The organism is Pseudomonas sp. RHF3.3-3, assembly GCF_048069595.1.
Classification (GTDB): Bacteria; Pseudomonadota; Gammaproteobacteria; order Pseudomonadales; family Pseudomonadaceae; genus Aquipseudomonas; species Aquipseudomonas fuscovaginae_B.
In genome coordinates this window covers 5037733-5153075 of the sequence record NZ_CP182250.1, presented here as the reverse complement: position 1 = coordinate 5153075, position 115343 = coordinate 5037733, and the positions used below count along the sequence as shown (strand labels likewise).

The window sequence follows — 115343 nt, the reverse complement described above, 5'->3', positions numbered from 1 at the left end:
TGCTGCTGGCCTCGTTCAAGAGCCTGCTGCATCGCTACAGCGGCCAGAGCGATATCCGCGTCGGTGGCCTGATCGCCAACCGGACCCGCAGCGAGACCGAGGGCCTGATCGGCTTTTTCGTCAACACCCAGGTGTTGCGCAGTGAAGTCCGTGGCCAGACCCCGTTCGTCGAGTTGCTGCACAGTCTGCGCCAGGCCGCCGCGGGCGCGCAGGCGCATCAGGAACTGCCGTTCGATGCGTTGATCGAGGCCCTGCAGCCGGCCCGTAGCCAGAGCCACAACCCGCTGTTCCAGGTGATGTTCAACCATCAGCCGCTGGTTACCGACGTACAGGGTCGGCAATTGGCGAGTGGGCTGCGGGTTGCTCTTCTGGACGAGGAACAGGGCGTCGGGCAGGGCCGCCAGCATGCGGCCGCCAGCGACCTGATGCTGGAAACCCGCGAGGAGGGCGAGCAACTGTTTGCCGCGTTCACCTATGCCACCGATATTTTCGACGGCGCGACCATCGAACGCCTGGCCGGCCACTGGCGCAACCTGCTGGTCGCCGTGTGCCGCGATCCGCAGCAGCCGATCGGCCAGTTGCCGATGCTGGCGGCAGAGGAAGTCGCCGACCTGCTGGGCCGTGGTGACGAGAGGGAGGTACCCGCGGACAGCCCGTTGTCGATGGTGCAGTTGTTCGAGGCCCAGGCCCGCCGTACTCCCGACGCTACCGCGCTGATCCTGGCCGACGCTGCCCAGGCGCCGAGCCTGAGCTATGCCGAACTGAATCGCCGGGCCAACCGCCTGGCACACCTGCTGCGTGGTCACGGTGTCGGCCCGGAAGTGCTGGTGGGTCTGGCAATCGGCCGCACACTGGACCTGGCCGTGGCCATTCTGGCGGTGCTCAAGGCGGGCGGTGCCTATGTACCGTTGGACCCGCAGATGCCGCCAGCGCGTCTGGCCCATGTGCTGCAGGACAGTGGCCTGAAACTGCTGTTGACCCACAGCCAGTGGCTGGATGGTCTGCCGCCGCTGGGCGATGTTGAGGCCCTGTGCCTGGACCGGATCAATGATGGCGGTTATGCCCAGGCCGATCTGGAACTGGCGCCGGCCCCGCAGTCGCTGGCCTATGTCATCTACACTTCGGGTTCCACCGGACGGCCCAAGGGCGTCGGTATCAGCCATCAGGCACTGGCGGAATTCGTCGCCCGGGCTACGGAGTACAGTGAGTTGCTGGCGAGCGACCGGGTTCTACAGTTCGCCACCAGCAGTTTCGACGGTTTTGTCGAGCAGTTCTTCCCGCCGCTGAGCCTGGGCGCCTGCGTGGTGCTGCGTGATGAACGGTTGTGGGACAGCGCCACGCTACACGAGGCGATCCTGCGCCATGGCATCACCCTGGCCGACCTGCCGGCCGCCTACTGGCACCTGCTGGTGCAGGACTGGGCGACCCGCCCACCCGCCGGTTATGGCGCCCTGCGCCAGATCCACATCGGCGGCGAGGCCATGGCCGTCGACGGCCTGCGTCTGTGGCCGCAGGCCGGGTTGGGCGGCGTGCGCCTGGTCAATACCTATGGCCCGACCGAGGCGACCGTGGTCTCCAGCACCTATGACTGCACCGGGCTGTCGGCTGAAGCGGTGTCCTGGCGCGGCGTGCCCATCGGTTTCGGCCTGGCCCGGCGGCGCCTGCTGGTGCTCGATGGCGACCTCGAACTGCTGCCCCGGGGTGCTGTCGGCGAGTTGTACATCGGCGGGCCGGGGTTGGCTCGCGGCTACCAGGGCCAGCCGGCCCTCAGTGCCGAGCGTTTCATCGCCGATCCCTTCACCCCGGGTGAACGGCTTTACCGCACCGGTGACCGCGCGCGCCTGCGCGAGGATGGCGCGGTGGAATACATCGGGCGGGTCGACCATCAGGTCAAGGTCCGTGGTTTTCGTATCGAGCTGGGTGAAGTCGAGTCGCGCCTGCTGCAATGTCCCGGCGTGCGGGAAGCCGCGGTACTGGCCCTGCCTTTGGCCGGTGGCACGCAACTGGTCGGCTACCTGGTGCCCGACCAGGCCCTGGAACCGGCGCAGCAGAGCCTCTGGCGGCTTGAGGTCAAGGCCTCCCTGCAGGGCCGCCTGCCGGACTACATGATCCCCTCGCACCTGCTGGTGTTGCCGCGGATGCCGCTGACCCCCAGCGGCAAGCTGGACCGCAAGGCCCTGCCGGTGCCCGATCCGAGCCAGTTGCAGGCCAGCTACCGCGAGCCGCAGACCGAGACCGAACGTTGCCTGGCGACTATCTGGGAAGAGGTGCTGCAGGTACCCCGGGTCGGGCTCGACGACCACTTCTTCGAGTTGGGTGGCCATTCATTGCTCGCGGCCCAGGTGATCGCCCGTGTCAAGACCCGTCTGGAGGTCAGCCTGCCGCTGCGCAGCCTGTTCGAGAAACCCCTGCTGAGTGAACTGGCCGCCGAGTTGGCGACGCTGGCGCAGGGCGCTGCAGATAACGACTGGGCCGACATGGAACAGTTCATGAGTTCGTTGGAGGAGTTTGGAGCATGAGTGGCAACCCTGCGGTACGTATCGCCAAACGATTCATCGGCCTGCCCCTGGCGCAGCGTCGGCAGTTCCTGGCGAAGCTGAGCGAGGAGGGCAAGGATTTCAGCCTGTTGCCGATGCCGGTCAGCCGCCATGAGGTGGCGCGGATCCCCTTGTCCTATGCCCAGCAGCGCCTGCTGTTCCTCTGGCAGCTCGACCCCGGCAGCGCCGCCTACAACATGGCCGCCGGTCTGCGCCTGCAGGGTCGGCTTGACGAATCGGCCCTGCAGCGCGCCTTCGAGCATATCGCCTTGCGTCACGAAGTCCTGCGCACGGTGTTCCAGGTCGACGGCGAGCAACCCTGCCAGGTGATCCTCGGCCACCTGGGCGTGCCGCTGAGCAGGCTGGACCTGTCGGGTTGCGCCAGCGAGACACGTGAGGCCGAGCTGGCCGAGCGGGTGAGGGCGATCACCGCGCAACCCTTCGACCTGCTCAACGGACCATTGCTGCGGGCCAGCCTGATCCGGCTGGCCGCGGACGAGTGGGTGCTGGTGGTGAGCATGCACCACATCGTTTCCGATGGCTGGTCGATGGACGTGATGGTCAGGGAGTTCGTCCAGGCCTACCAGGCGTTCAGCCAGGGACGCGAGCCGGGCCTGGCGCCCCTGCCGTTGCAGTACGCCGACTATGCGATCTGGCAGCGCAGCTGGCTGGAGGCCGGCGAGGGCGAGCGGCAGTTGGACTACTGGCGTCGGCAACTGGGCGACGAGCAGCCGTTGCTGGACGTCGCCGCCGACTTCCCACGGCCACCGGCGCAGAGTTTCGAGGGCCGGACCCTGAAGTTCGACTTCGGCGCCGAGCGCTCGCGGCAACTCAATGCCTTCGCCCGCGGCCAGGGCATCAGCCTGTTCATGCTGGTCCTGGGCGGTTATTCGCTGTTTCTTTCGCGCCAGTCCGGCCTGCGCGACATCCGTGTCGGCGTGCCGAACGCCAACCGCGGCCGCCCGGAAGTCGAAGGCCTGATCGGCTTTTTCGTCAACACCCAGGTGCTGCGTTGCGAGGTCGACGAGCGCCAGAGTTTCCTTGAACTGCTGGGCCACCTGCGCGAAAGCAGTTTCGGCGCCCAGGCGCACCAGGAGTTGCCGTTCGAGCAACTGGTGGATGCCCTGGCACCTGAGCGCAACCTGGATCACAACCCGCTGTTCCAGGCCAAGTTCAACCAGAACGTCGGCATGCAGAAGCAGCGCTCGATGCAGTTGCCGGGTCTGAGCGTGGCGGAATACCCACTGCACAAGGACGGTACGCACTTCGACCTGGCCCTGGATATCACCGATGACGGTACGCTGATCCATGGTGAGCTGACCTATGCCAGCGACCTCTACCGGCACGCGACGGTCGAGGGTTTCGTCCCGGCGCTGCTGGCGCTGTTCGATGCCTTGCTGCAGGCGCCGCAGGCACCGCTGTTCAGCCTGAATCAGCCGGTTCCATCCCTGCCGGCCGCCAGCCCGGAGCCCGCGCCGCTGGTGCTGCAGCACTGGGACGCCCAGGTTCGTCGCCAGCCCGAGGCGCTGGCGGCCCGTTGCCTGGAGCAGACCTTGAGTTTCGCCGAACTGGACCAGGCCGCCAACCGCCTGGCCCACCACCTGCGTGCGCGGGGTGTGGGCATTGGCGAGCCGGTCGCGGTGCTGATGGAGCGTTCGCTGGACTGGCTGACCAGCCTGCTGGCCATTCTCAAGACCGGTGCGGTGTACATGCCGCTCGACACCAAGGCCCCGGATACACGTCTGCGGCAGATGCTCGAACGGGCCGGGACACGTCTGCTGTTGTGCGCCGCAGGCGATGCACGGCTCGCCGGCCTGGTACCGTCCGGGTGCGGCGCGCAGGCCTTCACCCCGGCGGACTGGGACGAACAGCCAGCCGCTGCGCCATCGCTGGAGTTGTCGGCGCAGTCCGCGGCCTACGTGATCCACACCTCCGGCTCCACCGGGCAGCCCAAGGGGGTGCTGGTCAGCCATGGCGCATTGGCCAGTTACGTCCAGGGCCTGACGCAACGCCTGGACCTGGCGCCAGGCGCCAGCATGGCACTGGTCTCGACCATCGCCGCCGACCTGGGGCACACCATGCTGTTCGGCGCCCTGTGCGACGGTCGTACCCTGCATGTGCTGCCCGAGGCCCTGGGCTTTGACCCGGACGGCTTTGCCCAATACATGAGCGAACATCGGGTCGGCATCCTGAAAATCGTTCCCGGGCATCTGTCGGCCCTGCTGCAGGGCGGTCGGCCGGCGGACGTCCTGCCCGAACATGCGCTGATCGTCGGCGGTGAGGCCTGCGCGCCGGCACTGGTGCGCCAGGTGCGTGAACTGAAGCCGACCTGCCGCTTCATCAACCACTACGGGCCCAGTGAAACCACCGTGGGCGTGCTGACTCACGAAGTGCTCGCCGACGCGTCGCTGGAGCGTGGCATCGCCCTCGGCCAGCCGCTGCCCGCTGCCCGGACCCTGGTACTGGACGACGTGCTCAACATCGCCGCTGCGCAGGTACCGGGCGAGCTGTACATCGGTGGCGCCAGCGTTGCCCTGGGGTATCTCGGGCAGCCGGGGCTGACCGCCGAACGCTTCCTGCCGGATCCTTTTGGCGAGCCGGGCAGCCGGGCCTACCGCAGCGGTGACCGGGTGCGTTGCAACCGCCAGGGCCTGCTGGAGTTCATGGGGCGCAACGACGACCAGGTGAAGATCCGGGGTTACCGTGTCGAGCCCGGGGAAGTCGCCCGGTTGCTGCAGGGCTTCGACGCCATCGCCCAGGCGGCGGTGCTGGCGCTGCCGATGGAAGACGACGCCACGCGCCTGCAACTGGTGGCCTACTGCGTGCCGGCGGCCGGCGTGGTGCTACAGGTCGAAGACCTGCGCCAGCGTCTGCAGGCGTGCCTCAGCGACTACATGGTGCCGGCGCAGATCCTGCTGCTGGAACAGCTGCCGCTGACCGCCAACGGCAAGCTGGACAAGCGGGCGCTGCCCAAGCCGGGTCCGGTCAAACAGCAATACACTGCTCCGGAGGGGGCGATCGAGGAGAAACTGGCCGCGGTCTGGGCCGATGTGCTCAAGCTCGAGCGCGTCGGTCGCCACGACAACTTCTTCGAGCTGGGCGGCGACTCGATCCTCAGTCTGCAGATCATCGCCCGGGCCAAGCGCCAGGGGCTCAAGCTCAGTCCCAAGCAATTGTTCGAGAAGCAGACCATCGCGCAACTGGCAGCGGTGGCCAAATTGATCGAGAAGAAGACGGCTGCCGAGGCACCGCGGCGGATCAGTGGCGAACAACCGTTGCTGCCGATCCAGGCGCGCTTCTTCGATATGGACATTGCCCAGCGCCAGCACTGGAACCAGTCGGTGATGCTCAAGCCGTTGCTGGCACTGGAGGCCACCCACCTGGAGGCGGCGCTGGCCAGTCTGCTGGAGCATCACGATGCCTTGCGCCTGAGCTTCGTCGAGCAGGCTGGACAATGGCAGGCGCGTTATCGCTCCACCGGCGCCAGTGTCCTGTGGTCGCGGGAGCTGGAGGATGTCGCCGGGCTCGGCGCCTTGGCCGATGAAGCCCAGCGCAGTCTCGACCTCGAAGACGGCCCGCTGTTGCGTGCACTGCTGGTGCACCTGCCCGAGGGGGAGCAACGCCTGCTGCTGGTGATCCATCACTTGGTGGTCGACGGCGTGTCCTGGCGGATACTGCTCGAGGATCTGCAGAGTGCCTACGCCGCCATCGCTACCGGTCGCGCCGTGCAACTGCCGGCCAAGAGCACTGCGTTCCAGCTCTGGGGCGAGCGCCTGCAGGCCCATGCGCGTAGCGAGGCGCTGGCGGCCGAGGCTGATTACTGGCTGGACAACCTGGACGGTGCCGCTGCGCAACTGCCCAACGACCATCTGGAGAACCCGCTCCCCGGCATCGGCCACGCCACCTCGCGGCTGAACAAGGCACTGACCCGGCAACTGCTCAGCGTTGCCCCGGCGGCCTACCGCACCCAGATCAACGACCTGCTGCTGGCCGCCCTGGCCCGTGTGCTTTGTGACTGGAGCCGGCAGCCGTCGGTGCTGATCCAGCTGGAAGGCCACGGTCGCGAGGACCTGTTCGACGACCTCGACCTGAGTCGTACGGTCGGCTGGTTCAGCAGTCTGTTTCCGGTCCGCCTGACTCCGCAGGCCGATCCGGGCGGTTCTATCCGTGCGATCAAGGAGCAACTGCGAGCGGTGCCGAACAAGGGCATTGGCCATGGCCTGCTGCGTTACCTGGCGGACACGGATTTCGCCCGCCAACTGCAGGCCCTGCCCGAAGCCCGGGTGACCTTCAACTACCTCGGCCAGTTCGACGGCAGCTTCGACCAGGCCGAAGGGGCGCTGTTCGTGCCCAGCGGCGAAAGCAGCGGCGCCAACCAGGCCGAGGAACGGCCGGCCAATTGGCTGAGCCTCAACGGCCAGGTGTTCGATGGCGAGCTGGAACTGGACTGGGGGTTCAGTCGTGCGCTGTACCAGCCGTCGACCATCGAGGCCCTGGCCCGGGCCTATGAGCAGGAACTGGCGCGCCTGGTCGAGCATTGCAGCCAGGGCGGCCAATTGGGCGTGACGCCGTCCGACTTCCCGCTGGTGAAGCTGACTTCGGCACAACTGCAGCGCCTGCCGGTGGCCATGGCGGATATCGAGGACATCTACCCGCTGTCGCCGATGCAGCAGGGCATCCTGTTCCATGCGCTCGACGAACCGGACGGCGCGGCCTACACCAACCAGTTACGGGCCGATGTGCGGCACCTGGAGGTCGAGCGGTTCCGCGCTGCCTGGCAGCAGAGTCTGGATGGTCATGAAGTACTGCGCTCGGTGTTCGTCTGGCCGCAGGAGTTGGCAACGCCGCTGCAGATCGTGCGACGCCAGGTCGAAATACCGCTGGTGGTGCATGACTGGCGCGAGCGCGGTGATCTGCCGGCGGCCCTCGATCAACTGGCGCAAGATGACCTGGCGACCGGTTTTGAACTGGGGCAGGCCCCTCTGTTGCGCGTGACCCTGGTGCGCACCAGTACCAGTGATTATCACCTGATCTACACCAGCCACCACATCCTGATGGACGGTTGGAGTACGTCGCAATTGTTCGGCGAGGTGCTTCAGCGTTATGCGGGAGCCACCATTAGCCGGGGTGCCGGCCGTTACCGTGACTACATCGAATGGCTCGGCCAGCGTGATGCCCGTGTCAGCCAGGCATTCTGGGCATCGGCGCTGGCCGACCTGCAGGAGCCGACCCGACTGGCCAATGCCGTCGTTAGCCGACAGGCGCTGGCTGTCGGGCATGGCGAGCATGAGCATGGTTTCGGTACCGTGCTGACCGCTGACCTGAATCGCTTCGCCCGCGAGCACAAGGTCACCCTCAACACCCTGGTACAGGCCGCCTGGCTGGTGCTGCTGCAGCGTTACACCGGCCAGGACTGCGTGGCCTTCGGGGCCACCGTGGCGGGGCGGCCAACCGATCTGGCCGGGGTGGAGCAGCAGATCGGCCTGTTCATCAACACCCTGCCGGTGGCGGCCTCGCCCTCGGCGCAGATTCCGGTGGTGGCCTGGCTGCAACAGGTACAGGACCTCAACCTGGCGTTGCGTGAGCACGAGCATACGCCGCTGTACGATATCCAGCGCTGGGCCGGGCTCGGTGCGGGCGGGCTGTTCGACAGTCTGCTGGTGTTCGAGAACTACCCGATGGCCGAGGCGCTCGGCCAGGCTTCGGGGACGGGTCTTGCATTCTCGGCCATCAGCCGTCAGGAACAGACCAACTACCCACTGACGCTGGTGGCCGTGACCGGCACCGAGCTGAACCTGGAACTGAGCTATGATCGGGCCTGCTTCGACGCACCGACCGTGGCGCGCCTGGGGCGTGAGCTCGAGCACCTGCTGCGGGCCTTCATGGCCGCGCCGCAGCAGGCACTGGGCAACCTGGAACTGTTGGCCGGCGAGCCACGCCAGGCGGCGCTGGACTGGGGCAAGGGTACCGTCACCGCGGTGGATTCGCGCGACGTGGTCACCCGGATCGATGCCCAGGTACTGGCCCAGCCGCAGGCGCCGGCGATCCTGTTCGCCGGGCGCGAACTGGACTACGCCAGCCTGGATCGCAGTACCAATCGCCTGGCCCACAAGCTGCGCGAACTCGGCGTAGGGCCGGAAGTGCGGGTCGGTGTCTGCCTGAGCCGCACCCCACGGATGATCGTCAGCCTGCTGGCGATCCTCAAGGCCGGCGGCGCCTATGTGCCACTGGACCCCGAGTATCCGCAGGAGCGTCTGCTGCACATGCTGGAGGACAGCCACGCGACGGTGCTCTTGAGCGAGCCGCGCCTGCTGCAATACCTGCCCCGGAATCTGTCGTCGCAGGTGCTGCTGGTGGAGGAGGGCGAGGACTGGCTGCAGGCCTATCCAGCCCAGGCTCCCGCCGTTTCGCTCCAGCCGCAGAACCTGGCCTATGTCATCTACACCTCCGGCTCCACCGGCAAGCCCAAGGGCGTGGCGATCAGTCACGGCAACCTGGCGGCGCTGATCCAGTGGTCCGTTGGGGTTTATGGCATCGAACAGTTGCGTGGGGTGCTGGCCTCGACGTCGATCTGCTTCGACCTGTCGGTGTGGGAGATCTTCGTCACCCTCGCCGCGGGCGGCTACCTGGTGCTGGCGGACAACGCCCTGGCCCTGGCCGACCTGCCGCAGCGCGAGCGGGTCAGGCTGATCAACACCGTGCCGTCGGCGATCGCCGCGCTGCAGCGTGCCGGGCAGATCCCGGCGTCGGTGCGCACCATCAACCTGGCCGGCGAGCCCCTGAAACAGACGCTGGTGGACAGCCTGTATGCCAGCACGGCGGTCAGCCAGGTCTACGACCTGTACGGGCCCTCGGAAGACACCACCTACTCGACCTTCACCCTGCGCAGCGCCCGGGGCTCGGCGAACATCGGCCGGCCGCTGGACAACACTGACGCCTACCTGCTCGACAGCCAGTTGCTGCCGGTGCCGGCAGGGGTGGCGGGGGAGTTGTACCTGGCCGGTGCCGGGGTGACCCGTGGCTACCTGATGCGGCCGGGGCTGACCGCCGAACGTTATGTGCCGAACCCGTTCGGCGCCGCTGGCGATCGTCTGTACCGCACCGGCGATCTGGTGCGCCAGGGCGAGCGGGAGCAGATCGAATACATCGGGCGGGCCGACCACCAGGTGAAGATCCGTGGCTTCCGTATCGAGCTGAGCGAAGTCGAGGCACGCCTGCTGCAACAGCCGGCAGTGCGCGAGGCGGTGGTCCTGGCCCAGGACGGTGCGGCGGGCAAGCACCTGCACGGCTACGTCGTGGCGACGCAGGCCGGTGATGATGCGCGAGCCTTTGTCGACGGCCTGCGCAATACGTTGGCCGGGCAATTGCCGGCGCACATGGTGCCGAGCCACCTGCACCTGATCGACGCCTTGCCGCTGACCCCCAACGGCAAGCTCGATCGCCAGGCGCTGATCGCCCTGGGCGGCAACCCGTTGCAGACGCACTACCAGGCGCCGCAGACGGAGCTGCAGCGCGAGGTCGCCAAGCTCTGGCAGGAGGTGCTGGAGGTCGAGCGGGTGGGCCTGGGCGACAACTTCTTCCAATTGGGTGGCCATTCGTTGCTGGCGACCCTGGTGGTGACGCGGATTGCCGAGCGCCTGGGTGACAAGGTCGCGCTCAAGGAGTTGTTCGCGGCGCAGACGCTACTTGCCTTCTGCGAACGCATCGAGGCCCTGCGCGGTAGTTTGTCGCCTGCTCAGGATGAATTGGCTAAATCGCTGGAGGCCCTCAAACGTCTATCCCTCGATGATCTGGAAAAACTGGTTTCCTGACCGGTTTCTTGACTGATTTTTGTAAGAGGGAACAACGCGTGCAGGAGTTAATCGAGTCGGTAGGGCAACTTTCGGCGATGCAGCGAAAGGGGTTGGCCGCTCTGCTCAGGCAGAAGGGCATCAACCTGTTCGAGATCGCGCCGGTGTTCAAGCGCGCGGCCGATGAGCCGCTGCGCCTGTCCTACGCTCAGCAGCGCCAGTGGTTCCTCTGGCAATGGGCGCCGCACAGTGCGGCGTACAACATTGCCATGGCCCTGCGCCTGCAGGGTCGGCTCGATGTGACGGCGCTGCAGGGCAGCCTGCAGGCCCTGGTGGCGCGTCACGAGCCCCTGCGCACGGTATTCACCGAGACCGACGGGCAGCCGCTGCAAGTGGTGCTGCCGGCCGGCACCTTCGAGTTGCCGGTCGAGCGCCTGGCGGCCGGCGCGGGCGACGCGCAGGTCCAGGCGTTCGTGCTCGAGCACGGCCAGGCCCCCTTCGACCTGCGCAATGGCCCGCTGATGCGGGCCGCGTTGTTGCGGGTGGCGGACGACGAGCACGTGCTGGTGCTGACGTTGCACCACATCGTCGCCGATGGCTGGTCGCTGCAGGTGATGATCGAAGAACTGGTGCAGGGCTACCAGAGCCTCAGCCAGGGCTTGACCCTGGAGCTGCCGGCCCTGCCGATCCAGTATGCCGACTATGCGTTGTGGCAACGCCACTGGATGGAGGCGGGGGAGCAGGAGCGTCAACTGGCCTACTGGCAGCAGCAACTCGGTGGCGAACAGCCGGTGCTGGAGTTGCCGACCGATCATCCGCGTCCCGTGTCCCGCAGTTTTGCCGGGGCGAGCTGCAACCTGACCCTGGAACCGGCCCTCGGCGATGGGCTCAAGGCCCTGGCCCGACGCGAGAGCGTCAGCCTGTTCAGCGTGCTGCTCGCCTCGTTCCAGGCCCTGTTGCATCGTTACACCGGCCAGGCCGATATCCGGGTCGGCGTGCCGGTGGCCAATCGCGAGCGGCCGGAGATCGAGCGCCTGATCGGCTTCTTCGTCAACACCCAGGTGCTCAGGGCCGAGGTCGATGGGCAACAGACCTTCGAGCAGCTGCTGCGCCAGGTTTGGCAGACCGTGCAGCAGGCCCAGGCCCACCAGGACCTGCCCTTCGAACAACTGGTCGAGGCCCTGGAGCCGGGCCGCAACCTGAGCCACAGTCCACTGTTCCAGGTGATGTTCAATCACCAGGCGCAGAGTCGGCTCAAGTCCGGCACCGATCTGGACGGCCTGCGGATCGAGCCGCTGCAATGGCAGAGCCAGACCGCCCAGTTCGACCTGGTGCTCGACACCAGCGAGCAGGCCCATGGCATCGAGGCCGTGTTCAAGTACGCCACCGACCTGTTCGAGCCGGCGACCGTCGAGGCCTTGCTACAGCACTGGGCGAGCCTGCTGCGGGCGATCGTCAGCGATCCGCGCCAGCGCATCGCCGAATTGCCGTTGCTCGATGCGGCGCAACAGCAGCAGGTGCTGGCGCGCTGGAATCCGGCCCCGCAGGTGCATCCGGTCGGGCGCTGCCTGCATCAGTTGATCGAGGACCAGGCCGAGCGGCGTCCCGATGCGGTCGCCGTGGTCTGTGCCGGCGAGCGGCTGACCTATGCCGAACTCAATGCCCGGGCCAACCGCTGGGCCCATCGGCTGATCGCCCGTGGCGTGGGCGCCGACGTGCGGGTAGGCGTCGCGGCCGAGCGTTCGCTGGAAATGATCGTGGCCCTGCTCGCGGTGCTCAAGGCCGGTGGTGCCTATGTACCGCTGGACCCGGCCTATCCCGAGGAACGCCTGCGTCACATGATCGATGACAGCGGCCTGAAACTGCTGCTGGCCCAGGGGCATCTGCTGGAGCGTCTGCCGGTGCCGACCGAGGTCGAGTGCCTGGATCTGGGGAGCGCCGGGGCGGATGGTTGCGAGGATAACCCGCAGGTCCGGGTCGATGTCGATAACCTGGCCTATGTGATCTACACCTCCGGTTCCACCGGCAAACCCAAGGGGGCGCTGCTGCCCCACAGCAACGTGCTGCGCCTGTTCGACGCCACCCGGCACTGGTTCGGCTTCGACAGCCAGGACAGCTGGACGCTGTTCCACTCCTACGCCTTCGATTTTTCGGTCTGGGAAATCTTCGGCGCCCTGCTCCATGGTGGCCGGCTGGTGGTGGTGCCGTACGCGGTCAGCCGTTCGCCCGAGGCCTTCCATGCATTGCTGTGCGACGAGCAAGTGACGGTGCTCAACCAGACCCCCTCGGCCTTCAAGTCGCTGATGGCGGTGGCGCTGGCGTCGCCGCGCGAACTGGCGCTGCGCCAGGTGATCTTCGGTGGCGAAGCCCTGGAGGTGCAGAGCCTGCGCCCCTGGTTCGAACGTTTTGGCGAGCGCGCGCCGACCCTGGTCAACATGTACGGCATCACCGAAACCACCGTGCACGTGACCTACCGGCCGTTGTCGCTGGCCGACCTCGACCAGTCGGCGGGCAGCCCGATCGGCGAGCCGATCGTCGACCTGTCCTGGTACCTGCTGGATGATGCCCTGAACCTGACACCGCCGGGTTGCATCGGCGAGCTGTATGTCGCCGGTGCCGGCCTGGCGCGTGGTTACCTGAACCAGGCGGGGCTGACGGCCACGCGTTTCGTCGCCAACCCTTTCGATCCGCAGGGAGGGCGGCTGTATCGCACCGGCGACCTGGCACGCCTGCGCAGCGACGGGGTGGTCGACTATATCGGCCGCCGCGACCAGCAGGTCAAGATCCGCGGCTTCCGCATCGAGCTGGGGGAAATCGAAGCGCGGTTGCAGGGGCATGATCAGGTCCGCGAGGCCGCGGTGCTGGCCCTGGATGGACAACTGGCGGCCTACCTGGTACCGAGCGATGCGACCCTGCTGGCCGATGCCGAGCGCCAGGCCGCGTGGCGAGGGACGCTGCGCGACTACCTGAAACGGCATCTGGCCGACTACATGGTCCCGGCCCACCTGATGCTGTTGCCGGCCTTGCCATTGACCGCCAACGGCAAGCTCGACCGCAAGGCCCTGCCGGCTCCCGACACCGCGCTGTTGCAGCAGGCCTATGTCGCGCCGCGCAGCCTGCTGGAGCAGCAACTGGCGGCGATCTGGAGCGAAGTGCTCAAGGTCGAACGGGTGGGGCTGGGCGACAACTTCTTCGAACTCGGCGGTCACTCGCTGCTGGCGACCCAGGTGATCGCCCGGGCACGGCAGGTGCTGGGTATCGACGTGGAACTGCGCAGCCTGTTCGAGACCCGTGACCTGGCCGCTTTCGCCGAGAGTGCCGGGCAGGGGGGCGGCACCTCTGCGCCGGCGTTTGTCGCCGTCGATCGCCAGACGCCTTTGCGGCTGTCCTATGCCCAGCAGCGCCAGTGGTTCCTCTGGCAACTGGAGCCGGACAACAGCGCCTATCACATTCCGGCCGCCCTGGCCCTGAACGGTCGCCTCGACCCGCAGGCGCTGCGCCGCAGTTTCGAGGCGCTGGTCGAGCGGCACGAGAGCCTGCGCACCACCTTTGCCCAACGCGATGGCGAGGCAGTCCAGGTGGTGCATCCGGCAGCGGCCTTCGATCTGCCGGTCGAGGTGCTGGGCGATATCGATGCCGCGGCCCTGATGACACGCATCGACCGTGAAGTGCTGACACCCTTCGACCTGCAGCAGGGGCCGTTGCTGCGTGCCCGGCTGCTGCGCCTTGGCGACGAACGCCATGTGCTGGTGGTGACCCTGCACCATATCGTGTCCGACGGCTGGTCGATGCCGATCATGGTCGATGAGCTGATCGAGGCCTATGTGGCCTTCAGCCAGGGCCAACGGCCGCAACCCAAGCCGTTGCCCTTCCAGTACGCCGACTATGCCCACTGGCAGCGCGACTGGATGGAAGCTGGCGAGCAGGCCCGGCAACTGGCCTACTGGAGCGATCAGCTGGGCAGTGAGCAGCCGGTGCTGGAACTGCCGACCGATCGGCCACGGCCATCGTTGCAGAGCCATGCCGGTGCCCGTACCCAGGTCGAACTGGATCGTGCGCTGGTCCAGGGGCTCAAGGGCATCGCCCGGCAGCAGGGCGTGACCCTGTTCATGTTGCTGCTGGCCTCGTTCCAGGCCGTGCTGCATCGGCATTCGGGGCAGAACGACATTCGCGTCGGCGTGCCGGTGGCCAACCGCGGCCGGGTGGAAACCGAAGGGTTGATCGGCTTCTTCGTCAACACCCAGGTACTGCGTGCCGAGTTCGACCTGCATACCCGCTTCGACCAGTTGCTGCAGCAGGTCAGGCAGGCGGTCCTGGGCGCCCAGGCTCACCAGGACCTGCCTTTCGAACACCTGGTGCAGGCCCTGCAGCCGGAGCGCAGCCTGAGCCACAGCCCGCTGTTCCAGGTGATGTACAACCACCAGACCGAACTCAAGGGCGCGGTGCGACCCTTGCCGGGCCTCGAGGTCGAGGCACTGGACAGCGGCAGCCATACCGCCCAGTTCGACCTGACCCTGGACACCTTCGAAAGCGAGGAGGGCCTGCGCGCATCGCTGACCTATGCCACCGCGCTGTTCGACGCGGGCACCATCGAGCGCCTGGCCGGCCATTGGCGCAACCTGTTGCAGGCCCTTGTCAGTGATGGTGTGGAGCAGGCGGTCGCCGAACTGCCGCTGCTCGATGCCCGGGAAACGCAGCGGGTGTTGCAGGACTGGAGCCGGATCGAAGGTCATTACCCGGCCGAGCAGTGCGTGCACCAACTGATCGAGGCCCAGGCAAAACGCACTCCCGAGGCGGTGGCGCTGGTTTTTGGCGAGCAGCAGTTGAGCTATCGCGAACTGGAAGGCCAGGCCAACCGCCTGGCCCGCAAGCTGCGGGACATGGGCGTCGGCCCGGAAGTGGCGGTGGGTATCGCGGTCGATCGCGGGCTGGACATGGTGGTCGGGCTGCTGGCGATCCTCAAGGCCGGCGGCGCCTATGTGCCCCTGGACCCGGAATTCCCCGAGGATCGTCTGGCCTACATGATGCAGGACAGCGACATTCGCCTGCTGCTCAGCCACAGCCCGCTGCTGGCGCGGTTGCCGCTGCCGGCGGGGTTGCCGGTGCTGTGCCTGGACCAGGCCGGGGACTGGCTGCAGGGTTACGACGAGCAGCCGCTGGCGAGCCCGGCCCAACTGCACAACCTGGCCTATGTGATCTATACCTCCGGTTCCACCGGCAAGCCCAAGGGCGTGGCCATTGAACACCACGCCTTGAGCGCCCACTGCCAGGTGGCCATCGAGTACTTCCGCCTGGTGCCGCAGGACCGCGTGCTGCTGTTCTCCACCCTGAACTTCGACGGTTTCGTCGAGCAACTGTTCCCGGCCCTGTGCCGTGGGGCGGGTGTGGTGGTGCGTGGCAACGAGGTCTGGGACAGCACCACCTTCCAGCGCGAGGTGCTGCGTTCGGGCATCACCGTGGCCGACCTGAGCACCGCCTACTGGTACCTGCTGGCCCAGGACTTCTGTCGCCTGGGGCTGCGTGACTTCGGTGCGCTGCGCCAGGTCAGCGCCACCGGCGAGGCGATGCCGGCCGAGGGCATCGGCCTGTGGAAGCAGGCAGGCCTCGAACCTATCCGCCTGCTCAACACCTATGGCCCGACCGAAACCACCATTACCGCCAGTTACCTGGAGTGCGGGCCCTACGTGCGCGGCGAGTTGCCCCGGCCGGTGCTGATGCCGATCGGCCGACCACTGGGCGCACGGCGCATGTACATCCTCGACGCGGCGTTCAATCCGGCGGTGCAGGGCGGCAGTGGCGAACTGCTGATCGGCGGAGCGCTGTTGGCTCGTGGTTACCACCAGCGTCCGGCGCTGACCGCCGAACGCTTCATCCCGGACCCGTTCGACGAGCAGGGTGGTGGTCGGCTGTACCGCACCGGCGATGTCACCCGTTATCGCGACGAGGGCCTGATCGAGTACGTGGGGCGTGTCGACCACCAGGTGAAGATCCGTGGCTTCCGCATCGAGCTGGGCGAGATCGAGGCGCGCCTGCAGGAGCATGTGCAGGTGCGCGAGGCCCTGGTGATCGACATCGACGGGCCGTCGGGCAAGCAGCTGGCGGCCTACCTGGTGCCCAACGACCCGGCGCTGGCCCTGGCCGACGCGGCCACCCAGCAGGTTCTGCGCGGGCAATTGCGCGACTACCTCAAGGCCGGCCTGCCGGACTACATGGTCCCGGCGCACCTGCTGGTGCTGGCGCAGATGCCCATGACCCCCAACGGCAAGCTCGATCGCAAGGCCCTGCCCAAGCCGGACCCGAGTCTCTGGCAGCAGGACTATGTGGCCCCACGCAGCGAGCGTGAGCAGCAACTGGCGGCGATCTGGGCCGAGGTGCTGCAGGTCGAGCGGGTGGGCCTGCACGACAACTTCTTCGAGCTGGGCGGCCATTCCCTGCTGGCGGCCCAGGTGATCTCCAGGATTCATTCGGGTCTTGGCATCGACATTCCTCTGCGACTTATTTTCGAGAAACCGCAATTGAACGAATTTTCCCAAGCATTTGAAGACGCGGGCCTGGCCTTGACCGATGACGGGCTGTCCGACATCGAACGCATGATGAACGAAATGGCGGAGGCCTGAGATGGACAAGACCACAGCACAACGGATTGCCCGGCGCTTCGTCGGCCTGCCGCTGGAACAGCGCCGCCAGATCCTGCAGAAAATGAGCGAGAGCGGGCAGAGCTTCAGGCTGCTGCCGATCACCGAAACCCGTCATGACGTTGCACGGATTCCACTGTCCTACGCCCAGCAGCAGATGTTGATCCTCTGGCAACTGGACCCGGACAACAGCGCCTACAACGTGCCCATGGCGGTGCGCCTGAGCGGCCCCCTGGACGAGGCGGCGATGAGCCGCGCGCTGGCCCTGCTGGTGCATCGCCATGAAGCCCTGCGCACCCGCTTCGTCTCGGTCGAAGGCGAGTTCCACCAGGAGATTCTCGACGAGTCGCAGGTCGTCCTGCAGCGGGTGGACATCGCCGCGGAACCTGCCGGAAACCGTGAGGCGCGCCTGCAGGAGCGGGTGGCCGCCGAACTGGCGACACCATTCGACCTGTTGCAGGGGCCGTTGCTGCGGGTGCGGCTGTGGCGCCTGGACGAGGATGAGCACGTCCTCACCCTGTGCATGCACCACAGCGTCTCGGATGGCTGGTCGGGCGAGCTGCTGGTACAGGAATTCATCCGCTTCTACCTGGCCGAGGTGAACGGCAGCCCGGCGGGGCTGGCGCCGTTGCCGATCCAGTACGCCGACTACGCGATCTGGCAACGTGCCTGGCTGGAAGCCGGCGAGGGCGAGCGCCAACTGGCCTACTGGAAGCAGCAACTGGGCGAGGAACAGCCGCTGCTGGAGCTGCCGCTGGACCATGAACGTCCGGCGGTGGCCAGTCATCGGGGGGCCATTGTCCGCACCAACCTGCCGCCGCAACTCTCGGCACAGCTCAAGGCCCGCGCCCGGCAGAACGGCCAGACCGTGTTCATGCAGGCCCTGGCGGCGCTGGCCGTGGTGCTGGCGCGCAGCAGCGGCCAGGCGGACATTCGCATCGGTGCGCCGAATGCCGGGCGCAACCGCGAGGAACTGGAAGGGCTGATCGGCTTCTTCATCAATACCCAGGTGCTGCGCATCCAGGTGGATGAACGCGACAGCCTCGAACAGTTGCTGGAACAGGTCAAGCAGGTGGTGAGCGGCGCGCAGTCCCATCAGGAACTGCCGTTCGAACAACTGGTCGATGCCCTGGCACCGGAACGCAGCCTGAGCCACAACCCGCTGTTCCAGGTCAAGATCAACCAGAACGTGCTGGCCGCGCGCAGCAGCGCTGCCCCGGTCCAGTCGGCCTTGAGCGTCGAGGCATTCGCCACCGGCGTGGCCGATGCACGTTTCGACCTGGCCCTGGATTTCACCGATGCCCCGGAGGGCATCGAGGCCGAGTTCACCTACGCCACCGACCTGTTCGAGGCCGGCACGATCGAGCGTCTGGCCCGGGCCTGGCAACAGGTGCTGGAGCAGATGGTCGGCGCCGCCCAGGCGCCGCTGCTGGAGCAGCCGGGCGCGGCCGCCGAACACCCGGCTGCCGCCCAGGCACCGTTCCCCTGCGCGGACTTCCTCGCGCTCTGGCAGCAGGGCCTGCAGGCCGGGCGTGGCCAGCCGGCGCTGCGCTGCGGTACGCAACTGATCGACTATGACGAGCTGGAGCGCCGCTCCAACCAGCTGGCGCGTCTGCTGCTGGCCGAAGGTATCGGCGCCGGGGCTGTGGTTGCGCTGTGCCTGGAACGCTCCGTCGACTGGGTGGTGACCTTGCTGGCGGTGCTCAAGACCGGTGCGGTGTACTTGCCGCTGGATAACCGCCAGCCGGCCGAGCGTCTGCAACAATTGCTCAAGGACAGTGCAGCGGCGCTGCTGATCCATGCTCCGGGCGATAGCCTGGCGGCCGGCCTGGGCGTGTGCCCGGCGCTGGCGCCGGTCGCCCAGCAATGGGCCGACCAGGACGATTCGGCACTGGCGCTGCAGGTCGATCCCGAGCAGCCGGCCTACATCATCTACACCTCCGGTTCCACCGGGCAGCCCAAGGGCGTGCTGATCAGCCATCGCGGCCTGGCCAACTACGTGCAGGCGGTGTTGCAGCGCCTGCAACTGGCGCCCGGCGTGAGCCTGGCGCTGGTCTCGACCGTTGCCGCGGACCTGGGCCATACCCAGCTGTTCGGGGCCCTGGCCAGCGGCCGGCTGCTGCACCTGATGTCCCATGAACATGCCTTCGACCCGGACAGCTTCGCCGCCTACATGCACGAACACCAGGTCGATGTGCTGAAGATCGTCCCCAGCCACCTGCAGGGGCTGTTGCAGGCCGCTCGTGCGGCTGATGTGCTGCCACGGCAACTGCTGATCCTCGGTGGCGAGGCCAGCAGTTGGGCGTTGATCGAACAGGTCCGCCAGCTGGCGCCGGATTGCCGGATCATCAACCACTACGGCCCGACCGAGACCACCGTCGGGATCCTCACCCATGAAGTGCGCGAGCGCCTGGACGGCTGCCGCACGGTGCCGGTCGGCCAGCCGCTGGCCAACGACCGGGCGCAGGTGCTGGACGCCTACCTGAACCCGGTGGCCGAGCGTGTGCCGGGCGAGCTGTACCTGGGCGGTGCCGGCCTGGCCCTGGGGTACCTGGGGCAGGCGGCGCTGACCGCCGAGCGTTTCGTGCCCGATCCCGCGGCGCAGCAGGGCGAACGCCTGTACCGGGCCGGCGACCGTGCGCGCTGGGTCGATGGCCGGGTGGAATACCTGGGGCGTGCCGATGACCAGGTGAAGATTCGTGGCTACCGGGTCGAGCCGGGCGAAGTCGCCCAGCTGTTGCTGGGGCTCGACGGCGTGGCTGAGGCGGTGGTGCTCGCGCTGCCTCTGGAGAGCGATGCCACGCGCCTGCAACTGGTGGCCTACTGCGTGGCCACGCAAGGCCTCACCCTGCAAGGCGAGGCGTTGCGCCAGCAACTGCAGGCAGGGTTGCCGGAATACCTGGTACCGGCGCACATCGTGGTGCTGGAGCGCCTGCCGCTGACCGCGAATGGAAAGCTGGACAAGCGCGCCTTGCCCGTGCCGGGCGCGACCCAGCAACGTTATGTCGCACCGGTGGGCGAGATCGAGGAGAAACTGGCCGCGGTCTGGGCCGATGTGCTCAAGCTGGAACGGGTCGGCAGCACGGACAACTTCTTCGAACTCGGTGGCGACTCGATTCTCAGCCTGCAGATCATCGCCCGGGCCAAGCGCCAGGGGCTCAAGCTCAGTCCAAAACAACTATTCGAGAAGCAGACCATCGCGCAACTGGCGACGGTGGCCAAGCTGATCGAGAAGAAGACGGCCGTCGAGGCGCCGCAGCAGGTCAGCGGCGAGCAGCCGTTGCTGCCGATCCAGGTGCGGTTCTTCGAAACGGCTATCCCCGAGCGGCATCACTGGAACCAGTCGGTGTTGCTCAAGGCCCGCGAAACCCTGCAGGCCGCTCATGTCGAGCGGGCACTGGCGACGCTGGTCGAGCAGCACGACGGCCTGCGCCTGAGCTTCGAGGCGCAGGCTGATGGCTGGCGGGCCCGCTACCGGTTGGAGCAGCCGGCCGGGATGTTGTGGGTACGCGATCTGTCGTCGACTGCCGAGCTGGCCGCACTGCTGGACGAGGCACAACGCAGTCTGAACCTGACACGGGGGCCGCTGCTGCGTGCGGTGCTGGTCAACCTGCCGGCGGGCGGGCAGCGCCTGCTGCTGGTGATCCACCACCTGGTGGTCGATGGCGTGTCCTGGCGTGTGTTGCTGGAGGACCTGCAATCGGCCTACGTGGCGATCGCCCAGGGCCAGGCGCCGGCCCTGGCGGCCCGCGGCAGTTCGCTCAAGACCTGGGCCGAGTATTTGCACCAACATGCGCAGAGTCCGCTGATGGAGCAGGAACTGGCCTACTGGCAGGAGCAGTTGCGCGGCGTCAGCGACGCCTTGCCCTGTGACCGCCCGGAAGGCGGGCAGCAGCGGCGCCATGCCGCCTCCGTACAGACCCGCCTGGGGAGCGAACTGACCCGGCAGTTGCTCCAGCAGGCGCCCGCCGCCTATCGGACGCAGATCAACGACCTGCTGCTCACCGCCCTGGCGCGGGTCATCGGCCGCTGGACCGGGCAGCCCGACACGCTGATCCGTCTTGAAGGGCACGGCCGTGAAGACCTCTTCGACGGACTGGACCTGAGCCGCACCAGCGGCTGGTTCAGCACCCTCTATCCGGTCCGGCTGAGCCCCGAGGATTCGCTGGGCGGTTCGATCATGGCGATCAAGGAGCAACTGCGTGCGGTGCCGAACAAGGGCATCGGCTACGGCCTGCTGCGCTACCTCGGCACGCCGGCGGCGCGCCAGGCCCTGCAGGGCCTGGCCGAAGGCAGCATCGTCTTCAACTACCTGGGGCAGGTCGAGCAGGGTGTCGACAAGGACAACGGCCTGTTCCAGCTCGCCGGCGAGGACAGCGGCCAGGGCCAGGACGCGGCGGCGCCACTGGGCAGCCTGATCAGCATCAATGGCCAGGTGCAGGACGGCGAGCTGGCATTGCACTGGGAGTTCAGCCGCGAGGTGTTCGACACGTCGACCCTGCAGCGCCTGGCCGACGAGTATGCCCGGGAGCTGGAGGCGCTGATCGTTCACTGTGCCGCGGGCGCCGGCCAGGGCGTGACCCCATCGGACTTCCCGCTGGTTCGCCTGAGCCGCGAGCAATTGCAGCGCCTGCCGGTGGCGGCGCAGGACATCGCCGATATCTATCCGCTGTCGCCGATGCAGGAGGGCCTGCTGCTGCACACCCTGCGTGAAGCCGGCTCGGGTATCTACCTGATGCAGTACTGCTACCTGATCGACCACGATATCGACCGGCAGGCCTTCACCCGGGCCTGGCGCACGGTGGTCGAGCGGCATGAGGTACTGCGCACCTCGTTCTGCTGGGATGTCGGCGACACCCTCGTGCAGATCGTCCGGCGCACGGTCGCCCCGGATATCCGTTTCATGGATTGGCAGGGCGTGGATGCCGCCGACTACGAAGCCCGCCTGAACGCGGAGCTGAGCGCCGAGCTGCAACAGGGCTTTGACCTGGCCGGTGAGGTGCCGTTCCGCCTGCGGTTGATCCAGCTGGGGCCGCAACGCTATGGCTTCGTCCTGAGCAATCACCATATCCTGCTCGATGCCTGGTGCCGCATGGGGATCGTGGCGGAGTTCTTCGAACTGTACGCTGCCGAGGTGGAAGGGCGCGCCATGCAACTGCCGCTGCCACCGCGCTATCGGGACTTCATCGCCTGGCTGCAGGGGCACGACGAGCAGGTTTCCACGACGTTCTGGGAACGCGAGCTGGCCGGTTTCGAGCAGCCGACCGCCTTGCCGTTCGACCGCCTGATCAGCCGCGATGCCGGTACTTCGTCGACCGGCGACTGCCTGACCCTCCTCGGCAGCGAACAGACGCAGCAATTGTCCCGCATCGCCCAGTCCAGCCAGTTGACCCTCAATACGCTGGTGCAGGCGGCCTGGTCGGTGGTGCTGCACCGCTACAGCGGCGAGCGCGACGTGCTGTTCGGTGTCACGGTTTCCGGGCGTCCGGTCGAGCTCCCCGAAATGCAGGCCACGGTCGGGCTGTTCATCAACAGCATTCCGTTGCGCGTACGGATTCCCGGCGCGCACGATCCGCAGACGGTCAAGGCCTGGCTGCAGGGGGTGCAGGCGCACAACCTCGAGCTGCGCGAGCATGAGCATCTGCATCTGGTGACCATCCAGGGGCGCAGCGAGGTCGGCAAGGGCCAGGCGCTGTTCGACAGTCTGTTCGTGTTCGAGAACGCGCCGATCGAAGACAGCATCGGCGAACAGGCCGATAGCCTGAAGATCGAGTCCGGCTCCTCGCGGACCCACACCAACTATCCGCTCACTGTGGTGATCTACCCGGGCTCCAGCCTGGGGCTGCACCTGTCCTATGACCAGCGCCTGTTCGAGCAGGCCACGGTCGAACGCCTGCTGGGCGACCTGCGCGAGGTGCTCCAGGCGTTTGCCGAGGGCATCGACCGGGACTTCCAGGACCTGGTGGCGACCTTGCAGGCGCCGCTGGCGCTGGGCCGCGATACCGACGATGCGCCTGGCGCCGACCTCGACCAGGGTTATGCGCAACTGTTCCGCCGCACCGTACAGCGGGTTCCACAGCAGGTGGCGGCGACTTGCCAGGGGCAGGGCTGGACCTACGCCGAGCTGGATCGGCACAGCGACCGCCTGGCGGTGGCGCTGCAGGCCAGCGGGGTGGTGGCCGACGACCTGGTGGCGGTGCTCGGTGAGCGCGGTCTGCCGCTGCTGGGCATGGTGGTCGCCGGGTTCAAGGCCGGTGCCGGCTACCTGGGCCTGGACCCCTCGCTGCCGGCACAGCGACTGGCGGATATCCTCTCCCTCAGCGGCAGCCGCGTGCTGGTTTGCAGCAGCGCCTGCCGGGCGTTGGCCGAGCAGTTGCTGGCGCGTATCGACGAAGCGGCCCGGCCGCGGCTGCTGGTCTGGGAGCAGGTGCTGGAGCAGCCGGCATCCGCTGCGTTGCCGGCGGCCCTGCCGGCGATCACTGCCCGCCACCTGGCCTACGTGATCTTCACCTCGGGTTCCACCGGCCTGCCCAAGGGCGTGATGGTGGAACAGGGCGGTATGCTCAACAACCAGTTGAGCAAGGTGCCCTACCTGGGGCTGACCGAACAGGATGTGATCGCCCAGACCGCTTCGCAGAGCTTCGACATTTCCGTCTGGCAACTGCTGACCGCCGCACTCTGCGGGGCCCGCGTCGAGATCGTGCCCTCGGTCATCGTCCAGGACCCGGCCGCGTTGCTCAGGCATGTGGAACAGACCGGCATCACCGTCCTTGAAGTGGTGCCGGCGCTGATCCAGGGGCTGCTCGACCAGCCGGTGGCGCGACTGGCGAGCCTGCGTTACCTGCTGACCACGGGCGAGGCAATGGCCCCGGCGCTGGCTGAGCGCTGGTTGCGCCAGTACCCGGACATTCCCTTGATCAACGCCTATGGTCCGGCCGAATGTTCCGATGACGTGGCCCTGCACCGGGTGCAGTTGCAGGACCGTGAGCGCGCCTATCTGCCGATCGGCCTGGACACCGATCACAACCGGCTGAGTGTGCTCAACGATCTGCTCGAACCGATGCCGGAGCGCGCCACGGGCGAACTGCATATCGCTGGCCTGGGGGTTGGCCGCGGCTACCTGGGCGACCCGAAACGTACGGCCCTGAGCTTCGTGCCCAACCCGTTCGGCCAGACGCCGGGCGAGCGGCTGTACCGCACCGGCGACCTGGTTCGGCGCCGGGCTGCCGACGGCGTGCTGGAGTACGTCGGGCGTACGGACTACCAGGTGAAGATCCGTGGCTTCCGTATCGAGCTGGGCGAGATCGAGGTGCGCCTGCAGCAGCATGCCGCGGTGCGCGAGGCGGTGGTGGTCGACATCGATGGCCCGGGCGGCCGGCAACTGGCGGCGTACCTGGTGCCCAGGGACAGCGGCTGGACGGCGGACGATGTCCCGGCCTTGCGTGATGGGCTCAAGGCACACCTCAGGGAGCACCTGCCGGAGTACATGGTGCCGACACACCTGGTGGTGCTGGAGCGGATGCCGCTGACCGCCAACGGCAAGCTCGACCGCCGGGCCTTGCCCAAGCCGGACGCCAGCCAGCTGCAGCATCGCTATGTGGCGCCGCAGACCGAGCAGGAGCGGCAGCTGGCCGATATCTGGGCCGATGTGCTGAAGGTCGAGCGGGTGGGGATGGATGACCACTTCTTCGAGCTGGGCGGGCATTCGCTGCTGGTCATGCAGGTGATGGTGCGCATCCGTGACCAGTTGCAGATCGAGGTGTCGCTCAACGAGTTGTTCGAGCTGCCGGTGCTGGCGGACTTCAGTCGCGCGGTCCGGCAGAAAACCGGCCAAAGTGGCCAGGCCCAGGATGAATTGGCTAAATCGCTGGCCGCCCTCAAACGTCTTACTGCGGAGGAAATCGATAATTTGATCGCATAGCGGGAGAACATCAAAGTGCAAGAGCTGCTCGACTCCGTAAAATCGCTGTCCATCCGCGAGCGCAAGGCGCTCTCGGCGTTGCTCAAGCGACAAGGGGTGAACCTCTACGGGGTGACCCCGATTTTCAGACGGGAGTCAGAGTCGTCTTCGGCGCTGTCCTACGCCCAGCAACGCCAGTGGATTCTCTGGCAACTGGAGCCGGGCAGCGCCGCCTACAACCTCCCCACGGCCTTGCGCCTGAAGGGCAGCCTGGACACCGAAGCCCTGCGCCGCAGTTTCGAGGCGCTGATCCGGCGCCACGAAACCTTGCGCACCACCTTGCGCGAGGACGCCGGGCAGGTGCTGCAGGTGATCCACCCGGCCGATGTTTTCACGCTGGCGCCGGAGCGCCTGGCGTCCCCGCTTTCCGACGATCCCGATGAACAGATCCGCGCCTGCGTGGAGGACGAGGTGCAGCGGCCCTTCGACCTCGAGCGCGGGCCGCTGATGCGGGTTCGCCTGCTGCGGATCGCCGAGCAGGACCATGTGCTGATCCTGACCGTGCACCACATCGTTTCCGACGGCTGGTCGATGCCGATCATGGTCGACGAGCTGGTCCGCCTCTACGACGGTTTCCGCCAGGGCCGCGAGGTCGAACTCCCCGCCCTGCCGATCCAGTACGCCGACTATGCCCAGTGGCAGCGCGACTGGATGGAGGCGGGCGAACAGGAACGCCAGCTCGGCTACTGGAAGGGCCAGCTGGGTGGCGAGCAACCCGTGCTGGAACTGCCCGTCGACCGACCACGTCCGACCCAGCCGAGCCTGGCCGGACAGAGCCTGGCCATCGACCTGCCACCGGCACTGGCCCAGTCCCTCAAGGCGGTTGCCCGGCAACAGGGCGTAACCCTGTTCATGCTGTTGCTGGCCTCGTTCCAGACCCTGCTGCACCGTTACTGCGGCCAGACCGACATCCGCGTCGGGGTGGCTATCGCCAACCGTAGCCGCGTGGAAACGGAAGGGCTGATAGGTTTCTTCGTCAACACTCAGGTCCTGCGGGCCGAGATCGACGCCCAGGCCCCCTTCGCCCAGTTGCTGCAGCAGGTGAAGAAAACCGCGCTCGACGCCCAGGCCCACCAGGACCTGCCGTTCGAGCAACTGGTGGAGGCCTTGCAGCCCGAGCGCAGCCTGAACCGCACGCCGTTGTTCCAGGTGATGTTCAACCACCAGACCCAGGTCCGAGGCGAGGCGCGCGAGCTGGCCGGCCTGCGTGTCGAGGGCCTGGCCTGGGAGAAACGCACCGCCCAGTTCGACCTGACCCTGGACACCTTCGAAAGCGACGAGGGCCTGGGGGCGGCGTTCACCTACGCGAGCGACCTGTTCGAGCCCGCCACCATCGAGCGCCTGGCCAGGCATTGGCGCAGCCTGCTGGCAGCCATCGGTGCGGACCCGCAACAACGTATAGCCGCGTTGCCGATGCTGGACCCGGCGGAGCGGCAACGCACCCTCCAGGCCTGGAACCCGGCACCGGCGGCGCACCCCGCCACGGCCTGCGCCCATGAGCTGATCGAAGCCCAGGCCCTGCAGGCACCGGATGCGCTGGCGGTGACCCATGGCACCCGCAGCCTGACCTATGGCGAGCTGAACCGCCGGGCCAACCAGCTGGCGCATCATCTGCGCGCCTGTGGCGTCGGCCCGGACGTGCTGGTGGGCCTGGCGGTGGACCGCGGCCTGGAGATGCTGGTCGGCCTGCTGGCGATCCTCAAGGCCGGCGGTGCCTACGTACCGCTGGACCCGGATTACCCCGAGGACCGCCTGGCCTACATGATCCAGGACAGCCACATCCGCCTGCTGCTGACGCAGAGCCACCTGGCGGGCCGCCTGCCGGTTCCCGACAGCGTGCGCAGCCTCTGCCTGGACCAGGAAGGCGACTGGCTGGAAGGTTATCCACAGCAGAACCTGCCGACGCTGACCGACCCCGACAACCTCGCCTATGTGATCTATACCTCCGGCTCCACTGGCAAGCCCAAGGGTACGCTGCTGCCGCACCGCAATATTCTCCGGCTGTTCCAGGCCACTGACGAATGGTTCGGGTTCGGGCCCCAGGACGTCTGGACGATGTTCCACTCCTATGCGTTCGACTTCTCGGTCTGGGAGATCTTCGGGGCGCTGATGCACGGCGGTCGCCTGGTCATCGTGCCGCGCGATGTCAGCCGTTCGCCGCAGGACTTCTACCCGCTGCTGCTCAGTGAGGGGGTCACGGTACTGAACCAGACGCCTTCGGCGTTCAAGCAACTGGCACGGGTGGCCTGCGAGGCGCCGCCGTCGTCTGCGCCGCTGGCCCTGCGCTATGTGGTGTTTGGCGGCGAAGCCCTGGACGTCGGCAGCCTGCAACCCTGGTTCGAGCGCTTTGGCGATCGCTCGCCGCAATTGGTCAACATGTACGGCATCACCGAAACCACGGTGCACGTGACGTACCGGCCGATCGGCCGCGAGGACCTGCTGCAGGCGGGCGTCAGCCCGATTGGCGAGGTTATCCCCGACCTGTCGTGGTATGTGCTGGATGCCGATTTCAATCCCGTCGCCCAGGGCTGCAGCGGTGAGCTGCATGTGGGCCGCGCGGGCCTGGCGCGCGGTTACCACCAGCGTCCGGCGCTGACCGCCGAGCGCTTCGTGCCCGATCCGTTCGACGAGCAGGGCGGTGGCCGCCTGTACCGCGCTGGCGACCTGGCCCGTTATCGGACCGAGGGCTGTATCGAATACATCGGGCGTCTGGATCATCAGGTGAAGATTCGCGGTTTTCGCATCGAACTGGGCGAAATCGATGCCCGGCTGCGCGAGCAGGTTGCCGTCCAGGAAGTCAGCGTCATCGATATCGACGGCCCGGGCGGCAAGCAACTGGTGGCCTACCTGGTGCCCAGCGACCCGACGCTGCTGGAGGCCGATCCGCAGGTCCAGGGGCAATGGCGGCGTGAGCTGCGCGAGCACCTCAAGGCCGTGCTGCCCGACTACATGGTACCGGCCCACTGGGTCCTGCTGCGCCAGATGCCGCTGACCGCCAACGGCAAGCTGGACCGCCGGGCCTTGCCGGCACCGGATGCCGCGCAGGCGCAGAGAAGCCATGTCGCCCCGGTGACCGCCGTGCAGCAGCAGGTGGCGCAGATCTGGGCCGAGGTGCTGAAGATCGAGCGGGTCGGGCTGGACGACAACTTCTTCGAGCTGGGCGGGCACTCGCTGCTGGCGACCCAGGTCATCTCGCGGATTCGCCAGAGCCTCGAACTGGAGCTGTCGTTGCGTGACCTGTTCGAAGCCCAGGATCTGGCGGCATTCGTGCGCAAGGCCGAGGGCGGCGCCGCCCCGACTCCGGTCGCGGCCATCGAGCCGGCCGATCGGACGCAACCGCTGCTGCTCTCCCATGCCCAGCAGCGCCAGTGGTTTCTCTGGCAACTGGAGCCGGATAGTGCCGCCTACAATATCCCGGCGGCCCTGCAACTGCGCGGCACACTGGACGTCGAGGCCCTGCGGCGCAGCTTCGAAACGCTGATCGCCCGTCACGAAACCCTGCGCAGCACCTTCCGCGAGGAGGGCGAACTGACCGTCCAGGTCATTCATCCGGCCACCACCTTCGACTTGCCCGTCGAGCGCCTGGCGGACATCCCGGCGGCCGGGCGCGAGGCGGCCATCCGCGCCTACGTCGAGCGTGAGACCGCCCAGGCGTTCGACCTGGTGCAGGGCCCCCTGCTGCGGGTGCGCCTGCTGCAGGTGGAAGACACCGAGCATGTGCTGGTGCTGACCGTCCACCATATCGTCTCCGATGGCTGGTCCACGCCGATCATGGTCGACGAACTGGTGCGTCTGTACAGCGCCTACCACCAGGGCGTTGCCGTCGATCTGCCGGCCCTGCCGGTGCAATACGCCGATTACGCCCAGTGGCAACGGCGCTGGATGGCCGAGGGCGAGCAGGCCCGCCAGCTGGACTACTGGATCGGACAACTGGGTGGCGAGCAGCCGGTGCTCGAATTGCCCACCGACCGGCCGCGCCCGACGATTCGCAGCCATGCCGGCGAGCGCCTGGCCATCGAGCTGCCGCCGGGGCTGGCCGATGGCCTCAGGGCCGCGGCCCGACAGCAGGGCGTGACCCTGTTCGTGTTGCTGCTGGCCTCGTTCCAGACCCTGTTGCATCGTTACAGCGGTCAGGCCGATATCCGTGTCGGGGTGCCGATCGCCAACCGCAACCGGGTCGAAACCGAACGCCTGATCGGCTTCTTCGTCAATACCCAGGTGCTGCGTGCCGGGTTCACCTCGAGCCTGACCTTCAGCGAATTGCTGCAACAGGTCCGGCAGGCGGCCCTGGAGGCCCAGGCGCACCAGGACCTGCCGTTCGAGCAGTTGGTGGAGGCGTTGCAGCCCGAGCGCAGCCTGAGCCACAGCCCGTTGTTCCAGGTCATGTACAACCACCAGGCCGAAGGGCCTGGCGAGTTGCACACGTTGCCCGGCCTGACGGTCCAGGGGCTGGCCTGGGACAGCCATGTCGCCCAGTTCGACCTGGCCCTGGACACCCATGAGAACGTCGACGGGCTGAGTGCCGCCCTGACGTACTCCAGCGCGCTGTTCGACCCCTCGACCATCGAGCGCATGGCCGGCCACTGGCGCAACCTGCTGGCGGCGATTGCCAGCGGCGCCCATCGCCGCGTGGTCGAACTGCCGATGCTCGACGATGACGAGCGCCAGCGGATCGTCGTCGACTGGAACCGCAGTGAGGCCGACTACCCGGCAGGCCGCTGCATTCATGAGCTGATTGCCGAACAGAGCCGCCTGACGCCGCAGGCGACGGCCCTGCTGTTCGATGATGCGGACATGAGCTACCAGCAATTGGACCGGCATTCCAACCGCCTGGCCCACAAGCTGCGGGAATTGGGCGTGGGGCCGGATGTGCTGGTCGGCGTGGCCGTGGAGCGCGGCCCGCAGATGCTGGTGGGCCTGCTGGCGATCCTCAAGGCCGGTGGCGCCTACGTGCCGCTGGACCCGGACTTCCCGGCCGATCGCCTGGCGTACATGGTGCAGGACAGCGGGCTGGCGTTGTTGCTGACCGAGAGTCACTTGAGTATCCACCAGGCCCTTGGCGCCGAAGTGCGCAGCCTGTTCCTCGACCAGTCGCAGGACTGGCTGCACGGGGTCGACGAGGCACCGCTGGCCAACCTGGCGCAGCCGGACAACCTGGCCTACGTGATCTACACCTCCGGCTCCACCGGCAAGCCCAAGGGCGTGGCGGTGCCGCACGGGGCGCTGGTGAACTTCCTCTTCAGCATGGCCGAACAGCCGGGTGTCGAGCCTTCGGACCGGGTGCTGTCGTTGACCTCGCTGTCCTTCGACATCGCCGGGCTGGAGCTGTACCTGACGCTGATGCGCGGCGCGGCGGTGGTACTGCTGCGCCAACAGCAGAACAAGGATCCGCAGGCCCTGCTGGAGATCATCGGCCGACGCCAGGTCACGGTGATCCAGGCGACGCCGTCGACCTGGCGCATGCTGCTCGACAGCGCGCCGCCGGGCCTGCTGGCCGGCTGCAAGGTGCTCTGCGGGGGTGAAGCCCTGGGCGCCGAGCTGGCGCAGCGGCTGATCGAGCAGGCCGGGCATGTCTGGAACGTCTATGGCCCGACCGAAACCACCATCTGGTCGGCGCGACACTACCTGACCTCGAGCGACGACATCCGGCTCGGCCGGCCGATCGCCAACACCCGCCTGCATATTCTCAGCGACGACTTCGACGTGCTGCCGCCGGGTGCCCGTGGCGAACTGCTGATCGGTGGCGACGGCTTGGCGCGGGGTTATCACCAGCGTCCGGGGTTGACCGCCGAACGCTTCATTCCGGATCCGTTCGACCGCAAGGGCGGTGGCCGCCTGTACCGTACCGGCGACCTGACCCGCTACCATGGCGACGGCGTGATCGAGTACGCCGGACGCCTGGACCACCAGGTGAAGATCCGCGGTTTCCGCATCGAGCTGGGCGAAATCGAGGCGCGGTTGCAGGAGCATGCCGGCGTCCGCGAAGCCGTGGTCATCGATATCGATGGCCCGGCGGGCAAACAACTGGCCGCGTACCTGGTGGCCGAGCAGGCGGGCCAGGATACCGAGGCGGCAAGGGAAGCGTTGCGGCGCGAGCTGAGGGAGTGGTTGAAGGCCGGTCTGCCGGACTACATGGTGCCGTCTCACCTGATCCTGCTGGAGCGACTGCCGCTGACCCCGAACGGCAAGGTCGATCGCAAGGCCCTGCCGGCTCCGCAGGCCAATCTCGCGCAGTTCGAGTATCGGGCCCCGCAGACCGCGCTGGAACAAGCCTTGGCCGGGATCTGGCAGGAGGTGCTGAAGGTCGACCGGGTCGGTCTGGGCGACAACTTCTTCGACCTGGGCGGGCATTCGCTGATGGCGACCCAGGTGATTTCCCGGGTGCGCCAGGGGCTCGATGTCGAGTTGCCCCTGCGTACGCTGTTCGAGGCCGACAACCTGGCCGAGTTCGCCGAACGGGTCGCCCAGGGTACGCTCAACCGGGCGCCGGCGCTGCTGCCGATCGGGCGTGACCAGCCGCTGGCGTTGTCCTATGCCCAGCAGCGCCAGTGGTTCCTCTGGCAACTGGAGCCGGACAGTGCCGCCTACAACATCCCGGCTGCCCTGCGGCTTGAGGGGGCCCTGGATGTCGAGGCGCTGCGGCGCAGCTTCGAGGCCCTGTGCGCTCGTCACGAAGTGCTGCGTACCACCTTCCGCCAGGACGGCGAGCGGGCGGTGCAGGTCATTCATCCGGCAACGGCGTTCACGCTGACGGTCGATGCCTGTGCGCAGTCCGCCGGCGAGGCGGAGATCGCCCACTACATCGACGAGGAAATCCGCCAGCCATTCGATCTGGAGCAGGGGCCACTGTTGCGGGTGAAACTGCTGCGCCTGGCGCCGCAGGCCCATGTCCTGGTCCTGACCGTGCACCATATCGTTGCCGATGGCTGGTCGATGCCGGTCATGGTCGACGAACTGGTGCAGTTGTATGAAGCCGGCAGCCAGGGGCGCGCGGCCGAACTGCCGGCGCTGCCGATCCAGTATGCCGACTATGCCGTGTGGCAGCGGCAATGGATGGAGGCGGGCGAACAGCGTCGCCAGCTGGATTACTGGCAGGCCCAACTGGGCGGCGAGCAGCCGGTCCTCGAACTGCCGCTGGACCGGCCGCGGCCGACCCAGCAGAGCCATGCCGGCGATCGGCTGTCGGTCGAACTGGATTCGCAACTGGTGCAGGCCCTGAAAACCACGGCCCGCGAGCAGGGCGTCACTCTGTTCATGCTGTTGCTGGCCTCGTTCCAGACCTTGCTGCAGCGTTACTCCGGGCAGGCCGATATCCGCGTGGGCGTTCCCGTCGCCAACCGGACGCGGGTCGAGACCGAACGCCTGATCGGCTTCTTCGTCAACACCCAGGTGCTCAAGGCCGAATTCCATGCGGCGCTGACCTTCACCGAACTGCTGCAACAGGTGAAGAGAACCGCCCTGCAGGCCCAGGGTCACCAGGACCTGCCATTCGAACAACTGGTGGAGGCCCTGCAGCCGGAGCGTAGCCTGAGCCACAGCCCGCTGTTCCAGGTGATGTACAACCACCAGAGCCAGGTCAGTGGCGAAGGCCATCAACTGTCCGGGCTGCAGGTGCAGGGCCTGGTGCCGGCCAGCCATACCGCGCAGTTCGACCTGACCCTGGACACCAGCGAGCATGAGCAGGGCCTGGGGGCGACCCTGACCTATGCCACCGCGCTGTTCGACCGCGGCACGATCGAGCGCATGGCGCGTCATTGGCGGGCGTTGCTGGTGGCGATCAGCCGCGATGCGAGCCAGCGGGTTGCCGACCTGCCGTTGCTGAGCGACAGCGAACGGCAGCAGATCGAGCGGGAATGGAACCGGACCGAGGCGGCCTACCCGGTCCAGGCCTGCGTGCATGGCCTGATCGAGGCCCAGGCCGGGCGGACGCCCGAGGATACGGCGTTGATCTGGCGCGAGGGGCGCATGAGCTACCGGCAGTTGGACCAGCGTTCCAACCAGCTGGCGCAGACCTTGCGCCAGGCGGGCGTGGGGCCTGACGTGCTGGTGGGGATCGCGGTCGAGCGCGGGCCGGACATGCTGCTGGGCCTGCTGGCGATCCTCAAGGCCGGCGGTGCCTATGTGCCGCTGGACCCGGATTTCCCCGAGGACCGGCTGGCCTACATGATGCAGGACAGCGGCCTGCAACTGCTGCTGACCCAGAGCCCGTTGCTGGAGCGCCTGCCGCTCCCCGAGGGCGTGCGCAGCCTGTGCCTGGACCGCGAGCAGCAGTGGCGTGATGGGGGGGATGAGGCTGCGCTGGCGAACCTGGCACAACCGGACAACCTGGCCTATGTGATCTACACCTCGGGCTCCACCGGCAAGCCCAAGGGCGTCGCGGTGCGCCACGAAGGCTTGAGCAACTTCCTCTTCAGCATGGCCGAACAGCCGGGGATCGATGCCCGCGACCGGGTGCTGTCGCTGACTTCGCTGTCATTCGATATCGCCGGTCTGGAGCTGTACCTGCCATTGATGTGCGGCGCTGCGGTGGTCTTGCTGGACAAGGGCGACAACAAGGACCCGCAACGGCTGGTCGAGTCGATCGAGCGTCACGCGGTCAGCCTGGTCCAGGCAACCCCATCGACCTGGCGCATGCTGCTCGACCAGGCCCCGGCCGGTCTCCTGGCCGGGCGCAAGGTCCTCTGCGGCGGCGAGGCGTTGAGTGCCGAACTGGCGCAGCGGCTGATCGAGCAGGCCGGGCATGTCTGGAACGTCTACGGCCCGACCGAGACGACGATCTGGTCCGCCGCCCACTACCTGACCGCCAGCGACGATGTCTGGCTGGGGCGTCCGATCGCCAATACCCGCCTGCATATCCTCGGGGATGACTTCGATACCCTGCCGTTGGGCGCGCGCGGTGAGCTGCTGATCGGCGGTCACGGCCTGGCCCGCGGCTACCATCAACGCCCGGGATTGACCGCCGAGCGTTTCGTCCCCGATCCGTTCGACGAGCAGGGCGGTGGGCGCCTGTACCGCACGGGGGACCTGACCCGTTATCGCGAACAGGGCGTGATCGAGTACGTCAGTCGTCTCGACCATCAGGTGAAGATCCGCGGCTTCCGTATCGAACTGGGTGAAATCGAGGCCCGCCTGCAGGAGCACGCCGCCGTTCGCGAAAGCAGTGTGATCGACCTCGATGGGCCGGCCGGCAAGCAACTGGCCGCCTACCTGGTGCTCAGCGAGGCGGGCGTCGAGCAGCCCTGGGAGTCACTGCACGCACAACTCCGGTCGCACCTGAAGGCCGGCCTGCCGGACTATATGGTGCCTGCGCACCTGGTGGTGCTGGAGCGGATGCCGCTGACGCCGAACGGCAAGCTGGACCGCAAGGCGCTGCCACTGCCGGACGCCAACGCGGTACAGCGCAGCCATGTCGCCCCGCGGACCGAACTGGAACAGCGCCTGGCCGATATCTGGGCCGAGTTGCTGAAGGTCGAGACGGTCGGCCTGAACGATAACTTCTTCGAGCTGGGCGGACATTCGCTGCTGGTGATCTCTCTGGTCGGCCGGCTGCGTGAGGCCTTCGGCGTGACGATCAAGCTGCACGACTTCCTGCTGATGGAGACACTGGCCGACCTCGCCGACTTCATGCGCGAAGGCGAGGCGAAGGTGAAGACGCCGGTCATCAGCATGAACGGTTGCCACGCGGATAATGCTCCGCTGTTCTGCCTGCCACCGGGCGGCGGCGGCACCTACTCCTACTATCCGTTGGCGGGGCAACTGAAGGACGAACGACGGGTCTACGGGCTGGTCAACAAGAGCTATGTGGTGCCGGGCTGGTTCGACCGTTCCTGGGAAGAGATGGTCGGCTACTACGTCCAGCAGATCCGGCAGACCCAGCCCGAGGGACCATACAACCTGCTGGGCTGGTCCCTGGGCGGGGCCCTGGCGATCGAAGTGGCCCATGTACTGGAGCAGAGCGGTGACCAGGTGAGTTTCCTCGGCCTGGTGGACACCAGCCTGCCGGCGGCACTGGAGGTCTTTGCGCCCGAGCAGGAGCCGGTGCCGGACGCCGCGGCGCCGGAGCAGAGCCTGTTCGCGAACCTGGTGGGCAGCCTCCTGGCCTTCGTTCCCGGCGTCGACGAGCAGACCATCGTCGGGCTGATCGAGCAGGCGCGGGCGCAGTGGGACGATGAGCAGGTGATTGCCGACTGGGTCATCGACCAGGTTGCGTTGGTCGGCGGTGTCAGCGCCGAGGGCATGCGTGAGGTCTACCGCGATATCGCCGTGCAGGACGAAATCGAGACCGGTTACCGCCTGTTGCGCACCAACGCGATCCTCAGTGAGGCCTTCACGCTCAAGCCGTTGCAGGTCAAGCCGGATTGCTGGTGGGCGGGGGCGAGCAAGACCGCCGAGGAAATCGGCGCGGCGCAGGCCGTGCTGGTGGAGCAGTGCTCGCGTAATGGGCTGGCCACCTCGATGGCGCTGGAGGAGAACCATGACAGCATCATTCTCTCCCAGGCGTTGTTGACGGCGGTACTGGAGCGTCTGAAGTCAGTCTGACTGAGCCGGCGGGAAATGAAAAAGCCAGGGCCCGCGCCCTGGCTTTTTCATTCCGCGAATCCACGGTTCAGCTACTGCATTCCTGTTCCGGGTGACTGATCGTGTGGCGAGCGGGGTTGCCCGCGCTGGGGCGTGTAGCGGCCCCTGGGCACCCGGCGGATCAGATGAGCCGAGTGCTGCGGTTCCAGGGCCGCTTCGCAGCCGAGCGTGGGCAAGCCCGCCCGCCACAGAAACAGTCGCCCATAAAAAAAACCAAGGGTCGCCCCTTGGTTCTTTTGACGCCAACCTTGTGCGATCAGAAGTCGCCGCGCAAGGTGACCATGAAGTTGCGGGGCTCGCCGTAGTAGCTGCCGCGACGCAGTTCGCCGGTCGCCTCGTAGTACTTCTTGTCGAAGACGTTCTTCAGGTCGAACGACAGTTTCCAGTGGTCGTCCAGCTTGTATTGCGTGCGTGCATCCCAGATGGCCCGGCCCGGGTTGGGAATATCCTGGTCGTTGAAGTGCGATACGTAACCACTCTGGGTCGATACGCCGCCGCCCACGCTCAGGCGATTCAGGTCGCCTTGCAGGTTGTACATGGTGGAAACGCGCAGCATGTGTTTCGGCGTTTCCGAGTCGATTGAAGAGCCGTCGTCGTTGCGGGTGATGTTGTAGGTGTAGCCGGCGCTCATCTGCCAGCCGGTGGCGACTTCGCCGCTGGCTTCCAGCTCTACGCCCTTGCTGGTGCTGGGTGGACCGTTTACATAGCAGGAGCCGCTGCTGGGGTTGTTTCGCTGGCAGGCATCGGGGTTTGCGGCGGTCGTGGCGTCGTCTGTCTGGAACAGGTCTTTCTGCTTGATGTAGAACACCGCAGCGGAGACATTCAGGCGGCCATCATACAGCGCACCCTTGATGCCGGTTTCATAGTTCGAGCCCAGGGTCGGTTTCAGGCTCTTGCCGGTTTCGGTCCGGTAATTGCTCTGCGGGCGGAAGATATCGGCATAGCTGGCGTACCACGACCACTGTTCATCCAGGTCGTAGATAAGCCCGGCGAAGGGTGTGAATTTTTTGTCTTCACGGTAGTCGTTGGGGGTGGCCCTGGTGGCCGTTATACCCGTGATGTCGCTGGGATAGTCGTATCGCGTGTTGTCGTTCTTGTACCAGCTCAGTCGGCCACCGAGTACCAGGCTCAAAGGCTCGGCCAGGCGCAGGCGCAAGGTGCTGTAGAGGCCATACTGGCGCTGGGTGATATCGTCCAGGCTCTGCCAGGACGGTTGCTGCGGCTTGGAGATAAGATGGTGGTTGGGGTCGAAGACGTCGATCGGCAGGTCGATCGGTACCAGTGACTGCTTGCTCAGGATATGTTGCTGCGACCAGTTGGCGCCGACCATCAACTCGTGGGTCAGGCCAAAGGCGTCGAAGTTGCCCGAAACATGACCATCGATCCCCTTGCTGGTGACGTATTCACGGCGGAACTGGGTGTTGGAGAGAAAGGTTCCGCTCTGAGTCGCAGGGTCCAAGGCACCCTGTGAATAGGCCACACGCTGGTTGAACATGCTCTGCGACTGGGTCACCGAGACCTTGCTGGTCCAGTTGTCGTTGAGATGGTGTTCCAGGTCGGCGAAGACTTCGTTGACTTCGATTTCGTGGCGGTTCCAGTCCTGGCCCAGCGAGGTGGAGCGTGAAACGTCAATCTCTCGACCGTTGTTGTAGCGCGGCAGGCCGAAAATCGTGTAGCCCTGGTAGAGCGTGCGTTGATGGCGCAGGCCGACGGCCAGGGTCGTGGAGTCGTTCAGATCGGCTTCGACGATGCCGTACAGCAATGGGGTCTGGGAGTTGAGCCCATCCTGGAAATAGCCACGATCCTCATAGGCGACCACGGCACGACCGCGCAGGGTGCCTTGCTCATTGAGCCGGCCGCTGCCGTCCAGGTCCATGCGGTAATTGTCCCAGGAGCCGGCACTGGTGCTGATCGAGAAGCGCGGATCGGAAGTCGGACGCTTGCGCACCAGGTTGACCGCACCACCGGGGTTGCCGGCACCGACCAACAGGCCGGAAGCGCCGCGCAGGACCTCGACGCGATCGAATACCGCCATGTCGGGCCGGATCCAGCCGGTGAGGTTGTAGGCCAACCCTGGAACGCCATCGATCATGTAACTGTCGTCTTCCAGGGTAAAGCCGCGGGAGTTGAAAACGTTACCGCCGAAGTTGCGATTGGAGCGGGTGATACCGGTGGTCTGGGCCATCACCTCGTCGAGCTTGGTGAGGTTCTTGTCATCCATCTGCTGGCGGGTCACCACCGTGACCGACTGCGGTGTTTCCCGCAGCGAATGCGCGGTCTTGCCGATGGTCACCGCGCCGGTGGTGTAGGAGCCGGTGCCGTCGGTGCTGGTGCCCAGGGTCTGGGCCTGCCCGCTGATGGTGGTGGCCGCCAGGTTCAGGCCCGAGCTGGTGGTGGCCGGGGCACTGCTCAGGGTCAGGGTGTCGCCCTGGAAGCTGTAGTTCACACCGGTGTTCTTCAGCAACTCGCTGGCCGCCTGGCCCGGGGTGAGCTTGCCCTTGACCGCTGCCCCCTGCAGGCCCTGCACCCGCTCCGGGTTGTACAGCACCTGGATATTGCCCTGGCGCCCCAGTTCCTGCAGGGCCGCCGCCAGTGGCTGGGCGGCGATGTTGAATTCGAACTCCTGGGCCTGTACCTGTGCAGCCATCGGCAGTGCCAGCGCCATCCCCATGGCGCCGAGCGTGACAGGCGAGCGCAGCATCTTGCGAACCAGCAAGGCCTTGCTCAAGGGGGTCAGTCGATGTGTTGTCGGCATTCTTTCAGCTCTTTCTAAGTGTGGAAAAGCGAGTAGGAATTGTTCTTACTTGAGAAGAAGACGCACCAGCCCGACAAAATCGGAAAACAAAGCGGAAAAATTTCGGTGAGGGGGCGTTCTTCCATGGGCGTTGTGCGCGCAACGCAATGCCGGAGGGACTGTCGGGTCGCTGGCTATAGGAAGAACGAACGGGCGGCGGGGTAATTTAGGCGGGTTCACCCCGCGCCTTGCGCGCGGGGTGGTGGGGGTCAGGCGGGTACGGCCTCGCGTTGCACGCGTTCGACCTGGATCTGCCCGGCCTGCATGCGCACCAGTTGGTCGGCCACCGGGAAATAACGGTCATCGTGGGAGATGACGATGATGGTCTTGCCCTGGTCGCGCAGCTCGGGCAGCAGCTCGGTGTAGAACACCCGGCGAAACGCCGGATCCTGGTCGGCGGCCCATTCGTCGAACACCAGCACCGGGCGTTGTTCCAACCAGGCATTGAGCAGCGCCAGGCGCTTGCGCTGGCCGGTGGACAGATCGGTGGTGCTGAAGCTGCCGTCGCGGATGCTGACCTTGTGGGCGATGTCCAGGCGTTCCAGGTACTTGATCGACTCCGGTGGCAGCGGCGTGCCGCCCTGGGCCACTTCGTCGAACAGGTAGTAGTCGGCGAAGATGGTGGTGAACAGCTGGCGATAGTCGTCCAGGCCCTGGGCGCTGACCGGGCTGCCATTGAGGCGGACTTCGCCCTGTTGTGGCGTGTACAGGCCCAGCAGCAGCTTGATCAGGGTGGTCTTGCCGCAACCGTTCTCGCCGACGATGAAGACGATTTCGCCCTGGCGGATGGTCAGGTCGACCGGGCCCAGGTGAAACGGCGGAACGCCGTCGACCGGAGGATAGTCGTAGCGCAACTGGCGCAGTTCGATGCTCTGCAGCGGCGTCGGCCCGATGTCCCGGTCGCTCACCAGCAGGTGCGGTTCCGGCGAGGAGAAGCGCCACGACAGCTCGGCGATGCGGCGGAAGGCGATCTCGGCGCGGCTGATGCTCGGGATGGTGGTGACCAGTCGTTCCAGCGGCCCCTTCATGTACAGCATGACCAGTACGAAGCCGCCGAGTACGGTCTTGTCGGTGTTCGGCCAGAATGCCTGGAAGGTGATGGCGATGCCGATCACCGCGAAGAACAGCATGGAGCCGAACGTCTCGGCACTGACGAAGATGTTCGCCGCCCGGATGTTGGCCTGGCTGATGCGTTCGGTGGTGCCGTGGATCTGCTGGTCGTGCATGAACTGGCGGCGCTGGCGCTGGATGCGCAGTTCCTTGGCCCCGGCGGAAATCGCCTGGTAGTGCTTCTGCAGCTCGTCTTCGCCGTCCCGCGCCCGCAGGATGCTGCGCATGCCGACGCGGTGGGCGAGCCACTGCGCGCCGCTGCCGATGACCACGGTCAACAGGGTCAGGGCCAGAATCTGCCAGGACAGCGCGGCCAGGTAGGCCAGGCAGCCGACGGTGACGGTGAAGGCGATCACCATCGGGGCCACCGACAGGGCGAAGGTGCTGATGGTGCTGACATCGTTGAGCAGCACCGGGATCAGCCGGTGGGCACGGTAACGTTCCAGTTGCTCGATGGGCGCCACCAGCACCTTGGCGGCCAGTTCCTGCCGCAGCCGGGCGACCACCCGCTGGCCGACGTAGTTGGTCAGCAGGTTGGAAAGGGTCGAGCAGGCCAGGGTCAGCACGCACAGGCCGCCAAACAGCAGGGCGATACGGGTGTCCGGGCCACCGCTCGCATTCATGGCGTCGTTGATGGTCGCCAGCAGGGCGGTGACGCTGAGGCCGCTGACAACCCCCAGGGCGGCCGAGAGGACCACCAGCAGCCAGAAGGGCTTGAGGATCCTCAGGGTTTCCTGGGCGAGGCTTTGTGCTTGGAGAGGCATGGGGGCTACTCGTGAAGGTCTTCGGAAGCAGGCGCCGCGCACGGCGCCCTGAACTCTTTAGACGAGCGTTTCGGGGTGGGATTTAGAGTTCGCGCACGACACGAAAACCCAGCCAGTCGCCGCGGGTGTACTCGCTGCGCTCGTTGCGGTTGGCGGAGCGGGAGAAGACCGGCGCTTCGGTCCAGTCGTTGCCGCGGATCGAACGGCGGTCCTCGCATTCCTGGCTGTCCAGGCGCGGGCTGCCGTCGGTCGGTGCACCCTGGTAGGTGTCGACATAGCAGTCGGCGGTCCATTCCCAGACATTGCCGTGGCCGTCATAGACGCCGAAGGCGTTGGGCGGGAAGCTGCCGGCCGGCGAGGTGTAGCTGAAACCGTCCGCCGGGCCGTAGGTGTTGGCGTGTTTGGCGATGCTGTATTCCTTGCCCTCGTCGAAGGGGAACGGGAAGGGGCCCTTGGTGCCCCCGCGCACGGCGTATTCACGCTGGGCCTCGCTGACCAGGTGATAGGCCTTGCCGGTTTTCTTCGACAGCCACTTCGTATAGGCCTCGGCCTCACGCCAGTCCATGCAGACCGCCGGCTGCCGGTCGCTCATGGGGTAGCGCGGCTCGCCGGCCAGGCACTCGCGGCCCGGGCGGGTATCACCGTCCGGCATCTTGTAGCCGGTGCTGTGCAGGTAGGCTTTCCATTCGCCGGCCAGTACCTGGAAGCGGCTGATGGCGAAAGCCTTCTTGAAGGTGACCTCATGCATCGGCCCTTCGTCCGGCTCGCGGCCGATCTCGTCCTCGGGGCTGCCCATGGTGAAGGTGCCGGCGGGCAGCACCACCATTTCCGGGCAGTCCTTGCAGTCCTTGAACACCTTGCCCGGCAGCGGCGCGCTGGCGGCGAAGGCATTGCCGCACAGCCCGCTGGCGAACAGGGCGGCGAGGGTCAGGGCCGACCGGAGGCCGACACGGGAGCGTGTGCAGGTGGATTGTGCTGTCATGGGATCTCTCGCAGGCAGAAGTCTGAAAACGGTGGGTCGTACCGCCGGGCAGCGGTTCATAGCTGCTGGCCGAGCAGGGTCATGAAGCGGTCCAGTTCGGCTTCGGTATTGAGCAGGCCGGGAGCCGTGCGCACCACTGGCCCTACGTCCCGGTCCACCGCATCGACCACCACCTTGTTCTTGAGCAGGCGGGCGGCGACCTGGTCGCTGTCCTGGCCCTTGACCCGGAAGAAGCTGAAGCCGGCCGACAGTTCCGGGCTCATGGGCGTGACCAGTTCGATGCGTGAGTCGGCCTGCAGACGTTGCTTGAGCTCGCTGTTGAGGGCGTGGATCCGCGCCTGCACATCGGCCTTGCCCAGTTCCAGGTGCAGTTCGAAGGCCTGGTCCAGGGCCCAGCGGTGTTCGAAGGCGTGGTAACCGCCCGGGCTCATCGAGGTGGCGAAGTTGGTGTCCTCGGAAAAGGTCGGTTCCAGCGGCGTGACGTCCCTGACCTCCTCCGAACGGGCGCAGACGATACCGGTGCCGCGTGGGCCGAACATCCACTTGTGGGTGCCGGCGATGAAGAAGTCGCAGTGCATGTCCGGGAAGTCGAGGTTGTCGACACCGAAGCCGTGGACCCCATCGACCACGTAGAGAATGCGGTCCTTGTCGTCACGATTGCGGTTGTGTTCCTCCACCAGCTTGCCGATCTCGCCGATCGGCAGCTTGACTCCGCTGCCGGACTGTACCCAGGTCATGCCCAGTACCCGGGTTTGCGGCTGGATGGCGCGGGCGATGTTGCCCAGCACTTCATCGGCCGAGACCCGGTGAGGGTTCTCGAACAGGCTGATCTTGCGCACGCGGGTGCCTTCGCGTTCGGTGCGCAACCGCAGGGTATTGCGGGTCGAGTAATGCTCGTGCTCGGTGGTCAGGATTTCCTGATCGGGGCGTACATGGATACCGCCGTAGATCATCGCCAGGCCTTCGGTGGTGCTGCCGGTCAGGGCGATCTGGCCCGGCTGGGCCTTCAGGTAGCGCCCGGCGGCATGGCGCACCTGGCTTTCGCGTTTCCAGGTTTCGGCCAGGTCCCAGTCCATCGCCAGGCCCGGGTTGCGGTCGAGGGCCGCGCGGTAGCGCTCGATGGCGTCGCGTACCGGCTTGGGGTGGCTGGTGACCAGGAAGTTCGAGAAGTGCAGGTAGTCCGGGTCCTGGTCGAACAGTTGGCGCAGTTGCGCCCATTTGTCGCCACCCTGGGCAGCTTTGGCGGTCGCTGCGGGAGCAGCGGTGGCCAGGTCCAGGCTGGCCCCGAGCGGTAGGCTGGCAGCGAGCAGGCCGGCCTGTTTGAGAAAGGTTCTGCGGTCAGTCATGAAGGATCACTTGGACGGTCTGGATAATGGATCGGTGCTCAACGGGAACGGTCAAGACCGTTTCCCGTATCAAGAAGGACCGGGGATGCTCAGTGCTTGGCCGCCTTCTGCACCTGGTCCCAGACCCGCAGGAAGTTGCCGCCCCAGAGCTTGGCGATATCGGCTTCGGAATAGCCGCGCTGGAGCAGTTCGGCGGTCACGTTGCGTGCCTCGCTGACGTCCTTGAAACCGTCGATACCACCGCCGTCGTTGAAGTCCGAGCTGATGCCGACGTGGTCGATGCCGATTTTCTTCACCGCATAGTCAATGGCGTTGCCGAAGTCCTTGAGGTCGGCCTTGGGTTCCTGGTCGAGGATCGCGTACAGCTCGCTGGCGTACTCGCCGAAGCGCTGTTCCGGCCAGACGGTGATGATCGGATCGCCAGGCATCAGCGCCATCGCCTGGTTGGGCAGCGGCGGCAGGTCGAAGCGCTTGCGCAGGGCGTTGAGCTTGTCCTGGGTCGGTTGGCTCAAGGGCCGCAGGTAGGCCGGGAAGGCGACGATCTGGACCACGCCACCGCTGTTCTTGATCAGTTGCATTTCCTGGTCGCTGAGGTTGCGCGGGATATCCACCAGCGCGCGGGGTGCCGAGTGCGACGCGACCATCGGCGTGCGGCTCAACTGGCTGACCTGTTCCAGGGCCTTGGTCGACATCTGCGAGACGTCGATGATCACCCCCAGGTCATTGAGACGATGCACCGCCTGCTTGCCGATATCGGACAAGCCGCCCAGGGCGTCGGGGGTATCGTTGAGAAACGGCAGCGGGCGGGACGAGTCGGCCCAGTCGTTGTTGCCCACGTAGCTGAAGCCGAACATGCGCATGCCGCGCGCGGTCCAGGTGTCCAGCAGGCTGAGGTCGTGGCCCAGCGGGTAGGCGTTGAGCATGCTGATGAAGATCGCGAACTTGCCTTCGCCATGCAGCCGGCGCATGTCATCGGGGGTGTAGGCGATGCCGACGCGGTTGGGGAAGTCGCGGACCATGCCGGTGATGATCTTGTAGCGCACTTCCTGTTGCTTGCGCGCCTCGTCGACGAAGCCCGCTGTCGGGCGATGGGGTGCATTCGGCCCGTTCCAGATCTCCGGCCAGCCGAACACGGTCAGCGCGGCGGCGGACAGGCGCCCGCGGTCGGCCTTGACCAGGTCGAACTGGCCGGAGCCGTCCTTGTCCGCCTCGCGGCCTTCGGCGCCGAAGGTCAGTGGCACGGTGATGTGGCTGTCGAACGAGATGATCCGTTCCTGCAGTTCGTCCGCCTGCTTGACGATATTCAGCGGGTATCCCTGGTTGGGCCAGTACTGCCAGCCCAGCCAGGCCGAGGCGGCGCCGATGGCCAGGGCCAGGGGCAGACCGATGTAGAGAGCCTTTTTCGAACGCGGTTTTGTCATTGCCATCTCATTCTGGTTCGCAGGTCACAGGCAGCCACAAGGGCTTTCGCTATCTGGGAAGAACGAGCGCAGGTGTCGGGAATTTAGCGCTTTCGGGGTTCGCGACAGGCTAAATTTCCCCCGCGGTTCAACGTCCTAGCTGGGATAAGGCCTGCTTCAGGGCCGACACAGGTAGGGCGATGACGATTTCTCGACGAGGATTCATAGCGGGCCTGGCGCTTACCGGCGCCGCCATCCCCGCGGCTTATTACGCACACCGTGAACTGACGCGCGAGGACGAGCCGATCACGCCGGGCGAGGCCACGGTCGATCTGCTCGACACGGCAGGCCAACGCCTGGCCGACAACTTGCGCGGTGTCTGGAACATTCGTTTCGAGGGCCGCGATGCCGGTCTGGCCGGCCTGCCCCTGGAAGGTGTGCAGGTGTTGCTCGACATTGCTCCGCGTGGCCGGGCGGTCTGCGGTTTCATCGACACGGCCGAGGGCCTGCGTGGCGCGGCCGAACCGCGCCTGCGGGTGGTCGGCGACCTGGCGGTGGCCGATGGTGCACGGCTGTTCTGGCGGCTGTTCCGCGGCACCGAGGTGTTCCCCGAATACGAGCTGAGCATGGTCCTCGACGAGGTCTGGGGCACCTATGGCAATGCTGGCAGCGGCACCCTCACCGGACGTATCGAGCGCCTTGACCGGCCACTGGCGCTGACCCAGCTGGACAGTCGCTTCGTCGCCACCAAGCACACCTTTCCCGAAGCCCGCGACCGCATCGGCCTGAGTGCGCCGCTGCTGACCTGGCTGGTGTCGCCCGAGCATCGGTTGTTCCACCAGCTCTGGCACGCCACCCGGGACAAGTGGCACACCCTGCCCGAAGACAAGCGTGACGGCCTGCGCGGCATCGGCTGGCAGCCCGGACCCCGGAACAAGGAGCGCGATGCCCGTGGGCCGCGCAAGGACCGCAATGGTTCGGGAATCGACTTCTTCTTCATGCATAGGCACATGCTGCAGGCGGCGCGCGCGATCCAGCCGTTGCCGTCCTGGCGCCGCTTCCCGCCGCCGCAGCCGGAGCTGGAGCGTGATCGCCAGGGCTTTGTCCGCTACTTCGACAACCATGACGGCTGGGCCGTGCCGCCGACCTGGCTGGCCGAGGACGATGACGACTACAGTCAATGGGTCAGCGACATCAAGAGCAGCGAGACCTACCACAGCAACTTCCAGGTCTGGGAGTCGCAGTACACCGACCCGCGTTACCTGTCGAAGCTGACCCTGGGCCAGTTCGGCTCGGAACTCGAGCTGGGCCTGCACGACTGGCTGCACATGCGCTGGGCCGCGGTGCCCCGCGATCCGTCCAATGATGCACCGGTGCCGATGGCCCGCGAGTTCACCGATTTCGCCCCGCGCTGGTTCCGGCCGGAAAACGATTTTCTCGGCGACCCGTTCTCCTCCCATGTGCACCCGGTGTTCTGGCTGTTCCATGGCTGGATCGACGATCGGATCGAGGACTGGTTCCGTGCCCACGAGCGTTTTCATCCGGGCCAGGTCACCCGCCTGCAGGTCAATGGCGTGCCGTGGTTCGCCCCCGGGCGCTGGGTCGAGGTGGATGATCCGTGGCTGGGGCCGAGTACCCATGGCTGCAGTACCACGCCGGGCCTGAGTGTCGGCAAGTCGGTGGAGATGGACCCGGAGACCATGAAGTTGGCGCTGCGTATCACCTTCGCCGACGACAAGGGGCTGTCCGACCTGTTGAAGCGCGTGCCGCGACGCCCGTGGTATGCCCGCCACCTGTCGCTGAAAGATCGTTTCTTCTAAGGTTCCTGTGAATGGGCGCGGCGCGCCCTGCGAGGCGTTCCCACGCGGAGCGTGGGAACGTCGATGGCTATTCGCGAGTGGGCCTGGAGCGTCCGGGGCGGGCGTTGGATCGTGGGAATGCAGCCGATGACGCTGGGCGTCACCGTCAGCGGAACAGCATCAGAACTCGCTCCAGCCCCCACCCACGGCCTTGTACAGGGCGATACTCGCCTGCAGGCGGCTCAGCCGCAACTGCACGTTCAGGTCTTCGGCGGCGTACAGCGTACGTTGGGTTTCCAGCACGGTCAGCAGGTCGGCGGCGCCCGCCCGGTAGCGGCTTTGGGACAGCTCGAAGGCGGCCTTGGCCTGCCGCAGTTCCTCTTCCTGCCACTGGCGTTGCTGGTCCAGGCGCTCGATGCTGTTGAGCGCCTTCTCGACATCGGCAAAGCCATTGATGATCGCCCCGCGATAGCTTTCCAGCAGTTCCTCTTCACGGGCCGTGGCCTTGTCCCGTTGCGCCCGCAGGCGACCGTGGTTGAACACCGGTGCGACCAGTCCGGCGGTCAGGTTGTAGAACGGCGTGCGCAGGGCCTCGGAGGCTTCGCTCGACTCCGAGCCCAGGCGGGCGCTCAAGGTCAGCTTCGGCAGCAGCGCCGCCCGTGCCACCTTGACGTCGGCCTGGGCCGCCGCCAACTGGGCCTCGGCGCGGGCGATGTCCGGACGGCGGCTGAGCAGCTCGCTGGGCAGGCCGGCATCGATCCGCGGCCAGCCCAGGCTGGAGAAGGGCAGGCTGCCGATCTTCAGGGCCTGCACCGGTTGGCCGAGCAGGGCGGCCAGGCTGATCAGCGATTCCCCGGCCTGTTGCTGGATCAGCGGCAACTGGCGCTGCTGGGCGGCAACCAGGCTTTTCTGCTGGGCCAGCTCCAGGGCGGTGGCCGAGCCCGAGTCGTAACGGGTCTGCACCAGCTTGAGCACGCTCTGGGCATTGACCAGGTTCAGTTCGGCGATGCGCAACTGCTCGCGGGCGGACAGGGTGCGGGCGTACTGGTCGGCGACGCCGCCGAGCAGGGTCAGTTCCACCGTGGCCCGGTCGAACTCGCTGGCGCGCAGGCTCTGCAGGGCGCTGTCGCGGCTGGCGGCCAGCCCGCCCCAGAAGTCCACCTCGTAGGTGGCGCTGAGGCCGGCACCGAAGCTCTTGCTGTTGTTGTCGCTGTCGGCGGTGCCGTGCAGCAGCTTGTTGCGGCTGGCGTCCAGGTTCAGGTCGACCTGTGGCAGCAGCGGGGCGCCGGCGATCACCGCGCTGGCCCGGGCCTGGCGCACCCGTGCCGCGGCGGCGGCGATGTCGTGGCTGCCCAGGCGCGCCTGGTCGATCAGTTGGTCGAGTTCGGGGCTGCCAAACTGTCGCCACCATTGGCGATGATCCTGTTGCAGTGCCGAGCGTTGGGCGAACTGCCAGGCGGCGGGCGGCACCAGGCCGCTGTCCGGATGGGGCGCGGGGCCGCTGCAGGCATTGAGCAGCAGGCACACCGTAAGCAGGGAGAGTTGCGGCTTCATAGATCGATCATTCACTGGTAAGGGCTGCCACCGGATCGAGCCGGGCGGCTTTGCGGGCCGGCATGAAGCCGAAGATCACCCCGGTGACCAGGGCACAGGCGAAGGCTCCGGTCACGGCGGCCAGGGAGAAGGCCACGGCGACCTTGCTCAGTATCAGGATGCCGCCGACGCCCAGGGCCAGCACCACGCCGGCCAGGCCGCCGACTACCGAGAGCATCACCGCTTCGGTGAGGAACTGGCGCAGGATGTCCCGCTGGCGGGCGCCGGTGGCCATGCGAATGCCGATTTCCCGGGTGCGTTCGCGGACGGTCATGAGCATGATGTTCATCACGCCGATCCCGCCCACCAGCAGCGAGATGGCGGCAATCGAGCCGAGCATCAGCGACAGGGTGTTCTGGGTCCGGGCTTCGGCCTGGATCATTGCCGCGTTATTGGTCAGGCGGAAGTCGCGGCGGCCGTTGTGCAGGGTCATCATCACCTGGTCGATGGCGCGCTCGGCGTCCCTGACGTTGCGTCCGTCGCTGGTGGCGATGGCCACGTACTCCGGGTTGCGGGTGCCGAACAGGCGGACGCTGGCGGCGGAGTAGGGAATCGCCACCCGCTCGTCGCTGTCGGTCTCGCCGGAGGTGGCGCCTTTTTCCTGGAGCACGCCCACCACCTGGAACGGTACGTTCTCGATCAGCAGGTACTGGCCGATGGGTGTGGGCAGGTGGGCGAACAGCTTTTCGCGAATCTTGTGGCCGATCACCGCCACCGCCGCGCCGCTTCTGGCATCGTCCTGGGTGAAATAGCTGCCTTCGACCACCGGCCAGTTGAAGATCGCCGGGAACTGGGTGTCGTTGCCGCCGACATAGGCGTTGTGGTCCAGATTGCCGAAACGGACCGTGGCGTCATTGCCGTTGACCGGCATGATCATTTTCACCTGGGGCAGCGCCGACAGCGCCGCCACGTCGTCCAGGGTGATGATGCCCAGTGGCGCACGGGGCGCGGGAGCGGAACCGCTCAGGTAGATGATGTTGGAGCCGAAGGCGCCCATCTGGGCGATGACCTGGCGCTTGCTGCCTTCGCCCACCGCCAGCATGACCACCACCGAGGCGACGCCGATGACGATGCCGAGCAGGGTCAGGGCCGTGCGGAAGCGGTTGATCCACATCACCCGCCAGGCGGCCTGCACAGCCTCGAGCAGTTCGCTTTTCCAGGCACCGTTGTACTCGCTGCCGTCGCTCAGGCGCTGGCGCAGGTCCACGGCCTGCAGGGAGCCGGGGGTGGCAGTGGCAGGGGTGGCGTCGGCCTGGGTGGCGCTGTCGCTGATGATCAGCCCGTCGCGGATTTCGATGATGCGCTTGGCGCGGGCGGCGACCTCCCGGTCGTGGGTGATCAGGATCACCACGTGGCCCTGGCTCGCCAGTTCGTCGAGCAGGGTCATCACCTCGGCCCCGCTATGGCTGTCGAGGGCGCCGGTGGGTTCGTCGGCGAGAATGATATGGCCGCCGTTCATCAGGGCACGGGCGATCGACACCCGTTGCTGCTGGCCGCCGGACAACTGGTGCGGGCGATTGCCGCGGCGGCTGGCCAGGCCCAGGCGGTCGAGCAGGGCGGCGGCCCGGGCATGGCGCTCGGCCGCCGGAGTGCCCGCGTAGATGGCCGGCATCTCGACGTTTTCCTGGGCCGAGCCGGAGGGGATCAGGTGATAGCCCTGGAACACGAAGCCGAAGGCCTCGCGGCGCAGCCAGGCCAGTTCGTCGGTGTCGAGTTCGGCCACCGGCTCGCCGGCGAAGCGGTAGCTGCCGGAGGTGGGGCGGTCGAGGCAGCCGAGAATGTTCATCAGGGTCGACTTGCCCGAGCCCGAGGCACCCACGATGGCGACGAACTCGCCGGCATGGATCGACAGGTCGATGCCGCGCAATACGTCCACCCGTGGGCTGTCTTCGCCACCGTAGGATTTACGGATGTCCTGCAGTTCGATCAGTGGCGTTTGCATTCAGCCTCCGCTACCGACGGCCGGGCCGATCAGCAGATGGTCGCCCTCGGCCAGGCCGTCGAGCACCTGTATGCGCAGGCGGTCGCTGATGCCGGTGCGCACTTCACGGGTCTCGATCCGGCCCTCCGGGGTGACGACCCTGGCGGTCTGCCGATGGGGCTCGTCGCCACCCTGCAGGGCGGCGATCGGTGCGGTGAGGACGTTCTGCGCGCGATCGGCGACGAAGAATACCTGGGTGGTCATTTCCGCCATCAGGGCCTGGTCGGCGTTATCGACATCCAGCAGCACGGTATACAGCACCACCCGTGCGGCACCGCTCTTGCTGCTGCCGCTGGGGCTGTTGCTGCCGCTCTGGCTGGACTGTTCCAGGGGCTTGGGCGGTACCGGCAGGATCTGCCGCACGGTGCTGCTCCAGCGCCGGTTGCCACCGCTGAGGGTGGTGAAGTAGGCGTTCATGCCCGGTTTGACGTGACCGATGTCGGCTTCGGAGACTTCGGCCCAGACGGTCATCGGCGACAGCTTGGCGATGCGCAGGATCAGCGGCGTCTGCTGCTGGGCATTGAGGGTCTGGCCCTCGCGGGCATCGAGGGCGACCACGGTGCCGGCCATGGGGGCGTAGATGCGGGTGTAGCCCAGTTCCGCCTCGGCACTGCGCAGGCTGGCCTGGGCCTGGAGGATCTGCGCCTGGAACATGTCGATGCGCGCCTGGGTGGTGCGCATCTCGGCCTGGGCGCTCTGGATGTCCTCGACCCGGGTGGCGCCGCCGGCATTGAGCTGCAACTGGCGCTGGTATTTCTGCCGGGCCAGGTCATGCAGGGCACGCTGCTCCTGGAGCTGGGCCCTGAGGTTTTCGATGGAGTAGCGGCCCGCGTCGAGCCTGGCCTTCTGCGTCGATGGATCGATCTCGACCAGCAACTGGCCCTCCTTGACCGGGTCGCCGACCTCGACGTGAATCTTGTGGATCTGCCCGGAGGCCTGGGCGCCGACATCGACGTAACGGCGCGGTTGCAGGGTGCCGAGGGCGGTCACGCTGCTTTCTATGTCACCACGATTGACCGTGACGGTGGCGAAACTGTCGCGCCCCGGCGGCAGGATCTGCCAGGTGGCGAAGGCAATGACAGGGATCAGGCAGAGCGAGACAAGCAGGGCGCGTCGGGTGCGTCGAGGACGTTTCATGCAGGGTTCCAGCCGATGGAAGATCGATCCGTGATCACGCCAGCGGGCTGTTTCCGGCTGCTGGCAGGGACACGGGAGATTTCAGTTAGACGAGAAGCCCGGTTGCGAATTTAAGTCTTTGTCCGGCCCTGTTTTTCCAGACATTTCAGGCTTTTGCCCGGGAACACTTTAAATCTATATGAGAATTACTATAAATTACATCTTTTCAAACTGCCATCATCGAGCCCTGGCCGCCGATGGCTCAGGGACAGGCCCGCCGAGCGTGCGGACAGGAGTCATGTTGGAAAACTACTACCGCGAGCTGGTGTGTTTCCTCAATGCGAAACTGGGCAACCGTCAGGTTGTCGAGGATGTGGTGCATGATGCCTATTTACGCGTGCTGGAGCGCTCCAGCGATACTCCGATCGAACAGCCGCGGGCCTTCCTCTATCGCACGGCGATGAACCTGATGATCGACGACCATCGGCGCAATGCCGTGCGCCAGAACGAGCCTTTGGCGGTGCTCGATACCGATGAGCGGTTTTTCAGTCCTTCGCCACAGACCGCACTGGACCATGACCTGCGCCTGCACATGCTGCAACGTGCCCTGGCCGAGCTGCCGCGCCTGTGCCGCGACAGTTTCATGCTGCGCAAGCTGGAGGGCCTGTCGCACCCGGAGATCGCCGAACGCCTGAACATCTCCCGCAGCCTGGTGGAAAAGCACATCGTCAACGCGATGAAACACTGCCGTGCCCGTATGCGCCAGTGGGACTGTGAATGAGGCCGGGCGGCCCGAACCTGAACCCTTCCTGAAGAACTTTCCGGTAGCGCTGCGAAACACTTTGTTACCGTTTACGCTGCAAATGTCGAAGTGTAAGCTTCGCGCGTTTTCATCCATTGCGGAGGCCCATGTGGGTACTTGTTCGAGTGACAGTAGTCGGCCGGTTCCGATGACCGGCATATTCTCGGCAAGATAACGCGCAGTCTCTCCCTGCCGTTGTCTCGCCCGAAAGCGAGAAGCGGCATCCCGATCACGCCCCTGGTGGCGGTATCCCGAAGTCCCTTTTCCCGACACTGAACAGCCTGTGATGCGGCCCCCGTGGCCCGTCGCGACGCTATCGACGCGCCCGGCGTTTGTGCCAGGCGGCCGGCCGTGCCTGTCCCATCCGGGGCAATGCACGCTGGCGGTAACCCGCCTGCGGACTCTGCTCGCAAGATCAACGTCGCCCGTGCTCCTGCCGTTGCAGGAGCCGGGCCGGTGGTACGGGAGGCAGCCCCATGAAACTCACCCTGTTGAAAGAATTCTTTGCCGGTTTCCTGCGGACCCGGCACTTCGCCCGGCACTTCCGCCGCCTGGCCCTGCTCGAAAGCATGACCGACGCGACGGTCAGCCGCGAGGTCCCGCCGACCCTGGCGCAGACCCTGGTGGCGGCGGCCAACGATCATCCCCAGGGACTGATGGAGCGCCTCGGTGCCCATGCCGACGGCTTGAGCGAAGCCCAGGCCCAGGTCCTGCGCGAGCAGTTCGGGCTCAACGAGGTCGAGCATGAGCAGCCGCTGCCGTGGTGGATGCACCTGTGGCACTGCTACAAGAACCCCTTCAACCTGCTGCTGACCCTGCTGGCGCTGATCTCCTGGCTGACCGATGACCTCAAGGCCGCCACGGTGATTTTCTCCATGGTGGTGCTCTCGACCCTGCTGCGCTTCTGGCAGGAAGCCAAGTCGAACAAGGCCGCCGATGCCCTCAAGGCCATGGTCAGCAACACCGCGACGGTCATGCGCCGGGATTTCGCCGCGGACACCACGCCGGTGTTCGGCAAGTTCCATGCGGCCAGCGCACAGGTGCAAGGTGCCCAGCGCATCGAGTTGCCGATCCGCCAACTGGTACCGGGCGACCTGATCGTGCTCTCGGCCGGCGACATGATTCCCGCCGACTGCCGGGTACTGACCGCCAAGGACCTGTTCGTCAGCCAGGCGGCGATGACCGGCGAGTCGATGCCGGTGGAGAAGTTCGTCCGCCAGATCGACCCCAGCGCCACCAACCCGCTGGATCTGGACAACATCCTGTTCATGGGCACCAACGTGGTCTCCGGGGCCGCCACCGCGGTGGTGCTGACCACCGGCAACAATACCTATTTCGGCGCCCTGGCCCAGCGGGTCAGCGCCACCGACCGTGCGCCGACCTCGTTCCAGCACGGTGTCAACAAGGTCAGCTGGCTGCTGATCCGCTTCATGTTCGTGATGGCGCCGCTGGTGCTGTTCATCAATGGCTTCACCAAGGGCGACTGGATGGAGGCGCTGCTGTTCGCGCTGTCGATCGCCGTCGGCCTGACCCCGGAAATGCTGCCGATGATCGTCACTTCGACCCTGGCCAAGGGCGCGGTGTTTCTGTCGCGCAAGAAGGTCATCGTCAAGCGCCTGGACGCGATCCAGAACTTCGGCGCCATGGACGTGCTGTGCACCGACAAGACCGGCACCCTGACCCAGGACAAGATTTTCCTGGCCCGCCATGTCGACGTCTGGGGCGAGGAGTCCGAGGACGTGCTGGAAATGGCCTACCTCAACAGCTACTACCAGACCGGCTTGAAGAACCTGCTGGACGTCGCCGTGCTCGAGCACGTCGAGATCGACCGCGAGCTGCAGGTCGGCACCGCGTTCCAGAAGGTCGACGAGATTCCGTTCGACTTCAACCGCCGGCGCATGTCGGTGGTGGTGGCCGAGCAGAACTGTCCGCACCTGCTGATCTGCAAGGGCGCGGTGGAGGAAGTGTTGTCGGTGTGCACCCGGGTTCGCCACGGCGAAGCCGAGGTGGCGCTGAGCGACGAACTGCTGGCGCGGATTCGCCAGGTCACCGCGGCCTTCAACGAGGAGGGCCTGCGGGTGGTGGCGGTTGCCGCGCGCTCCATGGAAGCCGGGAGCGACGTCTACAGCCTGGCGGACGAGCAGGACCTGACCCTGATCGGCTACGTGGCCTTCCTCGACCCGCCCAAGGAAAGCACCGCGCCGGCCCTGCGCGCGCTGGCCGAACATGGTGTCGCGGTGAAGGTGCTGACCGGTGACAACGAACTGGTCACCGCCAAGATCTGCCGTGAGGTCGGCCTGGAGCAGCAGGGCCTGCTGATGGGCAACGACATCGAGCGCATGAGCGACAAGCAGTTGGCCAAGGCGATCGAGACCACCAACGTGTTCGCCAAGCTGACCCCGTCGCACAAGGAACGCATCGTCCGCCTGCTCAAGGCCAACGGCCATGTGGTCGGTTTCATGGGCGACGGCATCAACGACGCACCGGCCCTGCGCACCGCCGATATCGGGATCTCGGTGGACAGCGCGGTGGACATCGCCAAGGAAGCGGCCGACATCATCCTGCTGGAAAAGAGCCTGATGGTGCTGGAGGAGGGCGTGCTCGAAGGGCGGCGGACCTTCGCCAACATGCTCAAGTACATCAAGATGACCGCCAGCTCGAACTTCGGCAACGTGTTCTCGGTGCTGGTGGCCAGTGCCTTCATTCCGTTCCTGCCGATGCTGCCGATGCACCTGCTGGTACAGAACCTGCTCTACGACATTTCGCAGATCGCCATCCCCTTCGACAATGTCGACGAGGACCTGCTACGCAAGCCGCAGCGCTGGCAGCCGGCGGACGTCGGGCGTTTCATGTTCTTCTTCGGGCCGATCAGTTCGATCTTTGACATAACCACGTTCGCCTTGATGTGGTATGTCTTCGATGCCAACACCCCGGATCACCAGACGCTGTTCCAGTCGGGCTGGTTCGTGGTCGGCCTGCTGACCCAGACGCTGATCGTGCACATGATCCGCACACCGAAGATTCCGTTCCTGCAAAGCCGCGCGGCGATGCCGCTGATGGTGATGACCGGGATCATCATGGCGGTGGGGATCTTCCTGCCGATGGGTCCGCTGGCGCACTACTTCAAACTGCAGGCGTTGCCGTCGCTGTACTTCGTGTTCCTGCCGGCGATCCTGCTGGCGTACATGGCGCTGACGCAGGCGGTGAAGGGCTTCTACAGCCGGCGGTTCGGTTGGCAGTGATCCGCGTATCGACCCTGGAGTGAATGGATGAAGGCCCTGGACAACATCAACCTCGACTCGCTGACCGACACCCTGGTCAGCCTCGGTGCGGCCTTCATCCTCGGCGGCCTGATCGGCTTCGAGCGCCAGTACCGGCAGCGTACCGCCGGCCTGCGCACCAACGTGCTGGTGGCGGTCGGCGCGGCGATCTTCGTCGACATGGCCAACCGTCTCGGCGGCGCCGAAGGCGCGGTGCGGGTGGTCGCCTATGTGGTGTCCGGCATCGGCTTTCTCGGGGCCGGGGTGATCATGCGCGAGGAGGGCAACGTCCGCGGCCTGAACACCGCAGCCACCCTGTGGGGCTCGGCAGCAGTCGGTGCCTGTGCCGGGGCCGACCTGATCCTCGAAGCGCTGCTCGGCACCCTGTTCGTGCTGGCGGCGAACACCCTGCTGCGGCCGATCGTCAACTACATCAACCGCCAGCCGCTGGACGTGGTCTCGGCGGAAGTCACCTACATCCTCTACCTGACCGCCCTGCGGGCCGAGCAGAAGGTCGTGCTGTCGCTGCTGGAGAAGGAACTGGAGCGCAGCAACTACCCGGCCAGCGACGTCGAGGTACGCACGGTCGGCGACGACGAAGTGGAGATCGAGGCGACCCTGGCGGCCACCTCGATCGATGGCGACGAACTGGATGCGCTGGTGGCGCGGTTGTCGACCTCCAGCCGGGTGCAGCAGGCGTTCTGGAGTCCAAGCACCACCGATTGAACCGCATCTACCGTTGCGGCAGCCTGGTCTTGGGATTATTCCTACATATCTCGCCGGCCCCGCTCGCTAAAGTGCGCGATCCGTCCGGTTGGCCCTTGAGGTCGCCAGGGGACGTGCCAAGGCAGGTTTTCGAGAACTTTCCTACACTTGAGTTCGTTGGATCCCTTTCTCTTTCGATCGATGCAAGCACGTACCTGTCTCAAGCAGTGGCCGGCGTACTTCTCAAGGATTTGCGATGCGTACAGCACTGATTGTGGACGATCACCCGTTCGTTCGCCTGGCTATCAAGATATTGCTGGAGAAACTCGACTACGAGGTGCTCGCCGAGGCCGACAACGGCGTCGATGCGGTGCAGCGGGCGCGAGAACTGGAACCGCAGTTGATCGTGATGGACCTGAACATTCCCCGCCTCGATGGCCTGGAAGTCATCACCCGTATCAGCGCGCTGGGACTGCCCTGCAGGATCGTGGTGCTGACCGAGCAATCGCCGGAGTTCTACTCCGAGCGCTGCATGCGCGCCGGTGCCCTGGGCTATGTCTCCAAGACCGCCGAACTCGATGAGTTGCAACTGGCGGTGCGGGCGGTGATGCTCAACAAGAGTTTCTTCCCCCGTCTCGAAGATCACGGGCGCATGGCCGCCCATGTCAACGAAACCGAGGCACGCCAGATCGAGAACCTCAGCAATCGCGAACTGAGCATCCTGCGCTACATCGCCCGCGGCATGAAGAACAAGGAGATCAGCGAGCTGATGCTGCTCAGCGACAAGACCGTGAGCACCTACAAGACCCGGCTGATCGACAAGCTGAACCTGAAGTCGGTGGTCGCGCTGGCGGAGTTCGCCAAGCGCAACCAGTTGCTCTGAGGCTCAGTCCCAGGCCGGGGCGAGGCCGGCCGGGCTGGTCAGGCGGTGGCCGCGTTCCAGGCCGGCGATCAGCGCCATGTCGTCGTCGCTCAGGCGCAGCTCGCGGGCCTTGAGGTTGCTGGCCAGGTTCTCGCGTCGGGTCGAGGAGGGGATCACCGCGTAGCCCAGTTGCATGGCCCAGGCCAGGGTTACCTGGGCCGGGGTGGCCTGGTGCCGTTCGGCGATCTGCTGGATGACCGGGTCCTTGAGCACTTCACCGTAGGCCAGGGTCATGTACGAGGTGATCCGGATACCCTGGCTCCGGGCGAACTCGACGACCTTGCGGTTCTGCAGGTAGGGGTGCAGTTCGATCTGGTTGGTGGCGATCTGTTCGGCACCGACGGCGGCGATGGCCTGTTGCATCAGGTCGATGGTGAAGTTGGAGATACCGATCTGGCGGGTCAGGCCCAACTCCTTGGCCTCCAGCAGGGCGGCCATGAATTCGGCGACCGGTACTTCATCCGCGGGCGATGGCCAGTGGATCAGGGTCAGGTCGAGGTAATCGGTACCGAGTTTGCGCAGGCTGTCCCGGAGGCTGGGGATCAGCTTGTCCTGGGCGAAGTTGGCGACCCAGATCTTGCTGGTGATGAACAGCTCGTCGCGGGCCACGCCGCTGGCGGCGATGGCCTGGCCGACTTCGGCTTCGTTCTCGTAGATCTGGGCGGTATCGATGACCCGGTAGCCCAGCTCGAGGGCGGTCTTCACCGAATCGATGACGACCTGGCCCTGCAGGCGGAAGGTACCGAGACCAAAGGCGGGAATGGACATGCTTGACTCCTGGAATGAGGGGGAATGGGCAGGAGTATCCCGGTCCTCATCTTTGAGAAAAATAGGGAGTCAAGCAAAGGAATCTTTACCGGTAATCACGAATAGGCGGTCACTCCTCCAGCGCCTCGGCCTCTGTGTAACTGAGCAGATCGCCCGGCTGGCAGTCGAGAAAGGCGCAGATCGCTTCCAGCGTCGAGAGACGGAAGCCCTTCACCTTGCCTTGCTTGAGCAGTGACAGATTCTGTTCGGTGATGCCGATGGCGGCGGCCAGGTCCTTGGACTTGACCTTGCGCTGGGCGAGCATGACATCCAGTTTTATTTCGATTGGCATCGTTGGGTCCTAGACAAACTGCTGGTTTTCACGGGCCAGCGAGCAGGCATTGTAGAGAATCTTCGCAATCAGCGTGATCGAGGCGGCGAGAAACAGGGCGACCAACTGCGCCGAGCTGAAGCCCAGGGTCAGCATGCGCTGGCCTGCCGGCAGCAGGAAGGTCATCCACACGCTCAAGGCCGGCTCCAGCAACAGGCTGCCCAGTACCCAGTAGGCGACGCTCTTGCCGAGCTTGCCCAGGTGTTCGGCAGAACCGGCCGAAAAGTAATCGCCACGGCTGTAGGCCTGGAACAGGCTGCGCAGGGCCAGCAGCCCTCGTGCCAGGACCAGCAACGGGATGCTCGACAGCAGGATGCAGCCGGCGACCTGCCATGACGGCATGTCGGCAACGCTGGTGTTGTAGCGGGTGGCCAGCAGCCCCAGGTTGAAGCCGATGCCGTAGTCGCTGACCAGGCTGGGGTAGAACCAGCAGGCGATATTGGCCAGCAGCATGGCAATGATCAGCAGCAGAGTGGCGTGGGCAAGGAGCCGGCTGTGGTTGGACAGGCGATCGAGAGTCATGACACGTCCTTTGTAAGATCGATGATTTGCAAGGATGAACGCCCGAAGCGGGCGGCGTGAAATGAATATATTGCAGTAATTATTTACTGTAAAACGATAATTTTATCCGTTTGTAACTGATTTATTGTCCGTTGGGTCAAGCCAGGCCACGGAGCTGACCGTTCCCTTGAGGGAGCGGTCGGACCGATTTCCGCTCGTTCCACGCGGCGCGTGGGAACGCCTGCGGTGACGCACCGTGGCACAGGCACCCGCACGCAATCTCAGCCCGGCACCCGCACCTCAACCGCGTGTTCCGTGCGCCCCAGTACCAGGCTGCACAGCGCCGGCAGGAACAGCAGGGTCAGCAGGGTGCCCACCAGCACGCCACCGATCAGCACGTAGGCCAGCGACGACCAGAACACCGAGAGTGTCAGCGGGATGAATGCCAGGGCCGCTGCCAGCGCGGTGAGTACCACCGGCCGCGTCCGGCGCACCGTGGCCTCGACGATCGCCTCGTTGATCGCCATGCCCTGTTCCCGGTTCTGGCGGATCTGGTCGGTGAAGATCAGGGTGTTGCGCATCAGGATCCCGCCAATCCCGATCAATCCGAGGATGGCGTTGAAGCCGAACGGCTGGTTGAACAGCAACAGCGCCGGCATTGCTCCGATCAGCCCCAGGGGCGCCGTGGCGAAGACCATGAACATCACGCCGAACGAGCGCACCTGGAACATGATCACCAGCAGGGTCAGCAGGATCATGATCGGGAACAGGGCCGCCAGGGCCACGTTGGCCTTTACGCTTTCTTCCACGGGTCCGGCGATCACCACCTTGTAGCCGGCCGGCAGTTTCGCCAGCAGCGGCTGCAGGTCGGCCCATACCGCCAGTTCGACGTCCGGCGGCTGGCTGCCATCGACGATATCGGCGCGCACCTCGAAGGTGCTGGCGCGGTTGCGCCGCTTGAGGATCGGGTCTTCCATCACCGCCTGGAAATGCCCGACCTGTGACAGCGGCAGCGACTCGCCGGCACTGTTGGTCAGGGTCATGTTGGCCAGGTTGCCGAGGTCTTCGCGCTGGTCGCCGCGCGAACGCGCCACCACCGACACCACTCGCGTGCCTTCACGTACTTCGGTGATCGGGTTGCCGCGCAGCAGGGCGTTGAGCTGTGATTTCACCTGGTCCGGAGTGAAACCCAGCAGGCGCAGGCGGTCCTGATCCAGCACCAGGCGATAGGCGCTGGTGCGCTCGCCCCAGTCGACGAAGGTATCGCGGGTCAGCCGGTTCGCTGCCACGACCTGCCTGACCTGTTCGGTCACGCCACGCAGCACCTCGATATCGGGTCCCGAGACCCGGAACACCACCGGGAAGGGGACCGGCGGGCCGAACACCAATTGAGTGACCCGTACCCGTGCCGAAGGAAAGGCCCCGGCGGCAATCCGTTCGCGCATCTTCCGTTTCAGCGTCTCTCTGGCATGGGCATCGGCGGTCTGCACGATGAGCTTGGCAAAGGCCGGATCCGGCAACTCGGGGTTCAGCGACAGGAAGAAGCGCGGCGCACCACCCCCGACGTAACTGTCCACCAGCAGGGTTTCCGGTTCGGCCAGCAGGGCCTTCTCCACCTGGGCGGTGACCGCTTCGGTACTCTTGAAGGCGCTGCCCGGCGGCAGATAGACCTCAAGGATCAGCTCCGAACGATCGGAGTTGGGGAAGAACTGCTTTTTCACCACGCCCATGCCCAGTCCGCAGAGGACAAAGGCGCTCACCACCAGCGCGGTAACCCGCCAGCGATGGCGCACGCAATGTTCCACCAGGACACGCAGGCGCCGATACCAGCGGCCGTCGTACAAAGCCTCGTGACCGCCGGCCAGCGGCTTGATGGCCGGCAGCAGTTTGACCCCCAGGTAGGGCGTGAAGACCACTGCCACCAGCCACGAGGCGATGAGCGCGAAGCCGACGATCCAGAAGATGTTGCCGGCGTATTCGCCGGCACCGGAGCGGGCGAAGCCCACCGGCAGGAAGCCGATGATGGTCACCAGGGTCCCGGTCAGCATCGGCGCGGCGGTCGAACTCCAGGCAAAGGTCGCGGCATGCAGGCGGTCGAAGCCTTCCTCGAGCTTCACCACCATCATCTCGATGGCGATGATCGCGTCGTCCACCAGCAGGCCGAGCGAGATGATCAGGGCACCGAGGGTGATCCGGTCGAACTCGCGGCCGGTCAGCAGCATGACCACGAAGACGATCGACAGCGTCAGCGGCACGGCGGCGGCCACCACCAGGCCTACCCGGAAACCCAGGGCCAGCAGGCTGATCAGCATCACCACGGCAAGGGCGACGAAGAACTTCAACATGAACTCATTCACTGCCAGGCGGATGTTCTTCGCCTGGTCGGAGACCTTGTCGAAGCGCACGCCCAAGGGCAGTTCGGCCTTGATCCGGGCTTCCTCGGCCTGCAGGGACTTGTCCAGCTCCAGGCCGTTCCAGTGTTTCTCCATGATCACGCCGAGCATCAGTGCCGGGTCACCCTGGTGGCGAATCCGATAGCCGGGCGGGTCTTCATAGCCCCGGGTCACACTGGCCACATCGGCGATGCGCAGTACCTTGCCGTTCGCCACCAACGGCACGTTCTCGATCAGGGCAAGGCTGTCGAAGGCGCCGTCGACACGGATATAGGCCCGGGCCCCGGCGGTCTCGGCAAAGCCCGCAGGCGTGACAGCGTTCTGCGCGGCGAGGGCGGCGAAGATCTGCTCCGGCTTGACGCCCAGGGTCGCCAGGCGTTCGTAGGAAAATTCCACGAAGATCCGCTGGGCCTGTTCGCCGAGAATATTGACCTTCTTCACCCCTGGCAGGTCGAGCAGGGCCTGGCGCAGGTCCTCGGCCATCCGCACCTGCTGGCGGTGCGGCAGATCGCGGGCTTCGAGGGCGTAGAGGGCGAAGTAGACGTCCGAATACTCGTCGTTGAAGAGCGGTCCGACCACTCCCTTGGGCAGCTTCGCCGCTTCGTCGCCGAGTTTCTTGCGGGCCTGGTAGAACAACTCCTGGATCTGGCTGGGAGGCGTGGAGTCGAGAAAGCTGACTTTCAGCGAGACGAAACCGGGCTGGGCGATGGTCTCGACCCGATCATAGAAGTCCAGTTCCTGAAGGCGCTTCTCCAGGGGATCGGCCACCTGCTCCTGCATTTCCCGGGCGGTGGCGCCAGGCCAGGCGGCGGTCACGGTCATGATCTTGACCGTGAACGAGGGGTCTTCCGAGCGGCCCAGCTTGCCGAAGGCGAAGACGCCGGCGGCCATGATGGCGAGGATCAGAAACAGCGTCACGGCACCGTGACGAACGGCCAGTTGCGAGAGATTGAGGCCACGCATGTCAGTGATCCTGTATCGGGGAGGATGCTCGGTTCAGCGCCAGCGATTGGGCATCCGGGACCCGCACCTGCTCTGCGGGGTGCAGCAGGTGCGCGCCGAGGGCGACGATCAGTTGGCCGGGACTGACTCCGCCGTCGAGCACGGCGTATTCCTGGCCGAGGCTGGCAACCTGTACGGGGACGAAGCTGACCCGGTTGTCGTTGCCGATCAGCCACACTCCGCTGCCGGTACCGGGATCGTGCAGGGCGCCGATGGGGACGCGGGTCTGTTCGGCGGCGGCACTGGACAGGCGAACGGTGATGGTCGAGCCGATGGCGAAACGTTCGGCCTGGCCGTCGAGCACATAGCGGGCCCGAAAGGTTCGGGTGCTGGGATCAGCCGCTGCCGAGAGCTCGCGCAAACGGGCCTCAACCGCCTGTTCCGGAGCACCGAAGGGAAATGCCCGGGCCGGGTTGGCGGCCAGGTTGCGCTGGTTTTCCGGCAGGTTGATCACGGCTTCGCGGGCACCGTCCTGGGCCAGACGGGCGACCACCTGCCCCTCGGCGACCACTTGGCCGCGATCGACGCGAACCTCGGTGATCACCCCGTCGCCGTCTGCCCTGAGCACCGAATAGGTCCGGCGATTTTCGATCTGCCGGGCGTCGGAGTCGGCCGAGGCCATCTCCGCCTCGGCCACCCGCAGGTTGGTCGCGGCCTGGTCGAAGATCTGCCGTGATACGGCCCCGGTGGTAGCCAGGCGCTGATAGCGCTCGGCATCGTCACGGCGCTGGCGCAGTTGCGCCTGGGCGGCGACCACACGGTTCCTCGCGCCCTTGAGCGCCAGATCGAAGTCCTGGACATCCAGCACCAGCAGGGTATCGCCCTTGCGCACACGCTGGCCGGGATCGACGCGGCGCTCCATGACCTTGCCACTCACCCGGAAGCCCAGGTCGCTTTCGGTACGTGCGGCAACCACGCCGGTATAGGCATTGTCCTGCTGGTTGGCCGGCTCTACCCGGGCGGCCAGCACCACCCGTGGAGGGGCCGCGCCGAGCTGAGAGTCGGCCTGGCTGTTGCAGCCGCCGAGCAGGATCAGCAGCACCAGCGCGGGGAGGTGGGAAAACCATCGGGCCAGCATGATGTCGCGAATGGGTGGCTGCATGGTGCACCTCGATCGTGGGAGTAAATATTATGTGTGTAATATTTTATATATTATGAGTGTAATGTAAATATGGCCAGCCTTGCCTTGTCCATGGCGCAGCCCAAGGCGTTGCGGCCGTGCCGATCCGGCTTGGCGTTCGGCGGTTGCGGTCGTTCCATGGTTGGGACGATGAGGTTGATTTTTACGGACTACCGCTAAAAACGCGGCGAATCTAAGCTATGCCCCATGACTTGATGGAGGCGTCCATGAAAAAGATTCTTGGTATTTACACCAGCCCGCGTGGCCACTGGGTCGGCGACGGTTTTCCGGTGCGCACCCTGTTTTCCTACGATGGCCTCGGCCAGAAGATCAGTCCGTTCCTGATGCTCGATCACGCGGGCCCGGCCGAATTCACCCCGACCACCGAACGTCGCGGCGTCGGTCAGCACCCCCACCGCGGTTTCGAAACCGTGACCATCGTCTATGACGGCGAAGTCGAGCACCGCGATTCCACCGGTGCCGGCGGCATCATCGGGCCGGGCGACGTGCAATGGATGACCGCGGCGGCGGGGATCATTCACGAGGAGTTCCATTCCGAAGCCTTTGCCCGCCGTGGCGGCCGGCTGGAAATGGTCCAGCTCTGGGTCAACCTGCCGGCGCGCGACAAGTCGGCACCGGCCGGCTACCAGGGCATCCTCGACCGCGACATTCCGAACATCGCCCTCGGGGACGGTGCCGGTCGCCTGCGTCTGATCGCCGGTGAGTTCGACGGCCAGCGCGGCCCGGCACGGACCTTCACGCCGATCGATGTCTGGGACATTCGCCTGGCGGGCGGCAAGGTGCTGAACCTCGACCTGCACGCCGGCCACAACACGGTGCTGGTGCTGCTGCGCGGCAGTGTGCAGGTCAACGGCGAGGCGCAGGCGGGCGCCGGGCAACTGGTGGTGCTCGAACAGGCCGGCGAACGCCTGCAACTGCAGGCCGATGCCGACGCCATGCTGCTGTTGCTCAGCGGCGAGCCGATCGACGAACCGATCGTCGGCCACGGCCCGTTCGTGATGAACACCGAGGCGGAAATCCACCAGGCCTTCGTCGATTTCCACAGCGGTCGTTTCGGCCGCATGGATGACTGAAGGCAGGCTGTGAGCCGTGGGTGAAAGCGGGCTATCCTTGGCACCTGCAGCTGTCCAGCTGTTTCCGGAGCCGTGCGATGCCTGACCTGTTCACCCAACACCCCCTGCTGTCCGAACACCCGCTGCTGTGCGCGCTGTTCCTGCTGGTGATCGACCTGCTGCTGTGGCGCCTGCTCGGCACGCGCAGCAGCAACTGGAAGCTGGTGGTGCGCCTGACCGTGTTTTCGCTGTACAGCCTGGTGCTGTTCAACGAAGGCATGAATCCGATGCAGATCGCGCCCTGGCCCGAGGATATCTCCCGGCACCTGGCCGCCACCGGCCTGCAGATCGGCTGGTGGCTGTTCGGTGCACGGACCCTGACGGTACTGGTCGGCACGGTGATGATGCAGCGGGTCGGGCATGCCGGGCGACTGCTGCAGGACGTGCTGGGGGCGATCATCTTCCTGATCGCGATCATCGCGGCGGCGGCCTATGTGCTCGATCTGCCGGTCAAGGGCGTGCTGGCGACCTCCGGGGCGTTCGCGATCATCGTCGGCCTGGCGTTGCAGAGCACCCTCAGCGACGTGTTTTCCGGCATCGTGCTCAACACCACCAAGCCCTACCAGGTCGATGACTGGATCTCCATCGACGGCACCGAGGGTCGGGTGGTCGATATCGACTGGCGTGCCACCCGCCTGCAGACCTCCCAGGGCAGCCTGGCGGTGGTGCCCAACTCCCTGGCGGCGAAAGCGCGGATCATCAACTTCAGCCGGCCCAGCGATGTACACGGCCTGGCCATCAGCCTGCAGGTCAGCCCGCATGTGCGGCCCCATGTGGTGATCGACGCCCTGGAGCGGGCGGTGCTCGGTTGTCGGGCGCTGTTGACGACGCCGGCGCCGAGCGTGGCGCTCAAGAGTTCCAGTGCGACGGGCGTCGAATACGAAATCAGCGGTTTCGTCAGCGCCATGGGGCTCAAGCGCGAGGTGCGCAATCAGCTGTTCGACCTGGCGTTCCGCCATTTGCAGGCGTCGGGGGTAAGCCTGCTGTCCACGGTGGAGAGTGCCTTGCCGAGTTCGACGTCGCGCCCGCGGGCGCTGCTGGAAAGTTCGCCGATCTTCTCGACGCTGCGTTCCGAGGAGAAGGAGACCTTCAGCCAGAACATGGTCCCGCAGCTGTTTCGCGCGGGCAGCGTGATCCTGCCGCGGGGCGAGGTCAGCGACCATCTGTTCATTATCGAGTCGGGCGTGGTGTCGGTGACGCTGTTGCGCGGCGACAAGCCCGTGGAGGCGGCGCGGATGGGGCCGGGGGAGGTGATCGGCGAAGCCGGGATCCTCGCCGAGCAGGGGATGCCGGCGGACTTCACGGCCAAGACCGATTGCCTGCTGTACCGGATCGAGAAGGAATACCTCAAGCCGTGCCTGGATGCCCGGCATGATATCGGCGAGGCGATGCGCAGCCTGCTCGATCACCGCCTGCATGCGGCGCAGAACTTTACCCGCGAGGTGCCCAAGCCGGAGGTCAAGCGTGGGTTCATGCAGTGGCTGCGTAGCCGTGGACTTTAGGGAAGAGGGATATCGCTTTCGCGGATGAATCCGGCTCCCACAGGTTCAGGCACAGTTTTCAATATTGTGCATGACACAGACATGTGAGAGCCGGATTTATCCGCGAAGCAGGCGCCGCGGTCGATCAGAAATCCACCGTCGCCGAGACTTTCAGGGTTCGCGGCGTCCCCTGGGTCAGGTACCCGCCGTTGGCCGAAGCCCAGTAGGCGGTATTGGCCACGTTCTCCAGGTTGGCCCGCAGGGTGACTTCCTTCTCATCCAGCTTGAAGCGATAGCGCGAGCCCAGGTCGAAACGGTTCCAGCTCGGCAGGCTCAGTGTGTTGCTGGCGTTCGCATACTGCCCGCCGGTGCGCAGCATCCGTGCGCTCAGAGCCGCGCCCTCGATACCCGGTACGTCCCAGTCGGCGCCCAGGTTGAACTGGAAGCTCGGCACGCCGATCGCGCGGTTGCCATCGTTGGTGCCGTTGAGGGTGCCGGTCAGCTCGGTTTTCATCACCGTTGCACCGCCCAGCAGGCGCAGGCCCGGCAGCGGTTCGCCGAACAGGTTCAGTTCGACGCCCTTGTTGATCTGCTCACCCTCGACCCGGAAGATCCGGTCGGAACCGGTGTAGCTGGACGGCTGTTCGATGCGATAGACGCCGAGGCTGCCACCGTAGCTGTCCATGTCCAGGCGCACACCTGCCTCGACCTGTTTGCTGCGCACCGGCGCAAAGGTCTCGGTGCTGTTGATCGCGGTAGTGGGGGCTGACGGCCCCTTGGCCAGGCCTTCGATACGGTTGGCGTAGAACGACACATGTTCCCAGGGTTTGATCACCAGCCCATAGACCGGTGTCGTGATCGACTCGTCGTAGCTGGCGTTATGCACGCCGGTGACGGTGTTCCAGCCATTGACCACGATGGACTGGCGGCGCGCCCCGACGGTCAACAGCACGCGGTCATCGAGAAAACCCAGGGTGTCGGCCACCGCCGTGCTGCGGATCTGGTTCCTGCCGACCACCCGCGGATCGTGGATGTCGCTGCCGAATGAGGTCGCCACCGGCCGTGGACGCGGCACCGCATCGTAGATGTTGTTGTAGTAGCGCCCGGCGCTGGCGATGTTCTCATAGGCCGAGCGTTGTTCACCCCACATCCCGGCCAGGCCGAAGCTCAGTTGATGACTGACCGGGCCGGTCTGCACGCGGCCGTTGAGCCCGGCCATCAGGCTCCGGTTGTCCTCGGTGTGGGGCGCGTAGAGCATACCGCCGCGGGCGTTGCCGGCGGTGTCGGTGAGGGTCAGCGAGGAGTACACGCCGTTCTCCCGGGTGTACTTGGCGCCACCGGCGACGTAGCCGGTCCAGTTGTCGTTGAAGTCATATTCGGCACGGGCCATGCCGAAGGTGTCTTCCAATTGTGAATAACTCCAGGACTGGGCGTAGTTGTCCTTGGCCGACGGCGCGTGGGGTACCTTGTTCAGGCTGGAGTCGAGGTAGATCACCGGCCGGCCCTGATTGATCACCTGCTTCTGGTAGCCGATATCCGCCGACAGCCGCAGGCGTTCGCCGCGATAGTCCAGGCCGAGGGTGGCGAGGGTCGAGCGTCGGTCTTCGTCGTCGATCCCGGAATCGCCCTCGCGTTGCAACAGGTTCAGGCGTGCGCCGAAACGGTTGTCCTCACCGAAGCGCTGGCCCAGGTCGACATGCGCACCGGCACGCCCCGAGCCGCCGGCATCGAGGGTGACGCTGCGGGTCGGGGTGTCCCCGGCGCGCTTGGGCTGCAGGTTGACCCCGCCGCCGATACCGCTACCTCCGGGGGTGACGCCATTGATGAAAGCGTTCGGGCCCTTGAACAGTTCGACCCGTTCCAGCGCCTCGGTGGCGATGATCTGCCGGGGCAGAACGCCGTACAGGCCGTTATAGGAGATATCGTCGCCGTTGAGCGGCAGGCCGCGGATCATGAACACCTGGGAGAAGTTGCCGAAGCCTGCGGACTGACGCACCGAGGCGTCGTTGAGCAGCACATCGCCGACGGTCTGTGCCTGTTGGTCACGCAGGGTCTGCGCGGTGTAGCTGGTGACGCTGAAGGGCACGTCCTGCACCGACTGGGTGCCGAGCATCCCCAGGCGGGCGCTGCGGGCCACCTGGCCACCGCTGTAGATATCGGCGTCTTCGGCGGACTGGCCGCTGATGTTGGTCGCCCCCAGTTCCAGGGCGCCATTGGCCTCGACATGGGGAGCGAGGGTGTAGCCGTTGCCGCCGCTGCTGATCAGATCGAAGCCGCTGCCTTGCAGCAGGTGCTGGAAGCCTTCGAGCACGCCGTAGCTGCCGTTGAGTCCGGGGCTCTGGCGGTTGCCCAGCAGCGCCGGGTCGAACGACAGCGGCACGCCGGCGCTGACGGCGAACTGCGCCAGCACCTGGTGCAGTGGGCCGGGGGCGATGGCGTAGGGGCGCACGGTATTTTCGGCGGCGACTTCAGCGGCGTGGCTGGCGGAGGGCAGGGTGACACCGAGCGTCAGGCCGAGGGCCAGGGTCAGCGCCTGCAGCGGCAGGCGGGGTGTCAGCGGGTGGTGCCTGGAGGTCATCGAACAGTCCTGTCGGAAGCGTGGAAACGCAAGGGGTTATCCACACACCGGACGAGAGTGGAAAAGGTATCAGTTCAGGGGAGATTTTTTCTGGGGAGGAGCGGTGTTCTGTCCGCGAAGGGACTCTACTCAGGCCCGGCCCTCGACCGACACCCAGTACCGGGTCAACCGGCTGACCTTCAAGGGCAGGGTGTTCTGCAGCAATTGTAGGCTCGAATCGGTGTCCTTCAGCGAAAATGCCCCGGATACCCGCAACTCGGCCACCGCCGACTGGCAGCGCAATACGCCTGGCCGGTAACGCCCCAGTTCCTGCAGCACCTGCGCCAGGCGCATGTTGCGCGCCAGCAGCATGCCGCGGTCCCAGGTGAGGCTGGCGATATCGAAGTTCTCCAGCGGTTCGATACGGCTGTGCTGCAGGCCTGCCCGTTGCCCGACCTGCAACGTCGAACCGGGCCCGCCGACCTGGGTCTTCAATTCCACCGCTCCTTCGAGCACCGCAACCTCGCTGCGCTGCCCGTCGATCCTGACGTTGAAACGGGTGCCTAGTGCCCGCGCGGTTCCCTGAGGGGTCTCGACGATGAAGGGGCGATGGGTGGGCGCCGGGTCGCGGGCGGTGCTGACCAGGATCTCGCCGCTCAGCAGGATCAGCCGACGTTCCTGGCTGCTGAAGGCGATATCCAGTGAACTGTCGGTATTGAGCAGCACCTGGCTGCCATCGGCCAGGGTCAGGGTTTTCTGCTCGCCGACGGCGGTGCGCTGGTCGGCGGTCCACTGCTCCCAAGTGCCACGTTGCCAGGTCACGCCGATGGGGGCGGCCAGCAGTAACAGGCCGATGCGGTTCAGCACCTGGCGACGACCAAGGCCCTGCTGGCGCTCGACGCGCTTGAGGGTGTCCCTGACGATCCCGGCCGGCACGTTGCGAAAGTCGCCCAGTACCGCCTCGGCCCGTTGCCAGGCCTGGGCATGCTCGGCACTGCGCTGGCGCCACTGTTCGATGGCCAGGCGATCGGCCGCCGTCGCCGTACCGGAGTGCAACTGCACCAGCCAGTCGGCCGCCTCGCCGAGGATATGCGGGTTGATCGGCGCCTGGCTCATCAGGCGACGCTCAGGCAGGCGATGAACGCATCGCGCATGTAGCGCTTGACGCTGATCAGCGAGACGCCCAGGCGCTCGGCGATCTGCCCGTAGGTCAGGCCCTCGATCTGCGACAGCAGGAACGCCTCACGGGTCTTGCGCGGCATTTCCCGCAGCAGTGCCTCGATCCGCCACAGGGTCTCGAGGATCAGCAGGCGGGTTTCCGGCGAGGGCACCTCCTGGGTTGGCAGGTGGGCGATGGTCTCCAGATAGGCCCGCTCGACTTCCTGGCGGCGCCAGCGATCGATCACCAGGCCCTTGGCGATGTGCGTCAGCAGGGCCCGCGGCTCGCTGCCCAGCGAGCGTGCGGCAGGGCGGCTGAGCAGGCGCAGGAAGGTGTCGTGGGCCAGGTCCGCGGCATCGCAGCTGTTACCCAGCTTGCGCTGGAGCCAGCCATGCAGCCAGCCGTGATGCTCGCTGTAGAGCGTATGAATATGCGGGTGAGGGGCTGACGACATGGCACCGACTGCTCGCAGGGCGGCATCCTGCATGAATGTAATTAAGAATTGATCGCATTCTAGCGGTGTGCACCCGGCGCTGGCAATTGCGCCGTGTCAGCTATTGCCAGGAGCGGCTGTCTTGCGAAAGCCCTGCAACTTGAGTGGTCAGCCATGCTGACCTATATTGGTTCCCTTTTTGCTGCGATATCAGATCAAGGAACAATCATGATGGGTAAGCGCGAAATCGGTGGTGAACGATCCCGGATCGGGCAGCCAGCGGAAGAGGGCATACGCCTCTGTGAGTTCAAGATAGATAATTTCAAATCCCTTGTCGGCTTTGAGATGCATTTGGCGAATTTCACTTGCTTGATCGGGCTGAACGGTGCTGGAAAGTCAACGATCCTGCAGGCACTGGATTTCCTCTCTCAACAAATCAAGGGAGACTTATCCGGCTGGCTGAAAAAGCGCGAGTGGAAACCGATCGACCTGAAATCCAAGTTGAGCAAGAGTAGCAACATAAAATTTGAGGTCGTTTTTGAAGTCGATGGTGAACGTGCGCTGTGGAAAGCAAGTTTTAACCGCACCTTTCTACGCTGCACAGAAGAGTTATGGCAAATCGATGAAAACCTTCTCTTGGTTGAGGATGGGCGCTTGTCTACCCACGAGAAAAAGGGCAATACAGCGACTGGTAGCAGTGGGTCGATCAATTTCGAATACCAGGGGTCGGTCCTTTCCGCTCTGAAGGAGACCAGCTTGCCGCCGGCAATCCTGAAGCTCAAGAAGTTCGTTTCTACCATCACCTCTCTGGATGCGTTGTCTCCCCAGTATCTGCGCAAACAGGCACGAGGAAGCGACGGCGACCTGGGATTTGCTGGAGAGAAACTTTCCGCGTTCATCCATCAGTTGGCGCCCAGCGAACTGGACTCCCTGCTGACAATGTTGAAGAAAAACTATCCGAAACTTCAGTCAATTGAGCTCAAGTCCTTGAACTCTGGCTGGAAGTCCCTGGCTATACAGGAAACCTACAGCACTGGAACATTCAGCACTCACGCCCGGCACATGAACGACGGCATGCTGCGTTTGATGGCGATACTGGCCGAAACTTTGTCCAGTCACGGTTTCATGCTGTTTGACGAAGTAGAGAACGGTATAAATCCGGAACTGATCGAGTTTTTGCTGGATTATCTGGTAAGCATTGATCGGCAGGTCATGGTCACTACCCATAGCCCGATGATTCTCAATTATCTCGAAGATGATGTTGCCCGCGAAGGGGTCCGGTTTATCTATAAGACTGACGATGGCAGAACGCGGACTATCCCTTTCTTTTCCATTCCCTCTGTGGCGGAAAAGCTCACTGTCATGGGGCCTGGAGAGGTATTTGTTGATACCGATCTGGTGCGTCTGCCTCAGGAAATCGGGCGTTTGGTCGCGAGGTAGTAGGGATGTTGCTTCTGGTCAGTGGAGAAGGGCCATCGGATATAGGTCGTCAGTCTCCCGGTGAAGAAGGGTTCGAGTTTTCCCCAGGGCCGATGTGTCTGATTCTGGATCTGCTGATCGAGAGACTGATGGGGTATTCATTGTTCGACTACCAAGGTGTGCAGTTCATCCATAAGTCTCAACTGGTTGCCGTGGAGCCCAAGCATCATGGTCGCCGGTTCTCGGCGCCAGGCAAGGGTAAATCCAAAGAGACGGGCTATTACTACGAAAATGCTCGGCGGCTTGCACTCAAGGCTGTTGCTCTGGCTCAGGAAAGCAGTGACGTGGTCGTCCCGGTTTTGTTTCGAGATGCTGATGGTACGCAGTCTTCAGATCGAGGAGAGTGGTCGGCAAAATGGCAATCCATGATCAAGGGTTTTGAAGCGGGTGGCTCATCACTGGGTGTTCCTATGTTGCCCAAGCCCAAGTCGGAAGCCTGGTTGTTATGCGCATTTCGAGAACCTAACTATCAGCATTGCGCGGCGCTGGAACAGGCATCGGGTAATGATGACTCTCCAGATTCGCTCAAATCTCAGCTTGAACGGGTGCGCAACGGTTTATCGTCGGCCGCTGATATCAATGATGCGATACGTAATGGTGAAGTGGACCCTCACCGGATCGCGATGGATAGCTTCAATCTCTTCCGAAACCGGCTGAGTGAGGTGATCCATCAGGTTATTGCTCCGGCTGTAGCTGGAGCGCCACCTGCATAGCCGTTTTCAATTCTCAGAGCATAGTTGGCGAAGCAGTCCGAGTACCCGGTCCAGGGACGGCTGGATGTCCAGGGTCTCGATCGAGCCGTAGCCCATCAGCAGGCCGGTGCGTGGCGGCGTGCTGTGGTAGAAGGGCGCCAGGGGGTAGAGGCCGACCTCGAAGCGTTTCGCCAGCTCGATCAGTTGCGCGATGTCCACCGTGCCGCGATCGAGGACCGCCATATGGTAGCCGGCGGTGGAGTGGATGCGTTCGAACCAGGGCGACAGGTCGCCGTCCAGCCGTTCGATCAGCTTCTCGCGGCGGCTGGCGTAGGCCTGGTGGCAGCGGCGGATATGCTTGACCAGGCAGCCATCGTTGATGAACTTGGCCAGGGCCCACTGGGCCAGGGTCGCGGTGTGCCAGTCGGTCAGCTGCTTGGCCGAGATCAATGCCTTGAGCAACCCCGGCGGCGCCACCAGGTAGCCCAGGCGCAGCTCCGGCAGCAGGGTCTTGGAGAAGGTCCCGACATAGGCCACCAGGCCATGCCGGTCGAGGCTCTGCAGGCAGTCGGTGGGCCGTCCTTCGTAGCGGAATTCGCAGTCGTAGTCGTCCTCGATGACGATCGCGCCCAGTTCCCTCGCCCGTTCCAGCAGGGCCTGACGCCGCTCCAGGCTCATCGGCATGCCGAGGGGGAACTGGTGCGCCGGGGTCACGTAGATCAGCCGTGTGCCCTCGGGAATCCGGTCGACCCGGATGCCCTGCGCATCCACCGGTACGCCGACCACCCGCGCGCCCTGGGCGGCGAACAGCAATCGCGCCGGCGGGTAGCCGGGGTCCTCGACGGCGACGGTGCAGCCGGGCTCCACCAGCACCCGCGCGACCAGGTCCAGGGCCTGCTGGGCGCCATTGGTTATCAAGAGGTCGGTGGCGTTGCAGCGCACGCCGCGAGCAAAGCCGATATGCCGGGCCACCGCCTCGCGCAGCATCGGGATGCCCTCCGGCTGGCTGTACAGGCCACGGGCCTGGGCGGTCTGGCGCAGGGCGAAGAGCACGCAGCGACGCCATTCGTCATGGGGGAACTGGTGCTTGCTGGTGGCCCCGCCGAGATAGTCGTAGCGCAGGGTGCCAAGCGGATGATGCAGTGGTACCGAGGCCTCGCGCCATTGGCGTACCACTGCCGCACCGGCCAGTTCCTCGCTCTGGGCCGGCGTGCGTTCCTGGGGCGTATGCGAGTTGACGAAGGTCCCGGCGCCGACCCGGCCGACCAGCAGGTTGTCGTAGGTCAGTTGCGCGTAGGCATCGGCCACGGTCTTGCGTGACACCCCCAGTTGCTCGGCCAGCAGGCGGGTGGGTGGCAGTTGCGTGCCGGCCGCCAGTTTTCCGCTGGTGATGGCGTTGCGCAGTTGATCGGTGATCTGCCTGGCCAGGTCGCGACGACCCTCGAGGGTGATGTGCAGTTCCATGTGGGCTCGCTGGAGGGAGGGGGTGGTGCCTGTCAGTCCGCAGTTTAGCCTGCGGCCCCGGCCCATGGCAGTACCGGTCGATTGGCTTACCGATCTTGCCCGGAATTGGCTATTTGGCCTGGAGCCTGCCGGGCTTAACGTAGCGCCATCACCCACCTGTTGAGGAAAACGGCCATGCAACCTCGTATCGACTTCTACACCGCTTCCCCGGATGCCATGAAAGCCATGATGGCGCTGGAAGGCGCGGTGAACAAACTGCCGCTGGAAAAATCCCTGCTGGAACTGGTGAAGATGCGCACCTCGCAGATCAACGGCTGCGCCTTCTGCCTGGACATGCACAGCGCCGATGCGCGCAAGGCCGGTGAAACCGAGCGGCGCCTGTACACCCTCTCGGCCTGGCGTGAAACGCCGTTCTTCAGTGCCCGCGAGCGCGCGGCCCTGGCATGGACCGAAGCACTGACCCGGGTATCCGAAACCCACGCCCCGGACGAAGACTATGCTCTGCTCAACGCCGAGTTCACGCCGGCCGAGCAGGTCAACCTGACCCTGGCGATCAACACCATCAACAGCTGGAACCGCCTGGCGGTGGGTTTCCGCAAGATGCCCACCGAGTGACCGGCTGTACGGTGGTTTTTTTTCGCCACTGAACCTGTTTCCTTCGCGCCCCCTGTCCTAGAGTGCGGGGACCTGTGCCAGCCCCATGGAGCGCGTGATCGGATGTACAGCCAGTTGCAGCCACCGGCCATGCCTGAGGCGTTTCACTCGCGGATCTACGCCGGGGAAGTGTTCTCCCTGGCGTTGCCGGCCATGCAGGCGCTGGTCGAGACGGCCCGTCGCCTGCTGGAAGAGGCGCTGTACCCCTTCGAGCCGACCCGGATTCATCAGCACTTGAACCACGTCCAGCAGGCGCAGTGCTTCACCCGCCTGCAAACGCTGTTCCATCGGCACGACGGCATCCAGCGCCACTGGGCGCAGGTGCTCGACAGCCTCGGCCTGGCTTCCAGCGGCATCGCCTGCGACCGCCTGCACCTGCGCTTCCAGCCGCCGCATCCACCCGGTGAGGCGGCGTCGCGGGACCGCGCCACGGCGACCATCGCCTTCCACCGTGACACCTGGGGTTCGAACCTCTACGCCCAGACCAACTGGTGGGCGCCGATCTACCCGATCAGTGCCGGGCGGACCTTCGCCATCTATCCACAGCTCTGGCAGCGGGCCCTGGCCAACAGCAGCGCCGACTTCGATCTCAGCCGAGTGCTGGAGCGCTCGCACCGTGACGGCCGCAACTCGGTGAATGCCGACCAGGCGATTCCCCACCTGCTGGAATCCATCGACGATGAAGTGGCGGTGCCGGTGGTGATCGACCCTGGCAGCCTGCTGGCGTTCTCCGGCGCTCACGCCCATGCCGGCGTGCCCAATCACACCGAACTGACGCGGATCTCCTTCGAGACCCGCACGGTGTGGATCGACGACGTGCTGGCCGGCCGTGGCGCACCGAATGTCGATGGCCGCGCGCCGTGGCGTTCGCCGGGGTTCTTCCGCCGGCTAAGCGACGGTCGGCGCCTGCATGAGGTGTTGGGATGCGGTTATCTGGAAGCCTGCAACGCCTAGAGTGACAACCCCAGCGCACGGCTGGCGAGCAGCAGTGCGGCTGTCACGCCGACCACCGCGAACAACTGTTGCAGGCGTGGCCCGGCCAGGCGACCGGCAACCTGGCGTCCGAGCACCAGGCCCAGCACCGCGCCACCGGCAAACGGCGCGCCGACCGACCAGTGCATCACGCCCGAGAGCGTCGCCGTGACCACGCTGGCGGTGGACACCAGGGCGATCACCGCCAGGGAGGTGGCGACGATGCTCCTGCTGTCCAGGTTGGTGTAGCGGGTCAGCGCCGGAATGATGACGAAGCCGCCGCCGACCCCGAGCAACCCGGAGAGCAGCCCGGACACCATCCCGGTGACGGTCAGTGCCCGGGCGCAGGGCAGGGTCCAGCGCAGGCGGCCCTGCAACGGGTTGAGCACGCAGGGCAGGAACTCGGCGCGCGGTGCCGGCTGGCCGTGCCTGAGTTCATGGCGGGCCTTGTTGAAGATCCGCGCGCAGGCGTAGACCATCACCAGGGCGAAGCCCAGCGCCAGCGGTTCGTTCGGCAGTCGATGGGCCAGCCACAGCCCGACGGGGGTGAGCAGGATGCCGATCCCGGCGATAAAGCCGGCGGCGCGATAACGCACGATGCCCTGGCGCAGGCCGAGCAGGGCACCGATCGCTGCCGCCAGGCCCACCGCGAGCAGGCCGATGGGCGCAGCCTGGACCATCGACAGGCCCAGTCCGAACACCAGCAGCGGCACCGCGAGGATGCCACCCCCGGCACCGGTCAGGGCGAGGATGGCACCGATCAATATGCCGAACCCACTGCCCAGCAAGAGATGTTCGTTCATACCGCCGGCTTGTCCGCTTGCAGGGTCGGTCGGGCCAGCCATTCGTGGCCCTTGAGCATGCCGCGCCAGTACAGCGGCGGCAGCAGCCGTTCCTTCAGCCACCAGGCCAGGCGGGTCGGCCGACGGCCGTCGAGCAGCCAGGGGGCGAAGGTCGGCGCCAGCTTGCCGCCGTAGGTGAACTCGGCCAGGACGATCTTGCCGCGCTCAACGGTGAGTGGGCAGGAGCCATAACCGTCATAGACCGCCGTGCGGGTCAGTCGTCCCAGGGCCACCAGCACGTTGTTCGCCACCACTGGTGCCTGCTTGCGCGCCGCCGCGGCGGTCTTGGCGTTGCTGGTGTTGGTGACGTCACCCAGGCCGTGGATGTTGGCGAACCGGCGATGGCGCAGGCTGGCCGGGTCGACATCGACCCAGCCGGCGGCATCGGCCAGCGGGCTGCTGCGGATGAAGTCCGGAGCGATCTGTGGCGGCACCACGTGCAGCAGGTCGAAGGCGCGCACCACGGTTTCCCGGCTGCCGTCCGCCAGGGTGCGGGCGAAGGTCGCCTGTCTGGCCGGGCCGTCCACGGCAATCAGGTTATGGCCGAACTGCAGGTCCACGGCGTACTTGTCGATGTATTCCATCAGCGCCGGCACATAGTCGGGAACCCCGAACAGCACCGCGCCGGCGTTGAGAAAACTGGCCTTGACCTGGCCCTGGCGGCCATTTTTCAACCAGTGGTCACAGGACAGGTACAGCGCCTTCTGCGGCGCCCCGGCGCACTTGATCGGCATCGGTGGCTGGCAGAACAGCGCCTGGCCTTCCTTGAGCGCCTGCACCTGTTTCCAGGTGTAGGGTGCCAGGTCGTAGCGGTAGTTGGAGGTCACGCCGTTGCGCCCGAGGGTGTCCTCCAGGCCGTCGATGGCGCCCCAGTTCAGTTTCAGGCCGGGGCAGACCACCAGTTGCCGGTAGCCGATGCGACGCTGGTCGGCCAGCACCACGCAGTTGGCGTCCGGTTCGAAGGCGCTGACCGCGGCCTTGATCCATTGCACGCCACGGGGGATCAGCGAGGCCAGTGGGCGGGCGGTCGACTCGGGGCTGAACACCCCGGCACCGACCAGGGTCCAGCCCGGCTGGTAATAGTGGGTGTCGGCCGGGTCGATGATCGCGATATCCAGGCCGGGGGCACGGGCCAGCAGGCTGGCGGCGGTGGCGATGCCGGCGGCGCCGGCGCCGATGATCAGGACCTGGTGCTGGACCGGGGCGTTGCTGCTGTTCGAATTCATGAGGTCGGATCCTGGCTCAAAGGGCGTTCAGCGGGATTTTCAGGTAGCGCACGCCGTTGTCTTCCGGCTCGGGCAACTGGCCGCTGCGCATGTTCACCTGCACCGAGGGCAGCATCAGCACCGGCATGTCGAGGGTGGCGTCACGGGCTTCGCGCATGTTGACGAAGGTGTCCTCGTCGATGCCGTCGTGGATGTGGATATTGCGCGCACGCTGTTCGGCCACGGTGGTCATGTATTGCAGTTCACGCCCGCCTGGCAGGTAGTCGTGGCACATGAACAGCCGGGTCTGCGGCGGCAGCGCCAGCAGGCCCTGGATCGAGCGGTACAGGGTGCGCGCGTCGGCACCGGGGAAGTCGCAGCGGGCGGTGCCGTAGTCGGGCATGAACAGGGTGTCGCCGACGAAGGCGACGGTCTCGTCCCCGTCATGAATCAGGTAGCTCATGCACGCCGGGGTGTGTCCCGGGGTGTGCAGGGCGGTGGCGCGCAGGTGGCCGATGGCGAACTCGCCATTGTCGGCCAGCAGCACGTCGAACTGGCTGCCGTCGCGACGGAACGCGCTGCCCTCGTTGAACAGCTCGCCGAACACCTGTTGCACTTCGGTGATATGGCTGCCGATCGCCACCTTGGCGCCCAACTGTTGCTTGAGGTAAGCCGCCGCCGACAGGTGATCGGCATGCACGTGGGTCTCCAGGATCCACTCCACTTTCGCATCCAGCTCGCGGATACGTGCCAGCAGGCGGTCGGCGGATTCGGTGCGGGTGCGGCCGGACTTGGGGTCGTAGTCGAGCACGCTGTCGATCAGCGCACAGCAGCGGGTATCGCGATCCAGCACCAGGTAACTGATGGTCCAGGTGTTGGGATCGAAGAAGGCTTCTACGGTCAGCTTGTCGCCGATGTTCATTGCGTACTCCAGGCAAAGAGGGGCGGCGGCCGAGGTTGTCGGGCCATCCCTTGTTCGTCGAGGATTTCAATAAGCATGCCAACGGGCTGTGGTGCATTTTTCCTACAGTTTATTGACCTTTATCAGCGCGATTGACGGACTTTTCTGTATCTGAAAGTCAGTCTGGCAGAAATGGCGGAAATAATGGCAGTCAGTGGCAGTGAAATGGCAGAAGCGTGCGAGCTGTATTAAGCTGCGGCCTTCGCCCCGGAGTCGCCATGAACCTGATTGCCACCGATCTCTCCCAGCCGGACATGCAGGCGCTGGTGTCCTACCTCGAACACGACGTTCAGCCGACCATCGTCCTCGACACCGACTACAACATCGTCGCGGCCAACACCGCCTACCAGCGCCAGTTCGGCGTCGCGGGCCGGCCCCATGTCGGCGCCAAGTGCTACCGGGTGTCCCACCAGTTCGCCGTGCCCTGCGACCAGGCTGGCGAGCACTGCCCGATGCGCAAGGCCTTCGATACGCGCCTGCCCGAACGGGTGTTGCACATCCACCACACGCCGCGCGGACCGGAGCATGTCGACGTGGAACTGCGCCCGTTGCTCGGTCGCCAGGGCGAAGTGGTGGGTTATGTCGAACGGCTGAACAGCGTCGCGGCGGCGGCGGCGCAACCCCAGCATCAGGGCCTGGTGGGGCGCTCGGTGGCGTTCAAGGAGGCACTGACCGCACTGCAGCGGGCGGCGCCGTCGCCGATTCCGGTGTTGCTGCAGGGGGAATCGGGCACCGGCAAGGAGCTCTTCGCCCGGGCCTTGCACGAGGGCAGTCCGCGGGCTGGCGGCCCACTCGTGGTGGTCGACTGCACCGGCCTGACCGAAACCCTGTTGGAGAGCGAACTGTTCGGTTACGAGAAGGGCGCCTTTACCGGCGCCCTGCAGCGCAAGATCGGCCTGGCCGAAGCGGCCCACGGCGGCACGCTGTTCCTCGACGAGATCGGCGAGGTGCCGTTGGTGATGCAGGTCAAGCTGCTGCGGCTGATCGAGTCCGGCAGCTTCCGCCCGGTGGGCAGCCTGCGCACCGTGCATTCGGACTTCCGCCTGGTCTGCGCCACCCACAAGCCGCTCAAGGACATGGTGGCAGCCGGCAGTTTCCGCCAGGACCTGTTCTATCGCATCAGTGCCTTCCCGATCCGCCTGCCGGCGTTGCGTGAGCGCAGCGATGACCTGCCGCTGTTGATCGACAGCCTGTTGCAGCGCCTGGCCCCAGGCGCGGTGCCGCGTATCGATCCGCAGGCGCTGCGGGCCCTGACCCTGTATGCCTGGCCGGGGAACATCCGCGAGTTGCGCAATGTGCTGGAACGGGCGCGGTTGTTTACCGACGATGGAGTGATTCGGGTACAGGATCTGCCGGCGGAACTGCGCAACGTGGCTCCCGTGGCTCTCGTGCCGACCCGTCGTCGGGGGCGCAGGGACCTGGAGCAACTGGCCCATGCGCTGGAGGTGTTCGAAGGCTCGCGCAGTGAGCTGGCGAAGGAGTTGGGGATGAGTGAGCGGACGTTGTATCGGCGGTTGCAGGCGTTGGGGGGGAATGCCTGAGCCCGTCTCCAGGCCGGTAACGCAGGGGTATGCCGGGCTCGCCTGGTGGAGCCCGCCTCCCTTACGGGCCCGTCCTGATAGCCCGTCTAAGCTGATGGGTATTCACCTTTCTTGCAGGTAACCAGATGAGCGTGCCCGAAGCCATTGAGTCTGTCGAACAATACATCTCCATGTGGAAAGTGCTGGCCGGCGACCGTTGTGGCGCCGACCTGTCGGAGCAGCCAGGGCTATCGCTGTGCTGGGCCGACAGCCCTTTTTCGTTCTGGAACGCGGTATTTCTCAACGAGCAAATTACTGACGAACAGCTGTTGCGCGAGCGCCTGCGGGCCGGGGCCGCCTACCTGCGTGCCCGGCGCCAGGACGGCCTGGTGTATGTCTGCGAGGATTACCTGGGCGGTTCGGCCCGCCAGGCGCTGGAATCGATTGCCGCTGAGGAGCGATTGTCCTTTGCCCTGGATATCATGGGCATGGTGGGTGACCTCCTGCCATTCGAGCAATCGGCAGGGCACCCGCTGCTGACCTTCGAGCGGGTCCGGGATGAAGTCGCTTTGCAGCATTACGCCGATATCAACAGTGAAGGTTACGGCTCCCCCCTCGACGCCGGGCGCGCGGGGCTGGCAGGCTCGAATTTCTGGAAGCAGGAGGCCTTTGCGTTCATCGGCTACCAGGACGGCCGGCCGGTGTCGACGGCAGCGGCCATCGTCAACCGGGGGCAGCTCTACGTGGCCCTGGTCGCGACCCGGCCCGACGCCCAGCGCCAGGGCTTCGGCGAAGCCACGGTGCGCCACGCCCTGCAGGCGGCCCATGAAGCGACCGGGTTACGGCGTACCACATTGCATGCCACTGATGCGGGACTCCCGGTTTATCTGCGGTTGGGATACCACCGGACCACTCGGTTTATTACCTACGGCTTGGCTCCCTGACGGGACTTGTTGGAGGGAGCCGAGGGAGGCTCCCTGCATGAAAGGCCAATCAGCCTGTATGAAATTTCTTGAGCAGGCGGTTATCCAGCCTGAATGTTTCGCTGCTTAAAGTAGCCTTCGTCGACTCCTGGTGCAGCGGATTGAACAGGTAGTTTTGGGTATGCGGCATGATCACACTGGGGACCGGCATCAGCAGTGCCGGGCTACTCAAGAGAAAGGTATCTCCCAGTTTCTTAGTGTAGCGCAGGTCATCAGCCCATTCTGCCTTCAGCGTCGGTGGCTGCCACTGGCTGGCATCGTCCGCGATCTCCACCTTGAGCAATTGCAGGGTTTGTGGGAAATCCTCCTGATCCACCTCCAGATGGACCAGAATTTCCAACATCGCTCCGGCCGGCGTCCCGGCCAAGTAGACCACCGGCCTGCCGGCTGAGTGCCAACGCCCGCTGGCGAGCAGGCCACCACGACCACTCAGGTCGGCAAACGCACTGATTCTCCAGAGGATCAAAAGCTGAAACCCTCTGCCAGTTGAATCAGCATCTCCTCGACCTGGCGGGTGCCCTGGATGGTCGAGAACATCGCCATGGGACTGCTGCCAGAAAAGCGCTCCTTGGGTTTGGACAACCAGCGCCTGGCCTTCTGGTCATCGCCGAAAATGGCAGAGGCCATTGCGGTGATATGCGCGGCACGGAACAACCGATCACTCTCGTCGACCGTCAACTTCTGTTCCTTGGCGATCCGCGTCTTCAAGGTTTTGAGCGGGATGATCCGGTCGCGCTCCAGCGGCGTGACGTCGCCTTGATCGCAGAGCTTCATCAACCGTTCGGCATCGAAACCGAACTGGATCATCTCGTGAATCTCCAGATCGCTGGCGTCGGTCGGAATCTGCAGCAGGTACTCCAGGCGGCGCCGATAGACCCCATAGGTGGGTTCCCGCATCACTTCGGCCAACATGAAACACCTCCCGAAACTATCGGCATTTGCCATATTGTAGCCGGCAAATGCCGGATATTGGAATGTTTCGGTGATGAGCGTTGATGTCTGGCACTCCAAGGCAGCTTGAGCAATGGGTCACATTCGACGGCCCAGTTTGCAGAAAGCGCTAGGCGCAGCCTCTCCGTGCATTGCACTATCCCCACTGTTTTTGTTATGGGCGCCCATGCGGGCGCCCGGTTTACCGGGAAACCAATCAGTGAACGGGCTTGTTGTCATCACTACCTACTTCAACCCCTGCGGCTACGCCACCCGCCGGAGCAACTACGACCTGTTCATTGCCGGCATGCGCCGGGCCGGGGTGACCTGCATCACCGTCGAATGCGCCTTCGGCGATGAACCCTTCGAGCTGCCACCGAGTCTGGACGTGATCCAGGTCCGCGCCCGCACGCTGCTCTGGCAGAAGGAGCGCCTGCTCAATCTGGCCGCCTCCTGGCTGCCAGGCAGTTGCCGCCATGTCGCCTGGCTCGACTGCGACATCCTCTTCGACAACCCGTCCTGGGCCCGCGACCTGGTACGTGTGCTGCACGAGTATCCGGTGGCCCAGGTCTTCGAAAGCTGCCTGCGCCTGGAGCGTGGCAACGTCGAGGGCGCCACCGCCGATATCGCGCATTCCTTCGCGGCGGTCATGCAGCGCCAGCCCGACAGCCTGGACGCCGGCCGCTATGATCTGCACGGCCACACCGGCTACGGTTGGGCCATGCGCCGCGAGATCTTCGACGAAGTGGGGCTCTACGAGTGCGCCGTCTCCGGCAGCGCCGACCACTTCATGGCCCATGCGATCTTCGACGACTACAACTTCTGCATCCGCAACGCCCTCAAGCACGACCCGCGGCAGATCGATCACCTCAAGGCCTGGGGCCGGCGCTTCCACCAGCGCGTCCAGGGTCGCCTCGGCGTGGTGCCGGGGCGCATCCGCCATCTGTGGCACGGCGATGCCGTGAACCGCCGCTACTTCCTGCGTATGCACGACATCACCGACCTCGGCTTCGACCCCTGGACCGACTTGCAGATCGTCCCCGGCGCCCCGCTGGAATGGGCCGAAGGCATGGACAAGCCGGGGCTGCGGCAATATTTCGCCAACTACTTTGCCAGCCGTCGCGAAGATGGCCATCAGGCGCTTCAGGAGAACCCTGCATGAACGAGTTCCATAACCCGGACCTGGACGATGCCATCGCCGAATTGAGCGACGTGTTGGCAACCCTCGAACAGCGCGCCCGGGACAACGAACGCGCCATTGACAAACTGGCGCGCCAGCGCAAGGCCTACCTGACTCAGGTGACCTATGACCTGCTGCCGAAGCTGTCCGGAGGGGTCTTGGCAAGGCTGCGCGAGCAGGTGCCGGGGTTCGTCACGTTGCAGGTGCAGGAGAGCTTCGACAGCCAGCGCAAGTTTCTCGGGCTGTTTGCCAGCAGGGATTACGCCCACACCCTGGCACTGTTGCAGACCCGGCTGGCCAGCCACCTCGACCAACTCCAGTATGCCGGGCTGCGCGAGCGCGACGACGAGATCGGGCAGGTGGCGGCGCAGCGCGACGGGCTACAGGCCCAACGCAAGGCGACCGGGGAACTGCTGGCGTTGCTGCGGCAGGCCAGGCAGCAGGGCGCGCCGTTGCCACCGCAGGTACAGGAGCAGGTTCGGCATCTAGCCTCGCTGGCCCGGGCGGCTCGCCGGGATGATGACCGGCCATATACCCCGGATCGGGATTATTCGTCCTCGTCGCGATACGCCAATGAGCCGGGTCGCACGACGACGGTGGACGATCGGTTGCCGGGAAGCCGGGACAATCCGCTGGATCTGCTGATTTACTGGGCGACGGATGTCACGACGAGCTTGCGGACGCTGGTGCTTGATACGGTGGAGGAGGCGAAGCGTGACGTTGAGGCGTTTGGCCGGGAACTCACTGGCGAGCCGAATGAGTCGGGGCCAGCGGAATCGAGGGATTCAGGTTCGTCGCCGTCCTCTTCGGTGGGGGATTCGGTGGTGCCGGTTGCTGTGGCGGCAGGCGTGACGGCTGCGGCGGTGACGGGGGCGGTGATTGCCACGGATGATAGTTTGGGATTGTTTTCGTGAGTGCAGCTATGGCCGGGAGCAGCTTTTGCGCAAGGCACCTGATACGCGTGACGCCGGAGCGTGGGTGCTCAGGTTGAGATTGAGGCCCTTGCCTGGTGCAAACACGCTGAACAGCCCCCAACGGGCGGACCCTACGGGGCCGTGATGGTAGAGGGCGGCGACTCAGGCATGTCCGGATGGCTGCAATTGAGGCGTGCTTCAGAGGCTTCCTTGTGCGACAGTTGTGATACATGTTTTTGTCATATTTTTGTCAGACAATCCTACGCCAGTCGGTTATAGTTTCAAAAGTATCGAACCAGTTAGTTATTTTAACCATGAATCAACTGATCGCTCAGTGGGAACCTGCCAAGGCTCGAGGGCACAAGCAGCCGGCCAGAGAAATCGGAATTTCCATCGGGTATTGACGTGAAGCGTGACATCCAGCTTGTTGTAGTTCTGTTGTCAGTGATCGGTTGTTCCCTTGCCTCTCTGGCCTTCTGGAAGGTGATCGCTTCCAGGGAACAGGCGCTGGATGAAATCAACGTTCATGGATTGAACCTGGCTCAAGCGCTTTCAACGTATTCGGAGGGCATCGTCAGGCAAAGCTCGCTTCTTTTACTGGGCCTGGTCGAGCGTCTGGAAACCGAGGGGATCGATTCTGCGCAAATTGAGCGATTGAACACCCTGGTCAGTCGGCAATTGCCGCTTATGCCGCAGATGAGCGGTATCACCATCTACGACAGGCAAGGTCGCTGGATGGTGTCATCCAGCCAGCCAATTCCGACCGGCCTCAACAGCAGTGATCGGGCCTTCTTCATTCACCATCGTGACGATCCCTCGCGGGAGCCCTTCATCGGCCCGCCCATTCGCTGCCGGTTGAAACAGGAGTGGGTGATCACCATCAGCCGCCGTTTCAATGATCGCAAAGGCGACTTTGCCGGGGTGGTGGCGGTCACCCTGGGAATTGAAAACTTCCTGCGGCTGTTCGGAGCTATCGATGTAGGGCGGGACGGCGCAATTGGCTTGTCGTATACCGACGGTTCGATACTGGTTCGTTATCCGTTTCGCGAGGAGGACATGGCGCGCAGCTTCTCGAACTCACCCATTCGGGAGAAGTATCTGGCTGATCGGAATGTGGGAAATGCCTCGTTCACTTCCAGCCTGGACGGTGTCGACAGGCTCTACGCTTTCCGTAAAAGCGAAACCCTGCCCCTGGTGACGACAGTCGCCCTTGGCAAGGATGAGGCGTTGGCTGCATGGCGTCTTGAAGCGATGCTGTCATTCATGGTGGTGGCCGGACTGTTGATGCTGACCGGATTCATCGGGGTGCTGCTGATTTGCGACATTCGTCGCCGCAATCACGTCGAGGAAGAGTTGCGGGTCGTGCAAAGCCAGTTGCTGGAGAAAAACCATCAGCTCGCTCGAATGGCGATGGATGACGCGCTGACGGGGCTCGCCAATCGGCGTTGTTTCGATGAAAGGCTGCTGATGGAAGTCAATCGCGCCCAGCGGGACAGGACGCCGTTGGCGTTGCTGATGATCGATATCGATTACTTCAAGCTGTACAACGACAGGTATGGGCATCCTGCTGGCGACGCATGCCTTCAAACGGTCAGCGCTGTCCTTTCCACGTGCATTCGTCGCCCCTGCGACCTGCTTGCGCGTTATGGCGGCGAGGAGCTGGTGGTCATTCTGCCCAATACGGAGATCGAAGGGGCGTCGGTGGTCGCGCAACTGATGATCGAGCGCTTGAACCAGCACAATATCCCTCACGAAAGCAGCCCTGACGGCCATATCACGATCAGCATGGGGGTCACCGAGCTTCGGCAAGCCGTTGCGGATCCCCTGCAATCGTTACTCAACGCCGCAGACGAGGCGCTCTACAGCGCAAAGGAAGCAGGCCGGAATCGACTGGCGGTCTGTTGAGCTTCTGATCGTTCAATCATTCACCTGCGACAGTGGCCTGGCGACATGCTCCAGCGACCGCCGCTCTGCCGCCACACCCCAGATCGCCTGCACTGCTGCCGCGCCGATCATTAACGCCGCACCGATCAGGTAGCCATACAGCACATTGGTCCGCTGCCCGGTCTCGATCAGCGCGCCGAACAGCGTCGGGCCGATCAGACCGCCCAGGCCGGTGCCGAAGGCGTAGAACACGGCGATGGCCAACGCGCGGATCTCCAGCGGAAAGGTCTCGGCCACCGTGAGGTAGGCCGAACTGGCCGCCGCCGAGGCGAAGAAGAAAATCACCACCCAGGCGATGGTCTGCTGGGTGGCGTCGATCAACTGCTGCTGGAAAAGGTAGCCGCTCAGGCACAGCAACACACCGGAAATCAGGTAGGTGCTGCTGATCATGATGCGCCGGCCCACCACGTCGAACAGTCGTCCGAGCAACAGCGGCCCGCAGAAGTTGCCGAGGGCGAAGGGCAGCAGGTACCAGCCGATATGGGCCGAAGGCACGTCGTAGAAGTCGGTGAGCACCAGCGCATAGGTGAAAAAGATCGCGTTGTAGAAGAACGCCTGGGCGGTCAGCAGGGTCAGGCCGACCAGAGCCCGGCGGCGGTGGTCGACGAACAGGCTGTGGAACACCTCGCGCAACGGCGTGTGATCACGGGCGTGCAGGCGCAGCGGTGGTTCCTGCAGCGGGGGCACCTCGATGCCGCGCTCGCGGTAATGGCGCTCGATCTTGGCGACGATGCGCTCGGCTTCTTCCGGCTGGTTGTGGATCATCAGCCAGCGCGGGCTTTCCGGGACCCACAGGCGCATCAGCATGATGATCAGCCCGAGTGCCGCGCCGATGCCGAAGCACAGCCGCCAGCCGAGTTCGCCGCCGGCCACGGCCGGGTCGAGCAGCACCACCGAGCCGACGGCGCCCAGGGCGGCACCGATCCAGAAGGTGCCGTTGATGGTCAGGTCGACCCAGCCGCGGTAGCGCGCCGGGGTGAATTCCTGGATGGTCGAGTTGATCGCGGTGTATTCGCCGCCGATGCCGGCGCCGGTGAGGAAACGGAACAGCAAAAAGCTCCACAGATCCCAGGAAAAGGCCGTGGCCGCTGTGGCGCCGATGTACAGGAACAGGGTGATGAAGAACAGCTTGCGCCGGCCGAGGCGGTCGGTCAGCCAGCCGAAGAACAGCGCGCCGAGCACCGCGCCGGCGATGTAGGCGGCACCGGCCAGGCCGATCTCGGTATTGCTCATGGCCAGGCTGTCCTTGAGGGCCCCGGAGACGGCCCCGGCCAGGGTCACTTCCAGGCCGTCGAGCAACCAGGTGATGCCCAGCGCCAGGACCAGCAGGGTGTGGAAACGGGTCCACGGCAGGCGGTCGAGGCGCGCGGGGATGTCGGTGCTGTAGCAGCGCTCGTCCACTGAGGCGCCAGCTGTGCCTTGCAGGGCTTGGGTCGTCATGGTCACTCCTGTTCGCTGACGGGGTCTCATAGCGATGGAGTTTTGCGTAGGCGGAGGAGTTCAAAAAAATCGCCTTTGTCCGACTCGGGCGCTGTCAGTTTTTCCGACAGGAAAAACTAACTATTGAGTCAGTGTCGTGGTCTACCGTGATAGATTGATTCGATTCGCCGCCACCTCCCCATGCCTTTCGGCGGTCCCACCAAGAGCGATCTAAATGCAAGCAACGGCCCGCGAAGTTCATGTACCCCCGGTTTTGCAGGAACTGCGAACCGGTACGGCCGAACGACATATCGCACTGGAAAAACGTCTCCCCTTTTTCTCCGATACTTTTGACTCCAATGCCTTTCAACAACTGATGCAGGCCTACTACGGCTTCTATCAGCCGCTGGAACAGGCCCTGCGCAACAGCAGCGCACTCCCTGACGATTTTGATCTCACCCCGCGCCTCAAGGCACAGACCCTGCGCGCTGACCTGCACAGCCTGGGGCTGTCGGCCGAGGCCATCGACCGTTTGCCGATCTGCCAGGCATTGCCGCGGATCGATTCCGGGGCCGCCTGCCTGGGCGTGCTGTACGTCCTGGAGGGGGCCACGCTCGGCGGGCAGATCCTGCGCCGCGAAGTGTCCAGGCGCCTGGGCCTTGAGGCCGACAGCGGCGCGGCGTTTCTGCAGGTCTACGGCGACGCCACGGGGCGGCGCTGGCGCGATTTCATCGAGTACCTGGGCAGCCGTCCCCTGGACGCGGTCGAGCGCGAGGCCGTCGTCACGGCAGCACACTCCACATTCAGCCGTTTCGAGCACTGGCTCGAAAGCCGGGAGGTACTGGCATGAGCCCGCAAGATCAGGAAGCATTCGAAGAGTTGCTGGCCAACTGTGCCAACGAACCGATCCGTTTCCCCGGTGCCATCCAGCCCCACGGCCTGCTGCTGACCCTGGGCGAGCCGGCGCTGGAGATCATCCAGATCAGCGCCAACGTCGAAACCCTGCTCGGCCGTGCGCCGCAGACACTGATCGGCCACCCCCTGGCCAGCCTGATCGGCGACGAGCCCACCGCGGCCGTACGCGAAGCGTTGCAGCAACCGGCCTTCTTCGATGCGCCGCCGTTGTATTTCCACCTCAACGGCACCACGTTCGAGGGCTTGCTGCATCGGCATGATGGCGTGCTGATCCTGGAGCTGGAAATCCACGTTGAGAACTTCCGTTCCCTCAACGTGGCCGGCAACCAGACCCATCTGGGGCGGATGCTGCAACGGCTGCAGGCGGCGACGTCGCTGCAGGCGCTGTACGACATCTGCGTCAAGGAACTGCAGGCAATGACCGGCTACGACCGGGTGCTGATCTACCGTTTCGAGGAAGAAGGCCACGGCCAAGTGATCGCCGAAGCGTCTTCGCCGTCCATGGAACTGTTCAACGGGCTGTTCTTCCCGGCGTCCGACATTCCCCAGCAGGCCCGCGAGCTGTATCGCACCAATTGGCTGCGGATCATTCCCAATGCCGACTATGAACCGGTGCCCTTGGTGCCCAGGCTGCGCCCCGACACGCAAGCGCCGCTGGACCTTAGCTTCGCGACCCTGCGCAGTGTGTCGCCGATCCACTGCCAGTACATGAAGAACATGGGCGTGCTGTCGTCGATGAGCATTTCCCTGCTCAAGGGCGACCAGCTCTGGGGCCTGATCAGTTGCGGCAACCGCCAGCCGCTGCACGTCCCGCACGAACTGCGGGTGGCCTGCCAGACCATCGGCCAGGTGCTATCGTTGCAGATCAGTGCCATGGAAGCGCTGGAGATCAGCCGCCAACGCGAAGCCAAGGTCGAGGCCCTGGCGCGGCTCAACCAGGCGATGGTCGACTCAGCGCAAGACGTTTTCGACGGTCTGGCCCGTGAGCCACAGACCCTGATGAAGCTGGTCGATGCCGGTGGTGTCGCGATCATCGAGGGCAAGCAGTTGCACTGCCATGGCAACTGCCCGCAACCGCAGGAAATCCGTGCCTTGCACCAGTGGTTGCAGGCCGGCGGTGAGCCGGTGTTCGCCAGCCATCATCTGTCCAGTGTCTACCCAGCGGCGGCGGGCTATCAGCAGGTGGCCAGCGGCGTGCTCGCCATAAGCCTGCCCAAACCGGTGGAAAACGGCGTGCTGTGGTTTCGCCCGGAGGTCAAGGAAAGCATCAACTGGAGCGGCAACCCACGCAAGCCGCTGGACCTGGAAAACACCGAGACTGGCCTGCGCCTGCGTCCGCGCACCTCATTCGAGATCTGGAAGGTCGAGATGGCCGGGATCTCCACCAAGTGGAGCCACGGCGACCTGTTCGCGGCCAACGACCTGCGTCGCTCGGCGCTGGAGAACGACCTGGCCCGGCAGGTGCGGCGGGAGCAGGAGGCGGTACGCGCCCGCGATGATCTGGTTGCCGTGGTCTCCCACGACCTGCGCAACCCGATGACGGTGATTTCCATGCTCTGCGGCATGATGCAGAAGACCTTCAGTTCGGACGGCCCGCACACCTCGCGGCGCATCTCCACGGCCATCGACACCATGCAACAGGCCGCCGGACGCATGAACACGCTGCTGGAAGACCTGCTCGACACCTCGAAGATCGACGCCGGACGCTACACCATCAAGCCGCGCAAGCTCGATGTGGGGCAGATGTTCGAGGAGGCGCAATCGCTGCTGGCGCCGCTGGCGCGCGACAAGGACATCAGCATTTCCTTCGAGGCCGACCCCGACCTGCGTATCCATGCCGATCCCGAGCGGCTGTTCCAGGTGCTGTCGAACCTGGTCGGCAATGCGATCAAGTTCACGCCGCGCCTGGGTACGGTCGGGGTGCGCGCGCAGTCGTCCGGCAACGACATCGTCTTCACCGTGCGTGACAGCGGCGAGGGCATTGCCCAGGAACACCTGCCGCATGTGTTCAGCCGGTACTGGACGCTGAAGGAGGGCAATCCGACCGGTACCGGCCTTGGTCTGTACATCACCCAGGGCATCGTCCATGCCCATGGCGGAAAGATCGTTGCCAGCAGCGAGCCGGGGCAGGGCGCCGAGTTCCGCTTCACCCTGCCGATGTTCAAGGAGAGCGCCTGAGATCGGCAGCGGCGCGCTGACGCCCGATTGGCCTGGATCAGCTTTCGGGCGAAAGCGTTTGCGCCTGGCTGGCCTCTTCGGCCAGTTTCAGGCGGTCGGCCTTGCTGATGTATTTCGGCTTGTTCTTCGGCGCCAGCTTGGCGCTGGCCTTTTTCGCGTGGGCTTTGAGCAACTGGCTGATTTTCTTGCGGCGGTTCATGTTTCGGTTTCCTATTCCTTGTGGGAATGAAATGAATAAAAATTATAAATTTCAGTAATTATCTGCGTCAGCATAGAGTGGTTTCAAGATAAACGGAGGCCCTCATGAAACCGCAAACCCACAGCGCCAGTGCGAAGTTCGATGTCTCACGTGCCGCCGAGTATGGCATTCAAAGCCGAGTGGCCCTGGCGGGCTACGATGCCTGTCACGAGTTGAGCGCCTGCATACTGGCTGCGAGCCTTTCGACCGGACGCGCGGCGCGCGTGCTGGTCGTGGGTGTCGGCGGCACGGCCCAGGAAATCATTACCATGGGAGCATTGGAGCCGTCGTGGACCTTCGTGGGTGTGGACCCATCGTCAGCCATGCTGGAGACTGCTGCCGCGAACCTCGGGGCCCACGGGGTGCTTGGGAAGGCGCAGTTGCTCCTGGGTACCGTCGATGATCTCCCGGTCGACGAGCCCTTCGATGCCGCGACATTGATCGGCGTGCTGCATCACGTGCCCGGTGACGAAGCCAAGCAACAGCTGCTGCGTTCGATCCAGGCCCGCCTGAAAGTCGGCGCCCCCTTCGTCGTGGCCTGCAACCACTACGCCTATGCCGAGCAACCCTTGCTGCTCAAGACCTGGGCCGAGCGCTGGCGGCAGCAGGGCGCGAGCCCGGATGAAGTCAAGGCCAAGCTTGCCCGGATCATGCAGGGCGCCGAGCCGCCCCGTTCGGAGGCGGCGGTTTGCGAGCTGCTGCAAGCGTGCGGTTTTGGTGAGAGCCAGCGCTTCTTCAGCAGTCTGTTCTGGGGCGCCTGGGTGACCCAACGACACGGATGAACCGAATGGCTGATCTGGACTGTCTGCCCAGCCAAGTGGTTTTCACTGGAGTGATGGTTTTCAACAACTGTTGAAAACCCTGGAACTGATGAAAATTGATCCGCAGTGGGAGAGACGGACAGCTTGGGGTTGATGTCACCCATGGCGCCCGTCGCCGGCGTTCACTCCACGTAGCGCAACCACAGATGCCGGCGGCCGCAGATCGCCTGGGCGAACACTGGAACCAGGGCTTGCCGTTTCTCTTCAGTGACGTTGTAGAGCGCACAGAAATCCTTCGCCACGGCGCCGGCCACCGCTGCATCGGCCGGCTCTGCCCGGAGGAAGCCGAGGTAGGCCGCGCCCACGCCGATCAGTTCATAGCCCTGCGTGAGGGAGAAATGCCGCGCCACCGCATGGTTCTGTGCCGGGCCCAGGTCGCAGGCGAAATAGCCGTTGGGAAAAGCCGCCAGCGCCTGGGACGAATGTTCGACCGGAACCAGCAGGGCCGAGAGCGGCTGGTCGAGCAGTGCCACAGGGTCGTCCTGATAGGCGACCCATTCCCGGATGGCCTCGTCATCGAGGGTGAGCCCATGGGCGCAAGCGTCTTCGAACGAGCCGTCGGCAACCCGACGAGTGAAGTTGCGCCGGCAGATGGCGAACTCGGCTTTCGTCGTCGGATAGCCCAGGTATTCGCCCTGCTCGAAGCATTCCTCCGGCAGCCCGGCGATGTCCTCTTGCGTGGCCTCGTCCAGGTCGATGTGGTGGCGCGCATGCCCCGAGGTGTAGCGGGCCTGGTGCAGGTCATCGAGCGAGAACAGCGGGAGGAAGCCGGGATGCTGGGCGGCGAGCGTGCGGTAGGCCTCGATCAGTTCGTCGAGGCGGGTTATGGCGCTCACGCTGTACTCGTCGCAGGTACCTGAAGATGGGTTGTGGGGTTGTGTGTGACCGAGAAACTGGATGTCCATCGAATGCCTGCCTGCTCCATGTCGGGATGACGGAGTAGATAACAGGGTCCGTCATCCTGGCAAGGGCCCCATGTGCATGGGGCGCTGCCGCGGCGGTCAAAGGATGAACGCCGCAATCATTGGGCGTTGCGGGTCGGGAGCAGGTCCTCGGGCTGCATCGTCAGGATGATCTTGCCGATATTTTCAGCGGACTCCATGCGGCGGTGGGCATCGGCGGCACGGGACAGCGGGAAGGTGCTGTCGACCACCGGCTCCAGGCTTTCGCCGCCCTCGAAGCGCTCCAGCCAGTGCTCGCGGAAACGCCTGATCATCTCCTGCTTCTCATGCTGGCTACGGGACTTCATCACCGTGCCGATGATCTGCAGATGACGGTAGAGGAGGTCTTCGAGCTTCAGTGCCACGTTGCCGCCACCGCCCAGGATGCCGACCTGGACCAGCCTTCCGCCATTGGCCAGCGAAGCGATGTTGCGCGCGAAGTAGGGTTCGCCGATGAAGTCGATGACCACGTCGACACCCCGGCCGTTGGTCTTTTGCGCGATGACCTCGGCGAAATCCCGGGCCTTGTAGTCGATGGCGAAGTCGGCCCCCAGGTGCTCGACGCGCGACAGCTTGCTGGCGTCGGTCGTCGCGTAAATGGTGGCGCCCGTGGCATAGGCCAGTTGGACCGCAGCGGAGCCCACGCCGCCGGCGGCGGCATGGATCAGCACCGAGTCGCCGGGCTTCAGCCGGCCCAGGTGGAGCATCGCTTCGTGGGCGGTGACGAAGACTTCGGGGATGGCGGCGGCCTGCACATAGTCCAACTGCGCCGGAATCGGCATCGCCATGCGGTAGTGAAGGCGGGCCAGCTCGGCATAGGCGCCACCCCCGACGACGCCCATCACCCGGTCGCCGACCTTGTAGCCGACGACGTCGCTGCCGATCTCGATGACTTCCCCGGCGATTTCAAGGCCGATGAGCGACGAGTCGCCAAAGTCCGGACGGCCGTAGCCGCCCTTGCGGTGGGTCAGGTCGGCGCGGTTGACGCCGGCTGCGTAGACCCGCACCAGCAGGTCCGTGGGACGTACTTCGGGGCGTTGCACGTCGGTCAGTTCCAGGACGTCGGCGTCACCGAAGGTTTCGAAGGTAATGGCTTTCATGGTCGGTTTTCCTCAGATCTGGCTGATGAATTTGTGAGTGAGGTAGTGTTCGATGCCTTCGATTCCTCCTTCCGAACCGTGGCCGCTTTCCTTCAGGCCGCCGAACGGCAGCTCGGTGGCGACGATGCGGTACTGGTTGATGCCGATCATGCCGGCTTCCAGCCCATCGGCGACGTCGATGGCGGTGCGGGCATCGCGGGTGAAGGCGTAGGCGGACAGTCCGTAGGGCAGGCGATTGGCTTCTGCCAGTCCGTCGGCCAACTGATCGAACGGCATCAGGATGGCGATGGGGCCAAAGGGTTCTTCGTGCATGACCCGCGCCTCCATGGGCACATCGACCAGCACCGTGGGTGCGAAGAAGAAACCGGGGCCTGGCAGCGGCTCTCCGCCGGCGAGCACCCGCGCGCCCTTGGCGACCGCATCGGCGACCAGCTCTTCCATCTTGGCCAGTTGCCTCGGGTTGGCGAGCGGCCCGACCTGGGTCCGGGGATCCAGGCCATTGCCGATGCGCAGGGCCTGGGTCGCGGTCACGAATGCATCGACGAACGGCTGGTACACGCCGCGCTGGATCAGGAAGCGGGTGGAGGAAATGCACACCTGGCCGGTGCCGCGAAAGCGGTTCGCCACGCCTTCCAGGGCGGCCTTTTGCACATCGGCGTCGTCGAATACCAGCACCGGCCCGTGGCCGCCCAGTTCGAGGGTGATCGGCTTGACCCCCTCGGCCGCTCGGGCGGACAGCAGGCGGCCGATCGGTACCGAACCGGTGAAGGTCACCTTGCGGATGACCGGCGAGGCGATCAGGTGGCTGGAGACCTGGTCCGGCACGCCGAACACCACCTGCAGCACACCCTTGGGCAGGCCGGCGTCGTCGAGGGCCCGGGCCAGCGCCAGAGCGGTGGAGGGGCTTTCCTCGCCGGGCTTGAGAATGACGCTGCAGCCGGCTGCCAGGGCTGCCGAAAGCTTGCGGGCCGGGGTGATCGCCGGGAAGTTCCACGGGGTGAAGGCGGCCACCGGGCCGATCGCCTGGCGCTTGACCAGTTGCAGCACGCCCGGCCGGTTGGCCGGCACCACACGCCCGTCGATACGCCGGGCGCTTTCGGCGAACCATTCGAAGTACTCGGCGGCCCGGGTGACTTCATCCATCGCCTCGGCAAGCGGCTTGCCTTCCTCCAGGGTCATTTGTGCGGCGATATGCGCGGCCCGCTCCAGGATCAGGTCGGCGGCCCGCTTGAGTACCTTGGCGCGCTGGTCGGGCACGGTCTGGCGCCAGGTGGTGAAACTCTGTTGCGCGACGTCGAGGGCACGATCCAGGTCGGCGAGGGTGGCCAGCGGTACCCGGCCTATTTCGGTTTCGGTGGCCGGGTTGATGACGGCGGCGGTCGCCCGGCCGTCGGTGCCGATCCATTCACCGCCGATGAAAAGGTAGAGCGAGTCGTAGGTCGTATTCATTACTGTGGCCTTCATTAATGTCGGGAATGGACTGCGCGCTGCTGCGGCGGGTCGAGGAGGCCGTTCAGGCGATCCGTGCAATCCAGTCTATGGAGGACCACCCCGTTGATTTAGCCGGGCGGGAGGAAAGCACTGTTGTGCACAGAGGAAATATCCGCCGGGCGATATGCGGTACTCTCAGCCCCCAACCGCCGTCACTTGCCGTCCGGGCTTGCTGCATGGCATCGATCGAACACGCCGGGCACGGGCATCGGGAGGTTAGGCATGGACAAGTTTGCGAACATGGTGGTGTACGTGAAGGTGGTCGAGATGGGCAGCTTCACCGCCGTGGCGAACCACCTCGATTCGACGGTGGGCAATGTGTCGCGGGCCGTTTCCGCGCTCGAGTCGCTGCTCAACACCCGCCTGCTGCAGCGTTCGACGCGGCGTCTGTCGGTCACCGATGCCGGTCGCCGGTTCTATGAGCGCTGCACGGCGATCCTGGCCGACCTTGAACACGCGGAGGCGGAGGCCGGCAGTGCGCTGCAGGAGCCCAGGGGCACGTTGCGGGTGCATTGCGTGCCGGGGCTGGCCCGCCACCTGGTGACCCAGGCCGTGCTCGGCTATCGCCAGGACTACCCGCAAGTCTCGGTCGATCTGCTGCTGTCCCAGCGCATGCCCAACCTGCTGGAGGACCAGTTGGACCTGTCGATCCTGATCGCCCGGACGCTGCCGGACTCGGCCTACGTCAGCCAGAAAGTCGGGGTCAGCCACTGTGTGCTGGTCGCGTCCCCCGAATACCTGGCGACGCATGGGGTTCCCGCGCAACCGGAGGATCTGGTCGATCACTCATGCCTGCTGCTGGGCACCGTCGATTACGCCCGGGATGAATGGCAGTTGAGCAGCAAGGCCGGCAGCACGACCTTCGTGCCGGCCGGGGCGAGCTTCAGTGTCAACGACATGGAGGCCATGGCGGTGGCGGTGCGCGAAGGCGCGGGCATCGGCCTGCTGGCGGGCTTCTCGGCGATTGACGAGCTGCGTTCGGGCAGGCTGGTGCGGGTGTTGCCGGACTACCATACGCAGGAGCGCAACGTGTATGCCGTCTACTCCTCACGGCAGTTCGTCGACGCGAAAATCACCCGCTTCATCGAGATCCTGAAGACCCGCGTGGGGGGGCAGTTGGCAGCGATTGCCCGGGAACTGGTCGGCGATTGACCCTCACATCCTGTGGTGCTCCAGCAGGAAATCCACGAACACCCGGACCCGGGCCGTCATCGCCGTCCCCCCGACGAACACCGCATGGATCGGCTCGCGGTCCCCGGGGTTGTAAGCCTCCAGCAGCGGTACCAGCCGACCGCTTTTCAACTCGTCGGCTACCGAAAAGGCACCGATGCGCGCGATACCGGCGCCGAGCAGGGCCAGTTGGGTCAATGCCTCGCCGCTGCTGCATTCGATATTGCCGGCGATCTTCAGTGAGAAATGCTGTCCATCGCGCAGAAACGGCCAGTCGGGCTCGGCCCGGCGGAAGCTGAAGCGCAGGCAGTTGTGCTTGAGCAGGTCTTCCGGTTCGCGGGGAACGCCGTGGCGTTCCAGATACTCGGGTGAAGCGACCACGACCTGGCCGGTTTCGCCGATGCAGCGGGCGCTCAGGGGGCTGTCGGGCAGATGGCCGAAGCGCAGGGCGACATCGGCCTGGCCGCCGAGGATGTCGACGACCTCGTCGCCGAGCATGAGGTCGACCAGGATCTTCGGGTAGCGGGCGCTGAAGGCCGCGATCAGCGGTACCACGGTCAGTCGCCCATGGGCCAGTGCCGCACTGACCCGCAGCCGCCCCCTTGGCACGCCCTGGTCGGTGATCGCTTCCTCCACTTCATCCATGTCGGCCAGGATGCGCCGTGCACCGCGCAGGTACGCCTCGCCCTCGGCGGTGAAGGTGATGGCGCGGGTGGTACGCAGCAGCAGGCGGGTGCCGATGCGCTGTTCGGTGCGGGCGATGATCCGGCTCACTGCCGACGGGGTCAGGCCCAGGGCCCGCGCGGCGGCCGACAGGCTGCCGGCCTGCGCCACCTTGACGAACACCTCCATTTCGCCGGATCGGCCGTTGAAATCCATTTGTGCCTCGCAAGCAAAGGTGATTGTCGTGAAGATGGACTACTGCCAGGAAGTTACGAATTGTAGCATTTGCGGCACAGATGAGGAGTCAACCATGCGTATCAATCCCCCCCTTGTAGCTCTCTCCATCGGTGCCTTCGGCATCGGTGTCACGGAGTTCGCCCCCATGGGCATGTTGCCGAGCATCGCGGCCGATCTCGGTGTTTCGATTCCCGCAGCCGGGCTGCTGGTCAGTGCCTATGCGATGGGTGTGCTGATCGGTGCGCCGCTGATGACCCTGGCCACGGTCAGGGTGCCGCGGCGTTACCTGCTGATCGGCCTGATGGCGATTTTCGCCCTCGGCAACCTGATGTCGGCGCTGGCCACCAGTTACGAAAGCCTGCTGGTCGCCCGGGTGGTGACCTCGCTCAACCACGGCGCGTTCTTCGGCGTCGGCTCGATCGTCGCGGCCAGCGTGGTCCCGCCGGACAAGCGCGCGGGCGCGGTGGCGGCGATGTTCATGGGGCTGACCCTGGCAACCATCGGTGGCGTGCCGTTGGCGACCTGGTTCGGTGAGCTGATGGGCTGGCGCACGGCGTTCTGGGGCATTGCCGCCCTGGGCCTGGTGGCGATGGTTTCGCTGTGGTTCGCCCTGCCCAATCTGCCGTTGCCGAAGAACGACGGCGTGCTGGCCGAGATTCGCGTGCTGGGGCGAGGGCCGGTGCTGTCGGCGTTGGCGCTGACGGTGGTCGGCTCGGCGGCGATGTTCACCGTGTTCACCTACATCGCGCCGATCCTGAGCAGTGAGACCCATGCATCGACCAGCTTCATTACCGGCATGCTGGTGCTGTTCGGCGTGGGCCTGACCCTGGGCAACATGTGGGGCGGCAAGGCGGCGGATCGCTCGATCGACCGTACGCTGATCGTCTCGCTGATGGTGCTGATCGGTGTGTTGCTGGCGTTCTCGGTGCTGGTGCGTTGGCCGTTGCCGGCCGCAGTGGCTATTCTGGTCTGGGGTATCGCCAGTTTTGCCCTGGTCCCGCCGTTGCAGATGCGCGTGATGGAAGCGGCCAAGGATGCGCCCAACCTGGCCTCCGCGGTGAACATCGGTGCATTCAACTTCGGCAACGCCATCGGTGCCGCGCTGGGTGGGGCGGTGATCAATGCCGGGCTGGGTTATCCGGCGATCTCCCTGGCGGGGGCGGCGATGGCGGTACTGGGCCTGGTGATGGTGCTGGTGTTTGCCTGGCGCTCCCGGGCCGCGGTGGCGCGGCCCGAAGGCGAGGTGGATGCGACCGCTTGACGAGCGCCGCGCAGTTCCGGACATTGCTGGCAATGGAATCGAACTGACGGAGCCCGGACCCTGATGATTGACCGCAAGCAACTGCTTCGGGACGGCCATGTCCTGCTGCGTCAGGCGATCCCGACGCCGTGGCTGGATGAGCTTCGCGTGGTGTTCGACGCGGGTATCATCCCTTCGGCGCAATGGCCGGTGCCGCGAGGCATGGACTGGCGGCATTCGCTGCTGGACCTGGAGCCGAAGGTTCAGGCGGTCTGCCATCTGCCACAGGTGCTGGCGGCCGTTGGCGAGTTGATCGGCGAGCGGTTCTTCCTGTCCCAGGTGGAGGGCCGCGAACCGCTGGCCGGTGGCGGTCAGCAGCAGTTGCACCGCGACCTGTCGGCACTGCGGCCAGGCGACACCGTCAACTTCCTGGCCTATCTGGACGACTACGGCCCGCACAACGGCGCGACGCGGATCGTCCCCGGCAGCCATCGCCCGCAGCCGGCAGCGCCACCGGTCGACTTCAGTGACGAGTCCGGCGCCGTGCAGCTTTGCGGCCGGGCGGGTGACATCCTGGTATTCGATGCCGACCTGGTGCATGCGGGCACTCTGAACATCGGCGGCGGGCACCGTCGCTCGTTGCTGGGCACCTACTTCTCGGAAAAACTGTACGCCTCGCACCTGGAAACCGTGAGGCTGCGCAATGTCCGGATGGACACCCGCGAACGCTTCGAACCCGCGGATTACCCCTGGCAAGGGCCGCTTGCCTGACCGGCGCCTGCCGGTAGCATCGGCTACCGGCAAGCGCCGTCAACTCCCCTACTTGATGACCAGCAGCCGGTACACCCCGCCCTGGCTCTCGATGCCGTGGGTGTCATGGGCGAAGGCCGGGAACGCCCGGTCGAAACTCTCCAGGGCGCGCAGGTAGGTCAGTTGCGGGCCGTCCAGCGGTCCGGCGTTTTCACCGGGCATCAACAGCGGGATGCCGGGCGGGTAGGGCACGATACCGGTGGCGACCACGCGGTTGGTGGCTTCTTCCAGCGTCACCAGCTCCACCTCGTCCTTCACCAGTTTTTCGTAGGCCTCCACCGGGCTGTACACCGCCTTGGGCAAGGCGGCGAAGGCGTTGGCCATGGCGCTGGTGGTGCTGTGCTGCTTCATGGCCTGGAAGATCCGCTCGCACAGGTCCTTCAGGCCCAGGTGCTGGTACTGGTCCGGGTGCGCCTGGGCGAGGTCGGGCAGGCACAGTTCCAGGTCGAGGTTGGTGTCGTAGTCGCGCTTGAAGTCGAGCAGGGCGTTGACCAGCGTGCCCCACTTGCCCTTGGTGATGCCGATGGAGAACAGGAAGAGAATGGTGAAGTCGGTGGTCTTCTCCACCACGATGCCCTGGCGCGACAGGTAGGCGCTGAGCACGCAGGCGGGGATGCCGAACGGCAGCAGCTTGCCGTCGTCGCCCATGCCGGGGGTGAGCACCGACACCTTGATCGGGTCGAGCATGCAGTAGCCGTCCTCGATGTCGCCGAAGCCGTGCCACAGCTCGTTCGGGTGCAGTACCCAATGCTGCGGCTCGCTCTTGAGGCGGGCCGGATCGACCTTGTGGAAGTCCACGGTCTGGCCGTCGACCTTTGCCGACGGTGGCTGCCAGCAGGAGAAGAACCACTGCCCCTGGCTGGCCAGGTCGGCATGCATGCGTGCGATCACCTGGCGGAAGGAGATCGCTTCCTCGATCGATTCGTTGGTGAGGATCTGCCCGCTGGGCGCGCTCATCATCGCCGAGCTGACGTCGCACGAAGCCATGATCGCGTAGTTCGGCGAGGTCGAGGCATGCATCATGAACGACTCGTTGAAGCGTGCGTGGCTGATGGCCTTGCGGCCGTTGCGCACGTGGATCATCGAGGCCTGGGAGAGGGCCGCGAGCAGCTTGTGGGTGGACTGGGTGGCGAACACCGTGGGCTTGTCGGCGTTGTGTTCGTCCGGGTCGCCGTGCATGGCGAAGCGGTCCTTGTACAGCGGATTGAAACGGGCGTAGCCGTACCAGGCCTCGTCGAAATGCAGGCGGTCGACGCTGGCACCGAGCAGTTCCTCGACGCGGGTGACGTTGTAGCACAGGCCGTCGTAGGTGGAGTTGGTGATGATCGCGTGCATCGGCGTCCGGTCGATGCCGGGCTTGACCAGCGGGTTGCGCGCAATGGCCTCGCGGATGGCCCCGGCTTCCAGGGTTTGCGGCAGGATCGGGCCGATGATGCCGTAGCGGTTGCGGGTCGGCTGCAGGTAGGTGGGCAGCGCGCCGGACAGGGTCATGGCGTGCTCGGCGGACTTGTGGCAGTTGCGGTCGCAGAGGGCGATCTGGTTGCGGGTGACGCTGGCCATCAGGATCACCCGGTTCGAGGTCGAGGAACCGTTGGTGACGTAGTAGGTGCGATGCGCGCCGAAGACCTTGGCGGCGTAGCGCTCGCCCTGGCCGATGGGGCCGGAGTGGTCGAGCAGCGAGCCGAGTTCGCCGACCGAGATCGACAGGTCCGAGCGCAGCAGGTTCTCGCCGAAGTACTCGTAGAAGGCCCGGCCCGCGGTGCTCTTGAGGAACGCCGTGCCGCCGGCATGGCCCGGGGTGTGCCAGGAGTATTCGTAGGAGCGCGAGAAGCGCAGCAGCGCCCCGAGCATCGGCGGCAGCACGGCCTGGCGGTAGCGTTCGATGGCCGCCAGGATACGGCCGCTGAGGAAGCGGCTGGTGTCTTCCGGCAGCCAGATGAAATCGTCGGCGTGCTGCATCACCACCAGCGGAATATTGCTGGCGGTGCTGCGGTCGCTGATCAGGAACACCGGTACCCGGGTGTTGCGTTCGCGCAGGTTGTGCAGCAGGTCGATGCACTGCTGGTGGCCTTCGCTGTGGTCCATGCCCCAGTTCAGCAGCAGGCACTGGATGGCCGGGTCCGAACGGAGAATGGCGGTGGCGTCGGGCAGTGACTCGGACAGCAGCACGCTGATCGAGCGTTCTTCCACTTCGGTGATCAGCTGGCCAAGGGCACGGCCGAACACGGTGCGTTTGTCGGGGGCGGTGCTGACCAGCAGGGCCAGCATGCCGAGGTTGCTCCGGGGCTCACTCATGGAGGGTCTCCAGGCGGGACGCGGCCCGCTCTTCATGGCTGATGTGCCGGGCGCTGACCGATTGCACCGGCACGCTGACGCGGCCTTCGGTTTCCAGGCGAATCAGACGGTTGTTGACGAAGCCGAACAGGGTATAGCCGAAGAAGGTCGCCAGCCCGCCCCACATCAGCGCCTGCTCACCGGAGCTGAACAGCGCCAGGTAGCTGTAGGCCGCGGCGATCAGGGCGACGATGTTCGAGGCCAGGGCCTTGCCCGGCGGCACGTTGGCGGCTTTCTGGATGGTCATCAGCGCGGCCATCGACAGGATGTACGGCACCAGGTTGGTCACCACCGCCAGGTTCACCAGCACATCGAATTGCTTGGACAGGTCCGGGCTGATGGTCAGCAGCCCGATGGCGGTCTGCGCCGCCAGCAGGATCAGCATGCCGATGATCGGCGTACCGGCCTTGTTGACCTTGGCGAACACCGGGATGAAGTAGCCGGTGTCGGCGGAACTCTTGAACACCTGGGCGATGGTGAACTGCCAGCCGAGCAGCGAGCCGACGCAGGCGATCACCATCAGGCCCATCACCACGTTGCCCACCGTCGGCGTGAACAGTTGCGCGAAGGCCAGGCCGAACGGCGCGGTGGAGGAGACCAGCGCGGCATTGTCGACGATGCCGGCGATGGCATTGGTGGAGGCGATGTAGATGACCGCCGCGCCGAGGGTGCCGCCGAGCACGGCGATGGGCACGTTACGCTCGGGGTTTTCCACCGCATCGGTGTTGGCGCAGGCCGACTCCAGGCCGAGGAAGGCCCACAGGGTAATGGCTACCGAGGCATTGGCCGCCTGCCACCAGTTCAGGTCGTGGGGGTTCCAGGCCGCCATGTACCTGGCGCCGTCGAACCAGAACCAGCCCGCGGTGGAAATGAACAGCACCGGCGCGATCACGCCCCAGACCGTCACCGCACCGATGCGCCCGGTGATGCTGGCGCCGCCGAAGTTGGCGAAGGTGGTGAGCCAGAGCAGGGCGATGGTGGCCAGGCAGATCTGCACCGGCGTGAGGGTGAGGTGGAACAGGGTCTGGATGTAGCCGACCGCGGTGATCGAGATCGCCACGTTGGCGATCAGCAGCGACAGGCCGTAGGTGTAGTTGGTGATGTAGTTGCCGCCCTTGCCGAAGGTGTATTCGGCGTAGCCGCCCATGCCGCCGGTCTTGCGGCTGAGCATGCCGCAGCGGGCGAAGGCGTAGGCCAGGGCCAGGGAGCCGGTGGCGGTGACCAGCCACGACAGGATCGAGATGCCGCCCACCTCCGCCAGCTTGGTCGGCAGCAGCACGATGCCGGAGCCAAGCATGTTTACCGCGGTGAGCATGGTCAGTTGTATGACACTCATCTTTTTCGCCGTAGCCATTCCATTTCCTCCAGATACGAGGGCGGTGTTTACCGGCAGGTCCCGATCGCTGGCATTCCGTTGCCCTACTAGAAAAGGTGAGTGGGTTTAGCTATAGCAGAGCCGTTGCGCTAAGCAAGAATGTTTCCAATTAACGCCGGCTTGTCCGCTCGGCGTTTGTAATGAATTGCGGGTATTAATAGGAAGCATTATTATTCACGCCCCGCCTTCATCGCCCGTCGCCATGAACCTCCAGCCACCTCGCAGACCCGGCTTTTTCGAGCACTACGAAGAATTGATCGGCACCTGGACCCGCCGACTGCGCAACCGTCAGAAAGCCGAGGACCTGGCTCACGATACGTTCGTGCGGGTATTGGAAAGCCGGGCCGACAGCGTCGAGCAGCCGCGCGCCTACCTGCACCAGACCGCGCGCAACATCGCGGTGGATGCCTATCGCCGCGAAGACCGGCGCGGCGCCCTGGAACTGGACGCGATCGATCACAGTGCGCCGCCCAGCGGCGACCCGGAGCATTTCATGCACGCCATCCAGCTGGCCGACTCCATCGAGCGGGCATTGGCCGAGTTGCCCGTCAACTGTCGCAAGGCGTTTGTCTGGCAGAAGATCGAGGGCCTGAGCCAGGCCGAGATCGCCGAACGCCTGGGGCTGTCCAAGAACATGGTCGAGAAGTATATGATCCGCACCCTGCGGCATCTGCGCGAGCGTCTGGACGAGCCGGGGCAATGATGGGCGAGGCGATGCAAACTTCATTCGGACAGGACTTTCCATGATGGATACCCGTGATTGCACCTGCGATGCCAACACGGTGCGTGAGGAGGCCGCCGCCTGGTTCGTGCGTGTCCAGGAGGCGCCGCTGAGCGCCGTGCAGCAGGCCGAGTTCGATGCCTGGCGTAACCGGCACCCGCTGCACCAGGAGGAGTTCGACCTGCTCCAGGGGCTCTGGAGTGCCACCGACCTGTTGCCCCGGGCACGCCTGCAGGCACTCTGCGAGGTGCCGCCGGAGCGTTCGCGGCGCCGGCCGCTGCTGCGTTATGCGGTGGCCGCCGGAGTGCTGGCGGTCGCCGTCGGGCTGGGCCTGTTCAGCGGGCTGAATCATCCGGCGCCCTACAGTGCGACCTTCGCCACGGTGCTCGGCGAGCGTCGCCAGGTGGCCCTGCCCGATGGTTCGGTGATCGATCTCAACAGCCGCAGCCGGGTGCGGGTGAGCTATGAACGCGATCGGCGTTCCGTCGAGCTGGAGCAGGGCGAGGCGCTGTTCAGCGTCGAGCACGACAGCAGCCGGCCGTTCGTGGTGCAGACCGGCGTCGGCAAGGTGACGGTGACCGGGACCCGCTTCGACGTGCGTCGCGATCCGACGCAGACGCGGGTGGTGGTCGAGGCGGGGACGGTCAGGGTCCAGGGGCGCAACGCCCGGGACGACGAGTTCGTAAGCCTCACCGCAGGCCTCGGGACGCGGGTCGATGCCCAGGGAAATGTCGCGGCGGCCCAGGCGGTCGACCCCGGGGAGCTGACCGCCTGGCGCAGCGGCAAGCTGGTGTTCAACAACGCCAGCCTGGCCGACGTGGTCGCCGAGGTCTCGCGCTACCGGGACAGGCCGTTGACGGTGGCGAACCCGGCGGTGGGCAATCTGCGCCTGACCAGCGTGTTCAAGCTCAACGACACCGATGCCTTGCTCAAGGCCCTGCCGAACATCCTGCCGGTGGCCGTGCGCAGCCGTGCCGACGGCTCGCAGGAAATAATTTCAAAATAGATTCAGGTTTTTTTCGAGTTCGTCGTCTTCTGTCCAACTGCAACTGGTTTGCATTAACGCTCGCATCTATTGGCGAACAACAGGACAAGGTCAGACGTGAACAACAATAAACCCAACGCGCTTTACCAGGCGATCCGTAGTGCACTGCCCAGCTCCCAGGCCCTGGCCCTGGTGCTGGCGGTGACCGGCGTGGCGACCCTGAGCCAGGCGGCCCGGGCCGATACCGCCATTCATATCCAGGCCCAGCCGCTGGCGTCGGCCTTGAGCCAGTTGGGTCAGCAGACCTCTTTGCAAGTGTTCTTCAATCCGCAACTGGTGGCCGGCAAGCAGGCCCCTGCGGTGGACGGCAACCTGTCGCCGGAGGAGGCGCTGAACGTGCTCTTGCGCGGCAGCGGCCTGGACTACGACCTGCAGGACGGTTCGGTGACCCTGCGTCCGGCCACTCCGGCCGCCAGCGGCTCGCTGGAACTGGCACCGCTGGACGTCAAGGTGGTGGGTGACTGGCTCGGTGACGCCGACCAGGCGATCGTGCAGAACCATCCGGGCGCGCGCACCGTGGTCCGCCGCCAGGCAATGATCGAGCAGGGCGCGATGAACGTGAAGGACGCGCTCAAGACCGTGCCCGGCGTGCAGGTGCAGGAAAACAACGGCACCGGTGGCAGCGACATTTCCCTCAATGTCGGTGTGCGCGGCCTGACTTCACGGCTGTCGCCACGCTCCACCGTGCTGATCGATGGCGTACCGGCGGCCTTCGCGCCGTATGGCCAGCCACAGCTGTCGATGGCGCCGGTTTCGGTCGGCAACCTGGACAGCATCGATGTGGTGCGAGGGGCCGGCTCCGTGCGCTACGGACCGCAGAACGTCGGCGGGGTGATCAACTTCGTGACCCGGGCGATCCCGCAGAAATTCTCCGGCGAAGTCGGCACCACCCTGGAAACCACCCGCTACGGTGGCGTCAAGCACCTGGACACGGCGTTCCTCGGCGGTACCGCCGATAATGGTTTCGGCGCAGCCTTGCTGTATTCCGGGGTGAAAGGCCAGGGCTACCGCGAGAGCAACAACGGCAACGACATCAACGACGTGCTGCTCAAGACCCACTGGGCGCCGACCGATGTCGACGATTTTTCGCTGAACCTGCACTACTACGATGCCAACGCGGACATGCCCGGCGGCCTGACCCAGCAACAGTATGATGCCAAGCCGTACCAGTCCGTGCGCGACCATGACAATTTCACCGGTCGGCGCAAGGACATCTCCTTCAAGTACAAGCGGCAGGTGGATGACCAGACCCAGGTCGAGGTGCTGACCTACTACACCGACAGTTTCCGTGGCAGCAACATCGCTGCCCGTGACCAGAAGACCCTCGGTTCCTTCCCGCGCAGCTACTACACCCTTGGCGTCGAGCCACGGGCCTCGCGGGTGTTCGAACTGGGCGAGACCAGCCAGGAAGTCAGCGTCGGCTACCGCTACCTGCGCGAAGCGATGCACGAGTCGACCAGCCGGCTGGCGCTGGTCAACAACGTACCGACCGTGACCCCGACGTCCGACGGCCATATCTACCAGGACCGTACCGGTGGCACCGAGGCCAATGCCTTCTACATCGACGACAAGATCGACGTGGGCAAGTGGACCATCACCCCGGGTATCCGTTTCGAGCGGATCAACACCGACTGGCATGATCGTCCGGTGCCGGGCACGAACGGCGTGCGGGTCCAGGAGAAGAACCGCGGTGTCGAGAGCAACGAGCCGCTGCCGGCGCTGAGCGTGATGTACCACCTCTCCGATGCGTGGAAGCTGTTCGCCAACTACGAGACCTCGTTCGGCAGCCTGCAGTACTTCCAGGTGGCCCAGGGCGGCAACGGCGACAGTACCGCCAATGGCCTGCGGCCGGAAAAGGCCAAGACCTACGAGCTGGGCACACGTTATGACAGCGGCATCTGGGGGGGAGAGGTGACGCTGTTCTACATCGACTTCGCCGATGAGCTGCAGTACGTCAGCAACGATGTGGGCTGGACCAACCTGGGGGCGACCAGGCACCAGGGGATCGAGACGTCCGTGCACTACGATCTGTCGGCGCTGAACCCGGCACTCGACGGCCTGACCGCGAATGCCGGCTACACCTACACCAAGGCGACCTCCCAGGGCGACATTCCAGGGTTCAAGGATCGTGACCTGCCGCTGTATTCACGCCAGGTGCTCAACCTCGGACTGCGTTATGCGATCAACCGCTGGACCTACAACCTCGACGGTTTCGCCCAGTCGGCCCAGCGTGCACCGGGGACCGGCACCAATGCCGACGGCAGCTTCAACGGCAACTACATCACCCAGCCGACCGCTGACGGACAGTACGGCAACATTCCCGGCTACATGACCTGGGACGTGCGTGGGGCGTATGACTTCGGTGCACAGTTGTCGAACCTGAAGCTGGGGGCGGGAGTGCGCAACGTGTTCGACCAGCGCTACTTCACCCGCTCCAGCGACAATAACGCGGGGATCTACGCGGGTGAGCCAAGGACGTTCTTCGTGCAAGCGAGCGTCGGCTTCTGACCGGTTCGCCTCCCGGGTCGAAGCCCGGGAGGCGCTGCCCTACAGGATAGGAAAACTTCAGACCCGCAGGATCCTGCCGCTGATCGCCACGCCCACCAGCATCAGCGCAATCAGCAGGAACGCCAGGTTCAGGCTGCTGGCGTGGGCGATGAAGCCGATCGCTGCCGGCCCCGCCAGGATTCCCGCATAGCCCAGGGTGGTGATCGCCGGCACGGCGATACTTTCCGGCATGACCTTCTGCTTGCCCACGGCGGTGTACAGCACCGGCACGATGTTCGAACAGCCGGCACCGACCAGGGCATAACCGACCAGCGCCGCTTCCCAGGCCGGGGTCAGGGTGGCCAGGGCCAGTCCGGCGGCCGCGGTGATGCCGCCCAGCACGATCACCCGTTTCGCCCCCAGGCGCCGGACGATGGCATCGCCGGTCAGCCGGCCGAGCGTCATGGTCAGGGCGAAGGCGGCATAGCCGAGCCCGGCATAGGCGTCCGGTACCTGGCGCTCGGCGCTGAGGAACACCGCGCTCCAGTCCAGCATCGCCCCCTCGGCGAGGAACACGATAAAGCACAGCAGGCCGATGAACAGTACCACGCCGTGGGGTACGGCGAAGGCCGGGCCAGTGCTCTCACTGCCATAGGGCAGCAGGTGAGGGGCGGCCTTGAGCAGCGACAGCAGCAGGAACAGGATGACCACGCCGATGGCGCCCAGCGGTGACAGGCCCAGGCCGAGCAGGGCGCTGACCCCGGCCGCACCGGCGATGCCGCCGAGACTGAACAGGCCATGAAAGCCCGACATCATGGTCTTGCCGCTGGCCCGCTCGACGATCACCGCCTGCAGGTTGACGGTAGAGTCCACCGTGCCGAGCCCGGCGCCGAACAGGAACAGGCTGATCACCAGCCAGGGCACCGAGCTGACGGTCGCCAGCAGCGGCAGGGCGGCGCAGATCAGCAACGTGCCGATGGTCAGCACGCGGCGGCAGCCGAAGCGCCCGGCCAGGGCACCGGCCAGCGGCATGGCGATGATCGAACCGACGCCGAGGCACAACAGCAGCAGGCCGAGGGTACCTTCGTCGAGCCCGGTGCGGGCCTTGGCATAGGGCACCAGCGGGGCCCAGGCGGCGACGCCGAAGCCGGCGATGAAGAAGGCGATGCGGGTCGACATCTGTTCCAGGCGCCCCGGTCGGGTAGGGGCGTGGGAGGTGAGGGCAGTCATGAGCAATCCTTGTCCGGTACGGCGGCCCACGATGGGCTCTCTTGCTGTGGCCTTTTGCGGGAGTCGGCAGGCCGGCTCCCGCAAGGGCGGCTTCCAGAGTTCGATGGCCGCGCCAGGTAAACAGTTCCAGCGCTAGCGCAGGCGCCCGACGATATCGGCGATGCTGCTCAGCACATCCTTGCCCAGTTGTGCCGAGCGTTTGCCCGACCAGCCGGTACGGGCGTCCGGGGCGTCGTCGTTGTCCTTGAAAGGCATTTCCAGGGTCAGCGACAGGCAGTCGTATTGCTGGCCGACGCTGTTGCAGGCCAGGGTCATGTTGGCTTCGCCGGGCAGGTCGCGGGTGTAGCCGTGGGTGGTCTGGAAGTCCCGGGTGAGGGCACTCAGGTGGCTACGAAAATGCTGTTCCAGCTCGGCGATCCGTGGGGTGTAGCCCGGGTTGCCCTCGCAGCCGGCGGTGAACACATAGGGAATCTCTTCATCGCCGTGAATGTCGAGAAACAGGTCCACGCCATACTGGGCCATCTGCTGCTGGACGAAGAACACTTCCGGGCTGATTTCCGGGCTGGCGTTCTGCCACGCGCGGTTGAGGTCCTGGCCCATGGCGTTGGTGCGCAGGTGGCCGTGGAATGCGCCGTCCGGATTCATGTTCGGCACCAGGTACAGGTCGGCGGCGTCCAGCAGGGCGTTCATCTCTGAATCGTCGCGGTTCTGCAGGCGTTCGATCACGCCCTCCATGAACCATTCGGCCATGTGTTCGCCGGGGTGCTGCTGGGCGATCAGCCAGACCTTGCGCTTGCCCGCGTCGCCGTTGCCCTTGCGCAGCAGCTGGATGTCCCGGCCTTCGGCGCTCTTGCCGATGGCCAGCAGTTCGCTGCCGGCATGGGTCAGGGCCTGTTCGACCAGCCTGTCATGCCGCTCGCGGCTGTAGGGTTCGAAGTAGGCGAACCAGGCCTGTGGCTGTTTCGCCTGGAACTGGATGTGCAGGCTTTCGCCGTCGAAGCGCGTGTCGGTACGAAACCAGTCCTGGTGATCGTGGGAGGCGGCGGCGCGATAGCCGGTCCAGGCCTTGTTGTAGGAGGACTGGCTGGCGTTGGTCAGTTCGAAGGTATAGGACTGGCCAGGTTGCAGGCCCTCGACCTTGAAGTGGAACCACTGGAAGTGCTGGCTGCGGGTGTCCGGCTCGATGGCCAGCAGCAGGTGTTGCGGGTTGCTGGCGTCCAGCACCTGGATGTTGCCACTGTCGAAGTCACTGCTGATTTTGAGTGAGGGCAGAACCACGGTCATAGTCTGTGTACCTGAATATGATGTCTTGTGGTTGCTACTGTACACGGCAAGCGGCTATTGGCCGAGGCATGTCGGATTTGATGCGGGGGAAGGGGGCGTCGTCCCTGACGCTGGGTCAGGGTAGTGTTTATGATATTGATTCTCAAGTACTTCAGGTTTTTTTCCGATCGATTGTCGGGGCTGGCGGTCTTTCATTGGCTGATGGTCCTTTGCTATTATGCGCGCCATCGCGACTGCCCCATCAAGATGGCAGCGCCCCAGTCTTCATTAGCCTGAAGCCGAACCCGTAAAACGGGTGCAAAAAAAGACCCGGCAAAAAGCCGGGTCAAAAACCGTGATTAGCCTGATGAGGAGATAATCCAGGAGTCCGACCTAAGGTCTCCAGGTTTATCGACTGATCTCGCGACCAGTTGCTTGCAATAATAATCATTATCATTTGCAAGTCAAATGTTTTTCTGTCTCTTCTGGAAATTATTTTTCCAGCCCTCTCTCCAGACTTCGATGTTCCTCTGTCATCGGCCCTGTATCGGCCGTCGTTACCGTGCACGCGCGTTATGGCGCCGGGTATTGCACATTCATGGCGCGGTCGACCATGGCTTTGGCCATGTCGATCATGTGCACCACCGAAAAGGCCAGATCGCGGGAAGAGCCCTGCAGGGCGTCGGCTGCTTCATACGCGGTGGCGGCGGCGCAGCGCAGCAGGTCGGAGGCATAGATCATCGCCTCTTCGGCGCTGAGGTTGTGGCGTACGGCGAACAGCCGGTCTTCACAGACACGGCGCGGATTGCCCTCGGCAATCGAGCTTGAAACGGTTGGTTTCAAATAATAGTCGAGCGCCCGTCGGGCCGCGGGCCCGTCCCTGAGCGAATCGTAGGGGGGCGTGGTGTCGATCTCGGTCTTGGTCTTGGTGCTGGAAGTCATGGAGAGCCTGCCTTTGAGGGGGAATTCGAAACAGCAGGTGCAGATTAGTACCAACTGTACTCATTCGCTTGTTGGATATAATACATTTTGTGTATTGATCCCCCGAGTACAGCCCGTATTGTGCCGTCCATGGATAAATGGATTGCACTGGTGAGAGCCAAGCTGCGCGAGCTTGACCTCACGCAAGAAAAACTCGGAGAACGCGTTGGGGTATCCCAGGGCGGTGTCGGTCATTGGTTGAACAAGCGCCGCCAGCCGGACCTGGAAACCATGAACAAGGTGTTCCTGGCCCTGGGGCTTGGGCATCTGGAAGTCGCGCTGGTGATCCGCGACCGTTCGGTGGCGGTACAGTTGCCTGCCGAGCGTGATGGGCAGGCCTACGACACCACGTCGGCGTTCCGCTACCCGGTCAGTGACTGGCGCTCGGTGGTGAGGACCCGTGAGCCGGGGACCGACGACGAGGTCGCGCAGTACTACGAAGTGGCCGATCACTACGCCTCGGGCGCGGCGTTCTGGCTGAAGGTGGCGGGTGATGCGATGACCGCGCCGCTGGGCATCAGCGTGCCGGAAGGCATGCTGATCCTGGTGGACCCTGATCTGCAGGCCGAACCGGGCAAGTTGGTGGTGGCCCGACTGCGCGACAGTGAGGAAGCGATCTTCCGGCAGTGGGTGCAGGAGGGGGGCCAGGATTACCTGAAGCCGTTGAATCCGACGTATCCGAAAATCCTGTTTACCGACGACTACAGCATTATCGGTGTAGTCGTACAGGCAACAGCGAAGTTCTGATGGTTTTACACGGATCTTCAGGCGGTTACTTCTGTAGGAGCAGGGCTTGCCCGCGAATGGGCCCGAAAGCTCGCTAAAAGCTTCGCGGGCAAGCCACGCTCCTACAGGGTTGGCGTATGTGTTGGGTAGGTGCCTTATTCCAGCTCCACCAGCGCACTGCCCTCGGCAACCATCTCGCCTTCCTGGCAATACAGCGCCTTGATCACTCCGGCCTGGGGCGCGCGGATGCTGTGTTCCATCTTCATGGCTTCGAGCACCACCAATTGCGTACCCGCCTCGACCGCCTGGCCGACCTCCACCAGGATCCGCACGATACTGCCATTCATCGGCGCCGTGAGGCCGCCCTGGTGGCCGTGGCTGGCCTCGACCGCAGCGATCGGGTCGAACGCGCTGATCGCCAGCAGTTCACCCTGCCACTGCAGGTACAACTCGGTGCCCTGGCGAATCAGCCGATGACGCTGGCGTACGCCCTGGTGCTCGATGGACAGTGTTTCGCCCTGCAAGGTGATGGCCAAGTCCTCTGTCAGCGTCACCGCCCGATCCTCGTTGCGGCAGCTCAGGTGCACCACGGTTTCGCTCGGCAGCCCGGCGCGCAAACCGTTGCGCCCGGACCAGGGCGAGGCCAGGTCGTCCTCGCGGCGGGTCTCGGGCAGGCTCAGGACCCAGGCCCGGGCCGCCACCTGCCAGAACTCGTCGCTCAATGGCTCTGCTGGCGGCAGCAGTTGCTCCTGGTAACGAGGGATGAAGCCGGTATCCAGTTCCGCCGCGGCAAACGCCGGGTGACCGATGATCCGCCGCAGGAACGCGACGTTGCTCTTGAGCCCGCCAACCGCGAATTCATCGAGCATCGCCAGCAGACGCAGGCGCGCCTGCTCGCGGCTTTCGCCCCAGGCGATCAGCTTGCCCAGCATCGGGTCGTAGAACGGCGAGATACTGTCGCCCTCGGCTACGCCGCTGTCGACGCGGCGGCCCGGTCCGGCCGCCGATTCACGGTAGACCTCCAGGCGGCCGGTGGCCGGGAGGAAGTCGTTGCCCGGGTCTTCGGCATACAGTCGCACTTCGATGGCATGGCCCAGCAGCGGTACGTCCTGCTGGCTGATCGGCAGGACTTCGCCGCTGGCCACGCGGATCTGCCAGGCCACCAGGTCGAGGCCGGTGATGGCTTCGGTGACCGGGTGCTCGACCTGCAGGCGGGTATTCATCTCCATGAAGAAGAACTCGCCGCGTGAATCCAGCAGGAATTCCACGGTGCCGGCACCGACGTAGCCGATGGCCTGTGCGGCGCGAACCGCGGCTTCTCCCATGGCCTGGCGCAACGCCGGGCTGAGGCCGGGTGCGGGGGCTTCCTCGACGACCTTCTGGTGGCGGCGCTGGATCGAGCAGTCGCGTTCGTTGAGGTACAGGCAATTGCCGTGACGGTCGGCGAACACCTGGATTTCCACGTGGCGTGGCTTGAGCAGGTACTTTTCCACCAGCATCCGCGAGTCGCCGAACGACGATTGCGCTTCGCGTTGCGCCGAGGCCAGGGCTTCGGCCAGTTGGCCGGGCTCCTCGACCACTTTCATGCCCTTGCCACCACCACCGGCGGTGGCCTTGAGCAGCACCGGGTAGCCGATGCGCGCGGCGGCCTCGCGGAAGGTTTCCAGGTCCTGGGCTTCGCCGTGGTAGCCGGGAACCAGTGGCACGCCGGCGGTTTCCATCAGCGCCTTGGCGGCGGACTTGCTGCCCATGGCGTCGATGGCCGTGGCAGGGGGGCCGAGCAAGACCAGCCCGGCGGCTTCGACGGCGCGGGCGAAGTCGGCGTTTTCCGAGAGGAAACCATAGCCGGGGTGAATCGCCTGGGCACCACTGGCCTGGGCGGCGGCGATCAACTTGTCGATCCGCAGGTAGCTTTCGGCGGCCTTGCTGCCGCCCAGGTCGACGCGGATATCGGCTTCGCGGCTGTGGCGGGCGTCACGGTCGATGGCACTGTGCACGGCGACGGTGGTCAGGCCCATGGCCTTGGCGGTACGCATCACCCGGCAGGCGATTTCGCCCCGGTTGGCGACCAGCAGGGTGGTGATCACGGGGGCACTCATCAATTGGACTCCTTGGTAGATCCGCTCTGCCAGGCCGGGGGGCGCTTTTGCAGAAAGGCGCGCAGGCCCTCCTGGCCCTCGGGGCTGACGCGGATGCGGGCAATCGCATTTTCGCAGTAGCGGCGCAGGGACGGGGTGAGGGCACCACTGCCGACTTCGCGCAGCAGGTCCTTGCTCACCCGCATCGCCTGCGGGCTGTTTTGCAGCAGGTTGTCGACCCAGGTCCCGACCTGCTGGTCCAGTTCGCCAGCCGGATAGCACTCGGCCAACAGACCGAGTTCGCGGGCGCGCAGGCCACTGAAGCGTTCGGCGGTGAGGGCGTAGCGGCGGGTGGCGCGTTCGCCGATGGCCTGGACCACGAACGGGCTGATCACCGCCGGGGCCAGGCCGATGCGCACTTCCGACAGGCAGAACTGCGCATCCTCGGCACCGATGGCCATGTCACAGCAACTGATCAGGCCCAGGGCGCCGCCATAGGCCGCGCCCTGCACCACGGCAAGGGTGGGGATTTTCAGGCGGGCGAGGTTGTACATCAGTTCCGCCAGTTCGCGGGCATCGTCGAGGTTGGTGTGGTAGTCCAGCTCGGCCGATTGCTGCATCCAGGCCAGGTCCGCGCCGGCGCTGAAGTGCCGGCCGCGGGCTCGCAGCAGCAGGAAGCGCAGGCTGGCGTTGGCCTGGACCTGGTCCAGGGCGAGGATCAGTTCGCGGATCATTTCGGCGTTGAACGCATTGTTCCTGGCTTCGCGGTTGAGCCAGAGGGTGGCGAAGCCGCGGGGGTCGGTTTGCAGTTCCAGGGTGTTGAAGTCGGTCATGGTGATGGGTCCTGTGCTGCGTGGCTGCAGCCTTGTTTAGGGGGCGACTGCCGTCACACGCTTTTGTAGGAGCCGGGCTTGCCTGCGAATAGACCCGGGAGATCGCTAAAAGCTTCGCGGGTAAGCCCGGCTCCTACCGGGTTGTGTCAAGTCTCCGGACATGTAGGGTTCGGAGGCATTCAGGCCTACATGCGGAACACACCGAACCGGCTCGGCTCGATCGGTGCATTGAGCGCCGCCGAGAGGGCCAGGCCGAGGATGTCGCGCGTCTGTGCCGGATCGATCACGCCGTCATCCCACAGGCGGGCGCTGGAGTAGTAGGGGTGGCCCTGGTGCTCGTACTGGTCGAGGATCGGTTGCCTGATCTCGGCCTCCTGCTGCGCCGTGAAGGCCTGGCCGCTGCGCCCGCTCTGTTCGCGCTTGACCTGTACCAGCACGCCCGCCGCCTGTTCGGCACCCATCACACCGATTCGCGCGTTCGGCCACATCCACAGAAAGCGTGGATCGTAGGCCCGGCCGCACATGCCATAGTTGCCGGCGCCGAAGCTGCCGCCGATGATCACGGTGAACTTCGGCACCCTGGCGCAGGCCACCGCGGTGACCAGCTTGGCGCCGTGCTTGGCGATGCCGCCGGCCTCGTATTTCTGGCCGACCATGAAGCCGGTGATGTTCTGCAGGAACAGCAGCGGGATGCCGCGCTGGCAGGCCAGTTCGATGAAGTGCGCGCCTTTCTGCGCGGCTTCGGCGAAGAGTATGCCGTTGTTCGCCAGGATCGCCACCGGGTAGCCGTGCAGGTGGGCGAAGCCGCAGACCAGGGTGGTGCCGAACAGCGCCTTGAACTCGTCGAGCACCGAGCCGTCCACCAGCCGGGCGATCACCTCGCGCACGTCGAACGGTTGCTTGGCATCGGCCGGAATCACCCCGTACAGCTCGTCGGCCGGGTAGTTCGGCGCGATCGGCGCGCGCTGCTGCAGTTCGCCGAGCTTGCGCCAGTTGAGGTTGGCGACGCTGCGTCGGGCCAGGGCCAGGGCATGTTCGTCGCTGTCGGCATAGTGGTCGGCCACACCGGAGACCTTGCAGTGCACGTCGGCGCCGCCAAGGTCCTCGGCGCTCACCACCTCACCGGTGGCGGCCTTCACAAGTGGCGGGCCGGCGAGAAAGATGGTCGCCTGCTGGCGGACCATGATGGTTTCGTCCGCCATCGCCGGCACGTAGGCGCCGCCGGCGGTGCAGGAACCCATGACCACGGCGATCTGCGGGATGCCCAGGGCACTCATGTTGGCCTGGTTGAAGAAGATCCGCCCGAAGTGTTCGCGGTCCGGGAACACTTCGTCCTGGCGTGGCAGGTTGGCACCGCCGGAGTCCACCAGGTAGATGCATGGCAGACGGTTCTGCTGGGCGATGGCCTGGGCACGCAGGTGTTTCTTCACCGTCAGCGGGTAATAGGAGCCGCCTTTGACCGTGGCATCGTTGGCCACGATCATGCACTCGACCCCTTCGACACGGCCGATGCCGGCGATCACTCCGGCGGCCGGGACGTCTTCGCCATACACCTCGTGGGCCGCCAGTTGGCTGATTTCCAGAAACGGCGAGCCGGGGTCGAGCAGGCGGTTGATCCGCTCGCGGGGCAGCAGTTTGCCGCGTGAGGTGTGCCGTTCCTGGGCCTTCGGCCCGCCACCCTGGCGGACCTGGGCGAGCAGCGTGCGCAGGGCGTCGACCTGTTCGAGCATGACCGCGCGGTTATCGGCGAACTCGGCCGAGCGCGGGTTGAGTTGCGTGTGCAGGATTGCCATGTGCGCGCCCCTCAGCGGGTTTCGTTGAACAGTTCGCGGCCGATCAGCATCCGGCGGATTTCGCTGGTGCCGGCACCGATTTCATAGAGCTTGGCGTCACGCAGCAGGCGGCCGGCAGGGAATTCGTTGATGTAGCCGTTGCCACCGAGGATCTGGATCGCCTCGAGGGCCATCTGGGTTGCCCGTTCGGCGGTGTAGAGGATCACCCCGGCGGCGTCCTTGCGTGCGGTCTCGCCGCGCTCGCAGGCGCGGGCCACGGCATACAGGTAGGCGCGGCTGGCATTGAGCTGGGTGTACATGTCGGCGACCTTGCCCTGGATCAGCTGGAACTCACCGATGCTCTGGCCGAACTGCTTGCGGTCGTGGATGTAGGGCAGCACCAGGTCCATGCAGGCCTGCATGATCCCGGTCGGGCCGCCGGCCAGTACCACGCGCTCGTAGTCCAGGCCGCTCATCAGCACCTTCACGCCGCCGTTGAGGGTACCGAGGATGTTTTCCTCGGGGACTTCGACGTCATCGAAGA

General features: G+C 65.3%; 68 protein-coding genes (2 of these 68 only partly in view). 31 read left to right on the top strand and 37 right to left on the bottom strand.

The annotated features are described in order from the left end of the window. From ACMGT0_RS22420 to ACMGT0_RS22400, 5 genes are all read left to right on the top strand, one after another. Positions 1 to 2519, top strand: partial view of an amino acid adenylation domain-containing protein gene (locus tag ACMGT0_RS22420; RefSeq protein ID WP_416769840.1) — the 3' portion only. It extends 895 nt beyond the left edge of the window; the window shows 2519 of its 3414 coding nt (coding positions 896-3414); its start codon lies off the left edge, out of view; the stop codon is at positions 2517 to 2519. Then, positions 2516 to 10348 carry an amino acid adenylation domain-containing protein gene (locus ACMGT0_RS22415; protein ID WP_416769838.1) on the top strand — a complete coding sequence of 2611 codons (7833 nt, stop codon included), beginning with the start codon at positions 2516 to 2518 and terminating at the stop codon, positions 10346 to 10348. The genes ACMGT0_RS22420 and ACMGT0_RS22415 overlap by 4 nt, the downstream gene beginning before the upstream one ends. Positions 10349 to 10425: 77 nt before the next feature. Next, positions 10426 to 16944 (top strand): amino acid adenylation domain-containing protein, encoded by a 6519-nt coding sequence (locus ACMGT0_RS22410; protein WP_416773536.1) that lies wholly within the window; start codon positions 10426 to 10428, stop codon positions 16942 to 16944. 1 nt (position 16945) lies between these two features. Next, a complete protein-coding gene (locus tag ACMGT0_RS22405) occupies positions 16946 to 24883 on the top strand; it encodes an amino acid adenylation domain-containing protein (RefSeq protein ID WP_416769837.1) in 7938 nt (2645 codons plus the stop codon). 15 nt (positions 24884 to 24898) lie between these two features. Continuing rightward, positions 24899 to 35461: an amino acid adenylation domain-containing protein gene (locus ACMGT0_RS22400; protein ID WP_416769835.1), complete on the top strand. Its 10563-nt coding sequence runs from the start codon at positions 24899 to 24901 to the stop codon at positions 35459 to 35461. Between the two features lie 295 nt (positions 35462 to 35756). Here ACMGT0_RS22400 and ACMGT0_RS22395 read toward each other — a convergent pair whose 3' ends face one another. From ACMGT0_RS22395 to pvdM, 5 genes are all read right to left on the bottom strand, one after another. Continuing rightward, positions 35757 to 38255 carry a TonB-dependent siderophore receptor gene (locus ACMGT0_RS22395; protein WP_054062859.1) on the bottom strand — a complete coding sequence of 833 codons (2499 nt, stop codon included), beginning with the start codon at positions 38253 to 38255 and terminating at the stop codon, positions 35757 to 35759. Between the two features lie 248 nt (positions 38256 to 38503). Continuing rightward, a complete protein-coding gene (locus ACMGT0_RS22390; RefSeq protein WP_416769833.1) occupies positions 38504 to 40168 on the bottom strand; it encodes a cyclic peptide export ABC transporter in 1665 nt (554 codons plus the stop codon). Between the two features lie 82 nt (positions 40169 to 40250). Further along, entirely contained in the window at positions 40251 to 41150 is a 900-nt protein-coding gene (locus tag ACMGT0_RS22385) for a formylglycine-generating enzyme family protein (protein ID WP_054060706.1), read from the bottom strand. Positions 41151 to 41206: 56 nt separating this feature from the next. Beyond that, positions 41207 to 42496 (bottom strand): aminotransferase class V-fold PLP-dependent enzyme, encoded by a 1290-nt coding sequence (locus ACMGT0_RS22380; protein WP_054060705.1) that lies wholly within the window; start codon positions 42494 to 42496, stop codon positions 41207 to 41209. A gap of 89 nt (positions 42497 to 42585) precedes the next feature. Then, positions 42586 to 43917: a pyoverdine-tailoring dipeptidase-like protein PvdM gene (gene pvdM / locus ACMGT0_RS22375; protein ID WP_054060704.1), complete on the bottom strand. Its 1332-nt coding sequence runs from the start codon at positions 43915 to 43917 to the stop codon at positions 42586 to 42588. A gap of 179 nt (positions 43918 to 44096) precedes the next feature. On the opposite strand from pvdM, the gene ACMGT0_RS22370 reads away from it, so the two are divergent. Further along, positions 44097 to 45716: a PvdJ/PvdD/PvdP-like protein gene (locus ACMGT0_RS22370; protein ID WP_416769830.1), complete on the top strand. Its 1620-nt coding sequence runs from the start codon at positions 44097 to 44099 to the stop codon at positions 45714 to 45716. A 159-nt stretch (positions 45717 to 45875) separates the two neighbouring features. On the opposite strand, the gene ACMGT0_RS22365 is transcribed toward ACMGT0_RS22370, so the two are convergent. Genes ACMGT0_RS22365 through ACMGT0_RS22355 form a run of 3 tightly spaced genes read right to left on the bottom strand, consistent with a single transcriptional unit; the run spans position 45876 to position 50406 of the window. Continuing rightward, positions 45876 to 47249 (bottom strand): efflux transporter outer membrane subunit, encoded by a 1374-nt coding sequence (locus ACMGT0_RS22365; RefSeq protein ID WP_416769829.1) that lies wholly within the window; start codon positions 47247 to 47249, stop codon positions 45876 to 45878. 7 nt (positions 47250 to 47256) lie between these two features. Next, the gene (locus ACMGT0_RS22360) at positions 47257 to 49230 is read right to left on the bottom strand and encodes a MacB family efflux pump subunit (RefSeq protein WP_054062855.1); all 1974 of its coding nucleotides are present in this window, start codon (positions 49228 to 49230) and stop codon (positions 47257 to 47259) included. Further along, on the bottom strand, positions 49231 to 50406 hold the full coding sequence (locus tag ACMGT0_RS22355) for an efflux RND transporter periplasmic adaptor subunit (protein WP_054056553.1): 1176 nt from the start codon (positions 50404 to 50406) through the stop codon (positions 49231 to 49233). Between the two features lie 277 nt (positions 50407 to 50683). Here ACMGT0_RS22355 and ACMGT0_RS22350 point away from each other — a divergent pair, with 277 nt between their 5' ends. From ACMGT0_RS22350 to ACMGT0_RS22335, 4 genes are all read left to right on the top strand, one after another. Further along, positions 50684 to 51166 carry a sigma-70 family RNA polymerase sigma factor gene (locus ACMGT0_RS22350; protein WP_054062853.1) on the top strand — a complete coding sequence of 161 codons (483 nt, stop codon included), beginning with the start codon at positions 50684 to 50686 and terminating at the stop codon, positions 51164 to 51166. A 497-nt stretch (positions 51167 to 51663) separates the two neighbouring features. Then, positions 51664 to 54429 (top strand): magnesium-translocating P-type ATPase, encoded by a 2766-nt coding sequence (gene mgtA, locus ACMGT0_RS22345; RefSeq protein WP_416769827.1) that lies wholly within the window; start codon positions 51664 to 51666, stop codon positions 54427 to 54429. 27 nt (positions 54430 to 54456) lie between these two features. Next, positions 54457 to 55173 (top strand): MgtC/SapB family protein, encoded by a 717-nt coding sequence (locus ACMGT0_RS22340; RefSeq protein ID WP_054056556.1) that lies wholly within the window; start codon positions 54457 to 54459, stop codon positions 55171 to 55173. Positions 55174 to 55408: 235 nt separating this feature from the next. Continuing rightward, entirely contained in the window at positions 55409 to 56035 is a 627-nt protein-coding gene (locus ACMGT0_RS22335; protein WP_416769824.1) for a response regulator, read from the top strand. A 3-nt stretch (positions 56036 to 56038) separates the two neighbouring features. Here ACMGT0_RS22335 and dkgB read toward each other — a convergent pair whose 3' ends face one another. From dkgB to ACMGT0_RS22310, 5 genes are all read right to left on the bottom strand, one after another. Further along, on the bottom strand, positions 56039 to 56842 hold the full coding sequence (gene dkgB, locus ACMGT0_RS22330) for a 2,5-didehydrogluconate reductase DkgB (protein WP_416769822.1): 804 nt from the start codon (positions 56840 to 56842) through the stop codon (positions 56039 to 56041). A 109-nt stretch (positions 56843 to 56951) separates the two neighbouring features. Then, entirely contained in the window at positions 56952 to 57173 is a 222-nt protein-coding gene (locus ACMGT0_RS22325; RefSeq protein WP_416769821.1) for a helix-turn-helix domain-containing protein, read from the bottom strand. A gap of 9 nt (positions 57174 to 57182) precedes the next feature. Beyond that, positions 57183 to 57734 (bottom strand): DUF2975 domain-containing protein, encoded by a 552-nt coding sequence (locus ACMGT0_RS22320; RefSeq protein ID WP_416769819.1) that lies wholly within the window; start codon positions 57732 to 57734, stop codon positions 57183 to 57185. A 260-nt stretch (positions 57735 to 57994) separates the two neighbouring features. Continuing rightward, positions 57995 to 61069, bottom strand: a complete 3075-nt coding sequence (locus ACMGT0_RS22315) for an efflux RND transporter permease subunit (protein ID WP_416769817.1) — start codon at positions 61067 to 61069, stop codon at positions 57995 to 57997. Position 61070: 1 nt separating this feature from the next. Next, entirely contained in the window at positions 61071 to 62210 is a 1140-nt protein-coding gene (locus ACMGT0_RS22310) for an efflux RND transporter periplasmic adaptor subunit (protein ID WP_239687882.1), read from the bottom strand. A gap of 245 nt (positions 62211 to 62455) precedes the next feature. On the opposite strand from ACMGT0_RS22310, the gene ACMGT0_RS22305 reads away from it, so the two are divergent. Together ACMGT0_RS22305 and ACMGT0_RS22300 are read left to right on the top strand one after the other, a co-directional pair. After that, positions 62456 to 63322 (top strand): pirin family protein, encoded by an 867-nt coding sequence (locus tag ACMGT0_RS22305; protein ID WP_054056560.1) that lies wholly within the window; start codon positions 62456 to 62458, stop codon positions 63320 to 63322. Between the two features lie 77 nt (positions 63323 to 63399). Continuing rightward, complete coding sequence (locus ACMGT0_RS22300; RefSeq protein ID WP_054056561.1) at positions 63400 to 64863, top strand: mechanosensitive ion channel domain-containing protein; 1464 nt, start codon at positions 63400 to 63402, stop codon at positions 64861 to 64863. A gap of 124 nt (positions 64864 to 64987) precedes the next feature. Here the strand turns inward: ACMGT0_RS22300 and ACMGT0_RS22295 are convergent, their stop codons facing one another. The 3 genes from ACMGT0_RS22295 to ACMGT0_RS22285 form a co-directional block, all read right to left on the bottom strand. After that, entirely contained in the window at positions 64988 to 67420 is a 2433-nt protein-coding gene (locus tag ACMGT0_RS22295) for a TonB-dependent receptor (protein ID WP_054056562.1), read from the bottom strand. Positions 67421 to 67549: 129 nt separating this feature from the next. Then, positions 67550 to 68515 carry a FecR domain-containing protein gene (locus ACMGT0_RS22290; protein WP_054056563.1) on the bottom strand — a complete coding sequence of 322 codons (966 nt, stop codon included), beginning with the start codon at positions 68513 to 68515 and terminating at the stop codon, positions 67550 to 67552. Beyond that, positions 68515 to 69012, bottom strand: a complete 498-nt coding sequence (locus ACMGT0_RS22285; protein ID WP_054056571.1) for a sigma-70 family RNA polymerase sigma factor — start codon at positions 69010 to 69012, stop codon at positions 68515 to 68517. The genes ACMGT0_RS22290 and ACMGT0_RS22285 overlap by 1 nt, the downstream gene beginning before the upstream one ends. Before the next feature lie 153 nt (positions 69013 to 69165). On the opposite strand from ACMGT0_RS22285, the gene ACMGT0_RS22280 reads away from it, so the two are divergent. Together ACMGT0_RS22280 and ACMGT0_RS22275 are read left to right on the top strand one after the other, a co-directional pair. Continuing rightward, a complete protein-coding gene (locus tag ACMGT0_RS22280) occupies positions 69166 to 70431 on the top strand; it encodes an AAA family ATPase (RefSeq protein WP_239687883.1) in 1266 nt (421 codons plus the stop codon). A 5-nt stretch (positions 70432 to 70436) separates the two neighbouring features. Next, entirely contained in the window at positions 70437 to 71183 is a 747-nt protein-coding gene (locus ACMGT0_RS22275) for a hypothetical protein (RefSeq protein ID WP_054056565.1), read from the top strand. A gap of 6 nt (positions 71184 to 71189) precedes the next feature. Here ACMGT0_RS22275 and ACMGT0_RS22270 read toward each other — a convergent pair whose 3' ends face one another. After that, entirely contained in the window at positions 71190 to 72626 is a 1437-nt protein-coding gene (locus ACMGT0_RS22270) for a PLP-dependent aminotransferase family protein (protein WP_054056566.1), read from the bottom strand. A 174-nt stretch (positions 72627 to 72800) separates the two neighbouring features. Here ACMGT0_RS22270 and ACMGT0_RS22265 point away from each other — a divergent pair, with 174 nt between their 5' ends. Together ACMGT0_RS22265 and ACMGT0_RS22260 are read left to right on the top strand one after the other, a co-directional pair. Next, a complete protein-coding gene (locus tag ACMGT0_RS22265) occupies positions 72801 to 73241 on the top strand; it encodes a carboxymuconolactone decarboxylase family protein (RefSeq protein WP_054062848.1) in 441 nt (146 codons plus the stop codon). 102 nt (positions 73242 to 73343) lie between these two features. Beyond that, positions 73344 to 74234 carry a hypothetical protein gene (locus tag ACMGT0_RS22260; protein ID WP_416769814.1) on the top strand — a complete coding sequence of 297 codons (891 nt, stop codon included), beginning with the start codon at positions 73344 to 73346 and terminating at the stop codon, positions 74232 to 74234. Here the strand turns inward: ACMGT0_RS22260 and ACMGT0_RS22255 are convergent. From ACMGT0_RS22255 to ACMGT0_RS22245, 3 genes are read right to left on the bottom strand one after another with little or no spacing between them, the layout of a single operon-like run. Further along, entirely contained in the window at positions 74231 to 75055 is an 825-nt protein-coding gene (locus tag ACMGT0_RS22255; protein WP_054062846.1) for a sulfite exporter TauE/SafE family protein, read from the bottom strand. The two genes, ACMGT0_RS22260 and ACMGT0_RS22255, sit on opposite strands and share 4 nt — an antisense overlap. Further along, complete coding sequence (locus ACMGT0_RS22250; protein WP_416769812.1) at positions 75052 to 76320, bottom strand: NAD(P)/FAD-dependent oxidoreductase; 1269 nt, start codon at positions 76318 to 76320, stop codon at positions 75052 to 75054. The genes ACMGT0_RS22255 and ACMGT0_RS22250 overlap by 4 nt, the downstream gene beginning before the upstream one ends. A gap of 16 nt (positions 76321 to 76336) precedes the next feature. After that, complete coding sequence (locus ACMGT0_RS22245) at positions 76337 to 77221, bottom strand: MBL fold metallo-hydrolase (protein WP_054060249.1); 885 nt, start codon at positions 77219 to 77221, stop codon at positions 76337 to 76339. Positions 77222 to 77478: 257 nt separating this feature from the next. Between ACMGT0_RS22245 and ACMGT0_RS22240 the strand changes: the two genes are divergently transcribed. Together ACMGT0_RS22240 and ACMGT0_RS22235 are read left to right on the top strand one after the other, a co-directional pair. Continuing rightward, complete coding sequence (locus ACMGT0_RS22240; protein WP_416769810.1) at positions 77479 to 78801, top strand: sigma-54 interaction domain-containing protein; 1323 nt, start codon at positions 77479 to 77481, stop codon at positions 78799 to 78801. Positions 78802 to 78926: 125 nt separating this feature from the next. Continuing rightward, positions 78927 to 79724 carry a GNAT family N-acetyltransferase gene (locus tag ACMGT0_RS22235; protein ID WP_054060250.1) on the top strand — a complete coding sequence of 266 codons (798 nt, stop codon included), beginning with the start codon at positions 78927 to 78929 and terminating at the stop codon, positions 79722 to 79724. A gap of 49 nt (positions 79725 to 79773) precedes the next feature. Here the strand turns inward: ACMGT0_RS22235 and ACMGT0_RS22230 are convergent, their stop codons facing one another. Beyond that, the gene (locus ACMGT0_RS22230) at positions 79774 to 80229 is read right to left on the bottom strand and encodes an RES family NAD+ phosphorylase (RefSeq protein ID WP_054060251.1); all 456 of its coding nucleotides are present in this window, start codon (positions 80227 to 80229) and stop codon (positions 79774 to 79776) included. Further along, positions 80226 to 80675, bottom strand: a complete 450-nt coding sequence (locus ACMGT0_RS22225) for an antitoxin Xre/MbcA/ParS toxin-binding domain-containing protein (protein ID WP_054060252.1) — start codon at positions 80673 to 80675, stop codon at positions 80226 to 80228. The genes ACMGT0_RS22230 and ACMGT0_RS22225 overlap by 4 nt, the downstream gene beginning before the upstream one ends. Positions 80676 to 80913: 238 nt before the next feature. On the opposite strand from ACMGT0_RS22225, the gene ACMGT0_RS22220 reads away from it, so the two are divergent. From ACMGT0_RS22220 to ACMGT0_RS22210, 3 genes are all read left to right on the top strand, one after another. Further along, entirely contained in the window at positions 80914 to 81855 is a 942-nt protein-coding gene (locus ACMGT0_RS22220) for a hypothetical protein (protein WP_054060253.1), read from the top strand. Beyond that, positions 81852 to 82787 carry a hypothetical protein gene (locus tag ACMGT0_RS22215; RefSeq protein ID WP_416769808.1) on the top strand — a complete coding sequence of 312 codons (936 nt, stop codon included), beginning with the start codon at positions 81852 to 81854 and terminating at the stop codon, positions 82785 to 82787. Before ACMGT0_RS22220 ends, ACMGT0_RS22215 begins: the two co-directional genes overlap by 4 nt. A 405-nt stretch (positions 82788 to 83192) precedes the next feature. Next, positions 83193 to 84692 carry a diguanylate cyclase gene (locus ACMGT0_RS22210; protein WP_416769804.1) on the top strand — a complete coding sequence of 500 codons (1500 nt, stop codon included), beginning with the start codon at positions 83193 to 83195 and terminating at the stop codon, positions 84690 to 84692. Positions 84693 to 84704: 12 nt separating this feature from the next. Here the strand turns inward: ACMGT0_RS22210 and ACMGT0_RS22205 are convergent, their stop codons facing one another. Next, complete coding sequence (locus tag ACMGT0_RS22205; protein ID WP_416769802.1) at positions 84705 to 86171, bottom strand: MFS transporter; 1467 nt, start codon at positions 86169 to 86171, stop codon at positions 84705 to 84707. 214 nt (positions 86172 to 86385) lie between these two features. Between ACMGT0_RS22205 and ACMGT0_RS22200 the strand changes: the two genes are divergently transcribed. Together ACMGT0_RS22200 and ACMGT0_RS22195 are read left to right on the top strand one after the other, a co-directional pair. Then, complete coding sequence (locus ACMGT0_RS22200; RefSeq protein WP_054060257.1) at positions 86386 to 87000, top strand: biliverdin-producing heme oxygenase; 615 nt, start codon at positions 86386 to 86388, stop codon at positions 86998 to 87000. Continuing rightward, the gene (locus tag ACMGT0_RS22195) at positions 86997 to 89243 is read left to right on the top strand and encodes an ATP-binding protein (protein ID WP_054060258.1); all 2247 of its coding nucleotides are present in this window, start codon (positions 86997 to 86999) and stop codon (positions 89241 to 89243) included. Before ACMGT0_RS22200 ends, ACMGT0_RS22195 begins: the two co-directional genes overlap by 4 nt. A 37-nt stretch (positions 89244 to 89280) precedes the next feature. Here ACMGT0_RS22195 and ACMGT0_RS22190 read toward each other — a convergent pair whose 3' ends face one another. Next, complete coding sequence (locus ACMGT0_RS22190; protein ID WP_081006064.1) at positions 89281 to 89442, bottom strand: DUF2986 domain-containing protein; 162 nt, start codon at positions 89440 to 89442, stop codon at positions 89281 to 89283. A gap of 104 nt (positions 89443 to 89546) precedes the next feature. Here ACMGT0_RS22190 and ACMGT0_RS22185 point away from each other — a divergent pair, with 104 nt between their 5' ends. Further along, positions 89547 to 90263 carry a class I SAM-dependent methyltransferase gene (locus ACMGT0_RS22185; protein WP_054060259.1) on the top strand — a complete coding sequence of 239 codons (717 nt, stop codon included), beginning with the start codon at positions 89547 to 89549 and terminating at the stop codon, positions 90261 to 90263. A 161-nt stretch (positions 90264 to 90424) separates the two neighbouring features. Here the strand turns inward: ACMGT0_RS22185 and ACMGT0_RS22180 are convergent, their stop codons facing one another. The 3 genes from ACMGT0_RS22180 to ACMGT0_RS22170 all read right to left on the bottom strand — a co-directional run bounded on the left by ACMGT0_RS22180 (position 90425) and on the right by ACMGT0_RS22170 (position 93792). Beyond that, positions 90425 to 91207, bottom strand: coding sequence for a hypothetical protein (locus ACMGT0_RS22180; RefSeq protein ID WP_054062837.1), 783 nt, complete (start codon positions 91205 to 91207; stop codon positions 90425 to 90427). A gap of 116 nt (positions 91208 to 91323) precedes the next feature. Continuing rightward, complete coding sequence (locus ACMGT0_RS22175; protein ID WP_054062836.1) at positions 91324 to 92343, bottom strand: NAD(P)H-quinone oxidoreductase; 1020 nt, start codon at positions 92341 to 92343, stop codon at positions 91324 to 91326. A 12-nt stretch (positions 92344 to 92355) separates the two neighbouring features. Next, positions 92356 to 93792 (bottom strand): NAD-dependent succinate-semialdehyde dehydrogenase, encoded by a 1437-nt coding sequence (locus ACMGT0_RS22170; protein WP_416769797.1) that lies wholly within the window; start codon positions 93790 to 93792, stop codon positions 92356 to 92358. Between the two features lie 264 nt (positions 93793 to 94056). Here ACMGT0_RS22170 and ACMGT0_RS22165 point away from each other — a divergent pair, with 264 nt between their 5' ends. Next, positions 94057 to 94986, top strand: coding sequence for a LysR family transcriptional regulator (locus tag ACMGT0_RS22165; protein WP_054060263.1), 930 nt, complete (start codon positions 94057 to 94059; stop codon positions 94984 to 94986). Between the two features lie 3 nt (positions 94987 to 94989). On the opposite strand, the gene ACMGT0_RS22160 is transcribed toward ACMGT0_RS22165, so the two are convergent. Beyond that, complete coding sequence (locus ACMGT0_RS22160) at positions 94990 to 95883, bottom strand: LysR family transcriptional regulator (RefSeq protein ID WP_054062833.1); 894 nt, start codon at positions 95881 to 95883, stop codon at positions 94990 to 94992. Between the two features lie 94 nt (positions 95884 to 95977). Here ACMGT0_RS22160 and ACMGT0_RS22155 point away from each other — a divergent pair, with 94 nt between their 5' ends. Together ACMGT0_RS22155 and ACMGT0_RS22150 are read left to right on the top strand one after the other, a co-directional pair. Further along, positions 95978 to 97165, top strand: a complete 1188-nt coding sequence (locus ACMGT0_RS22155; protein ID WP_054062832.1) for an MFS transporter — start codon at positions 95978 to 95980, stop codon at positions 97163 to 97165. A 63-nt stretch (positions 97166 to 97228) separates the two neighbouring features. Continuing rightward, positions 97229 to 97915, top strand: coding sequence for a phytanoyl-CoA dioxygenase family protein (locus tag ACMGT0_RS22150; RefSeq protein WP_054060266.1), 687 nt, complete (start codon positions 97229 to 97231; stop codon positions 97913 to 97915). Between the two features lie 48 nt (positions 97916 to 97963). Here ACMGT0_RS22150 and ACMGT0_RS22145 read toward each other — a convergent pair whose 3' ends face one another. Together ACMGT0_RS22145 and potE are read right to left on the bottom strand one after the other, a co-directional pair. After that, the gene (locus ACMGT0_RS22145; RefSeq protein ID WP_054060267.1) at positions 97964 to 100249 is read right to left on the bottom strand and encodes an Orn/Lys/Arg decarboxylase N-terminal domain-containing protein; all 2286 of its coding nucleotides are present in this window, start codon (positions 100247 to 100249) and stop codon (positions 97964 to 97966) included. Further along, entirely contained in the window at positions 100242 to 101642 is a 1401-nt protein-coding gene (potE, locus tag ACMGT0_RS22140) for a putrescine-ornithine antiporter (protein ID WP_054060268.1), read from the bottom strand. The genes ACMGT0_RS22145 and potE overlap by 8 nt, the downstream gene beginning before the upstream one ends. 223 nt (positions 101643 to 101865) lie before the next feature. On the opposite strand from potE, the gene ACMGT0_RS22135 reads away from it, so the two are divergent. The 3 genes from ACMGT0_RS22135 (at position 101866) to ACMGT0_RS22125 (ending at position 105937) form a co-directional block, all read left to right on the top strand. After that, positions 101866 to 102366, top strand: coding sequence for a sigma-70 family RNA polymerase sigma factor (locus ACMGT0_RS22135; protein ID WP_054060269.1), 501 nt, complete (start codon positions 101866 to 101868; stop codon positions 102364 to 102366). A 40-nt stretch (positions 102367 to 102406) separates the two neighbouring features. Continuing rightward, a complete protein-coding gene (locus tag ACMGT0_RS22130; RefSeq protein WP_054062830.1) occupies positions 102407 to 103390 on the top strand; it encodes a FecR family protein in 984 nt (327 codons plus the stop codon). Between the two features lie 132 nt (positions 103391 to 103522). Beyond that, positions 103523 to 105937 carry a TonB-dependent siderophore receptor gene (locus ACMGT0_RS22125; RefSeq protein ID WP_416773534.1) on the top strand — a complete coding sequence of 805 codons (2415 nt, stop codon included), beginning with the start codon at positions 103523 to 103525 and terminating at the stop codon, positions 105935 to 105937. 57 nt (positions 105938 to 105994) lie between these two features. On the opposite strand, the gene ACMGT0_RS22120 is transcribed toward ACMGT0_RS22125, so the two are convergent. The 3 genes from ACMGT0_RS22120 to ACMGT0_RS22110 form a co-directional block, all read right to left on the bottom strand. After that, positions 105995 to 107146 (bottom strand): MFS transporter, encoded by a 1152-nt coding sequence (locus ACMGT0_RS22120; protein ID WP_416769792.1) that lies wholly within the window; start codon positions 107144 to 107146, stop codon positions 105995 to 105997. 132 nt (positions 107147 to 107278) lie between these two features. Beyond that, positions 107279 to 108430, bottom strand: coding sequence for a M14 family metallopeptidase (locus ACMGT0_RS22115; protein ID WP_054062828.1), 1152 nt, complete (start codon positions 108428 to 108430; stop codon positions 107279 to 107281). A gap of 552 nt (positions 108431 to 108982) precedes the next feature. Further along, positions 108983 to 109351 (bottom strand): DUF6124 family protein, encoded by a 369-nt coding sequence (locus ACMGT0_RS22110; RefSeq protein WP_054062827.1) that lies wholly within the window; start codon positions 109349 to 109351, stop codon positions 108983 to 108985. 129 nt (positions 109352 to 109480) lie between these two features. On the opposite strand from ACMGT0_RS22110, the gene ACMGT0_RS22105 reads away from it, so the two are divergent. Next, complete coding sequence (locus ACMGT0_RS22105) at positions 109481 to 110137, top strand: LexA family protein (protein WP_054060333.1); 657 nt, start codon at positions 109481 to 109483, stop codon at positions 110135 to 110137. A gap of 134 nt (positions 110138 to 110271) precedes the next feature. Here the strand turns inward: ACMGT0_RS22105 and ACMGT0_RS22100 are convergent, their stop codons facing one another. From ACMGT0_RS22100 to ACMGT0_RS22085, 4 genes are all read right to left on the bottom strand, one after another. Beyond that, entirely contained in the window at positions 110272 to 112215 is a 1944-nt protein-coding gene (locus ACMGT0_RS22100; RefSeq protein WP_416769789.1) for an acetyl/propionyl/methylcrotonyl-CoA carboxylase subunit alpha, read from the bottom strand. Next, positions 112215 to 113027: a gamma-carboxygeranoyl-CoA hydratase gene (locus ACMGT0_RS22095; RefSeq protein WP_416769787.1), complete on the bottom strand. Its 813-nt coding sequence runs from the start codon at positions 113025 to 113027 to the stop codon at positions 112215 to 112217. Before ACMGT0_RS22095 ends, ACMGT0_RS22100 begins: the two co-directional genes overlap by 1 nt. Before the next feature lie 185 nt (positions 113028 to 113212). Next, entirely contained in the window at positions 113213 to 114820 is a 1608-nt protein-coding gene (locus ACMGT0_RS22090; RefSeq protein ID WP_054062825.1) for a carboxyl transferase domain-containing protein, read from the bottom strand. A gap of 11 nt (positions 114821 to 114831) precedes the next feature. Continuing rightward, positions 114832 to 115343, bottom strand: the 3' end of a protein-coding gene (locus ACMGT0_RS22085) for an isovaleryl-CoA dehydrogenase (protein ID WP_416769784.1). It continues 652 nt past the right edge of the window; only the last 512 of its 1164 coding nucleotides appear in the window; the start codon falls outside the window, past its right edge; its stop codon occupies positions 114832 to 114834.

Bases quoted from the DNA above. Each gene is read 5' to 3' on its own strand.
- ACMGT0_RS22360 (WP_054062855.1), bottom strand. From the start codon at position 49,230: ATGCAAACGCCACTGATCGAACTGCAGGACATCCGTAAATCCTACGGT.
- ACMGT0_RS22295 (WP_054056562.1), bottom strand. From the start codon at position 67,420: ATGACCTCCAGGCACCACCCGCTGACACCCCGCCTGCCGCTGCAGGCG.
- ACMGT0_RS22320 (WP_416769819.1), bottom strand. From the start codon at position 57,734: ATGACTCTCGATCGCCTGTCCAACCACAGCCGGCTCCTTGCCCACGCC.
- ACMGT0_RS22315 (WP_416769817.1), bottom strand. From the start codon at position 61,069: ATGCGTGGCCTCAATCTCTCGCAACTGGCCGTTCGTCACGGTGCCGTG.
- ACMGT0_RS22305 (WP_054056560.1), top strand. From the start codon at position 62,456: ATGAAAAAGATTCTTGGTATTTACACCAGCCCGCGTGGCCACTGGGTC.
- ACMGT0_RS22190 (WP_081006064.1), bottom strand. From the start codon at position 89,442: ATGAACCGCCGCAAGAAAATCAGCCAGTTGCTCAAAGCCCACGCGAAA.
- ACMGT0_RS22355 (WP_054056553.1), bottom strand. From the start codon at position 50,406: ATGAAACGTCCTCGACGCACCCGACGCGCCCTGCTTGTCTCGCTCTGC.
- ACMGT0_RS22145 (WP_054060267.1), bottom strand. From the start codon at position 100,249: ATGAGTGAGCCCCGGAGCAACCTCGGCATGCTGGCCCTGCTGGTCAGC.
- ACMGT0_RS22130 (WP_054062830.1), top strand. From the start codon at position 102,407: ATGATGGATACCCGTGATTGCACCTGCGATGCCAACACGGTGCGTGAG.
- ACMGT0_RS22215 (WP_416769808.1), top strand. From the start codon at position 81,852: ATGAACGAGTTCCATAACCCGGACCTGGACGATGCCATCGCCGAATTG.
- ACMGT0_RS22175 (WP_054062836.1), bottom strand. From the start codon at position 92,343: ATGAAAGCCATTACCTTCGAAACCTTCGGTGACGCCGACGTCCTGGAA.
- ACMGT0_RS22395 (WP_054062859.1), bottom strand. From the start codon at position 38,255: ATGCCGACAACACATCGACTGACCCCCTTGAGCAAGGCCTTGCTGGTT.
- ACMGT0_RS22150 (WP_054060266.1), top strand. From the start codon at position 97,229: ATGATTGACCGCAAGCAACTGCTTCGGGACGGCCATGTCCTGCTGCGT.
- ACMGT0_RS22290 (WP_054056563.1), bottom strand. From the start codon at position 68,515: ATGAGCCAGGCGCCGATCAACCCGCATATCCTCGGCGAGGCGGCCGAC.
- ACMGT0_RS22365 (WP_416769829.1), bottom strand. From the start codon at position 47,249: ATGAAGCCGCAACTCTCCCTGCTTACGGTGTGCCTGCTGCTCAATGCC.
- ACMGT0_RS22225 (WP_054060252.1), bottom strand. From the start codon at position 80,675: ATGTTGGCCGAAGTGATGCGGGAACCCACCTATGGGGTCTATCGGCGC.
- ACMGT0_RS22255 (WP_054062846.1), bottom strand. From the start codon at position 75,055: ATGAACGAACATCTCTTGCTGGGCAGTGGGTTCGGCATATTGATCGGT.
- potE (WP_054060268.1), bottom strand. From the start codon at position 101,642: ATGGCTACGGCGAAAAAGATGAGTGTCATACAACTGACCATGCTCACC.
- ACMGT0_RS22160 (WP_054062833.1), bottom strand. From the start codon at position 95,883: ATGGATTTCAACGGCCGATCCGGCGAAATGGAGGTGTTCGTCAAGGTG.
- ACMGT0_RS22090 (WP_054062825.1), bottom strand. From the start codon at position 114,820: ATGGCAATCCTGCACACGCAACTCAACCCGCGCTCGGCCGAGTTCGCC.
- ACMGT0_RS22245 (WP_054060249.1), bottom strand. From the start codon at position 77,221: ATGAACATCGGCGACAAGCTGACCGTAGAAGCCTTCTTCGATCCCAAC.
- ACMGT0_RS22350 (WP_054062853.1), top strand. From the start codon at position 50,684: ATGTTGGAAAACTACTACCGCGAGCTGGTGTGTTTCCTCAATGCGAAA.
- ACMGT0_RS22415 (WP_416769838.1), top strand. From the start codon at position 2,516: ATGAGTGGCAACCCTGCGGTACGTATCGCCAAACGATTCATCGGCCTG.
- ACMGT0_RS22335 (WP_416769824.1), top strand. From the start codon at position 55,409: ATGCGTACAGCACTGATTGTGGACGATCACCCGTTCGTTCGCCTGGCT.
- ACMGT0_RS22265 (WP_054062848.1), top strand. From the start codon at position 72,801: ATGCAACCTCGTATCGACTTCTACACCGCTTCCCCGGATGCCATGAAA.
- ACMGT0_RS22240 (WP_416769810.1), top strand. From the start codon at position 77,479: ATGAACCTGATTGCCACCGATCTCTCCCAGCCGGACATGCAGGCGCTG.
- ACMGT0_RS22300 (WP_054056561.1), top strand. From the start codon at position 63,400: ATGCCTGACCTGTTCACCCAACACCCCCTGCTGTCCGAACACCCGCTG.
- ACMGT0_RS22120 (WP_416769792.1), bottom strand. From the start codon at position 107,146: ATGACTGCCCTCACCTCCCACGCCCCTACCCGACCGGGGCGCCTGGAA.
- ACMGT0_RS22260 (WP_416769814.1), top strand. From the start codon at position 73,344: ATGTACAGCCAGTTGCAGCCACCGGCCATGCCTGAGGCGTTTCACTCG.
- ACMGT0_RS22250 (WP_416769812.1), bottom strand. From the start codon at position 76,320: ATGAATTCGAACAGCAGCAACGCCCCGGTCCAGCACCAGGTCCTGATC.
- ACMGT0_RS22205 (WP_416769802.1), bottom strand. From the start codon at position 86,171: ATGACGACCCAAGCCCTGCAAGGCACAGCTGGCGCCTCAGTGGACGAG.
- ACMGT0_RS22095 (WP_416769787.1), bottom strand. From the start codon at position 113,027: ATGACCGACTTCAACACCCTGGAACTGCAAACCGACCCCCGCGGCTTC.
- ACMGT0_RS22325 (WP_416769821.1), bottom strand. From the start codon at position 57,173: ATGCCAATCGAAATAAAACTGGATGTCATGCTCGCCCAGCGCAAGGTC.
- ACMGT0_RS22385 (WP_054060706.1), bottom strand. From the start codon at position 41,150: ATGACAGCACAATCCACCTGCACACGCTCCCGTGTCGGCCTCCGGTCG.
- ACMGT0_RS22285 (WP_054056571.1), bottom strand. From the start codon at position 69,012: ATGTCGTCAGCCCCTCACCCGCATATTCATACGCTCTACAGCGAGCAT.
- ACMGT0_RS22380 (WP_054060705.1), bottom strand. From the start codon at position 42,496: ATGACTGACCGCAGAACCTTTCTCAAACAGGCCGGCCTGCTCGCTGCC.
- pvdM (WP_054060704.1), bottom strand. From the start codon at position 43,917: ATGACAAAACCGCGTTCGAAAAAGGCTCTCTACATCGGTCTGCCCCTG.
- ACMGT0_RS22280 (WP_239687883.1), top strand. From the start codon at position 69,166: ATGCTGACCTATATTGGTTCCCTTTTTGCTGCGATATCAGATCAAGGA.
- ACMGT0_RS22195 (WP_054060258.1), top strand. From the start codon at position 86,997: ATGAGCCCGCAAGATCAGGAAGCATTCGAAGAGTTGCTGGCCAACTGT.
- ACMGT0_RS22310 (WP_239687882.1), bottom strand. From the start codon at position 62,210: ATGCAGCCACCCATTCGCGACATCATGCTGGCCCGATGGTTTTCCCAC.
- mgtA (WP_416769827.1), top strand. From the start codon at position 51,664: ATGAAACTCACCCTGTTGAAAGAATTCTTTGCCGGTTTCCTGCGGACC.
- ACMGT0_RS22410 (WP_416773536.1), top strand. From the start codon at position 10,426: ATGCAGCGAAAGGGGTTGGCCGCTCTGCTCAGGCAGAAGGGCATCAAC.
- ACMGT0_RS22370 (WP_416769830.1), top strand. From the start codon at position 44,097: ATGACGATTTCTCGACGAGGATTCATAGCGGGCCTGGCGCTTACCGGC.
- ACMGT0_RS22275 (WP_054056565.1), top strand. From the start codon at position 70,437: ATGTTGCTTCTGGTCAGTGGAGAAGGGCCATCGGATATAGGTCGTCAG.
- ACMGT0_RS22170 (WP_416769797.1), bottom strand. From the start codon at position 93,792: ATGAATACGACCTACGACTCGCTCTACCTTTTCATCGGCGGTGAATGG.
- ACMGT0_RS22235 (WP_054060250.1), top strand. From the start codon at position 78,927: ATGAGCGTGCCCGAAGCCATTGAGTCTGTCGAACAATACATCTCCATG.
- ACMGT0_RS22100 (WP_416769789.1), bottom strand. From the start codon at position 112,215: ATGAGTGCCCCCGTGATCACCACCCTGCTGGTCGCCAACCGGGGCGAA.
- ACMGT0_RS22105 (WP_054060333.1), top strand. From the start codon at position 109,481: ATGGATAAATGGATTGCACTGGTGAGAGCCAAGCTGCGCGAGCTTGAC.
- ACMGT0_RS22135 (WP_054060269.1), top strand. From the start codon at position 101,866: ATGAACCTCCAGCCACCTCGCAGACCCGGCTTTTTCGAGCACTACGAA.
- ACMGT0_RS22165 (WP_054060263.1), top strand. From the start codon at position 94,057: ATGGACAAGTTTGCGAACATGGTGGTGTACGTGAAGGTGGTCGAGATG.
- ACMGT0_RS22180 (WP_054062837.1), bottom strand. From the start codon at position 91,207: ATGGACATCCAGTTTCTCGGTCACACACAACCCCACAACCCATCTTCA.
- ACMGT0_RS22115 (WP_054062828.1), bottom strand. From the start codon at position 108,430: ATGACCGTGGTTCTGCCCTCACTCAAAATCAGCAGTGACTTCGACAGT.
- ACMGT0_RS22155 (WP_054062832.1), top strand. From the start codon at position 95,978: ATGCGTATCAATCCCCCCCTTGTAGCTCTCTCCATCGGTGCCTTCGGC.
- ACMGT0_RS22200 (WP_054060257.1), top strand. From the start codon at position 86,386: ATGCAAGCAACGGCCCGCGAAGTTCATGTACCCCCGGTTTTGCAGGAA.
- ACMGT0_RS22270 (WP_054056566.1), bottom strand. From the start codon at position 72,626: ATGGAACTGCACATCACCCTCGAGGGTCGTCGCGACCTGGCCAGGCAG.
- ACMGT0_RS22185 (WP_054060259.1), top strand. From the start codon at position 89,547: ATGAAACCGCAAACCCACAGCGCCAGTGCGAAGTTCGATGTCTCACGT.
- ACMGT0_RS22340 (WP_054056556.1), top strand. From the start codon at position 54,457: ATGAAGGCCCTGGACAACATCAACCTCGACTCGCTGACCGACACCCTG.
- dkgB (WP_416769822.1), bottom strand. From the start codon at position 56,842: ATGTCCATTCCCGCCTTTGGTCTCGGTACCTTCCGCCTGCAGGGCCAG.
- ACMGT0_RS22405 (WP_416769837.1), top strand. From the start codon at position 16,946: ATGGACAAGACCACAGCACAACGGATTGCCCGGCGCTTCGTCGGCCTG.
- ACMGT0_RS22110 (WP_054062827.1), bottom strand. From the start codon at position 109,351: ATGACTTCCAGCACCAAGACCAAGACCGAGATCGACACCACGCCCCCC.
- ACMGT0_RS22390 (WP_416769833.1), bottom strand. From the start codon at position 40,168: ATGCCTCTCCAAGCACAAAGCCTCGCCCAGGAAACCCTGAGGATCCTC.